Source organism: Gemmatimonas sp., from assembly GCF_031426495.1.
GTDB lineage: Bacteria > Gemmatimonadota > Gemmatimonadetes > Gemmatimonadales > Gemmatimonadaceae > Gemmatimonas.
Genome location: NZ_JANPLK010000077.1, coordinates 115,343 through 199,616, shown reverse-complemented (window position 1 = coordinate 199,616; position 84,274 = coordinate 115,343). Strand labels below are relative to the sequence as shown.

Below are 84,274 nucleotides of genomic sequence, written 5' to 3'. Positions count from 1 at the left end.
GGGGGGGGGGGTTTTTTGTTTTCTGGGGTCCTGCTTCTTCCCCCCCCGCCGCCCCCCGACTCTGACCCCTTGAACTTGGAGGACGAAGCAGGTGAACCGCACGCGGTTCCTGCTCCCTCCTACCTGATACCCTCCCCCCTGCTTACTCGGGAGCTTTCAGTTCTCCGTTACTTCGCTACCGCAACCAGTTCCGCCTGATGCTGAATCACGTTGTCGACCAGGCCATACACCTTGGCGTCTTCGGCGCTCATGAAACGGTCACGATCGGTATCGCGCTCGACCTGCTCGACCGGCTTGCCGGAGTGCTTGGCCATGAGCTCGTTCATCTTCGAGCGGAGATACAGAATCTCGCGCGCTTGGATTTCGATATCCGACGCCGAGCCACCGCCACCATTTTGCGACGGCTGGTGGATCATGATGCGCGAGTGCGGCAGCGCGCTGCGATGACCGGCGGCGCCGGCGCAAAGCAGGAACGCGCCCATGCTGGCGGCCATCCCCATGCACGTGGTGTGCACCGGTGCCTTGATGAACTGCATGGTGTCGTACATCGCCAGACCGGCAGACACGCTGCCGCCCGGCGAGTTGATGTAGAGGTGGATCGGCTTCTCGGGGTTATCGGCCTCGAGGAACAGCATCTGCGCGATGATGATGTTCGCGACGTCGTCGTTGATCGGCGACCCCAGGAACACGATGCGGTCCATCAAGAGGCGCGAGAAGATGTCATACGTGCGCTCGCCACGGCTTGAGCGCTCGATGATGTACGGCATGTAAATCGATGCCATGCTACGACTCTCCTGAAACGGTTGGTCGGACGGTGTATCGAACGGGGATCGTGTGATTACGCCGTCGTGACCGGATTCTTCTCGAGCAGCCAGCCGAAGACGCGGTCTTCGGTGAGCTCACGCTCGATCTCCTGCAAACGACCCGACTTCTGCAGCTGCGCGTACACTTGGCCTGGATCCACGTTCCGGGCCTTCGCGAGCTCCTCGATGCGGGCATCCACCGCCGACGCACTCGCGGTGAGCGACTCACGCTCGGCGATCGTGTCGATGATCAGATCGCGACGCACCTGACGCTCGGCCATCGGAATGAATTCCTGCGTGAAGCGCTGCTTCTCGGCCTCAGGCACGCCGTACATCTGCATGTAGCCGTCGACCAGCTGCATCACCCACGCCTTCGGCACGTCGAACGGGTTGGCCTCGACGATCTGGTCGATGATCTGTCCACGCACTTCGGCATCGGCTTCACGCTTCGAGTGCTCGCCCATGTCGGCACGCACGGCGTCGCGAAGGATCTGCACGGTATCGAAGTCGCCAATCTCGCGCGCAAACGCGTCGTCGAGCGCCGGGAGCGACTTGCGCTTCACGTCGGTGAGCACGACGCGCACGAGCTTCGTGGCGCCACGCTGCGATTCGTCGGGGAAGTCTTCGGGCCAACGCACCTGACGCTCGGTGGTGCCCCCAGGCACCGTTTCCATGATGAGCTCTTCGATGCCGGCGATGGCCTGTCCGCCGCCGAGCACGAGACGGTACTCCTTGCCTTCAGGCAGGGAGCCATCGGCGTCGGCCGTGGAGAGCATTACGGTGACCATGTCACCGGGGGCCGGCTTGTCTTCGACCGGCGCCCAATCCGCCTTCTGCTCGCGGATCTTCTCGATCTGCTCTTCGATCAGGTCGTCGGTCACGACCGAGTCGCGACGGGCCACCGTGAAGCCTTCGAGCTTCTCGAGCGCGAGTTCGGGGCGCACTTCGCAATGCAACTCGAACTCGAGCGGCTGGCCCGGTTCGGCCTTGAGATCGTGCACATGTGGCTGCGCGGCGAGCTTCAGCCCTTCACGCTCGACCGCTTCGCGGAACGCGTCGTTCATCGCGAGCTCGATCGCTTCCTGACGGACTTCAGCGGCGTAGCGCTTGCGCACCATCGCGGCCGGAGCCTTGCCGGGGCGGAAGCCGGGAATACGGGCCTGCGTCGCGTACTTGCGCGCCGCCTTTTCTTCGTAGGACGCGACGGTGTCAGCCGGCACCGAGATCTGCATCCGGCGCGAGACTCCCGCGCTCTCGGTCGGGGTAATGGTGATGGTCATTTGGCGGAATCTAAGTGAGGCAGGGAGTCGGGGTGAACTGCGAAAACAGGGCCGCCGTCGGGAAAACTCCGAACAGCCGCCCTGCGATCGGGGGAGACGGCCAGCGGTGAAACAGCCGCCTCATGCTTTTCGGCCGGGAACCTTCAGCGTAGGGACAGCTCGGGGGCCGGAGCGGCGGCCCGGGCCGGTGCCCCGCCGATGAGCTCCGCGACGATCTTGCCGCTGGAGATCACGCCGGGAAGTCCCGCGCCCGGATGCGTGCCGGCGCCACAGAAATACAGGTTCGGAATGTCCTTGCTGACGTTGTGCGGGCGCAGGTACGCCGACTGGGTGAGCACCGGCTCGGGGCCGAAGGCGCTCCCGAGATAGCTGTTCAGCGTCTTCTCGAAGTAGCGCGGGTCGATTCGGCGCTCGGTGACGATGTGCTGGCTGAGGTTGGGCATATAGCGCTCCTCGAGGTAGCCCATAATCCGGTCGCGGTAGCGGTCGCCCACGGCTGCCCAGTCCACGTCGCCGCCCAGATGGGGTACCGGCGAGAGCACGTACCAGCAGTCGTGTCCCGGCGGCGCCAGCGAAGGATCGGTGGCGGTGGGGCGGTGCAGGTACAACGAGAAATCGTCGGAGAGAATCTTCTTCTCGAAGATGTCTTCCAGCAGCGCCTTGTAGCGCGGGCCCATGATGATCTCATGGTGCGCGATGTTCTCGTACTGCTTGTCGGTGCCGAAGTAGATGACGAACAGTGACATGGAGAAGCGCATGCGCTCCACCTTCGCATTGCTCATGGACGGCCGGGCTTCAGGCGGTAGCAGCGTGCGATAGGCCTGCGCCACGTCGCCGTTGCACACCACGGCGTCGGCCTTCACCGCCTCACCGCTCACGAGCTTCACGCCGGTGGTCCGGCGACGCGCCGAGTCGACCGTGATCTCCTTCACTTCACTTTCGAAACGAATCGTGCCGCCCAAATCTTCGAACGCCTGAACCAGCGCCCGCACCAGCGCGCCCGTGCCGCCCATCGCGAACAGCACGCCCCACTGCTGCTCCAGCTTGTGGATCAGCGCGTACATCGACGACGTCTTGTACGGATTGCCACCCACCAGCAGCGGATGGAAGGAGAACACCTGCCGTAGGCGTTCATCCTTGAGGTACTTATCGGCGAGGTCCGCCACCGACACATCGGATCGGGTGCGGATCAGGTCGGGGAGCATCTTGATCATCGAGCCCGCCGTGAGAAACGGCTTGTCGATCAGCGGCATCCCGACGTTGAAGATCTCCCACGCTTTCTCGCGGAACTTCATGTACCCAGCAACGTCGTCGGGGTTGAACTCACCCACCTGACGCACGATGTCGTCGCGGTCGCCGTTGTAGTGAAAGACCGAGCCGTCCTCGAACCGGATATTGTAGAACGGGTCGAGGAGCTTGAGTGTGATGTAGTCTTCGGTCTTCTTGCCCGTCAGCGCGAACAGCTCGTCTATGAGCCACGGCGCGGTGATGATGGTCGGGCCAGCGTCGAACGTAAAGCCATCCTGTTCGAACACGTACCCGCGGCCACCGGCTTTGTCGAGCTTCTCGACAATCGTGATGTCGTGGCCCTGTGCCTGCAGGCGAATGGCTGCGGCGAGTCCGCCAAAGCCGCTGCCGATGACAACAATGCGCATGAACCGAGGTGCTGAAGAAAGCGGGGAGCGCCGCTCCGCCGCGATGCTCAGCGGCGCAGAAGCACGGTAATATGCCAGAGATGAATCACGAGCGCCGCCAGCATGGCCAGCGCAAAGCCCTCGGGAGACGGTTCCGGGCGACGATGAAAAATCATTGCCGCCACCAGCGACCCACCGGCGCCGAGAAACGACACGATGCGGGCGGTGTTCGGCGAGCCGAGCGGCGACGATGGATTCCGTCGCTGCCACACATACAGCACCGCCGCCTCGATCACGATCAGGACCAGAATGCCGATCGGCAGCGCGTCGGAATCGAAGATCGGGATGAGTCGGTCCATCACGCCATTCATGAGGTTAACGCATTGGCCGTGCTGTCGGTGCCCGCACGCCAGCGGAGCAATGGCGGCATCAGCGGCCCGAGACCGCGACGCGACCAACGGGCGCCGCGCCGGCATTGCCGATGAGCCGCGGCTCGTTCCGGAGGGCGGCCCAAAGCGGAATCGCCATGGCGATCGTGCCCAGCACGCCGGCCAGCACCATATCCTGACGGAAACAGATCGCCAGCGGCAGCAACCCATTCAACGCGTACAGCGTGATCGGCAGGCGATGAGGCGATACCTTAGCAGCCCACACGGTGGGTGGCACGATGGCGAGCATCACGCGCGCCACGATGATGCCGGTGAACAGCCAGCCCAGCCAGTTGGTGAGCGGCATACCGAAAAAGATGGGCTTTCCGATGAGCTGCTCGAAGGCCGAGCGGTCGGCGAGGCTACCCATCTGCCAGAACCAGTGGTTCGTCTTCACCATCGCCGGGTCCATGGACACGTCCCACGCGGTGAGCACCAGCCCACCCATGAGCGCCCAGTACCACTTCGACACGTTGTCGTCCTTGGCCGGCAGGAAGCGGCCGCAGATGGCCAGCGACGCCACCAACATGTAGAACCACGAGGTCGGGATGTTGAACGGCACCCGGCCGAACATCTTGTAGCCCAGCTGGCTCGTGTATTCGTAGGCGCCGAACGGATAGTCGGTGACGGTACCGGCGTATTCCGAGATGAAAGCCAGGCAGAACGACACGACGAACACGAGCAACGCCCGCCGACTGCCAATGCAGTGGGCGAGAAAGGCCAGACCGGCGACGGCGCCGAGCGTGACGGTGGTGGCACCACCGTAGGCGAAGCCCACGGCCATCACCTTCTGATTCTGCGCGGTCTGCAGCCACTCCGGATAGGGCGGCACGAGAAACGTCGCGAACGCGAAGGCCGAGAACGCGCTGAAGAACGCGTGCCCGAGGAGGGTGAGGCCGGCAATTTTGAGTAGCGTGGACGGTGAGCTGTCCCGCAGGCTATCCCGAAGGTCGGTGGAAGCGGTCATACGAGGAGCCCCTCAGGCCAGTCGGATCAGGGAATCGGCGTTGGAAGCCACGGCGTTGGGTTCCCACACGATCCGCGGACCGTGCCCCAAGGCGGAGAGATCAGGCGCCGGCGCACGATAACGCCAGGCATTCCAGAGGATGCCGACGCGCGCGAGACGACCTATGCGCGCGCGGGTCGAAATCGTGTCATAATGCTGCGCTTCGATGGCCGTGAGGATACCCGCGTAGCCATTGGCGCAGGCCGCCGCGCAGCGCTGGGCGTCGCCATCAAGCAGCGCGATGCCCGGCAAGGCGGCCACGTACAGCGCCCGGGCTCGGCTCACTTCATACGCCATGAGCGGCGCCCAGCCAGCATGGCGCGCCAGCTCCGGGCCCCGCGTGAGCACATCCTGCGGCGTCAGTCCGAACCGCGCCATGTCCTCCGCCGGGAGGTAGCAGCGGCCGCGCTGGGCGTCTTCCCCGACATCACGAAGGATGTTGGTGAGCTGCATGGCGGTGCCGAGCGTCCGGGCGTACTGGATGGCCTGGGTGAGCATCGTCGGGCCGGCGGGAACGCCGAACACGTAGGTGCACATCTCGCCCACGGAGCTGGCGACGCCTTCGCAATACTGCTCGAGCTCCGGCCAGGTGGCGTAGGTATGCGCCTCGAGGTCGCGTCGCACGCCGTCGAGCAATTCGAACAGCGGGGCGGGTGACACCGCGTATTCCCGGGCCACCCACGCCACCTCACGGAACACTGGCCCGCTGGGGCGCCCGTCGAGGGCGGCCTGCAGGTCGTTTCGGTAGGCGTCAAGCTGGAAGGCCAGCTCAGACACGTTATCGTGGTCGGCCTGATCGACGAGGTCGTCGGCGATCCGGCAGAACGCGTACAGCGCGTAGGCCGCACGCCGCTTCGATGCCGGGAGCAGTTTGCTCGCCAGCGAGAAGGTACGCGCATGCACCATCGTGATGCGGGCGCATTCGGACGCGTCGTCCAGAGACGCGTTCACGATCATGCTACCCTGGGCAGCATCGGCTGCGTTGAAAGACTCATGCCGGGACGGAAACTCATCAAAACGGTGGTCAGGCGGGATGACTTCAGCCGCGGTTCGGACAACGGGAGCACAACACCCTCGCCTGCTGAACGCAGAAAACGATGACAGGTTCCTGCGCTTGCTGCCACGTGGCAGATGTTGTTGTACCGATGGGTCTACTGAACATAAGGTGCGACTGATTCACGCAACTGTCAACCATTCTTTACAGCACGAGTGTCAAGTGTGCTTGACGGTTTTGCGCGTTGAAAAAAGCGGGCGCCGAGGAGTTCCCCGGCGCCCGTTTTTTATACTAGTATCCGACGGGATGCTTTACTTGCCGGCCGTATTCGGGTTGTTGTCGCGCTCGGCGCGCGGCAACGGATAGCAGGTCTGGGTACCCGTGTTGGCGTAGCCCGGCTTGAAATACGGCTGACCCGCAGCGGTGATGCTGACGACCGACGCGGGCGAGCGCCGGAAGTCGGCCACGCGCTTCCCTTCCAGGAAGAACTCCATCGCTCGCTGGTTGTACAGTTCGGTCTTGACGCTCGCGGCATCCGTAGCCCCGGCATAAGCCGCGAGGCCGTTAGCCGAACGACGGGCCGCGATCAGCGCCAGCTGCGTCGCGACATTGGCTGACGCCTCGGCCGCGATGTAATCGGCTTCCAGCTTCGAAGCGAGGCGAATGTTCGACGCATACCCCGTGAACTTCGCCTGCTGGTAGAACCCGCCCGGAACGGCGTCCTGCGGGCCAGCGGTTCCGCTGCCCGGCGCCCTACTCGGCACGCGCGGGTCATTCTGGCGATACCACGGAGCCACGCTGATCGAGCCGCGATCGAAGCTGAACTGGTATAGCCGGTTCGACAGGCGCGTACGGCTGTTGGCGTCGTCCGTATAACGCATGTTGTACTCGAAGCCCGACGGCACCAGAGCGGCGTCGGCGGCAGCGCCGGCGTTGTCCCCCTTCTGCAGCTTGGCGCGGGCACGGCCAACGAGCGCCGCGTTCGACAGCGCAATGCCGTCGGCCGATGCGTTGGCCTTGCCCACATCAACGCCACGCGTGAGCCAGAACGAGGCCGAATCGAGTAGCTGCGTCGTGGTCAGCTCCGCGCCCGAGGACAGCGTCCCGGTGCAGAAATCACTCGCCATCTGCAGGATCGCAAAACCGCGGAACGTGGCCGCACGTGCGAGGTTGATGTTGGTTGTCGGCGTGGGCAGATCGAGGTCAAGGACCGTCTTCGCTGACGCGATCGCTAGCGAAATCGGCGCCCACACGTCCGTGTTGAGGGAGCCGTTCAGGTCGGAGATGGTCCGGAAACCGAACTCGTTGCGCGTGGGGAAGGTGTCGGAGACGTTCACTTCCCCCGTGAACCAGCCGCCGTACATCGCCAGCCAGCCATACGCGGTGGCGAAGTTCTGCTGAGCGGACAGCGCGAGCGTCGCCGACCCCGATGCGGGATCGACCGTCGCCGCGTCGATGACGTTGGGGTTGGTGACCGTCAGGAACTGGTCGGAGCAGGCGGCAGCGCCAAGCACCAGCGCTGATCCGACTACTGTGCGCGAAACCGCGCGTTGGATCTTCTTCATGAGCAAGTCGCGGTTAGAAGGTGAGGTTGAAACGCAGGACCGTGTTCCGCGGATTCGGCGTCGTCAGGAAGTCCTGACGCGAGAACGCGTTGGTCTGCGCGTTGATCTCCGGGTCAGCTCCAGAGTAGTCGCTCCACAACTTCACGTTCTGCACGGCGAACGTCAGCGACGCGCTCTGCACGCGGTTGCCAATCCGCTTCATCAGCGCCGAGGGCAGCGTGTAGGTGGCGGACACTTCGCGCAGGCGAATGAAGTCGCCCTTCTCGAGGTAGGAGTCGATGACGTCGTTCACGGTGGCGTTGTTGCCCTTGTTGGTCACGAACGCCGGCTGACCGGAGGTCGGATTGCCGTAGCGACGCAGGCGCTCCTCAGGCGACAACGCCGTCGGATCGAGACGCAAGTTGGAACGAACCAACTGCGTTTCCCGGAAGAAGGCCGTGAAGTTCTGCACGAGGAAGTCACGCTTCGCGTCGAGCAGCGCCGACACACGCAAGTTCTTAAACAGCGTGACGGTGTTCGAAAGGTTCCACTCCAACGTCGGGAATAGGTTACCCATCGGGGCCAGCGTATCGCTGACAATGACTTTGCCAGTGGCCAGGTCAACCGATTCGATCTTCTTGGACACGAACACACCGAGCTGCTGGCCGACAATCGTCCGGCCCGCGCCGCCAAGGTTGAACGGGAGCACCCTATTGGCGCCGTCGCCGAGGCTGGTCAGTTCGTTGTGGAGCGTGTTGGCACCAGCGCGGATATCCCAGCGCACGTTCTGCGTATTGAGTGCACTGATGTTCAGGGCGAGCTCAAGTCCGCTGTTCTCCACCGAGCCGATGTTCGCCAGCGGGTTCGACGAGAAACCCAGCGACGGCGGAATCGGACGCGCGATGATCAAGTCTTTCGTCTGCTTCTTGAAGTACGTGAGCTCGGCCGACACGCGGTTGTCGAAAAACCCAGCGTCCAGACCAGCTTCGAACTCGCTGCCACGCTCCGGTTTGAGGTCGGCATTGCCGGGGTTGCCCGGAATGGCGCCCGCGCTCGTGGAGCCAGAAATGTTGTACGACGCGGCGGACAGCGTGGTGAGTGCGTCGCCCGGGTTGGGCGAGCGACCCGTGGTGCCGTAGGCGGCGCGGAGACGCATCGTGTTGAAGATGCCCGAAAGCGGCTCGAAGAAGTTTTCTTCGGAAATCGCCCAGCTACCACCGATCTTGGGCAGGACGAACGCCGGGGCGGTGGTACCGAACGACGAGTTCTTGTCGACGCGGACACCGACCTGTAGGAAGCGCTTGTTCTGGTTGCCGATCTGCAGCTGCGAGAGGTAGCCGAACTGACGCTGTTCGGTGAAGCCGCCACCACCGGTGGTGGTCGCCGCCGACCCAACAGAGTTGTTCGCATTCGTCACGAAGCCGATGCCGGTCGCCGTGAGCAGCGTGTTGCGAGTGGAGATCACCTGAAGGCCGAACGACAGGTTGGTTTCCCAATCCGAGCCGAGCTGCTTCTTCATGTTACCGAGGTAGTCGAACGTATAGCGTTCGGCGCCGCGAGAGGTGGAGGCATTGCTTCCGCCGTCGGTCAGACCGCCGTACCAAAGGCTGTCGTTCTTGGGAAAGAAGCTGCGCTGGTTGTCGGACGCGTAATCCAGGCCGCCCGTGACACGATTGGTGAACCAGGTGGTCGGCGCGTAGTTGGCCGTGATCGACGTGGTCACGCGCTTGGTGAGCAGGCTGCGCTCGATCGCGTTGATCGCGTTGTAGTGGCGGTTGCTGTACCAGCCGTCCTGGGTGAGCTGACCCGTCGGCGAGTCATTGCGCGTCAGGGGGCTGCCCAGGAGACCGCCGCCCAACCAACCGAAGATGTTGTTGTCGTTGTCGGGGAGGTCAATCTTGCTCTGCACGAGACCCAGTCCGATGTCGAAGTTGAGCTTCGAGTTGGCGACGTAGTTCACGTTCGTGCGGACGTTGTATCGATTGTACTTATTGTTCGGCAACGTGCCTTCCGAGTTGTCCGAACCATACGACAAGTTGTATCCGTAATTCTGGCCACCGCCACGCGCGCTGTAGTTGAACACGCGTGCGGTACCCGTCTGGAAGCCACCGACGCGGGCCAACGGGTTGTCGTTGACGAGATCGCCAACGTTCTTGCCGCGGCAGAGCGGGTTGGTGCTCGTCGAGAGAATAAGGGCGGCCGTACACGCACCGTAGTTGGCGGGCGGCGTGTAGCGCGCATCAGACGAACCCGTCTCCAAGCGCAGGCTCTGCTGGAAGCTATTGGAGCCCGCGCGACCCTTCTTGGTGATGATCTGGATTACGCCGGCGGAAGCATCGGCGCCGTACAGCGTCGCGGCGGCCGGTCCCTTCACCACTTCGATGCTCTCGATCTCTTCCGGGTTCAGGTCGTTCATGCGGTCAAACTGCTGACCGGACTGTCCCGAGCCGATCTGGCCCTCATTGATCCGAACGCCGTCGATGAACAGCAGCGGCTGGTTCGACAAGTTGATCGACGACGCGCCGCGGATGCGGATCTGCGTGGCCGTACCCTTGGTGCCGGACTGCGAACTCAGCGCGACACCGGGCACGCGCGACTGCAGCAGATTGGCCACGCTGGTGATCGGCGCGTCCTTGATGATGTCGGCGGCCGAGACGGAGGCCACGAGCGCAGCCTGCGCCTTGCGTTCTCGGTTACCCGCCGTGCCCGTCACGACGACTTCGGACAGGTTGATGACCGACTGCGCCATCTTGACGTTCAGCGTGGCGGTCTGGCCCGCCACCACCATCACGCTGTCGCGCGACGCTTTGTAGCCCAGGCGGAACACGGAAACGCCCGTACGGCCGGGCTTCACGTTGGTGAGGCGGTAGTCGCCGTCCTTGTTGGTCTGCGCCTCGAACGTGGTTCCCGCAATGACGACGCGAGCGTCGGCAATGGGTTGCGCGGTGGCGGCATCAGTCACCTTGCCGCTGATCGTTCCGGTCTGTGCGAACAGCGCACGCGACGGGAGGGCGACCAGCAGAACGGCGGCGATGACCGCCAAGCGACGAATGATCGCTCGGTGAAACATCAAGACTCCTTCCAAAAATAGGGATATGCTGACGCGGGTACCTGCGCCAATGTCACTTTGCGGTAACGTGACGTGGTGAATCTCTCTCAGCTTTGAGGGATTTACCACCCCGGCGGGGGACGAATAATACTTTTCGGAGCAGTTTCCGTGCGCTTGGACCCGAAGTGTTAAGTTTTGTCCACGTATGCGGGGACGAGATGCAGGGACGTATCGTTTGCTTCGTATAGCCGAGGTCAGCATTAGTGATTCGTGATTTCGACGTGATCGTCGCCGGCGTTGGCGGTATGGGCAGCGCCGCGGCGTATCACCTTGCTTTCCGTGGTCTGCGTGTGCTGGCCCTTGAACAGCACGACCTCGGGCATGGGTTCGGCTCGTCGCACGGGCTCACCCGCATTATCCGCCTGGCGTACTTCGAGGATCCATCATACGTGCCGTTGCTGCGCCGCGCGTTTACCCTCTGGCGCGAACTCGAGCGCGGCCTTGACGAGCCACTGCTGCATGTCACCGGCGGGCTCGACGTGGGATATGCCGGCAGTCAGGTGTTCGAGGGATCGCTCCGCAGCTGCCGCGAACACGCCTTGCCGCATGAGGTGCTCGACGCGTCGGCGCTGGCGTCGCGCTTTCCGGGATGGCAGCCGGCGGCAAACGCGATGGCCGTGTATCAGCCCGACGCCGGATTTCTCACCCCGGAGCGCTGTATTCAGGCCTACGTCGACCGCGCTCGATCGCTGGGCGCCGACGTTCGCGCGCGGGAGCGCGTGCGCGACTACACGGCCAGCGGCGGGACCGTGCGCGTACGCACCGATCGCGGGGAGTACGAGGCCGCCCAACTCGTTCTGACCGCCGGACCATGGATGCCGGAGCTAGCTCCCGCACTACGCTCGCTGCTCGTACCCGAACGCCAGGTGCTCGGCTGGTTCGACATCGCCGACCGCGCCCGCTTCGCGCCGTCGGCGTTTCCGGTCTTCGTGCTCGAAGCCGACGAGGGCATCTACTACGGCTTCCCCGAATACGGCGTGCCCGGCTTCAAGATTGGGCGCTATCACCATCTCCACGAGCGCGTGCATCCGGATACCGTAGACCGCGTCTGTCATGCCCGTGACGAAACGGCACTGCGTGACGCCGTGTCCCGCTATTTTCCCGCAGCCAACGGTGCGATGCGGTCGTCGGCCGTGTGCCTCTTCACGAACACGCCCGACGAGCACTTCATCATCGATCGCGCCCCGGACGCGCCGGAAGTCCTACTGGTGTCACCCTGTTCGGGGCACGGCTTCAAATTTTGCAGTGTGATCGGCGAGATTTGCGCCGATCTCGTCCAGCACGGTACCACGTCGCACGACATCGCATTGATCGGTCTCGGGCGGTTTGCGGTGCCCTGAATTAGCCCCAAAGCGCAGGCAGGGGCGGCTGCATCACGCCGTCAGTGAACACGATGGCATGGTCGCGATCGCGCGATTGCAGCAGCGGGCCATCCAGGTCGACGTAGCCGCAGCGCTGCCCCACGAGAAAGCCCGGTGCCATCCCCAACGACGTGCCGCACATGTTGCCCACCATGAGTTGCAGTCCGTGCGCGAGTGCCTCAGTCGACATCTTCAGCGCTTCGGTGAGACCGCCGCACTTGTCGAGCTTGATGTTGATGAACTGATATCGCCCGAACAGCGCGGCCAAAGATTCGCGATCGACACACGACTCGTCGGCGGCCAGAGGCAGTGGTGACTGCAGCCCGTCGAGCTGCGCGTCCTCGAATCGCTTCACCGGTTGCTCGACCATCTCGACGCCGAGTGCGGCCAACGGCGGCAGGACGCGTTCGAGCAGCTCACGGGTCCAGGATTGATTGGCGTCGACGGCGATGCGCGCGGTGGGATGTTCTTCGCGCACCCATCGTACGACGTCGATGTGACGATCGGCGTCGCACTTGATCTTGAGCAACGGATAGCCCCGCGCCGCCCGCGCTTTACGACGCGTATCAGATTCGCTGCCGAGTCCGAGCGTGAACACGGTGGTGAGCGGAAGCAAAGGCGGGAGATTCGCCTGTCGCCAGGCGGGGATGCCCGACTGCTTGGCGCGCAGATCCCAGAGCGCGCAGTCGATGGCGTTGCGCGCGCCCCCCGAGGGGAGCAACTCCTGCACGGCTTGCAGCGTCGCGTCATTCACCGTGTCGCCCGGTGCGGCCGCCACGACCAGCGGCAGCACGTACTCGACCTGCGCCTGCAGCATCTCCGGCGTTTCGCCGTCGTAGTCGACGCCCGCCGCCTCCGCTCGGCCCACGTTGCCCGCGCTATCGGTGAGCGTGAGCATGACCAAGGGAATCGCCGTCATCACACCACGCGCGATTTCGAAGGGCTCCACCAAGTCCCACTGCTCGATGGCAACAGCGCCGGTGATCATCGGTTGCTCAGGAGGCGCAGCCGCAGCCCGACCCACACCCGCCACCGCCCCGCATTGGCACCGCCGCCGCCGCGCCAGTGAACGTGGCAAGACCACCCGAGAGCACGCGTCGCACCGGCGCGCCGGTGTCCGGATGCGCGGTGAGGCAGGGCTCCGACATCGACTGGCGCAATTCGAACGTCTGCGGGAACTCGGCCTCGGACTGCGGGATGGTTTCGTACACGTAGACGGGCATGGTCGAGTGGCGGGCGGGGGAGAGTGGTCACCGTGTGGCTGGCCGGGGAAAGATACGCCCGCGGCTGGTGGTTGCTGAATAGCTTGGGGGAGGGTCTCAGCTTCTCCCCATGATTGGCGAGTATCGACGATGAGTATGCCCCGGTCTACGCCCCGCGCGATCATCGCCGGGTTCGTGCTGTCTCTCCTGCTCCCGATGGTGTCGCCGTTAGCGGCGCAACGTGCGGGCTACGTGACCGCGCCCGACGGCGCCCGCTTGTTTTATCGGAGTGCGGGTCGCGGCACCGATACGCTGGTCGCGATCCACGGCGGCCCGGGCGTAGACCTCGAGAGCATCGCAGGAGACTTCGTACCGCTCACCCTAATGCACACGGTGATCTTCTATGACCAGCGCGGGGCCGGTCGGTCGACGTTGCCCACCGATACCACGACGCTCTCCGCGACGCAGCAAATCGCCGACCTGGAGGCCGTTCGCGTACACTTCGGCATCGACCGTCTCACGCTGATCGCGCATTCGTATGGACCGTTGCTCGCGGCGACATACGCCATCGCGCATCCAGAGCACATGCGCCGGATGATTCTCATCGGCCCAGTGCCGCCGCGGCGCGGCGAGTTCTGGGCGCGTTTCGCCAAGAACTCGGCGGCGCGCATGGACAGCATGCTGCGGCGTCAGTCGGCCGAGGCCAATCGCCGATTGCAGCGGGCCACCAGCGACGAGGACATCCGGTCGGCCTGCCGCGACTACTGGCGTGCGGCGATGGTGCCGCGTCTTGCCGAGCCGGCACGCACGCTGCCGATGATTCATGCTGACCTGTGTGCGTCCGATGCGCGCGGCATTCGCTTTGGCCTCACGACCACGAATCGGCTGGTGATGGGTTCGTACGGCGATTGGGATATCCGGCCGCAGCTGCGGACACTGCGGGTGCCCACGCTGGTGATTCACGGCGAGCAGGAGGCGATCCCGATGGATCTGGTCGAGGAATGGATCTCTTCACTGCCGAACGCGACGCTGGTGCGTGTGCCGCGCGCGGCGCATTTCGCTTACGCCGAGCGCCCCGATGTGGTGTGGCCGGCGGTGGAGGCTTTCTTGAAGCGGTGACCCGGAGGTTGTTGATCCTCGGTCGTTCGCGTCAATGCGCGGTCAGGCCGTTCACTTACGGGGCTCTGACCAAAAGCCTTACCGCGGATCGGCGCGAGCGCTCGCGGATGAACAGCAAAAATCCTATTGGATGACGTCGCGTCGACGTGGTGTGGAAGCGCGCCGGTGAGATCCGTGGACATTCGCGTCAATTCGCGGCCGAGCTGTTCCGAAACCGCGGCATCACATACTCACCGCGAAGAATCACCATGCGAACGCCCGGACTCGAACCGGGATGGGTCGCCCCGCCAGCTCCTAAGGCTGGTGCGTCTACCAATTTCGCCACGTCCGCAAACTGCTTCCACAACATAACGAGTACGCCGCAAGAACAATGGGCGGCGTCGCTTGTGCGACACCGCCCGTTGTGGTCCCGCTGAGCCGATCGGCGAGCGATCAGCCGCCCACGCGGATGTTCACCACGCGCTGACCCACGCGCGGGTCCATGTTCTGCACCAGTAAGCTCACGTAGTCGCCGTCCTTGAGGCCGGAGAGCACGCCCTGCAGGTCGTTCACCGTCTTCACGGCGCGACGCGGTGTTGGGTAGAGCACCTCGAGCACGATGTCGCTGCCGGCGGCGAGCTTGTCGCGCGCCGGGCCGTCTTCGGCGACATTCGACACGCGCACGCCACGACCGTCGAGCTTCATCCGCTCGGACACATCAGCCGGAATGGCTTCGACTGTGATGCCAAGCTTGCCCGCGGCCGGCACCGCCTTCGCAGCAGCTTCCGGCAGCGCGGCCACGCGGCTGATCGCCTCGGCTTCCACCAGCTTCACCTTGAAGCTCTTCTTCGTGCCGAAGCGCATCACTTCCACCGGCACCACATCGTTCACACGGCGCGAACGCACTACTCGCTGCAGTGAGCTCACGCGGTCGACCGGCTTGCCGTCGACCGTGATGATGATGTCGCCAACTTCGATGCCAGCGGCCTTCGCCGGGCCACCGTCGGCCGGGTTGAAGCCCGCTACCTTCACGCCCGCCACACGGGCTAGGCCATTGATGCCGGCGTCTTCCGGATCGATGCGACCGACCGACACACCCATCACCGGCAGGCGCACACGCCCTTCCTTGATCAGGTCATCGGTGACCGCCTTCACCAGCGTGATCGGAATCGCGAAGCCGTAGCCCGAGTAGAAGCCCGTCTGACTGGCGATCGCGCTGTTCAAGCCGATCACTTCGCCGCGCAGATTGATGAGCGGGCCACCGGAGTTGCCCGGATTGATCGCGGCGTCGGTCTGGATGAAGTCGGAGATCGTGAAGTTACCGGCGTTCGGTAGCTGGATTTCCGAGCCACGTCCCTTGGCCGAGATGATGCCGGCGGTCACGGTGAAGTCGAGGCCCAGCGGGTTACCGACGGCGAGCACCCAGTCGCCGATGCGCGTCGTTTCGTCGTTGCCGATCGCGAGCGTGGGGAGCCCCTTGGCGTCGATCTTCACCACGGCGACGTCGGTGGTGGAGTCGGTGCCGACCACCTTCGCCTTGAAGGTGCGACCATCGCTGAGCGTGATCGACACCTGGTCGGCGTCGGCCACCACGTGATTGTTGGTGACGATGTAACCGTCTTGCGTTACGATGAATCCCGAGCCTTCGCCGCGCTGCTGCCGTGGCTGCTGCGGTCCGAACTGCTCGAGAAAGTCTTCCATTCCTTGCGGTGCGCGACTGCGAGCCTGCGGACGCGGGCGGGCGGTGCGCGTGGTGTTCACCGCCACCACGCCCGGCGTCACGCGCTCGGCGATATCGGCGAACGAGCTGCCTTCGGGGGCCATGGGGCCACGCACGGAGGCTGAGCGCGACGTCGTGCCACCCTGCGCCCAGCTGATCTTCGTCCAGTTCATGCCGGATGCGAAGACTACGCCGGCGGAAAAGCTCACCGCCGCGGCAGCGGCGAAGCGGAATCGGGAGAAACGAGAAGCCATGTGTCTAAACCCGGTGAATGCGGTGCGAGCGAAGTGCTGCATAAAACTGACCTACATCCTGCGATACGATAAGACACCGGACCCCCGCTTTCAGTTTCCGCGAGAATCCGGTGCCTTCAACCAAACAGGTGGCGCCTACTTCTTGGTGTCGTCGACGATCTCGTAGTCGGCTTCGACCACATCGTCGGCCTTCGCGCCGCCTGCGGCCGGCTCAGCGGCCGGTGCTTCACCACCCTCGGGGGCGGCACCGTCCGTCGACTGCTGCTGGTAGAAGGCCTGTCCAGCTTCGCTGTACGCCTTCGTCAGCTCTTCCTGCGCGGCCCGAATCTCGGCCATGTCGTCGCCGCGGAGTGCCTTCCGCGACCGTTCGATCGACGCGTCGATCCGCTCCTTCAGGTTGGCCGGCACCTTCTCGCCCCACTCCTTCACGTTCTTTTCGACTTCGTACGTCTGCGAGTCGAGGCGATTGCGCGTCTCGATTTCTTCGCGACGCTGCTTGTCTTCGCCCGCGTTCTTTTCGGCGTCCTTGACCATCTTGTCTATGTCGCCATCGGACAAACCGCTGGACGCTTCGATGCGGATCTTGGTTTCCTTGCCCGACGCCTTGTCGCGCGCCGTCACATGCAGGATGCCGTTGGCGTCGATGTCGAACGTGACCTCGACCTGCGGCATGCCACGCGGAGCGGGCGGGATACCCGTGAGCTGGAACTTGCCGATCGTGCGGTTGTACACGGCCAGTTCGCGCTCGCCCTGCAGCACGTGAATCTCAACCGTCGTCTGGTTGTCGTCGGCGGTGGAGAACGTCTCCGCCTTCTTCGTGGGGATGGTCGTGTTGCGCGGAATGAGTACCGTCATCACGCCACCGAGTGTTTCGATGCCGAGCGACAGCGGTGTCACGTCGAGCAGCAGCACGTCCTTCTGCTCACCGGTAAGCACCGCGCCCTGAATGGCGGCACCAACGGCCACGACTTCGTCCGGGTTTACGCCCTTGTTGGGTTCCTTGCCGAAGAACTCCTTCACGACCTGCTGAATCTTCGGAATACGTGTGGAACCGCCCACGAGAATGATCTCGTCGACTTCGCTGGGCTGCATGCCGGCATCCTTGAGCGCCTTCTTCATGGGCTCGAGGGTGCGCTGAATCAGGTCGTCCACGAGCTGTTCGAACTTGGCGCGCGTGAGCGAGTAGTTCAGGTGCTTCGGGCCCGACTGGTCGGCGGTGATGAAGGGCAGGTTGATGTCGGTGCTGTTCGCACTCGACAGCTCCATCTTCGCCTTTTCGGCCGCTTCCTTGAGACGCTGAATCGCCATCGGATCCTTGCTCAAGTCGATCGCCTGATCGCGCTTGAACTCGGCCACCAGCCAATCCATTACACGCTGGTCGAAGTCGTCGCCGCCCAAGTGCGTGTCACCGTTGGTGGACTTCACTTCGAACTGACGGGTACCGTCGACGTCGTACAACTCGAGGACGGAGATGTCGTACGTACCGCCGCCCAAGTCGAACACGGCGACCTTCTCATCGGTCTTCTTGTTCTTGTCGAGGCCGTAGGCGAGTGCGGCAGCGGTGGGCTCGTTGATGATGCGGAGCACGTCGAGACCGGCGATCTTGCCGGCGTCCTTGGTGGCCTGGCGCTGCGCGTCGTTGAAGTAGGCCGGGACCGTGATGACGGCCTTGGTCACGCTGTGACCGAGGTAGTCTTCGGCGGTCTGCTTCATCTTCTGCAGGATCATGGCCGAGATCTCGGGCGGCGTGTAGCGCTTGCCACCCACTTCAACCGAGGCCACGTCGTTGGGGCCAGCGACGATCTTATACGGTACACGCGACTGCTCGGCCTGGGCTTCGGTCGTCCGCTGACCCATGAAGCGCTTGATCGAGAAAATCGTGTTCTGCGGGTTTGTGACGGCCTGCCGCTTGGCGATCTGGCCAACGAGGCGCTCGCCATCCTTCGTAAAGCCGACGACCGACGGGGTCGTCCGACCGCCCTCGGCGTTCGGGATGACCACGGGATCGCCACCTTCCAGCACGGAGACCACCGAGTTGGTGGTTCCCAGGTCGATGCCGATAACTTTTTCAGCCATTGAGGTCTCGTTGAGGAGTTGCAGCCTGTAGGGACTTCTTGGTACGTGCTTGATCCGATCCACTGCTGTTGCCATAAAGGGCAAGGCGTGGGCCACGATGCGCCTGCCGGATGGGCGCAATTCTGGCGGTAGGTGGTGTTTCGAAGACTGTCGTGGAGGCAGTCTGCCAATTTGACTTGGCCGGGAGTGCGATGTTTCCAGTTTCCGACGACAATCCCACGTTGCGCACTCCGGTGATGACCATCGGGCTGCTGGCGATCACCTGGGCTGTCTGGTTTTTCGTGCAGGGGGCGGGTAGTCCGCTGCCGCTGGCCATCAGCGTCTGCGATCTCGGGATGGTGCCAGGCGAGCTGAGCCGGATGGCGCCGGTGGGGTTCGGCGTGCCGCTGGGGCGGTTTGGCGATCAGGCGCTGGCCTGCGTGATCGACGACTACGCGATCAACTGGCTCACGCCGATCACCAGTATTTTCCTGCACGGCGGTTGGGGGCACATCATCGGCAACTCGCTCTACCTCTGGGTGTTCGGCAACAACGTCGAAGACAGTATGGGTCGGTGGCGGTTTGTCGCGTTCTACCTGCTGACCGGCGTGGCGGCGGCGATGGCCCACCTCGCGGTCGACCCGTCGTCTCCCGTGCCGACGGTGGGCGCGTCGGGGGCGATCTCGGGAATCATGGGCGCGTACCTCATGTTGTATCCGCGAGTGAAGGTACGGACATTCATTCCGCCCTTCTTTCTGCTGCGCTTCCCGGCGTGGGCGGTGCTCATCCTCTGGTTCGGGAGCCAGGTGCTGGCCGGCCTGCCCGACCTGTCGCCCTTACGTCGTGAGATCTCCGGTGGGGTGGCGGTCTGGGCGCACGTAGGCGGCTTTGTGGTGGGGGCGTTGTTGGCGCGCTGGTTTGAGAACCCGGAGCTCGTGCGCCGCAAGGTGGCCGTGAGCGACGCGAAAGTGGTTTGGCGGTGAACCGTTCGGTTCCGGCGCAGTGCGTCTCCGTCGTGTAACGATGGGCATCACACGTGGCGTTCTCGCACCGGTGACGTAATTGTTACGGTGCGCATGGTGACCCGTGGGCAGTCAGACCTCTTTCAGCCATCCGAGCCGTGAAGCTCTTCTCAAAAGACGAAACGTTCTTCGATCACTTCCGGCAGCTTGCCGTATACATGGGCAGTGCGTCGACGCTGCTGCGCTCGTTGTTGGAGAACCCGTTAGACGCCGCGCGCATCGCGGTGGAGATCAAGAAGGTTGAAACGGATGGTGATTCCATTGTCCATCTCATCAACCAGCGTATCGACACCAGTTTCGTCACGCCGCTCGACCGCGAAGATATCCACGTGCTGGCGACGCGCCTGGACAACGTGATTGATCTGATCAATGGCGCGGCCCGCCGCGTGGTGATGTTCCGGGTTACGGCGCCCCGCAGCGGCGGGGTCGAGATGGCCGACGTCCTGGTGCGCGCGAGCGCGGTGATTCTCGCGTCGGTCGGGGATGTCACGAAGCGCGCGAAAATGCTGGAGCATGGCCGCATCATTAAACAGCTCGAAGAGGAAGGCGATGTGCTCTACGCACGGTCGGTCGGAGCGCTGTTCGAGCACGAGGAGCCGGCCATCGAAGTCCTGAAGTGGAAGGAGATTTTCGACGCGCTGGAGTATGCGATCGACGAGTGCGAAGATGTGTCGAACGTGCTCGAAAGCATTGCCCTCAAGAACAGCTGACGATCCGTGGTCTACTTCGTTCTGTTCATCGTGGTGATGGCGCTGGCGTTCGACTATATCAACGGGTTCCACGACTCGGCGAATTCCATCGCCACGATCGTCGGCACTCGCGTGCTGAGCCCCCTCGCCGCGGTCATCTGGGCGGCCTTTTTCAACTTCGCAGCCTTGTTCGTCGCGGGCACCGCCGTTGCGAAGGCGTTCGGTGGCGGCTTCATCGACATGAAGATCGTCGATCCCAGTGTGATCCTTGCCGCGTTGCTCGGCGCGATCATCTGGAACCTGATTACGTGGTGGTTCGGCATTCCGTCCAGCTCGTCGCACGCGCTCATCGGCGGGTATGCGGGCGCCGCGGTGTCCAAAGCGGGATTCGCCGCACTCCTTTGGGGACCGAAGTGGATCGAGACCCTCGCGGCCATCGTGTTGTCGCCGGCACTCGGTATGCTGATGGGCTTCGGCCTGATGGTACTCGTCTTCAACGTGTTCCAGAAAGCGACCAATGCTCGGGTGGACAAGTTCTTCCGCGCGGCACAGCTGACCAGCTCCGCGTTGCTGTCGTTGGCGCACGGCAGTAACGATGCACAGAAGACGATGGGTATCATCGTCGCCTTGCTGGTCGCGTCGAAGGCGACCTTTGCCACGCAGACGGGCTGGTTGCACTTCTTCTATGTCGAGGATCTGAAGACGATCCCGGTGTGGGTAGAGTTGGCGGCCTACGCGTGTATCTCGTTGGGCACCTTGTCGGGTGGCTGGCGTATCGTGCACACCATGGGCACGCGCATCACGAAGCTGAAGCCGGTCGGCGGTTTTTGCGCCGAAACCGGCGGAGCGCTCGTCATCCTCACGGCCACGCGGTTGGGGATTCCGGTCAGCACCACGCACACGATCACCGGCGCCATCGTCGGCGTCGGCGCCACGACGCGGCTCTCGGCGGTACGCTGGGGGTTGGCGAGCCGCATTGTCTGGGCGTGGGTCATCACGATTCCCGCGGCCGCGACGATGGCCGCGATTTCCTACCGTCTGCTCGCGGCTATCCATCCTGTCTGATTCGCCACCTGTTCGCCGCGGTACGCCGCGCCGGACCGCCGCTATCCCGTCGTCGACCGCTTTGTCGCTGCCGTATCTGAATCGCGAGCTCAGTTGGCTTGACTTCAATGCGCGCGTGCTCGAAGAAGCGCTCGACGCGCGCGTACCGTTGCTGGAGCGCCTCAAGTTCCTGGCGATCTTCAGTACGAACCTGGACGAGTTCTACATGGTGCGCGTCGCGGGACTGCGCCGAAAGGTCACGTCGGGCGCGCCGCAGTATCCGCCCGATCCGTTGTCGCCGCCGGAACAGCTCGAGGCGATCCGTACGCGGGTGCATGAGTTGCTGCAGCGTCGGCATCACGCGTTGCACGCGCTCGTGTTGCCGGCGCTCGACGAGAGGGGCATCAAGCTGGTGCCGATGGCGTCGCTCGATGACGACGAGCGTGAACGCCTGCATGCGTATTTCGAATCGCAGGTGTTCCCGGTCCTCACACCGTTGGCCGTGGACCCTGGTCATCCGTTTCCGTACATCTCGAATCTGTCGCTCTCCCTGGCGGTGGATATCGGCGATCCGGAGAGTGGGAAGGAGCATTTTGCGCGCGTGAAAGTGCCGCGGTCGCTCCCGCGTTGGGTGCCGATCGAGCGCGCGGGTGAGCACTGCTTCGTGCCGCTGGAAGAAGTGATCGGCGAACATCTGGGTACGCTGTTCCCGGGCATGGAGGTGAAGCGCTGGTTCACCTTCCGCATTACGCGCTACTCGGATCTCGACCTCGGCCAGATCGACCAGCCGGAAGACCTCTTGGAAACGATCGAGCAGCAGGTCTTTCAGCGCCGGTTCGGTGAGGTGGTACGCCTGGAAGTGCAGCGGGACATGCCGCAGTCCATGCGGCAGTTGCTGTTGGAAGAGCTCAGCGAAAGCGAGACGCAGCTCGTTGCGCCGCTCAGTGCGCGCGATGTGCACGATCGCGACGACTTGCTGGAGCTCGGTGATCTGATGCAGATCGCCAGCATCGACGTGCCCGAACTGCGCGATGCGCCGTACACGCCAGTGGTCCCGGCACCGTTCCGCGATGGCCGCAACATCTTTGAAGTGATCCGCGAGCGTGACGTGCTGGTGCATCACCCGTACGAGTCGTTCAGTTCGTCGGTGGAAGCATTCCTCGAAGCGGCGTCGAGCGATCCGCAGGTGCTCGCGATCAAGCTCACGTTGTACCGTACATCGGGCGACACCGCGATCGTGCGGGCCCTCACCGAGGCCGCCGAAGCAGGCAAGCAGGTGGCGGTGATCATCGAGCTGCAGGCGCGCTTCGACGAGCAGAACAACATCACGTTCGCGCGCACGATGGAAAGCTACGGCATCCACGTGGCCTACGGACTGCCGGGGCTCAAGACACACGCGAAGACGGTGTTGGTGGTACGTCGAGACACCGACGGCATCCGGCGCTACGTGCATGTCAGTACCGGCAACTACAACTCGAAGACCGCGCGGTTGTACACCGACATCGGCCTCTTCACCTGCAATCCGCAGATCGGCGCCGATTCCAGCGACCTGTTCAACTCACTGACCGGTGTCTCGCGGCAGAAGTTCTACCGCCGGCTCATCATGGCGCCGGCGAATCTGCGGAAGCGCACGCTCGAACTGATCGAGCGGGAAGCGGCGCATGCCAAGGCCGGGCGCGGCGGGCGCATCATCGCCAAGATGAATGCCCTGGTCGATCCGGAAGTCATTGCGGCGTTGTATCGCGCGTCGCAAGCCGGGGTGGAGATCGATCTGATCGTGCGTGGCATCTGCTGCCTGCTGCCGAAGCGCAGTGGCGTAAGCGATCGCATTCGCGTGGTCAGTATTATCGGCCGTTTTCTCGAGCACTCGCGGATCACGTTCTTCTCCAACGGAGGGAATCCGGAATACTACATCGGCTCCGCCGACTGGATGCCTCGCAACTTCGATCGCCGTGTGGAAGCCATGACCCCGATCGAGGACGTAGCGTGGCACGGCCGATTGCATCTCGTCCTCGAAACGTGTCTGGCCGATAACCGACAGGCGTGGGAGCTCGGTGGCGACGGTACGTATCGTCGTCGCGTGCCGGATGGCGCCGACGTGCGCGCCACGCATGCGACCCTGATGCGCGACCCGTGGGGGGCGGCGGATACCAAGGGTGCGGGCAAGCCGGCGGCCAAGCGGAAGCGCACAAAGGCGTCGGACTTGACGGAGTCGGACTGATCGACGCGCGAGGCGGCGCGTCTACTCGCCGTCTCCGTCATCGTCGGCACTGATTTCGGTGCCATCCGGTGCCACCACAATGATCGGTCGGCCCAACACTTCCTCGAGCAGTTGTCGTTTGCGGCTCGCGCCCCAGCACTCAAGGCGAACGTTGGTGGCGCCCTCGGCTTCCACCACACTCACCCGCAACGCCTCGTTCGTCAACTTCACACGAAGAGCGCCGACGGCGGCGACGTGGCCGCGATCCATGCCATCGGCGAAGCGCAGTAGCGCGGCCAGCTTGACGACGCGTTCTCGCGCCGCGCGGTCGAGCTGCGCGAAACCGCGGTGCTTCGTCCTCGGCGGCGTGCCGCGATGGTAGCGGGCCACATGCGCGACGACGATCTGCTGGGCCGGCGTCATGCCCAGGAGTTCGGCATGCGAAATGAGATGAAACGAATGTTTGTGGTGCTTCTCGTAGTTGATGTGGTAGCCCACGTCATGCAGAAGCGCGGCGTCGGCCAGTAGCCGACGATCGTCGGCGCCCAGCTGGAGGCGCGGCGCGAGCGCGTCGAACAGCTGCAGCGAGAGCGCCTGCACCTGACGCGCGTGCGGCTCTTCGTAGTGACAGCGCTCGGCGAACTCACGCACCGAACGTTCGCGAGCCACTCCGGGATCAGCCACGACGGGCGTTACGCGGGCGGCCTCCAGCAGCAGGCCTTCGCGAATGCCGTACGCCGACGCCAACAAATCGCGCGGGTCAAAGCGCGATAAGACCTCGGCGGCGACCGCGAGTCCGGCTACAATGATGTCGGCCCGCGCCGGATTCAGTCCCGGCACATGCGCACGTTCATGTGACTCGAGTCGCTGCAGCCAATCAAGCACGTGCTCCAGTTCTACTCGCGTCACGCGCGTCCCGTGCGGTGAGCGCACCGCGACGTGCTGTCGCGACAACACGATGCCGGCAAGGTTCGTGAACGTACCGCCCGAGCCGATCACCTGGGCCCCTCGCCAATCCTTTACCGGCACCGAGCGGCGAAGGCCGTCGCGTACATGCTCACGCAGCGCGCGCACGCGCCGCGGTGTCACCTTGGGGGAAAGAAAGCGTTCCGTGAGTCGGACGGCGCCGAACGGGAGCGACGCCACGCGTTCGATGAGTCCGTCTTTCGCCAGCACGAGTTCCAGCGAGCCGCCCCCGATGTCCATCACCACCGTGCGGCCGGCTCCCAACTCGAAGTGCGCCAGTGCGCTGCGAAAGCAGAGCAGGGCTTCTTCCTCGCCACTCAGAATGCGGACGCTTCGGCCGGTGCGCGCTTCGACCTGCCCGGTGAAGTCGGCGCCGTTGGCGGCATCACGCACGGCGCTGGTGGCCACGATTTCGATGCGGGCCGCACCAAGCTGGCCGGCCAACGTCACCATGCGCTGCACCGCGGTCACGGCGGCATCGATCGCGGTCGTCGACAGCGAACCGGTGGCCTCGAGTCCCTCTCCCAGCCGCGGCATCGCCTTCATCTCGTCCACGACGCGGATCTGCCCGCTGGGGGACACGTCCGCCACGATCTGCCGGACCGAGTTGGAGCCGATGTCGATCGCGGCGATGCGAATGTCGGTCGATGCGGTCGTGCTTGGTGCCGTCATGTCGAGTCGCTGGAAGAGGGCGTTGGGGCATCCTCGTCGAACCGATGACGGATCTGCTTCCCCTCGGCAAGATACACGGCGTCTTCCCCGATGTTGGTGGCCAGATCGGCCACCCGCTCCAGATTCCGGCTCACCAACAGGAGTTCGAGCGATGGGGCGATGGTTTGCGGGTCTCGCATCATGTCGGCGAGCAGCGCGCGGAAGATGCCTTCGTGTTGCGCGTCGACGTCGTCATCCGCCTTGCCAACGGCGCGGCCGAGTGCGCCATCTCCGCGGATAAACGCGTCGAGCGCGTCGCTGAGCATGGCGCGGGCCCGCCGAGCCATATCGGCGAGGGCAGGGAGCGCCGGCGCCGGCATGCGCTGATCGACCAGGCGCACCGCACACTGGGCGATATTCACGGCGTGATCGCCCACGCGCTCGAGGTCGCTGGACACCTTGATGGCCCCGATGAGAAAGCGGAGGTCGCGTGCCATCGGCTGCTGCAGAGCCAGCATGGCAATGGCCTGATTCTCCGCCTCCACCTCGAGTCGGTCGAGTTCCTCGTCGGCCTCGATGACGGCGATCGCCTTGTCGCGGTCGCGCTCGAGCAGCGCTTCAATCGCCAGCGCGACCAACGATTCGGCACGCTCGGACATGTCGAGCAGCCGCTGCTTCAGTAGCGCGAGCTCGTCGTGGAAATGTCGGTAGCCGGCGGGGGCATTGCGCATCAGCCGAACCTCCCTGTGATGAACGCCTCGGTGCGTGAATCGGCCGGACGCGTGAACAGCTGATCGGTGGCGGCGTCTTCCACCAGCACGCCGTCCACCAGTAGCGCCGTGCGTCGGGAGACGCGCGCGGCCTGATGCAGGTTATGGGTCACGATGATGATGGTGAGGTCCTGCTGAAGGTCGTACAGGAGTTCTTCGATGCGCTGCGTAGCCTGTGGATCGAGCGCGCTGGTCGGTTCGTCGAGCAGCAAGAGTGCCGGCCGATTGGCGAGCGCTCGTGCGATGCACAGCCGCTGCTGTTGTCCGCCGGACAGCGTGAGGGCGTTGTCGTGCAGTCGATCTTTGACCTCGTCCCACAGCGCGGCGCGGCGCAGCGCGTCTTCGACGGTGTCGTCGAGGGCGCGACCGGTCGCGCCGGTGTTGAGGCGCGGGCCGTAGGCCACATTGTCAAAGACCGAACGTGGAAACGGATTCGACCGTTGAAACACCATGCCAACGCGCTGGCGCAGTTCACTCACGTCGACCGCAGGATCGTACACATTGGCGCCGTCGAGCAGGAGTCGTCCGGCATGACGCGCGCCCGGCAGCTCATCGTTGAGGCGGTTGATGGCGCGCAACAACGTGCTCTTGCCCGACCCGGACGGACCGATGAGCGCGGTGACGGACCGCGGACGGACCGCGAAGTCGACGTTGTGCAACGCGGGCGCGGCGCCGAACCACGCGGAGAAGCGCTCGAGGACCACGGCACCGGGAAGGCTGTGGATGTCGGTGATCATCCAAACCGGCCGGTGATATACGCTTCGGTGCGCGCGTCGGCCGGCGTCGTGAACAGCTGACGGGTCGGCGCACACTCCACTACCCGACCATCGAGCAGAAACGCTGTGACGTCGGAGATGCGCGCCGCCTGCTGCATGTTGTGCGTCACCATGATGACCGTGACGGTATCGCGCAGATCGTACAGCAACTCTTCGATACGCTGGGTGCCCATGGGATCGAGCGACGCCGTCGGCTCGTCGAGCAGCAGCACGTCGGGTTGCACCGCCAGCGCGCGCGCAATGCACAGTCGTTGCTGTTGACCGCCGGACAATGCCATGGCCGACCCGAAAAGTCGGTCGACGACCTCGCGCCAGAGTCCCGCGCGCTGCAACGCGACTTCCACCAGTCCTTCCAACTCGCTCTGCGGCAACCCGCGACGTTGAGCGCGCAGTCCCGAGGCCACGTTGTCGAACACAGAGAGCGTGACAAAGGGAGTGGGCCGCTGAAAAACCATACCCACGCGACGGCGCAGGGCGATCACGTCGGCGTTTGGTGTATAAGCAGAGAACGCGCCGATCGACACGTCGCCACTCACGAACGCGCCTTCGTCGAGCTCGTGCAGCCGATTGATGCATCGCAACACCGTGCTCTTGCCGCACCCGGACGGACCGACGATGGCCAGCACGCGGCCTGCCGGCGCATCGACGGTGATTTGTCGCAGCACGCCACGATCGGCGAAGCCCGCCGAGAGGTTGCGGAGATGTACCGGTGGTGCGGCGACGGCCGGGAGCGACAGCTCACTCATCCACGCGACCCACACGCGGCGTGACCGCTGACAACAGTTTGGCGCGTGCGCCCACGACGGCGCGGCCCGCGACGCTGATGATGGTGACGAGGATGAGCAACACCAAGGCGCCGGCCCACGCTTGTGCGCGCCACTCGTCGTAGGGGCTCTGCGCGTAGGAATAGATCTGTAGCGGCAGCGCGGCGATTGGCCGAGACGGATCGACGGACCAGAACGGGTTGCCGAACGCGGTGAAGAGCAGTGGAGCGGTTTCGCCGGCCGCCCGCGACATCGCGATCAGCACGGCCGTCACGATACCGGGCATCGCCGTGCGCAGTACCACGGCAAGCGCAGTTCTCCAGCGCGAGAAGCCAAGCGCCAAGGCTGCTTCGGTGAGTGCGACTGGCACGAGTCGTACCATCTCCTCGGTGGCTATAGTCACGAGCGGCAGGACAAGCAACCCCAAGGCGATGCCGCCGGCCCACGCCGAGAAATGTCCGGATGGACGGACGATCAGTTCCCACGCAAAGATGCCGAGCACGATGGATGGAAGTCCACTCAGTACATCGGCCAGCAATCGCACGACCAGCGCGAATCGTCCGCGACGGTGTTCGGCGAGATACAAGCCCGCCCCGATACCGACCGGAACGGCCACCGACATCGCAATGGCGACGAGCATGATCGATCCTATGATCGCGTTCGCAACACCACCGCCACGGACGCCCGGTGGCGACGGCATCTGCGTGAAGAACGTAGGCGTGAGTTGAAGGAGCCCATTCAGCAGCAGTTGCGCGAGGATAAGTACGAGCGGGATCACGGCGACGGCGGCGGCGATCCACGTGAGCACGGTCATGACCTGGCCGCGGCGTTGACGCTGACGCGCGCGCGTTGTCATGTCCACCGTGAACCGGGCAACCCGGTCGCCACGCGCTGGACGAGCCAACGGGCCAGCAGATTCACCAGCAGCGTGATGAGCAGCAGCAAGGCCGCGACGGCCATCAGGGCGGACAGGTGCGCATCGCTCGAGGCCTCGGCAAATTCATTGGCGAGGAGCGACGCCATGGTATAGGCGGGATCGAACAACGAGTCGGGAATGGCGTGCCGGTTGCCAATCACCATCGCGACCGCGAGCGTTTCGCCGAGGGCGCGGCCGAGGCCCAGCATGACGCCGCCGATCAAGCCAGAGCGAGCTGCGGGTAAGACGGCATCGCGCACCACCTCCCAGCGGGTGGCACCCAACGCCAGCGCGGCCTCACGCTGCGTCTGCGGCACGGCTCGCAACACTTCTCGGCTCACACTGGCGATGTACGGCAGGATCATGATGGCGAGCACGAGACTGGCTGCGAGCAGACTTGGGCCGTAGGCCGGACCGCGGAACAGCGGCATTACGGCACCGAAGGGCAGCAGCGCCGGCATGATCGTGTTGCGGAGCATGGGCACCAGTACGAACACCCCCCAGAGACCGTACACCACCGACGGTATCGCCGCGAGCAGATTGACCAGAAACGCGACCGGTTCGTGCAGGCGACGAGGGCCGATGTCGACGGTGAAGATGGCTACACCGAGAGCGAGCGGCGTCGCGATCGCCAACGCGATCAGGGAGGAGAGCAGCGTGCCGACAACGGCCGGTACGGCGCCAAATCGCTCATGCGGCACATCCCACGTGCGGCCGAAGGCGAGATCGCCGGCATGGAGTGCCAGGGCGGGCCATGCCGCGCGCACAACCACGGCGGTGAGCAGCACGAGCACGAAGGGGATCGCGGCGGCGCACACCGTCGTGATCGTGCGATAAAGCCGGTCACCGAGGGGGGACTGCATGGACGGAAGCTAGGATTTCGCGCCTCGCGACCGCGCGGTCCCGTGTAACGGATCTGTCACGGCGACCCGGGCCGTCCGGCTGCCAGCGTGGCGTCGAGTCGATCCACAATGCGGGTGGCGGCTTCGGACGGGAGCGGCACATAGCCCAACGTGCTGGCCACGTCGGGATTGTCGAGCAGGGCCCAGCGGATGAAGGCCGCGAGCTGGCGGCTCTTCTGCGGGCCGATGGCCGTTGGTGCCACCAGCATCCAGGTGAATGACGCGATCGGGTACGACTGCGCTCCGGGCGCGTTCACGAGCGATACGCGGAGGTCTGGTGCGCCCTTGGCGTCGGACGCGAAGAGTTTGCGATCGGCCTCCAACACGGCGGTGGCCGCCGACGCGATCTCGAAGGGCATCGGTGAGATGAACCGGCCGGCCGCGTTGCGCACGTGCACGACCGGCAGGCGATTCTGTCGTGCGTACACGACTTCGAGATACCCGACCGCACCCGGCATCTGCTTCACTTGGCCCGCCACCCCCTCATTGCCCTTACCGCCGATACCGACCGGCCAGCGCACGTCTTTGCCACGGCCCGGTCCGGCGGCCCAGGCAGGGCTCACGGTGGTGAGGAAGTCGCTGAAGATGTACGACGTCCCGCTGCCATCGGCGCGATGCACGACCAGGATATCGGTGTCGGGCATCGTGACATTCGGATTTAGCGCGGTGATGCGTGCGTCGCTCCAGCGCGTGATCGTGCCGAGGAAAATGTCGGCGATGACGTCGGGGCTGAGGTTGAGCGGCCGCGACAATCCCGGCAGGTTGTACGTGATGGCGACGGCGCCGATGACGGTCGGGATGTGCAGCACCGGCATGCCGGCGCTGGCAAGTTCGGCATCCGTCATTGGCACATCGGTGGCGCCGAAGTCGACGGTGCGCGCGACGACCTGACGAATGCCGCCGCCGGATCCGATCGACTGATAGTTGATGCGGACGTTGGTGAGGGTGGCGTACTCGTTGAACCAGCGCGAGTAAAGCGGATACGGAAAGGTGGCGCCGGCGCCGGTCAAGTCGACGCGGGTGCCACTCGGCGCGAGCGCAGTGGTGGAGTCGACGGCGCTAGATCGACGATCACCGCACGCCGCGATCATCGCCAAGGCCGCGAGCACGAGCGCTGGCAGACCAATACGGCTGAGGGAAATTGATAGTCGCGGCACGTTACAAAGGGTTGGCGAAACCGAGCAGCTTCACGACCCCGTCACGACGGATGACGCGATTCGCAATCCAGATCGTGTCCAGGCTAGCGGCACGTTTCAGTACGATGCCGCACGGTCCTTGCACGTGTGCGGCGCCGTTGGCGACCTCGCTGCCACTGCAGGCGACGCTCGCCACGGGGAGATTGCGCGCGCCTTCAGCGCGAAGTCGGGCGCGACTGAGGCCACGAACCGACGCGTCGTCGAGTACGAGCCACGCGATCGCGGGCTGCATGCCCGACCTGATCTCCGGGCTGTCGGGCAAGTACAGATACGCGAACTCTGCTTGATTCAGGCTGAGCGAACGGACAGCGCTCGTGTCGGCCGCTGTCAGCGCCGCCCAGTAGTCCCGAATCAAGGCACTGACGGAGGACGCACCACCGGAGAGGCGCGTCGGCGCGCTCTTTGGAATCGTGGCGCGAAAGCGGCGCATGGCCTCTTCAGGAGGGAAGACACTATCGACGACATATCCGGGTGTCTTTCGCAACGAATCTGCTGAGGCAACAAGCACTCCATCTTCGCGCCACTCGACCATGCGAGGATCGACTCCGTCAGGAATCGGCTGACGTGCGTTGGCCGAGGCCGCGCCTGCGGAATCACCGGATCGTGACGTGTCCGTCGAACATGCCGTGATCAGTGAACAGGCGAGCACGAGGCCGGCCGATCGAAATAGTGAGCGTTGCATCGGGTGAAGTTGGGGAATGCAAGAGGGTCGGATCTTCATCCAGACAGATCCGACCCCGTTGATGCTACTCGCTGCGGCTAGTTACGGTAGTATGCCGTCCAGCCGGTCCACCACTTGTCCGTGGCAGCCGGGTCGGCGGCGCCAACGAACGTGGTTCCCGCCATCGTGCCACCGAAGAAGTTCGTCACGCGCGTCGGGACGCGACCCGGCAACGTGACGCCCGTGCCACCCGTCGTCAGCAGCGAGCCCGCAACTGGCGTCCAGTCGAGCGTCGCATTGTTCGCGATCTCGGTGGCCGCTCCCGGGAGGGAGAGGAACAACGCGTTGGCCGGGGCGGCGGACGTACGGATCGACGCGGTCGTAAACTTGTCCACGGTGCCGAACCGGTTCGTGGCCCCAGCCGCGTCGTAGTCGCGGTTGTTCTCGGCGAACAGGAGATTGCGCAAGTTCAGTGAGTCTTCCGTGAGTCGCGTGTTCGTCTCGGGATCAAAGATCGAGAACGCCGCTTCCGGCCAGCGCGCGATCACACCGTTCATCCAGACGCCGCCAGTGCCGCGGCGAATGTTCGCGCCCAGTCCGCCGTCGCCGCCGGCACGAACCGGCAACACGCCCGCACCAGGCCCGACCACGGTGAAATTCGCGAACACGGGCATGCTGTACGGCGTGGAATTGAAGCCGACCGCACAGGTGCCAGACGCCGATCCACAGCCGTCCACTTCAAAGCCGCTCTGCTCGCCCGACAGGGCGCCGGGGTTGCCGGCACGCGGAGACACGCGCGGACCAGTCTGGAGAGCGATCATATACTGCAGCCGGCCACGGAATCCTTCGGCCGCGTCGAAATGATCGTCACCCGACTCGTAGGACACCAGGTAGCGTGCGTCCACCGTACCGCCGAAGAACTCGAACATGTCGTCAAGGCCGCGGATCGCCTGCACATACTCGACGCGCGTACCGCGACCGACGGCGTAGAACGAGAACGAGTTGAGCTCGACGTTCAACTGCGCTGCGGCGCCGGCAAACTCCACGCGAGTGTAGACATACGAGCCTGAGTTGTCTGCATCGGCCGTGCCGCCGTTCCAGCTCACCGTGTCGGCCGGAGCCGGACCTTCAACTACCGTACGACCGGTACGGTTCGACGAAGCGTTGCCAACGATGATCAATCCGCCCCAATCGCCAGGAGCGCGGTTGCCAGCGGCCGCCGACGACGTCATGATGATCGGCGCCGATCGCGTTCCGATCGCGTTGACTCGTGCGCCGCGAAGCACCATGAGCGCTGAGACGGCGGGCGCCTGTCCCGTCGTGATCGGCGCACCGATGACCAGCGTGCCGGGCTCAATCGTGAGCACTGCGCCGTTCGCGACCGAGATGATGCGCGTCAGTTGGTAGGTGTTGCCTGCGGTCCAAGTCGTATTCGTTGTCACATCGGATGTGACCTGCACGACCGTGCGATTGCTCGTCCGAACCGTCACTTCGGTCGACGTCGGGCTGACATCTGAGCCGCGGACAGCGATCACGCGATATCGATACGCAGTCTCGGGCAACAGCGCCGAATCCACATACTCAGGCGTGGTGGGCGTACCGATCTGCGCGAACGTGCCGCCAACTTCCGGCGCGCGTTCCACGCGGTACCCACTGGCCGAGCTGACCGCCAACCAAGCGATACGAACGCTCGTCGGCGAGGGCGATGTACCGACGACGCCGGTCGGCGTGGTCAACGCCGCCGGTGTTGTTGGACCGTCGTCGCCACAGGCGGCGAGGGCGATCAGGCCGAGGATGGCGCCGGCGCGAGGTGCCCTGCGAGTCCAATTACGAGTCATGACGACGGGGATAGTTGGTGAATGCAAAGAGGGGGACCGACTCTGCGCCGGTCCCCCTAACTTTGTCTGTTCTACGTCATGCTATAGCGACGGCTCCGTCACGATCGTGTCACCGACGCCACTGCGCTCCCACCGAGAGCTGGCGACCCATGCGATACGATTCGCGCGTGACGGGACCCTGCGTGAGCTTGTACGGCGCGTCGAGCAGGTTACGCGCGTCAAGCTTGAGCTGGAACAGCTGCGTCACCGGGAAGCGCACGGAGAAGTCCACCACGTGACGCGTCTGTTCCTTCACATCGGGGAAGGGAATCGTGCCGGCGGCGTAGATGCGCGGCCCGACCGCCGAGTAGAGCAGCGTGGAGGAGATGCGTCCCGACTTGCTCGCCCACGACGAACCAACATTGGCCACCCACGGGGCTTGGCCCATCATCGGTCGATCGGCATTGGTATTCGCCGAGGCGTCTGCGCCCACCTTGATGGTGCTCTGCATGAGCGTGAGGTTCGTGAACACGCTGAACGCGTCGAGCGCACTGGCCACGTTGCCGAGATTCTTGCGGGCCTCGAGCTCGACGCCGAGGTTGCTGGCCGACGCGGCGTTGAAGAACGAGACGATCGGGGCGCCGCCCGTTGCGATATCGATGCGCTCGATGGGGCGGTCGAACTGCTTCGCGAACACGCCGATGCTGAACACTTCTTCGGCGTTCGGGAAGAGTTCGTACTTGAGATCGTAGTTCTGGATCAGTGTGCGGACCAGGTCACCATTACCGCGCGTGATCTGGCCGCCGATGACTTCGAGATACTGCACCGGCGAGAGCTCGCGATACTCAGGGCGCGCCAACGTCTGCGAGGCCGAGGCGCGCAGCTGACCATTCTCGGACAGCTTGAAGTTCAGCACGGCGGCGGGCAGCACGTCGGTGTTCTTGAGCGTCGAGACAAACGTGTTGTTGTTCGTCAGCGACGTGTTCACCGTGATGTTAGCGTCTTCGACGCGGGCGCCGGCGATAAGCCGGAGGCGCGAACCGAACGGCAGCTCGAGCATGGCATAGCCCGCGACCAAGCGCTCGGTCGCATCGTAAATGCCGTCTTCCGCGACGTTGATAACGTTGAACTGGTTTGCGTTCCCACCCGTGTAGCGTCCGTCGAAGAGCGATTCCGCCGGCAGGTTGCGATCGGCGACCGGCACAGAATTGGAGACGATGCTGAACTGGCGATTCACCGCGTCGCGCGCGGTGGAGCGGTACGAGCCACCCATCTTGAGCTTGACAGCATTCGGGCTATCGCTGAACGCGAGTCGGTAGTTGGCACCACCCGTCCAGTTGCTCTCATTGAGATCGCCGAACGTGCGACGCGCCACGTCAGGATTACCGTCGCTCCAGGCGTACGGCCCTCCGGGAGTGAACTGCGCGTACACGAGGTCGGAGCGATCCGGCTCGCGTCGCGAGACGCCAGACGACGACACCGTCCAGTCGAGATTCTGCCGCCCGCCGATCGTGTGTTCTCCCTTAAGCTGCGACGAGCGAATCGTGCGCTCTACATAGCGCAGCGTGTTACGCTGAATGTTGATGCCCGAGAAGCCGAACGACGCGCCTTCGTTCTGGCGAGCCTCGTTGTCCGCGCTGCGAGTGTATGTGTTGTTGAGCGCGATGCGATTCTTGCTGCCGAGCATGGTGCTCGTATTGAACATGCCGCCCCAGAGCACCCCACGACGGCTGCCCGTTCCCTGCCACGACTCCAGTACTTGCGGGCGACCGTCACGCTGAATCGGATTGGCTTGATAGTCGTCGGCCCGGACTTCCTGCGTGGCCGAGTACGTAAACGAGGCGAGGTATCCGATGCGCTGACCGAAGATCGGATCCTGACCGCCTACGCTCAGGCCCAGCGATCCATTCGGCGAGCCCGTCTGCTGGATGGGCGTCCAAGCGTTTCGCAGCGAGTTGACCGCGCCGTTCATCGCTTCGCGCGTGGTGAGGTTCGCTACGTCGCGCGCGGTCGCCAACTGCGACGGCACTGCACGAGCCGAACCACCACTGGCTCGCCACTCCGTTCCCACCGTCGGCGCGGTAGCCAGACGACGGCCGGTCGCCTGATCGTTCATGCCGATCGACGAGGAGAAGATGTACGTCCGGCGCAGCGGAAATTCGCGTGTTTCGATGTCGACTGAGGCGCCTGAGAAGTCGCCGGCCAAGTCGGGGGTGAAGGTCTTCGTGGTGTTGATGGACTGCAGCAGCGCCGACGGAAAGATGTCCAGTGGCACGAAGCGCTTCTCCGGCTCCGGGCTCGGCAAGCGCGCGCCGTTCAGGTTGGTTACCGTGTACCGCTCGCCGAGTCCGCGCACGAACACGCTACGTCCGTCTTGCACGGTCACGCCGCTCACACGCTGAATCGCCTGCGCCGCATCACCGTCCGGGCTCTTGGCGATCTGTTCGGCCGTGACCGAGTTCACGATACCGGTGGCGGTGCGCTGCTTGTCGAGCGCTTCGTTGACCGTGCCGCGCTCGCTGCTTGCGGTGACGCTCACCGCAGCCAGCTGGAGTTCGGCCGTACTGAGCGAGATGTCCTGGGTGAGCGCACCGTTCGCCGGCACGATGATGCCCGTGACGGTCTTCGGTCCGTATCCGATGCGCCGCACTTGAATCGTTACTGTGCCCGCAGGCACGCGGGCGATGATGTATCGACCGTCGACGCCGGACTGCGTACCAATCGTGGTGCCGACCACCTGCACGCCAGCGGCCGCGATGCCCTGGCCAGTGGTCGCGTCGATGATGCGGCCAGTAATCCGTCCAACAGGAGCGTCAGCTCCCTGTGCCACAACTGTAGAAGCGGGAACGACGGCAGCCGCAATCGCCAGCGTCAAATGACGCGCGAAACGGGAGAGCACGTGTGCGTAGGTCCGCATGGATGATCGGGTCGGTATATGAAGACTGCGGAGACGCCCGGTCGGGCGCTCGTGGTTCCTGGTCTGCCGGACCGTATGGGCTCCGGATGACGGGAAAGCTTCGTGACCCAGGTTTCGATCTCCGCACGGTTGTGCAACGGTTGTGTCACGGAGCGCGGGTTTGCGGCGACCTGGACTCACCCGTAGGAGGGGGCTGGTGCGCCGTGCCCTGTCGTGATATTCTCGCCCGCACAATGGCTGCCTCTGATCCCCTGCTCGAGCGTCGACGCGTCGCGTCGCCCCCTCCCACTGATCCGCAAACCCGCGCCGAGGCCCTTTCGGTCGCGGCCCGAGCCCTGCGCGCGGCGGAGCACGTCTGCGTGCTTTCCGGCGCGGGCGTCTCGGCCGAAAGCGGCATACCCACCTTTCGCGATGCGCTGACCGGACTCTGGGCGAAGTACTCGCCGCGGGAGCTGGCCACGCCCGACGCCTTCGCAGCGCACCCGAATCGCGTGTGGCAGTGGTATGCCGCCCGTCGCACGATGGTGCGGTCGGCGCTGCCCAATCCGGCGCACCAAGCGCTGGTGACACTGGCGTCGCGGGTCGCGCATTGCACCCTGGTCACCCAGAACGTCGATGACCTGCATGAGCGCGCCGGCTCACATGACGTGATCAGTCTGCACGGGTCGTTGATGCGGGCCCGCTGCAGCGCGGGGTGCCCCGGCACGCTGGTGCCCAGCGAGGCTCAGGCGTCCGAGCCGCCGCTCTGTCTGACTTGCGGTGCGCTCATGCGTCCTGACGTCGTCTGGTTCGGTGAGCCGATGCCGATGAAGGAGTTCGAGGCCGCGCGCAACGCCGCCGTGGCCTGCGACGTCTTCCTCTCGGTCGGCACGTCAAACGTGGTCGAGCCGGCGGCGTCATTGCCGTGGATATCGGCTACCCACGGGGCGACGGTGATCGTGGTGAATCCGACCATGGAGGGGCAGCGCCGCGGACCCAGCATTCTGCCGATCGAAGGGCCGGCAGGAGTGATGCTGCCACGCCTGATTGCGGAGGCCTTTGCCGGTCGTCGCGCCCGTCGCCACGAATCGAATGCCCCGCCGATCCGTAATCACGCGGCTCCCCCTCCCTCCGCGGCTCAGCTCTCTGTCGAGCCGGCTACGGCGGATCAGCCGTCCGATTAGTCCGCCGCCGCGTCCGCGCGAGGGATCCAGGCCGAGATCGTGGTCCCGACGCCGGGCTGCGATTCGGCCTTCACCTTACCTCCATGCGATTCGGCCAGGTGCCGTACGATCGCGAGACCCAATCCCGTACCACCGGCCTCGCGCGAACGACCCGGATCCGCCCGGTAGAAGCGCTCGAAGATGCGGGGCAGGTGTTCGGCCCCGATGCCGGTGCCGGTGTCGCGCACGCCGATCCGAGTGCCGCCGTCCTCGTTCTGCGAGAAGAGTACGACCTCACCGGTCGTGGTGTGGCGCAGCGCGTTTTCGGCCAGGTTGCTGAGAATCTGTCGCGCCGCGGTGGGGTCGATGTACAGATGACCGGCGTCGGCGCCGATCTCGGTACGCAGCGCCACGCCCTTCGCGGTCGCCGCCGCGTGCAACGGGGAGCACACCTCAGCGGCGACAACCGCGACATCGAGATCGATCGGGTTGGGCACCCACCCTCCCGATTCGATACGCGAGAGGTCGAGCAGATCATCCACGATGCGCTGCATGCGCCGTACGTTCCCTTCGCACATCGCGAGGAACTGGCGACGCAGTTCGGCCGGCAGCGCTTCGTCCTGCAGCGTCTCCACGAAGCCGCCGATCACGGTAAGCGGCGTGCGGAGTTCGTGCGACACGTTCGCCACGAAATCCCGGCGCACGGCTTCGAGCCGGCGCACGGGGGTGAGGTCGTAGAGCGCCAGCACGGCACCGCCTCCCGGCAGCGGCCGCGCGGTGAGCGAGAGCGTGCGATCGTCGACCCGCACTTCATCGGGCACGGCATCACTGCCGGAAAGGACGGCGGCCAGCGCTTCGCGTAGCGTACGGTCGCGCGGCAGAAAGTCGGCGGGGAAGGGCACCGGTTCGCGGAGGCGCAGGAGCTGTCGCGCCGTCTCGTTGATGCGCACCACGCGCTGGCGTGCATCGACGGCGATCACGCCTTCGTTGAGCGATTCGGTAAGAGCGACGAGAAGGGCTTCTTCGCCATGCAGCGCCTGCAACCGGGCCTCGAGCTGCTCGGCCAGCCGGCGCAGGGCCTCGGCCAGGTCGCCCACTTCACCACCAGCGATGGCGCGCGACGGACGTTGGGTGAGATCACCGGCCGCGAGACCGCGCGCCACGTCGCGGAGTTCTTCGATGGGGCGCGCGACGGGGGCGGCAAGGACCTGCGCGAGGGCCACGCCGACCAGCAAGGCGGCGAAACCGGCGATCACGATGTCGCGACGCACTTTGGACAGAAACTCGTCGGCCGAGGCCGCGGCTGTCGGCTCCTCGGCACGCACGCGCTCGGTGACGCGTCGTTCGACCGCAAAGAGCACGATGCCGACGAGCAGCGTCGCGACCACGAAGCTGTTCACAACGATCCGTTGCGCCAGTCTCATGACGTGCTCACCGCGTGGTGGCGGCGTGCGTTCCGGAGCGGTTGACGATCACGCGCCGCGCGGCATGGCCGCACGGAAGCGATAGCCGAAGCCGCGCACCGTTTCGATCATATCGCCGGCGGCGCCGAGTTTGGTGCGCAGCCGCTGCACGTGCATGTCGACTGTACGCGTCTGAATGTCGGGGGCGGCGTCCCACACTGTTTCGAGCAGCAGGCCGCGTCCCTGCACGCGTCCACGACGCTCAACGAGCGTGAGCAACAGTTTGAACTCGGTGGGGGTGAGTTCGACTTCCTGCGCGTCGACCTTGACCGCCATGGCGGCGCGGTCGATGTGCAGCGGGCCGATCACCAGCGTATCGGCGTTCACGGGCGCCGCATTGCCGGTGCGGCGCAGGATCGCGCCGACGCGCAACACGAGTTCCGCGGGGCTGAACGGCTTGGTGAGGTAGTCGTCGGCGCCGAGCGAAAGGCCGCGAATGCGATCGGGCTCCTCACGGCGCGCGGTGAGCATGAGCACAGCGATGTCGCGGGTGGACTCATCGGTGCGGAGTTGCTCGAGCACGTCGAATCCCGAGATGCCGGGGAGCATCAGGTCAAGCACCATCAGCGACGGCCGTTCGCGGCGCGCCAGCTCCAGCGCCTCCTGACCGGTGGCGGCCGTCGCGACGCGATAGCCGACTTTGGCGAGGTGGTACGTGACGAGCGCCACGATTTCCGGCTCGTCATCGACCACGAGGATGCGTTCAGTGGACGGCGCAGCTTGCATGCGGTATCAGACTCAGGCCGGTTCGGCCGTTGCGGGCACGGACAATGGGGTTCGCGCAGCGGCGCGCGAAATGAGCCGACGCTGGATCTTGGCGACGATCATCTCGATGGCAACCAGATTGCTGCCGCCTCTCGGGACGATCACGTCAGCGTAGCGTTTGCTGGGTTCGACAAACTGCAGATGCATCGGTTGCACGGTGTTCAGATACTGGTCGATGACCGACTCGAGCGTCCGTCCGCGCACCGCCGTGTCCCGGCGAATGCGTCGGATGAGCCGGATGTCGGGATCGGCGTCGACGAACACTTTCACATCGCACAACGCGCGGACGTTGGCGTCGGCCAGCAGCAGAATGCCGTCAATGACGACAACGTCCGCCGGCGCGATGCGTCGCGTGCGCTCGCTTCGGGAATGGGTCGCGAATTCGTAGACGGGCATGTCCACCGGCTCGCCGCGCGAGAGCGCGTCGAGATGCACGGAAAGCAACTCCACATCGAAGGCATCGGGATGATCCCAGTTCACGTGATGCAACTGCGACAACGTGAGGTGCCGGAAGTCGCGGTAGTACGCGTCCATCTCGAGAAAGGCGACCGAAGCATCGGGCAGTGCTTCAGCCACTTTGCGCGCGACGGTGGACTTCCCCGAGCCGGTGCCGCCGGCGATCCCGATGATGAGCGGTTTCATGAGCGGCTACTCCGGTTCCCACACTGCACGATGACCAACCTGTCCCCTTGTCGTGACCGGACCGCCACGACGGTGTAACGGAAGCGTATCAGCGGCCGGAACCGATACGGGCAAGTTCGCGGGAGCCGAGAGGAGGGGCAAGCGTTTCGCCGAGGGAGCCGCTAGCTTTCCTCCATGGGACGCCTGCCTTCGCTTTTCACCGCGGCTGCGCTGACACTGGCCGCGGTTACCCCCCTGCCAGCGCAGTCGGGACGGTTTGATCTGGTCATTGCCGCGACCACCGACGTACACGGACGTTTGCGGGGCTGGGATTATTACGCCAACGCGGCCGACCCGGCGCGTAGCTTGGCCGGAGCGGCGACGATCGTGGACTCGGTCCGCGCCGCCAACCCCGGCCGCGTTCTGCTGGTCGAGGGCGGCGATATTCTCTCGGGAAATCCGCTGCTGTATGTCGCGGCCAAGGTCGCGCCGCCGCCGGTCCATCCGGTCATCGCCGCGATGAACGTGATGCGCTACGACGCGGCCGTGATCGGGAATCACGAATTCAACTACGGCGTGCCGGCCCTGCGGGCGGCCATCGCCAAGGCGGCCTTCCCCTTTGTGGCGGCCAATGTGCGCGACGGGCAGGGGCGCCCGTTCGTTGCCCCATACACGCTGATCGACCGGCGCGGGGTAAACATCGCGATCATCGGCGGGACCACGCCGGGATCGATGCTCTGGGATCGCGACCATCTGCGCGAGGCCGGCCTCACGGTGACCGACATCGTGACCTCGGTGCGCGCGGCGGTTGCTGAGGTGCGAAAGCGCAAAGCGGACGTGGTCGTCGTGCTGCTGCACTCGGGACTGGACGGCGCCGCGTCGTACGACACGGTCGCGACGGGTCTCGCCTCAGAAAACGTGGCGGCGCGGGTGCCCCGCGAGATCGACGGGATCAATCTGGTCGTGTACGGCCATTCGCATGCCGAGCTGGTGGACTCCACGATCAACGGTGCGCTGTTGGTGCAGCCGCGCAACTGGGCCGCCTCGGTGGCGCTGGCCACGCTGACGCTCGAGAAGTCGAAGGGGAAGTGGGGCGTCGTGAAGCACCGCGGCCAGTCCGTGAAGGTGGCGGGCCATGCCGAGTCGCCGGCTGTGCTGGCGGCGTCGGCGGTCACGCACAAGGCCACGGTCACGTGGGTTTCCACACCGGTCGGCCGTACGGCGGTCCGGTGGCGGGCCGACAGCGCGCGCGTGGTGGATGCCCCGATCACCGATCTGATCAACGAAGTGATGCGCCGCGAGTCGGGCGCCGACCTGTCGGCCACCGCGGCGTTCTCGCTTGACGCGTCGCTGGATACGGGCGCGGTCACGCAGGCGGCCTTGTCGCGACTGTATCCGTACGAGAACACGCTGCGCGCGGTGCGCATTACGGGCGCCCAACTGCGCGCGTTTCTCGAACAGTCGGCTTTGTACTACCGCACGCTGGCGCCCGATGGTTCGGCCCCGGCCGGAGGTCTGGTCGACCCCAAGATCCCCGGCTTCAACTTCGACGTGGTGAGCGGGGTCGACTACGTCATCGATGTGTCGAAGCCTGCTGGCGCCCGCATCACGTCGCTCACGCGGAACGGGCGCGCCGTGCAGCCCACGGACTCGTTCACGATGGCGCTCAACAATTACCGGCAGAGCGGTGGCGGCGGCTACGCCATGCTGGCCACTGCGCCGGTGGTGTTTCAGAAGGACATCGACATCCGCTCACTGATCATCGACGACGTGACGAAGGCGGGCACGCTCGATCCGGCCAAGTACGCGACCACGAACTGGCGCCTCGAGCCGGCCGCCGCGCGGGCGTTGGCGTATCGCGAGCAGAATCGCGGCCGGGCCGCTGAAGCCGCCGGCGGCGCGCCAACGGCCGTTCCGTCATCGGCCGTTCCGCCATCGACCGCTGCGGCCACGCCGCAGGGACGCACGCTGCGCGTGATCAGCATGAGTGATTTCCACGGCGCGCTGTCGAACCGCCCGGATGATCGTGGGCGTTCACAGGGCGGCGCGGTGGCGCTTTCGGCGGCCATCGAGAAGGCACAGCGCGAATGCACCGGTCAGTGCCAAAGCGTGGTGGTCGATGCCGGCGACCTGTTCTCCGGCGCTCCGGCCTCGGACTGGGATGCGGGCAAGCCCACGGTGGCGGTGTTCAATCGTCTCCACGTGGCTGCCGGTGCGATCGGCAATCACGAGTTCGATTTCGGACAGGACACGCTCCGCATGCGCTTGAAGGAGCTCAAGTACGCGGTCCTGGGCGCGAACGTGCGCGGCGCCGATGGCCGCCTGCTCCCATGGATGCGGGCCGATACCGTCGTAGTGCGTGGCGGCGTGCGGATCGGTCTCATCGGCACGGCCGGCGAGCATACGGCCACGTCCACCAAAGTGCGAAACGTGCGCCAGCTCAAATTTCTCGACGCCGCCCCAATCATCAGCGAGCGGGTGCGCGCGCTGCGCGCCGGCGGCGCGCAGATCGTGGTCGCGATGGCGCACGACGGTGCCCGCTGTGACCGAGACAAGCCCGAGGTCTGCTCGGGCGGCGGTCTCGACATCGTCGACAAATTGACCGACATGCCCGACGTATTCGTCATGGGGCACTCGCACACGAATATCGTGCTACGGCGTCGTGACATGCCGGTGGTGCAGACGTCATCGAACGGCCGCGCCATCGCGGTGGTCGACGTTCCGCTGGACGGCGAAGTCGCACGCGCCGAGATCCGCAACGTGTACGGAGAGGATCGCGCCGGCGCCGATCCGGTCGTCGATTCCATTGTCACGGCGGCCACGCGCAAGGTGCAGGTCCGCATGGAGCGACCGGTCGCCACCCTGGCCGTGGCCTTCCTCCGCCGCGGCAATCAGCACGCGTTGGGGAACTTGGTGGCCGACGCCGCGCGGGTGAAGGGTAATGCCGACTTCGGCGCGTGGAACAGTGGCGGCATTCGCACCGATCTCCCCGCCGGACCCATCAACTTTGGCGGTGTGCACGGTATCTCGCCCTTCGGGAACGTGCTGGTGCGCATCCGGCTGCGTGGGCGGGACGTGCCCCTCGCGGCGGAACGCTGGGTGTGGAATGGCCGCGCGAATTCGCATGTGAGTGGGATGACGATCGAATTCGACCCTGCCAAGCCACAAGGCAAGCGCGTGGTGCGTGTGCTCGCGGACAACGGCGCGCCGCTCGACCCCGAACGAATTTACTCGATTGCCATCAACGATTTCATGATCGACGATCCTGAAGGGGCTTCACTGGCGCGCACGATTTCCGTTGAAATGCTGACGACGCGAGACATCGACATGCTCGCCAGCTATCTGCAGGGACTGCCGCAGCCGGTACGCGGCGACACGACCGAACGTATTCGCGCCGTTGGCGCGGGAGCAGCAAAATGAGTGATGTCGTTTCTCCGGTGTCCGGCCCCGAATCGCTGCGGGTGTACGTGAACGAACGCGGCGTATCGGTGCCGCATGGTTCGGTCGCCGTCGATGCCGTCCGTGCGCTGTTTCCTGACCTCGCAGCCGACGTCGATGCCGGCCGCCAGCGTCTCACCGACAGCCGCGGGTTGCCGGTGGAGGCCACGCAGGCGCTGGTGGGTGGTTCGATCTATCGCGTCGTGCCCGTGCGCGACCGTATCGACGCCGAGGCCACGACGTGAGCACGGTGAATCCGGCGTTTGTCGAGATCGTGCAGCGTATGCCGAAAGCAGACCTGCACTGTCACCTCGACGGGTCGTTGCGTCCGTCTACGCTGCTGGAATTGTCCACGGAGCGTGGGCTCGCGCTGCCCGTCGCAACGGCGTCGGCGCTTGGCGCCTGGATGCGCGTGGATGACGCACGGAATCTCGAGGACTACCTGGCGCGCTTCGAGGTGACGCTCGCTACGATGCAGGATGCCGTCGCCCTCGAGCGCATCGCGCATGAGTTCGTGCTCGACGCGGCACTCGACGGCGTGCGCTATATCGAAGCGCGATTCTGCCCCGCGCTGAGTGTGCGCGGTGGACTGTCGCTGGACGATGTGATGCACGCCGTGCTGCGCGGTCTGGCGCGTGGCGAGAAGGAAAGCGGCACGCTGGCCCGCGTGATCGTCTGTGCGCTGCGCAGCGTCCCGTGGCCGCACGCGCTGGAGATGGCCGAACTGGCCGTGGCGTACAAGGGGAAGGGTGTGGTGGCCTTCGATCTCGCCGGCGGCGAGCTGGGAAACCCGGCCTCAGCGCATGCGTTGGCGTTCGACTATGCCCGCGCGCACGATCTTGCGGTCACCGTGCACGCAGGCGAAGGCGACGGACCCAGCAGCATCCGTGACGCGCTGCATCGCTGTGCGGCCGACCGGATCGGTCACGGCACGCGGTTGCGCGAAGATCCGAGTCTGGAAGCGTACGTGATCGACCATCGCATCACGCTCGAGGTGTGCCCCACCAGCAATGTGCAGACGCGCGTCGTACCCACGTTTGGCGAGCATCCGTTGGCGCGGTATGTGGTGATGGGCGCGGTGGTCACGATCAATACCGACAATCGCCTCATGAGCGGCGTCTCGCTCACCGATGAGTATGTGCGCTGTGCGCAGCACCTCAACTTCGACATCGATACCTTGGCGATGCTGGCCATCACGTCGTTCGACTCGTCGTTCCTGCCGCATATGGAGCGGGAAGCGCTCCGCGAGTCGATCGCGATCGAGGTCGGCAACATCCTCGCCGACGCCGAAGACGTGACGGTGATGGTATGAGCGAGCGCGCGTTCGAGACCCAGTCGTTCGCATCGCAGCAGAGGGCGCCGGGCGCGGTGGCAGCGAACGTCGCCGCCGAGTATATCCGGAAGCGACTCGGTCCTGACGCGCCGGTGCCGGTGTGCGGCATTGTGCTCGGGTCGGGGCTGGGCGGGCTGGCCGATCGCATCGAGCGCGCGGTTCGCATTCCGTTTTCGCATGTGCCGGGCTTTCCCACGGCCACCGTGGCCGGCCACGCCGGCCAGCTGTTGGTCGGCATGCTGGGGGGCCGTCAGGTGATCGCGATGGCCGGTCGCTTTCACATGTACGAGGGGCATGAGGCGGCGCTGGCCGCGTTCCCGGTGCGGGTGATGCACGCGCTTGGCGCTCGGGTCTATCTGGCGTCGAACGCGGCCGGCGGCGTACGGCGCACGTTCAATCCGGGTGATCTCATGGTGATCTCCGATCACATGAATCTGATGTTCCGCAATCCGCTGTTCGGCGCCGTCGAACCGGGCGACGAACGCTTCCCCGACATGTCCGACCCGTACGACGCCGAGTTACGAGGGCTGCTGCACGAGTCGGCACGGACCACGGGAGTGCCGCTGCAGGACGGCGTGTATTGCGGGCTGCTGGGCCCCACGTACGAGACCCCGGCGGAAGTGCGGATGTTGGAGCGCCTCGGCGTCGATGCCGTGGGGATGTCGACGGTGCCCGAAGTGATTGTGGCGCGCGCGCTCGGCATGCGTGTGGCGGCCGTGTCGTGCATTACCAACAAAGCGGCCGGACTTTCGCTCGACAAGCTCAATCACGCGGAGGTGATGGAGGCTGGTCGCGCGGTCGCCGGACGCTTTGAAGCGCTCATCACCGAGTTCGTGGGGCGCCTGCCGTAGCAGGCGCCAACGCGACTATTGCCAGTTACCGTTTGGCAGGGGTTCGCGGCAATCCCGCGAGGCGTGACTTGAAGGTCTGGAAGGCGCGGGTATCGCGGGTGAGCGACCTGAGCACCACCGCATTGATCTTTTGGATCTCGGACTCGGTGTTGGCCACGCGGCTTTCTTCGATCGGGTGTGAGGCGAAGAAGGCATCGACGCCACTCGGATTGCGCTGACGCTCGGCGATGAGAATGCGGAACATGCTCGGCATGCCGCGCGGGTCGATGCCGGCTCGCGTTACGTAGGTCACGCCGTACCTATCGGCCGAGGCTTCGTCGTTGCGACTGAATTTGGCGAAGCCGGCCTGTGCGCCGACCTGTACGGCGGCTCCCGCCACGCCTTGGCAGGCCGAGGGCACAAACAGACACAAGCCGGTCAGGCCGATATTGGCCCGCTGCGCTTTGGCCATCTGCTGCATGCTGTGGCGCTGCGTCACGTGCGCGATCTCGTGCCCCAGCACGCCGGCCAGCTCGGACATGTTCGTGGTCTTCTCGATGAGGCCACGGTACACGTAGATATGGCCGCCGGGCACGGCGAACGCGTTGATCTCCGGCTGGTCAACCACGTTGAAGCGCCAGGTCAGGCTCCGATCGTCGGAGACCCGCGCAATGGAGTCGCCCAGCACGTTGATGTACCGCACGATGTCCGGGTCGCGGATCATAGGCAGCTCGCGCTCGACCTGCTGCGCGTAGTCATTGCCCATGGCCACCTCTTCCTGAGTGGCCGGCACACAGGCCGTCACACCGAAAGCAGCCGCGAGGCCGATGATCGCCATCTTGCGGTTCCGTCGTGTATTCTCACGCATGGCTGTCGCCTGTCCGAAATGCTGGTCTGTTCTGAAGGTGCTTCCCGTCTCATGGATGGCACAGCCCGTGCCAGCCCCCGATACATACCCCACTCGCACCCGTTTGCACCCGTGAAGCTACTGACTCTGGCTCGTGACCTGCAGCGCCGGAAAGCTCGTGAGCGGCAGCACCGATTTGTCGCTGAAGGCGTGCGTACGGTCGAGGCGCTGCTGGCGTCGGGGTGGTCGGTGGAGGGGATGCTGGTCACGGCCGCCCTCCGCGAGCAGGAGCGCGGGCGGGCGCTGGTGGCGGCCGCCGAAGGGCGCGGGATCGCCGTGGCGGTCGTAAGCGACAGGGAGCTGGAGAGCGCGGCCGATACCGACTCCCCGCAAGGTGTGCTGGCGGTGGCGCCGATCCCGGAGCGGGCATTGCGGGCTCCCGAAGGCCCTTCCAGTCGATTCCTGGTACTGGACGCCCTTCAGGACCCTGGCAACGTGGGCACGGTCATCAGGACCGCCGCGGCGCTGGGCGTTACCGCGACGGTGGCTTTGCCGGGAACCGTTGACCTCTGGAACGCTAAAGTCGTCCGTAGCACGATGGGCGCACTCTTCGTGCACCCGGCGTTACCGATGTCGTGGGAGGCGTTCGCGGACTTTGCCGCGACACACGCCGTGCCCGTGTGGGCGGCGGACACCGACGGTGTTCCTCTCGATCAGGTCACGACGGGCTCGCTGCCGGCGCATCTGGCGCTGGTGGTCAGCAACGAAGGGGCCGGATTGTCGGCACAGCTCTCGGCGGCGGTTACGTCGCGGGTGGCGATCCGAATGGCGCCCGGTATCGAGTCGCTGAACGTGGCGGTGGCAACGGGCATTCTGTTGCACGCGCTGCGCGCCGGATAACCGCTCTCTCGTCGCCGTTTCGCTGGTCGCCGTTTCGCCTTCGCCCAACTCCGTGCTGCCAATCACTGCTGATTTCGTCACGCTCGTTCTGCTGCCGGTGTTCGTGCTCGGCGCGTCGATCGGGTCGTTTCTGAACGTCTGCATCTCCCGCTGGCCGGCCGAGCTCAGTGTCGTGCGCCCCCGCTCGCGATGCCCCAAGTGCGAGCGCGCCATCGCCTGGCACGAGAACATTCCGCTGCTCAGCTGGGTGCTGCTGCGCGGGAAGTGCCGCGGCTGCAGTCTGCCGATCTCGATTCAGTATCCGGCCGTCGAACTGATTGTCGCCCTGGGGTGGGTGGCCAGTTTCGTGGTCTTCGGGTTGACCTTCGAAGCGCTGCGGGTGGCGGTGTTCGGCACGGTCCTGTTCGGCATCGCCGTGACCGACGCCATGACGTATCTGATTCCCGACGGCTTCACCATCAGCGGGCTGGTGATGGTCTTCGCGGCGGCGATTGCGAACTTCTTCATCGGTGAGACCTCACACTTCGCGTCGCCGTGGGCGGCGTTCATCGGCGCCTGCGCAGGAGCTGGTGCGATCACGATCATCGGCTGGCTGGCCGAAGTGATCATGAAGCGCGAAGCGATGGGGTTTGGTGACACGACGCTCATGGCCGTGGTCGGTGCGGCGCTTGGGGCCGAGCGTTCGCTGCTCACGATTATCGTGGGCGCATTCGTGGGCGCGGTGGTGTTTCTGCTCGTCGTGGGGCCGATCGTGAAGTGGCGCACGCGCGGCACCGACGCGGAGTTCGAGTTCCCGGATGTGCCGTTCGGGGTCTTCCTTGCGCCTGCCGCGATGCTGGTCTTGCTTTGGGGAGAGCCTCTTATCGCGTGGTATGTACAGCGCGCGTTTCCGACCTGATATCGAATCTGATGCGAGCCACTTTTCCCGCTTCGACTCGTCGCCGCAATGTTCGTGTTGCGTGCCTGCTGGGCGCCTGTGTCTCGCTCGCCGCGTGCGGTGAGAAGCCGGCGAAGGGGGAAGGGCCGTACGCGGAACTCGTTGCCGAGTTCGTGCCGAAGATCGAGAAGGAAACAGGCCTGCCCTTCAAGACGCCGCCGAAGATCGAATCGCGCACGCGCGACGAAGTCGGCAAGTTCGTGCGGCAACAGCTCGAGAGTGAGCGCGCGCGCAAGCAGCTGGCCGGCCAGGAGTCGGCGTACAAGCTGCTGGGCATGTTGCCGGACACGATGAACCTGCTTGGGCTGCTGCAGAAGCTGCTCGAAGAGCAGATCGTGGGCTACTACGATCCGGCCACGAAGGTGCTGTATGTCGTCGACGGCGCCGCGCCGGCGCTGCTGCGACAGACCGTGTCACACGAGCTGGTGCACGCGCTGCAGGACCAGTACGTGAAGATCGACTCCGTGCAGGCGCAGGTGGACAATGCCGATCGGCAGGCAGCCGCGCAGGCCGTGCTGGAAGGCGAGGCGGTGTTTCTGCAGTTGCGCATGGATCCGAATGCCGGGCCGATGCTGAAAATGCCCGGCGGCTGGGATCGCATCCGCGATGCGATGAAAGACGCGCAAACAGGGATGCCGGTGTTCTCCGCCGCTCCGCGCGCGGTGCGCGAAGGGTTGCTCTTCCCGTATATCGGCGGCGCGGATTTCGTGCGGCGGTTCATCGAGAAGCGTCCCGAGAAAGAGCTCCTGCTCGACCTGCCGATCTCCACCAAGCAGATCCTGAACGACGCCGCCTATTTTACCGACTCCAAAGCTACGCGTGATCTGCCGGTCGCGGTCACGCTACCGGCGCCGCGCACCGGGACCGTGCTGTACAGCAACAGCTTCGGTGAGTTCGAGACGCGGCTCATGCTGGTGCAGCATCTCAAGGACGAAGCGCTGGCCCGTCGTGGTGCCGGGGGCGGCGATGGTGACAAGTTCGCGGTGGTTCGCACGGCCGATGGCGATGCGCTGATTTGGGCGACCGCATGGGACTCGGCGGTGGATGCCGCCGACTTTCTCGACCTCATGGGTGATGCCGCACGACGGCGCTACGAGCTGGCCCGCATTGCGTTCCCCGGCGGCGCGACGACGCGGCAGTATGATGTGCCGGCCAAGGGCCCGCGCCCGGCGCGCACGGTCACGCTCAGGTTGGAACAGGTGAACGGCCAGCCCGTAGTGATCTACATGGACACTCCCGCAAAGATCGGCGCCGCGCTGATCGACCTGGCCGGCATCACCGTCGCCCGCTAACCGCATGGCGATCGAGCCGGTTCGGGAAGCGGCCGTGCTGCCCGATGCGCTGTCGGGACCAGTACCAGCGGCGCTGCAGATCACGCCCGACGACGAACTCAAACGCGTCCGGCTGGTCAAAATGAAGCGTGTGGCCACGCTCATGCTGGTGGGCGTCGCGCTCGTGTTCATGGTCACCCGTTGGCTCGAGTCGCAGTATCCGTGGCTGGGCTTCGTGCGCGCATTCGCCGAGGCGGCCATGGTGGGTGGCATCGCCGACTGGTTCGCCGTGACCGCACTGTTCCGGCATCCGCTCGGCATTCCGATTCCGCACACGGCGATCGTAGCGTCGCGGAAAGACCGCATCGGCACCGCGCTCGGCAACTTTGTGCAGCGCAACTTCCTCACGCGCGACGTGGTCGCTGGCAAGATCACGGCGATGAAGCTGGGTGACCGTGCCGCGCAGTGGTTGGCGCAGCCGGAAAACAGTCGCCGGCTGGCGCGGCACGCGGCGCACGGCCTGTCCGGCGCGGTTGGCGTGATGCGCGACGAAGACGTGCACGAGATGGTTGATCGTGGCATCGTGTCGCGCTTGCGACGCATGCAGGCGGCCCCGCTCATGGCACGGTTGTTCGAGCTGATGACCACCGGCGGACGCCACCAAGCGTTGCTGGACGACGCCCTGCGCCTGGCCGCCAAGTTCCTGTTTGAGAACGAGGCGATGATCCGCGAGAAGGTGAAGGCGGAGAGCCCGTGGTGGGTGCCCGGCGCGGTGGACAGTCGCGTGGGTGACAAGATCGTGAGCGGGGTGGAGAAAACGCTCGTGGCCGTGGCGGCCGACCCCGATCATCCACTGCGTCAACGTTATGACGAGGCCGTGGAACGCTTCGTGGTGTCGCTGCGCGAGAACCCCGAAACGATTGCGCGCTTCGAGCAGATCAAGCTCGATGTGCTGGCGCACCCGGGTGTCGCGGACTTCTCACGCGAAGTGTGGGGCGATGTAAAAGAGAAGCTCGCCTCCTACGCCGAGCGACTGGCCGACGACGCGGAGAAAGAGCCGGATCAGCTCGAGCAGTGGCTGGCCGGACTGGGCCAGAAAGTGCTCGAGGATCCCGTGTTGTCGGCCAAGGTGAACAGCTGGATCGTGGAGATCGTGTCGTACTCGGTAGAGCAGGCGCGCGAGGAAGTGGCGAAGCTGATCTCGGCGACCGTGGCGGCGTGGGACGCCGACGCGACGTCCCGCAAAATCGAACTGCAGATCGGGCGCGACCTGCAGTTCATTCGCATCAACGGAACGATTGTGGGTGGACTGGTGGGCCTGATTTTGTACTCGGTCGGGCTGTTGCTGAACCGTTAGGCCGGTGCCTTACCAGGTGTCGGCCGCCGTCGCCGCCGGGCCGTCGCTCGCCACCACCGTACTGCTGGCGTTGAGCGGCATCGCATCGGCCGGATGCGTATCGGCATGTGGCAACAGCGCAAGGTGCAGCACTTCGTCCATCGTCGCCGCGAAGGTGAAGGCCATCTTGTCGCGCACTTCCTGCGGCACGTCGCGCACGTCCTTTTCGTTGCCCTTCGGCATGATGACTTCGCGCAGCCCCGCGCGATACGCCGCCAGGACCTTCTCCTTCACGCCACCGATTTCGAGCACGCGACCACGTAGCGTGACTTCGCCGGTAAGCGCGAGATCGCGACGCACGGGTCGACGTGAGAGCGCGCTGGCCAGCGCGAGCGTGACGGCGATGCCGGCCGATGGACCGTCTTTCGGAATCGAGCCGGCGGGGAAGTGCAGGTGCATGTCGGACTCGCGGAACTCGCTGTCCTCGATGCCCAGCGTGGTGGCGCGCGAACGCACGAACGAATAGGCGGCGTCCACCGACTCGCGCATCACGTCGCCGAGCTGCCCGGTCACCGTCAGCTTGCCGTTGCCGGGCATGCGCAACGCTTCGATCGTCATGATGTCGCCGCCGGTGCTGGTCCAGGCGAGGCCGGTCACGGCGCCGATTTCCGGCTCCATCTCGGCCTCTTCCATGGAGAAGCGCGGCGTGCCCAGGATCTCTTCGGCGCGCTCGATACCGATCTCCCACGCACTCATGTCGCCATCGGCCTTCGCGCGGGCGCGCTTGCGCAGCAACGACGCCAGCGAACGCTCGAAGGTGCGTAGTCCAGCTTCACGCGAGTAGCGGCTGGTGATGAACCCCAGCGTGGCCTCGGGTACGTGAATATCGTCGGTGGTGAGGCCGTGATCCTCGAGCAGGCGCGGCATGAGATAGCGCTGCGCGATCTCGACCTTTTCTTCAATCGTGTAACCGGCAATGCGGATCACTTCCATACGATCGCGCAACGGGCCGGGAATGTCGTACAAATTGTTCGCGGTGCAGATGAACAGCACGCCCGACAGGTCGAACGGCAGGTTCAGATAGTGGTCCACGAAGGTGGTGTTCTGCGACGGGTCGAGCACTTCGAGCATGGCGGCGGTGGGATCGCCCGAGTTGCCGCCGTTGCTCATTTTGTCGATCTCGTCGATCATGATGACGGGATCGCGCACTTCCACACGACGCAGCGCCTGAATGAGCAGGCCCGGCATCGCACCCACGTAGGTACGACGATGACCACGGATTTCGGCTTCGTCGCGCACGCCGCCCACCGAGATGCGATAGAACTCGCGGCCGATGGAGTTGGCAATCGCCTCGCCGAGCGAGGTCTTGCCCGTACCCGGCGGTCCGACGAAACAGAGGATCGGTCCGGTCGGATCACCGCCCCGCAGTTTGCGCACGGCGAGGTACTCGATGATGCGCTCTTTGGCTTCATCGAGTCCATAGTGTCGATCGCCGAGCGCGTCTTCGACCTTGGCGAGCACGATCTCCTGATCGTCGGCGCTGCGCTTATGCCACGGGAGGGCGAGTACCCAGTCGAGGTACGTGCGCAACACTTGATACTCGCTGGACGCCGGAGAGAGCATGCGCAGTCGTTCCGTTTCGCGACGCGCTTCGGTGGCCACCTTCTCGGGCAGGTGCGCCTCTTCGATGCGGCGAAGGAGATCGACCGATTCCTTTTCATTGGGATCGGCCTCGCCGAGCTCGGACTGGATCGCGCGCAGCTGCTGACGCAGATAGAACTCGCGCTGGTGCTGCTCGATCTTCACTTCGGTCTGTTTCTTCACGTCTTCCATCACGCGGGCGCGGGCGACTTCGCGCTCGAGGCGTGAAAGGATGAACCGGATGCGATGACCGATGTCGAGTCGCTGCAGCACCTCCTCCTTATCGGAGATGCGCAAATTCATGTTCGTGGCGGCGAGATCGGCGAACCGTCCGGGATCGGACACGTTCATCTTGAGAATCTGCGGCACTTCGTTCGGAATACGATCCACCAGCTCGGCCAGCGTTTCCGCGGCGGAGACGGTACGTGCCACCAACTCGTCGAGCTCCATCGCATCGGCCGGCGTTTCCTTGGCCCCTTGGATCTGCGCGATGGCGAACGGATTCACCTGATCGATCGCGTCGATCGTGATGCGACGAAGCCCCTGCAAGGTGATCTGGACAGTGTCGCCGGGCAGGTTGATCCGCTCATGCACGCGGGCGGCCACACCGACGCGTCCAATGAAGTTGTGCGGATCGATGGCGTCGTCCCCGTCTCCAGAGGCGACGACCAAGGCCACGACCAAGCCGGATTCCTCGTGCGCGCGGAGCAGCGCGAGATTCTCGGGGGCGCCCATCTGTACGGCGATCGTCCCCAACGGGTACACGATCGTAGAGCGCAGCGCCATCAAGGGCAGCGTCGGGGGCAGCTCGGCGCGAAGAATTTCTTCCTTGCGCTGGCCGCGAGGCATCGGGATGCCGGGAAACCGCGGATTCGATCGTGACACGTGACGGACGAAGAAAGTGACAGCGTGAACCGAATCTGCCCAATTTAGGCTGGGCCGAAAGGCCTACAACGCGTGATTCCGACGCAAGTTGCGTCACGGGTGGCCTGTTCCGTCACCCCCCTGGCAGGAAACAGTTGTTCGACGCGACCCGGTCCGTTAGCCTTTCAGGTCTATGTTTGACGAGCTATCAGACAAACTCGGGAACGTCTTCGCGAAGCTTCGCGGACGCGGCGTTCTCACCGATGCCGACATCAAGGAAGGGCTGCGCGAGGTTCGCCGCGTCCTCCTGGAAGCCGACGTGAACTTCTCGCTTACCCGTGAGTTCCTCGAACGGGTGGAGCAGAAGGCTGTCGGCGTGTTGCAGATCAAGACGATTCAGCCAGCTCAGCAGTTGGTGAAGATCGTGCACGACGAGCTCACGGCGATGCTGGGCGAACGGCGCGAGGGGCTCAAGATGAGCACCGTGCCGCCCACGATCATCATGATGGTCGGCTTGCAGGGGTCGGGTAAGACGACCACCGCCGGCAAGCTCGCCCGCAAGCTGATGCTCGAGAACAAGGCAACGCGTCTGGTGGCGGCCGACGTCTATCGCCCGGCCGCCATCGATCAGCTCGAAACACTCGGCCGTGCGCTGAACGTGCCGGTGTACGCCGATCGCGACACGAAGGATGTGGTCAAGATCGCAAAGGCCGGTATCGATCAGGGTGTGCGGGCGCGCGACCGCGTGGTCATCATCGACACCGCCGGTCGTTTGCAGATCGATGCCGACATGATGGAGGAGCTCAAGAAGCTCAAGGCCGCGATCAAGCCCGACGAAATCCTGTTCGTGGCCGACGGCATGACGGGTCAGGAAGCGGTGAAGATCGCGCAGGGCTTTGACGAAGCGCTAAACGTGACCGGCGTGATTCTGACCAAGCTCGATGGCGATGCGCGCGGTGGTGCGGCGCTGTCGATCTACGGCGTGCTCAAGAAGCCGATCAAGTACATCGGTGTCGGTGAGAAGCCGGACGCGCTCGAGGAGTTCCATCCGGAGCGCATGGCGGGGCGCATTCTCCAGATGGGCGACATCGTGTCGCTCGTGGAAAAGGCGCAGGAAACGTTTGATGCCACCGAAGCGAAGAAGCTCGAGAAGAAGGTCCGCAAGGAAGGCATGGACCTCGAGGACTTCCTCACGGCGATGCGTCAGATGCAGAAGCTCGGACCGCTCGAGAATCTGCTGAAGCTGCTGCCGGGTGTGAACTCGAAGATGCTGAAGGACGTCAAGATGGACCCCAAGCGCATGAAGCACATCGAGGCCATCGTGTTGTCCATGACCCCGCAGGAGCGGAAGAAGCCGGAGATCCTGAACGGTTCACGCCGCGCGCGCATCGCGAAGGGCTGCGGCCGTCCGGTGAGCGAGGTGAACAAGCTGCTCGAACAGTTCCGCGAAATGCAGAAGATGATGAAGAAGATGGGCGGCGGCCCGGGCGGCGCCGGTGGCAAGGGGGGCGGTGGTATGCCCCGGATGCCATTCGGCGGCGGTGGCGGAATGTTCGGCGGAATGCGGTGAACGAAACGGCGAGCGTCAGCTCGCCGTTTCTGTTTTCTCGAGCTCGGTATCGAGCCCCGGCCAAGACGGCAGGTTGTACACCACGAGGGTGCGCAGGTAGTGCCGTCCTTCGTCTCCGTGCTGCGTGAGCACGGCCGCGGCGCCGCGGGCGACCGCCTCGGCGTCGGCATACGGCGGCTCGAGATCTTCCGGGATCACGCCGGCGTCGTGCTTCACGCCGGCGGTCTCGAGGAAGGTGATCTGGATCTGCGGCTCGAGATCGACATAGAGCAGCTGTAGCAGTTCCAGCTCGTCCTGCGGTGTCTGCGCGTTGAGCCGCACGAATTCGCGGGCGAGCTTGTCGACCGGCCACGACACAAGCGTGGCGGCGCGGAACCCGCCGCCCTTGGCGGCGAGACGCTGCGAGTACAGGGTGCGCGCGCCCTTGTGCTTGGCGAGGGCGGACGTGACGAGCGACAGGCGCCGCTCGGGCGTCAGTGCGCGATAGGGAGTAGGTGACTTGGCCATGGTCGCAACCTAGCGGGACTGGGGGCGCTTTTCCGAGGCCTCGGACATCCGGGCAATCACCCGCATCGCAATTTCGTCGGCGAGCGATTCGCCGGCGAGGATCGGAGCGGCTACACGGCCAATCGGCGGCGGGCCTGCCGCCACCCCCGAGAGCCGTCGATCGGCCAGATGATCGGCCGCGTCCTGCGAGTCGATGCCGGTCGCCAGTTCGTGCAGGATGCCGTCCTTCAGGCTGTACACGAGACCGTGCAACAACGGTCGCCTTCCGCGCGCCCACGCCTGCTGGATGATCGGCGTTTCCGACAAGTGATAGAGCTGCTCGAGCACGTTGAGCTCGACGAGGCGGTCGAAGCGCGCCTGCGGATCGGCGATCGCATCGAGCTCCTCCTTGTTCCAGCGCAGCACGTTGCGAATCGGGCCCAGCCAGTGGTCCACTAATCCGTGCTGCTGGTCCGACATCGCCGCCTTCACGCCGCCGCATCCGTAGTGACCCGTCACGATGACGTGCTTCACATCGAGCACTTCCACGGCGTACTGCAGCACGCTCATCGCGTTGATGTCGCTCGGCATCACGAGATTCGCGATGTTGCGATGGACGAACAGTTCGCCGGGCTTGGTCCCCGTGATCGAGTTGGCCGGCACGCGACTGTCAGCGCAGCCGATGTACAGGAACAACGGCTGCTGTCCCTGTGCGCTTTCGCTGAAGAAGTCAGGATTTTCGGCTTTGACCCGGGCAGCCCAGACACGATTGCCTTCGATGATGCGGCGGAATTCTTCCATGAAGTGTTCTCGGGATCGTCAGGAAATGATGCGCATATGCGCCGGGGTCAGCTCAGCTTCAGGAATGCCGACGAGGCGGTAGTCGATGTCTCGCGCCTTCGCCGTTTCGCGGAACAGCAAGAGCACTTCGAGGGCGTCGTAGTCAAAGCGGGTCGTGCGTCGACCGTCGATCTCGATACGACTGCCCGGCGCCGTAGCATTCAACGCGCGGGCGATGCTGGCCTTACTGAGGAACGTCACCTGCTCGGGGAGCGCGTAGCGCGTGAGCACAGCGCCGGGCGGACTGATCCGCGACAGCACGGGACTGCGCAGGTGCTCCATGATGATGAACGCGATACCAACCACGAGGCCGACGCCGATGCCGCGCAGCACATCGGTGAAGACAATGGCGGCGATCGTGACGGCGAACGGGATGAAATGGCTGTAGCCAAGCCGCCAGGCGGTGCCCCACAACGCCGGCGCGGCGAGACGGAAGCCCGTGACCAGGAGGACCGACGCAATCGCCGCCAACGGTGTGCGATTCAACACGAAACCAAGCGCGAGGACCGCCGCCAGCAAGAGTACCGCGTGCACCATGACGGACAGACGGGAACGTGCACCGGCATCGACGTTGGCCGAGCTGCGGATCATGACGCCGGTGATCGGGAGACCTCCGAGGAACCCAGCGACCACGTTGCCGATGCCCTGCGCAAACAGCTCCCGATTCACCGGCGCGTCACGACGCAGCGGATCGAGCTTATTCGTGGCCTCGAGGCTGAGCAGTGATTCGAGGCTGGCCACGAGCCCGATGATCAACGCGAGCTGCCACACGTTGGGGCTGGAGAATGCGCTCCAGTCCGGGAAGGCGAACTGGCTGGCGAGGTTCCCGTCACTGATCGCCGGCAGTGACACCAGATGGGTACCACGAATGGCGAGGTCGGGGAGTACGACGCGCAATAGTTCGTTGAGCCCGACGCCGACGGCGACCGCGACCATGGGAGCCGGCAGCAGTTTGATCTTGGCAAACGGCGAGCGCGGCCACCAAAACATCACGGCCACGCCGAGCAGGGCAGCCATCACGGCGCCCGGTTGGATCTGCTGAAAGGCTTCGGCCAGAGATCCAATCGTCGTGGAGCCGGAGGATTCCACGAACGACATGTCGCCTTCGTAGTCACCGTCGTATCCCAGCGCGTGTGGAAGCTGCTTGAGGATGAGCGTGAGCCCGATGCCGGCCAGCATGCCCTTGATCACGGACGACGGCACGTAGTACGCGACGACGCCGGCCCGCAGGCCGCTTAGCAGCAGCTGCAGAATGCCGGCGAGAATGACGGCGGGGAGCAGGCGTTCGAAGCCGCCGACTTGCTGGATTCCCAGCAGCACGACGGGGGTCAAACCGGCGGCCGGGCCGCTCACCATCAGCGACGACCCGGAGAGCGCACCGACGACGAGGCCACCCACGACACCGGCGACGACGCCGGAGATGAGTGGGGCGCCGGACGCGACGGCGATGCCGAGGCAGAGGGGCAGCGCGACGAGGAATACGACGATGCCGGCGGGCACGTCATCTCGCCATGTGTCGAACAGGCGCGTTCGCGCGACGCTGCGAACATCAAGAGCGGCGCCGGGTGGAGCGATCGTTTGCGTTCCCATCATGCGTCAGGATTCAGGGGCGGGGGTCTGGCAGAAATTCTCAACGTGGAGGCGGTGTACATACATAACCTGCGCCGTTGGGTTCCTGGAGGGAACGCCTCCCGATGGCGTCGGTAGTTCCGGAAGCCCTCGGGAACGCGTAACCTCCCTCGTGAAGGCCTCGTCGAGCGGCCCGGCTCAACGGTGCCGTCCCGCCAACATTCCACTCGCCCCCGTATGAATCGCTTCGTCCGCTACCACTCCGTCTTTCGCGTGGCTGCGCTACTGGCCATGGCCGCCTGCGCCGCGCCCAAGGATTATGACGTGGTCATTCGCGGAGGGACCGTGTACGACGGTTCCGGCGGCGCGCCGATCACAGGCGATGTGGCCATTCGCGGCGATTCCATCGTGGCCGTGGGCACGGTGAGCGGGGTCGGGCGGCTGGAGGTAAAGGCCGACGGACTCGCGGTCGCCCCCGGCTTCATCAACATGCTGAGCTGGGCCACCGAATCGCTCATCGAAGACGGACGGAGCCAGAGCGATATCCGTCAGGGCGTCACGCTCGAGGTGATGGGTGAAGGCGACTCGATGGGGCCGCTGTCGGATACGCTGCGCGCCGACATGCTGTCGCAGCAGGGGGACATCACCTTCCCAATCACCTGGCGCACGCTGCGTGGCTATCAGGATTCGCTGGTCAAGAAGGGGATCAGCACGAACATCGCGTCATTCATCGGTGCCACGACGGTGCGAATCAATCACGTGGGCTGGGATGATCGCGCGCCGACGGCCGCGGAGCTGGAGGCGATGCAGGCCGAGGTGCGCACGGCGATGGAAGAAGGAGCGCTGGGCGTGGGATCAAGCTTGATCTACGCACCGGCGTTCTATGCGAAGACGCCGGAGTTGGTGGCGCTCATGAAGGCCGCCGCGCCCTTCGGCGGCATGTACATCTCGCACATGCGCAGCGAGGGGGCGCGTCTGGAAGAAGCGGTCGAAGAGCTGATCACCATCGCCCGCGAAGCCGGTGTGCGCGCGGAGATTTATCACCTGAAGGCGGCGGGTGAGAGCAGCTGGCCAAAGATGGACAAGGTGCTCGCGCGCATCGAAGCCGCTCGTGCCGAAGGGCTCGAGATCACGGCCGACATTTATCCATACACGGCGGGTGCGACGGGACTCGACGCGGCAATGCCGCCATGGGTGCAGGAGGGCGGCTATGCAGCGTGGGCGAAACGCTTGCAGGACCCCGCCACGCGCAAGAAAGTCGCGCAGGAAATGCGCACGCCGACCGACAAATGGGAGAGCCTGCTGCTGGCGGCGGGCTCGCCGGAGCGCGTGGTGCTTTCGGGCTTCAAAGCGGACTCGCTCAAGCAGTACACGGGCATGACCCTCGCCGCCGTCGCGAAGCTACGGAACGCCACGCCGGAAGAGACGGCGATGGACTTGGTGGTGAAGGATGGCACACGTGTCGGCACGATCTACTTCATCATCGACGAAGACAACATTGTGAAAGAGTTGAAGAAGCCCTGGGTGAGCATTGGCTCCGATGCCGGGTCACTGGCGTCGGAAGGCAAGTTCCTGAAGAGCAGTCCGCATCCGCGGGCGTACGGCAGCTTCGCCCGCGTGCTGGGCAAGTACACGCGGGACGAAAAGGTGCTCACGCTGCAGGAGGCGGTGCGACGCATGTCGGCGCTGCCCGCAGGCAATCTTCGGCTCGCCCGCCGTGGTCTGCTCAAGCCAGGCTACTTCGCCGACGTGGTGCTGTTCGATCCTGCAACCATTCGCGACAACGCGACGTTTGAACAGCCGCATCAGTACGCGAGCGGCATGCGGCACGTGTTCGTGAACGGCGTGCAGGTGCTGAAAGATGGAGAGCATACCGGCGCGAAGCCGGGACGTGTGGTGCTCGGCGCGGGAGCCAAGCGATGAGTGACCGTCGGGAGTTCTTACAGACGGTAGGACTCGTCGCGGCCGCAGCGACGAGCAACAGTCGCTTCGGGATCAACGTGCGACCGGGGCGTCCGGCGCATGATCTGGTGATTCGCGGTGGCACCATCTTCGACGGCAGTGGTGGTGAACCGCGCATCGCCGATCTGGCGATCAGTGCGGGGCGCATCGTCGAGATCGCGCCACGCATCGTGGGCGCTGGCGAGGAAGAGATCGACGCGCGCGGACTCGCGGTGGCGCCGGGCTTCGTGGATATCCACTCGCATGGCGACGGCTCGTTGTTGGAAGACCCGCGCGCCGAGTCGGTGGTGCGTCAGGGGATCACGACCATCGTGGCCGGAGCCGATGGGAGTTCGCGATTCCAGGGTGATGGCGCGCGCAGCTTTGCGGCGTGGGCGGCCGCGCTCGAAGCGGCGCGCCCGGCGGTGAACGTGGCGGCCATGATCGGTCTGGGCAGCGTGCGCGGCGCCGTGGTAGGCGACGACGATCGCAAAGCCTCCGCCGACGAGTTGCAGCGGATGGTGCGCATGGTGGAGCAGGCCATTGCCGCTGGCGCCTGCGGCGCCTCGACGGGCCTCGAGTACACACCGGGTGCGTTCGCGAGTGCCGAGGAGTTGATTGCGCTCTGTCGCCCGTTGGCGGCGAAGCGGTTGCCGTACGCCACGCACATGCGCAACGAAGATGACCGCGTACTCGATTCGATCGACGAGTCGATTGCCGTGGCGCGCGGGGCCGGGTGCCCGTTGCAGATCTCGCATTTGAAGATGCAGGGCACGCGCAACTGGCCGAAGCTGGACATGGCGTTGGCACGCATCGCGACGGCGCGCGCGGCTGGTATCGATGTGCAGTTCGACGTGTATCCGTACGAGGCCTATTCCACGGGACTCACCAATCTGTTCCCGGTGTGGAGTCGCGACGGTGGGACCACCGCCTTTCTGGCGCGGCTGAAAGACGACACGGTTGCGCCGCGCATTCGCACCGAAGCGTTGGCCAAAGTGGAGCTCATCGGCGGCTGGGAAAACGTGCAGATCTCCCGCGTGGCCGAAGCGGTGGACCGCGACGCGGAGGGCAAGCGCATGGGCGCGTACGCGGCAGCCAAATCGCTCGATCCGTACGCGGCCGCGGTCGGGCTGCTCGAGCGCAACCGCGCCGACGTGGGCATGCTCGGCTTCGCCATGAGCGAGGACACGATCGATCGCTTGCTGGCGCATGAGTTCAGCATGGTCTGCTCCGACGGTGGGGCCTTCGCGATCGACGGGCCGACCCGGCGCGGCAGCCCGCATCCGCGCGGCGCCGGTACCTTCCCCCGCGTCCTCAACCGTTACGTGCGCGAGCGGAAGGCGCTCTCGCTGGCGAGCGCGATCCGCAAGATGACGGCAGTGCCCGCGGCCCGGGTGCATCTGGACGATCGGGGTCGCCTGTCGCCGGGACTCGCGGGCGACGTGGTGGTGTTCGACGCTCCCGCCGTGGCCGATACCGCGACGTTCGCCAACCCCTTCCAGTATCCCCTGGGGGTGGCCGCCGTGGTGGTGAACGGCGTGATCTCGGTCCGCGACGGAAAACGGCCGTCGGCCGGCGCTGGACAGATGCTTCGTCCCGCGTGATCAACCGCTCCACCCCTCAACGTCTGCCGTCGCTGGGCGTAGCTTTTCTGATGGCCTCCGTCCCGCCCCTCCTCAAGCTTCCTGAGATGATTCGCCGTACACTCTTCCTCTCGATTTCGGCCGCCTGCGCCACGCTTCCGCTGGGGCTCTCGGTTGGAGCTCAGGCCAAGCCGGCTGCCGCTCCGGCCCGCGCCGCTGTCAAGGCGCCCTCGGCACCGATGATGGCCGCCGCCGACCCCGCGCTGTTCAAGGGGCTCAGCTACCGCCTCGTGGGTCATTCGCGCGGTGGTCGCGTCACGTCGGTGACCGGTGTGCCGTCGCAGCCGCGCACCTTCTACGCGGGTATCGCCAGTGGCGGCGTGATGCGCACCATGAACGGTGGTGAGTCGTGGGATTTCATCACCGACAACAAGATCCCACTCGGATCGATCGGTTCGATCGCGGTGGCGGAATCGAACCCGAACATCATCTACGTCGGCACCGGCTCGGACGGCGTGCGCAGCAACGTCTCCACCGGCCGCGGCGTGTACAAGAGCGTCGACAACGGCGCGACGTGGCAGTTTACCGGCCTGTACAACGCCGGACAGATCGGTGCGGTGCGCATTCATCCGACCAACCCGGACATCGTCTGGGTCGCGGCCTACGGCGACATCTTCAAGCCGAACAACGAGCGTGGCGTGTTCAAGACCACCGACGGCGGCAAGTCGTGGAAGAAGACGCTGTTCGTGAGCGACAGCACGGGCGCGATGGATGTCGAACTGCAGCCCGGCGATCCGAATATTGTCTTTGCGTGGATGAACCGTATCGAGCGCAAGCCGTGGTCGATCATCTCCGGATCGCGTGAAGGCGGTTTTTACAAGAGCGTCGACGGCGGCGATACCTTCGTCAAGATCGTGGGCGGCCTGCCGAATCAGATCACCGGCAAGGGCAACCTGGCGGTCACGGCGGCCAATCCGAAGCGGATCTATGCGCTCGTGGAGGCCATGCCGGGCGGCGGTCTGTATCGCTCCGATGATGCCGGTGCGAGCTGGGCGCTCATGAACAGCACGCCGGGACTGATCACGCGTCCGTTCTACTACACTACGCTGAATGCGGACCCGTCCAACGCCGACGTGGTGTACGGCGGTGCGGAGGCGCTGTACAAGAGCGCGGATGGCGGAAAGACCGTCACGCCGTTCCGCACGCCGCACGGGGACAACCACGATATGTGGATCAACCCGGCGAATAGCAACACGATGATCCAGTCGAACGACGGCGGCGCAAACGTGTCGACGGACGGCGGCAAGACGTGGAGCACGCAGGACAATCAGCCCACGGCCGAGTTCTACGGCGTGTGGCTGGACAACGCGTTCCCGTACAAGCTGTACATGGCGCAGCAGGACAACAGCACGTACATCGTGCCGAGCAACAACGACGTGTTCAACATGGGCACGGTGCGCACGGGCCCCGGCTGCGAAACCGGCCCGATCATTCCGCATCCGGGCGACAAGAACCTCGTGCATGGCAACTGCAAGGGGCAGTATGCGGTGATGAACCTGGAAGCCGGCGTGACGAAGAACTACTGGATCGGCGCGCAGTCATTGTACGGCAACGACGGCGGCGATCTGATGTATCGCATGCAGCGCACGACGCCGATGGCGCTGTCGCCGCACGATCCGAAGGTCTTGTACTATGGCTCCCAGTATCTGCACCGCACGCGCAACAACGGTGCGACGTGGGAGAAGATCTCCCCCGATCTCACGTGGTTCCCGAAGTGCTGTCAGGGCGGCAGCGGCGAGCCGATCACGCGCGACGTGACGGGTGAAGAGTTCTACAGCACGCTGTACGCGATCACCGAGTCGTTTCTCGAGAAGGGCGTGATCTGGACCGGCTCGAACGACGGTCCGTTCTCGGTCACGCGTGACGATGGCAAGACGTGGAAGCGCGTCACGCCGAAGGGACTCGAAGACGGCGGCCGTGTGGCGTGGGTCGAAGCGTCGCCGCATCGCAAGGGATCGGCCTACTACGCGACCTATCGCTATCTGCTGGGCGACTACAAGCCGTACATCTATCTCACGAACGATTACGGCGCCACGTGGAAGCTGCTCACCGACGGCACGAACGGAATTCCCGCCGATGCGCCGACGCGTGTGGTGCGCGAAGATCCCGTGCGTGAAGGACTGTTGTATGCCGGCACCGAGTTCGGTCTGTACATCTCGTTCGATAACGGCGGCCATTGGCAGCCGTTCAACCTGAACATGCCGCAGATCCCGATCAACGACATTCGCGTCCACCGCGGCGATCTCGTGATTGCTACGCAGGGGCGTGCGGCGTGGATCATGGACAACATCTCGGCGCTGCAACAGATCGGTCCGACCACCCAGAGCGAGTCGTTCGCGCTCTTCAAGACGCGTGACGGCTATCGTACGGCGACCACGCCGGCCTTGCTCGGACCGTCGGTGGATTACTTCCTGGTGAACGCGCCGGGTGACACCGTGCGCATCGACATTCTCGATGCCGCGGGCAAGGTGGTGAACAGCTACAAGAGCGGTGTGATTCCGCAGGCGGCGCCGGCTCGCCGCTTTGGTGGCGACGATGACCCCGACGAAGCGATGATGGCGGGCCGCGGCGCACGTGCGACGTTGGTCGCGCCGACGATCAATCTGGTGACCAAGAACGCCGGTATGAACCGCTTTGTGTGGGGCACGCAGTATGCCAACGGGCTCGGCGCCCCGCCGGGTCAGTACACGGTGAAGGTGACGGCGGGCGGCATCACGAAGTCGACGCCGATGCGCGTGCGTATAGATCCGCGCCTGGCGTCGGATGGCACGACGGAAGCGGACTTGCAGGCGCAGTACGCGCACAATCTGAAGATGCGCGAGATGGTGGCCGACGTGAACGCGCTGCTGGCACGGGTGCGCACGGCCGAGGCGAAGTACAAGGGCGCCACGGGTGCCGCGGCCGACACGGCCACGAAGGTGAAGGAAGTGAGCGAGATCGTGAACACGCAGCCCATCCGCTACGGCAAGCCGGGATTGCAGGCGCACATCACGTATCTGGCGGGCATGACCGCCCGCGCCGACCAGAAGGTCGGACAGGACGCGCTCGAGCGGTACACCTTCCTGCGGAAGGAACTCGAAGCGGCGAAGGCCAAGCTCGATCGCGCGATCGGGCCGGCCACGCGCATGTAATCGCGATCGATGCTTGATGCGATTCGCAAGTTGATCGGAGACAGCGTGCCGGGAACTCCCGGCACGCACTCCCGGCTGCATCCGCACGACGTCCGCGTGGCGGCGTGCGCCTTGTTGGTGGAGCTGGCCTGCGCCGACGGCGAGTTCAGCGAGGCCGAGCAGGCGCGGATTATGGACATTTTGCAGCGGCACTTCGGCGTGGACGACGCCGGTGCGAAGCAGATGCTGGCCGAAGCGGCAGCGGCCAACCATGACGCGGTGGACCACTTCGTGTTCACGCGGCAGGTGGTGAAGGACTACGACGTCGCGCAGCGCATTGTCCTGGCAGAATTGATGTGGCAGGTGGCACTGGCGGATGGCTCGCTGGATAGCCAGGAGTCGTATCTCATGCGGAAGTTGGCGAGCCTGCTGCAGCTGGAGCCGGCGTTCCTAGCCCAGGCCCGGAAGAAGGCGGAGTAGAGGGAAGCGTCGGCGCTGGGAACCCTTCCGGCGCCGACTGGGTAAATTCCCCAGCTGTTCATTCCGCGTTCATCCATTCCCGACCATACCAACCCTTCTCAACACTATGTCGCTTACCCGTACGCTTCGTCGCGGCGCATACGCCGTGGCTGCCCTTTCCCTGATCACGGCGTCTGCCTCGGCTCAGGGCGCCATGAAGATGGACCCCAAGGCGCCCGCGTCGCCGCGCGATTCCGTGGTCGCCACGGTTGCTGGTGCGAACATCAACGTGAACTACGGCCGCCCGTCCAAGCGTGGCCGCGTGCTGTTCAACGGCCTCGGCGACATGAAGTGGGGCATGGTGTGGCGCACGGGTGCCAACGAAGCCACGCACTTCACCACGAGCAAGCCGTTGGCCTTCGGCGCGATCACGGTGCCGGCCGGTACGTACACGCTGTTCACGAAGATCGAAGAGAACGGCAAGTGGGAACTGGTCGTGAACAAGCAGACCAAGCAGTGGGGCACGGCCTACGACCCGAAGCAGGATCTCGTGCGCATTCCGATGACGGTGACGAGCAACAACGCCGTGGTCGAGAAGATGGAGATCATGGTGAAGCCGGCGGGCAAGGGCGGCGAGCTCATTGTGGCGTGGGACAACTACAAGGCCGTGGCGGCGTTTTTGGTGAAGTAGAAAGCAGTACGGGGTAGGGAGTAAGAAGTACGGGGTACGGAGCGAGTGCGCTTCGTACCCCGTTTTCATTTCTACCCCATACTCCTCACCCCGTACTCCGTACTTCGCCGTTAATGCCCAATCGCCCCCGCATCGCGATCGCGCGGGTCCGCCGCGCCCTGGCGCACGCCCTTGGCGTTCACGAAGATCGAATGCGCGGTACCCTGATTGCCGCCGAGTCGCACGGTGTGGCCCATCGCTTCCAGCGCTTTCACCGTTTCCGGCGGCGTGCCGTTGCGCTCCATCGTGATCACATTCGGCAGCCACTGATGGTGCAGTCGCGGCGCGTTCACGGCGTCCTGGACGGGCATCTGGAAGTCGATGAGATTGAGCACCACTTCCATGACGGTGTTGATGATCGTGCGTCCGCCGGGACTACCGACGACCGCCACCAGCTTGCCGTCTTTGGCGAGGATCATCGGCGTCATACTGGAGAGCATGCGCTTGCCGGGCTGCGCGATGTTCGGCTTGGTGCCCACCAGTCCGGTGCTGTCGGTGAGACCGGGCTTGCCGTTGAAATCGCCCATTTCGTTGTTGAGCAGAAATCCGGCGCCATTCACCACCGCACCCAATCCGTAGCCGGCTTCGAGCGTGTACGTGACCGAGACGGCCATGCCGTCCTTGTCGACCACCGAGTAGTGCGTGGTCTCGTCGCTCTCGTAGCCCTGCGCGACATCGGCCGGTGACGACGGCGACGCTTTGTCTTTCATGATCGTGCTGCGCAGTTCCGTGGCGTACGCCTTGGCTAACAACTTCTCGAGCGGCGGCTTCGTGAAATCGGGGTCGCCTAGAAACAGCGCACGGTCGCGGAAGGCGCGGCGCATGCTTTCCGCGAGATAATGCACGTATTGCGGCGAGTTGTGGCCGAGGCTCTTGAGGTCGTAGCCTTCGAGAATGTTCAGCATTTCGATCATGGCCGTACCGCCGGAACTCGGCGGCGGCATCGAGATGATTTCATAGCCGCGATAGGTGCCCTTCACCGCGGCGCGTTCGGCCGGCTGATACGCCGCCAGGTCGGCTTCGTTGATGAGACCACCGTGCGACGCCATCTCCTCGGCGATCAGCTTGGCCGTGGTGCCTTTGTAGAATCCGTCGCGCCCCTGATCGCGCACGCGCGTGAGAGTCTTCGCGAGATCACCCAGCACGAGCTTCTCGCCTTCCGCGTACGGCTGGCCGCTCTTGTAGTAGGCGGCGATCGTGGCGGGATACGCCGACAGCCGCGTCTGCGCGCCCTTGAGAGACGCCGCCAATCCGCTCGGCACCGCGAATCCATCACCTGCCAACTTCACGGCCGGGTCGACCAACTTGGCCCATGACACCTTGCCGTACTTCTGGTGCGCATGCGCAAAGCCCGCCACCGTGCCCGGCACCCCTACGCTCTTGTGCGAGTTGTGATGAATGCGCGACGAGTATGCACCGCTGCTGTCGGTGAACATCTCCGGCGTGGCGCGGGCCGGGGCCTTCTCGCGGAAATCGATGGTGGTCGTCTTGCCGTCGGGGAAGCGGACCACCATAAACCCGCCGCCGCCGATGTTGCCGGCGGTGGGGTAGATGACCGCCAGCGCGAAGCCGGTAGCGATGGCGGCGTCGATGGCATTGCCGCCGTTGGCCAGCACGTCGCGGCCGGCCTTGCTGGCAATCGCGCTGGCCGACACGACCATGCCCTTGGGGGCGTCGACGGCGGCGCGTGGGGCCCGGGCGGCGGCCGGTTCCTGAGCGGCGAGGGCAAGGGGGAGGACAGCGCCGGCTAGCCAGAAACGGGCGGCGGCGCGAGTGGGCAGGGTAGAGAGAGCCATGGATCGGCGGAAGGAGGGGAGGAGGCCGGTCGATCGACAACGGCATGCCTCGAACTGCTGCTCCAGAATACGCTCAGGATTCCCCCGACGTTACCCGTGCGCGTGCGGCGACGGAGCGCCTACCACTTGGCTAAATATAGCGTAAACGCTATAATCATCGCATGAACGATATGGCGCGTATCGGCGAGCTCGTGCAAGAACTGCGGCGGCAGGCGCAGCTTACCCAGCGCGAACTGGCGGAGCGCGTCGGCACGTCGCAGTCGGCCATCGCCAAGCTCGAGCAGGGCGAGTCCAATCCGACCATTGGCACGATCGAGCGGTGCGCCGAGGCGGCCGGGTTCGCCGTCAAAATCATGCTGGTCCCGCTGCCGGTCGCCGACCCGGTGGTGGAGCGATACAAGCGGGACGTCGACCGTACGCTCCTCCGCGACAACCTCAGGAAGTCCGTGCATGAGCGTCTGCAGTCATTGGGCGAGTGGCAGGCCGACCTGCACACGCTGCGATACGCGGTCTCCGGCGCCCGCGCGCGGAAAGTGGCCGAAAGCAATCCACACGCGTCGCCATGACGCAGCTCGAACGATTGCTCACGGCGCTGTGCGATGCCGAGGTGGAGTTCATCCTTGTCGGCGGCGTGGCTGCACGGGCGCACGGCTCGTCGCGCGTTACGGACGATCTCGACGTCGCATACGCGCGATCGCCGGCCAACCTGGCGCGGATCGTGACGGCGCTGGCGCCGTTCGCGCCTTACCTGCGAGGTGCGCCGCCCGGCCTGCCGTTCGACTGGTCGGTTGCGACCCTACGGGCCGGGCTCAATTTCACCCTCACCACCACGACCGGCGCCATCGACCTGCTCGGTGAGATCACCGGTGGCGGGCCGTATGACGCGCTGCGGCCGCATGCCATCACGGTCACGGCGTTCGAACGAGAGCTGCTGCTCCTCGACCTGCCGTGGCTGATTCGGGTCAAGCGCGCCGCCGGCCGGCCGAAAGACCTGGAGGTCATCGCCGAGCTGGAGGCGCTGCAGGAAGAGATGGGCTGAGTCCGGGACGCGAAGGCCGAATCTACCTTTTCCGCCCAAGCCTGACTATGCTTCAAGGCTTCCCGTAAACGGGGACTCGGGTGCGGGTCGGAAACGCCGACTTCGCGACGAGCCCGAAACGCCGGCGGCCCTGCAACGGGCATCACGCTGGCGAGCTGTCCAAACTGTCTGAACTGAGATCAGAACATGGCCGTCAAGATTCGTCTCCGCCGCGAAGGCCGGAAGAAGACCCCGATGTACCGCATCGTCATTGCTGATTCGAAGGCGCCGCGCGACGGCCGTTTCATCGAGATCATCGGACAGTACCAGCCGCAGCTCGGCGAGAACGCGATCAACCTCAAGCATGATCGCGTCGAGTATTGGATGAACGTCGGCGCCCTGCCGACCGACACCGTCCGCTCGCTGCTCCGCCGCGCCGGTATCCTCAAGTCGCGTCACGAAGCGCGCCTTGCGGCCAAGCTGCAGGCCAACGCGGTCGCCCTCCCCGAGGCGTGATCTGGCGGACTATGTGATTGTCGGCAAGGTGCGTCGCGCGCATGGTGTGCGCGGCGCCTGGGCCGTCGAGTCGCTATCTGCGGCGCCGGACGTGATTTTCACGTCCGGCGCTGTCATTTATGCGGGTGACCGGAAGGGCGAAATCAGCGGCGACGCCACCGCGGCCATGCTGCACATCGAAGACGGCCGTCCGATGAACAAGGACTGGCTCGTGCGCGTCACGGAAGTGACCGACCGAGACGTGGCCGAAACGTGGCGCGGCCGCTATTTGCTGGCGGATACCGCCGACATGCCCGAGCCAGACGACGATGAGATGTACATCTTTGCGCTCATCGGCATGCAGGTAGAAGTGGACGGACAGGGACACGTGGGCGAAGTGCGCGACGTATACGAAGCGCCGCAGGGGCTGATTCTCGAAGTCGAGACCGCCACTGGCCGTCCGCTGGTACCGTGGCGTCCCGAGATCATCGAGCGCGTGGACGAAGAGCGCAATACGATCGTGCTCAAGCCGCTCGAAGGCTTGCTCGACAACTAGAGCGGTTACGAGACCACAGCCGTGCTGCGCATCAACGTCGTGACGATCTTCCCCGAGTTCTTCGCGGGGCCGCTCTCCATCAGCATACCGGCGAAGGCGGCCGGTACCGGTGGTGTGTCGTATAACCTGATCGACCTGCGCACGTTCACGTACGATCGGCATCGCACTGTCGATGACTATCCGTTCGGCGGCGGGCCCGGCATGGTGATGAAGCCAGGACCGTTCTTCGAAGCGGTGGAGTCGGTGCAGGCCACAGCGCCGATCGTGCTGCTTTCGCCGCGCGGTCGCCGCTTCTCGCACGCCGACGCGGTGCGCTTTGCCGCCGGGAGCGAGCTTACGCTGCTCTGCGGTCACTACAAAGACGTAGACGAACGTGTCGCCACGCACTTGGCCACCGAAGAGCTCTCGCTCGGCGACTTCGTATTGAGCGGTGGCGAGCCGGCGGCGTTGGCCATCATCGATGCCACCGTGCGCTTGCTGCCGGGCGCGATGAGCGATCTGGAAAGCGCGCGCACCGATTCGTTTTACAATCGCGGCATCAGCGCGCCCAGCTACACGCGTCCGGCGGAGTATCGCGGCTTCACCGTGCCCGACGTCTTGGTGGGCGGTGACCACGCCAAGGTGACGGCCTGGCGCGACGACCAGAGCTTGCAGCGCACGCGCGAGGCCGAGGCGCGTGATCGCGCTGAGTGGACCGCGCGCGAGCAGATGATCGCTGCTCGCGAAGCGGCCATCGCGGCGGTGGAGCGTGTGCAGGCGGCGAAGGCGTTGAAGAAGGCGAAGGAGAAGGCGGCGAAGGAGCGCGCCCGCGCCCGCGCGGCGAGAGAGGCCGAATGAGTCTGCGCGTGTTCGTCACCGGCGGCACCTTCGACAAGGAGTACGACGAGCTCACGGGCACGTTGCACTTTGAGACTACGCACGTCGAAGAAATGCTGCGGCGCGGCCGGTGCATGCTCGATGTGAACGTCGAGGTGCTGATGATGATCGACAGTCTCGAGATGAAGGAGTCACATCGGCACCGAATCGTGGATGCCTGTGTGGCCTGCACCGAAACGCAGATCGTGATCACGCATGGCACCGACACGATGGTGGAAACGGCGGCCGTGATCGCTGCCGCTGTGACCACCAAGACCGTCGTGCTTACGGGCGCGATGGTGCCCTATGCCTTCGGCAGCTCCGACGGCCTGTTCAACCTCGGTAGCGCACTGAGTTTCGTGCAGGCACTCGCGCCTGGCGTGTATGTGGCCATGAACGGTCGCTGCTTCCGCTGGGATGACGTGCGAAAAAACAGGGACGTCGGCGTGTTCGAGCCGCTGGGCGAGGCGTAGCAAGCGCCCTCGGTCGAGGCTATTCTTCAGGATTCGCTCCTGCTCCCCTCCGTGAACTTCTTCGGTATCCCCGGCATGGCCAAGATCAAGGTTGTGAACCCCGTCGTCGAGATGGACGGCGACGAGATGACGCGCATCATCTGGCAGTTCATCAAGGACAAGCTCATCCTGCCGTATCTCGACGTCGAACTCGAGTACTACGACCTCGGGATCGAGCACCGCGATGCGACCAACGACCAGGTCACGATCGACTCGGCCGAAGCCACCAAGAAGCACGGCGTGGCGGTGAAGTGCGCGACGATCACGCCTGATGAAGCCCGTGTAAAGGAGTTCGGGCTCAAGAAGATGTGGAAGAGCCCCAACGGCACGATCCGCAACATCCTGGGCGGCGTGATCTTCCGCGAGCCGATCATCATCTCGAACATCCCGCGCCTTGTGCCGGGATGGACTAAGCCGATCGTGGTGGGCCGTCATGCGCATGGTGACCAGTACAAGGCCACCGACTTCAAGGCGCCGGGTGCAGGCACGGTGACCATGACCTACACGCCGGCCGATGGGAGCGCGCCGATGGAGTTCGAAGTGGTGAAGTTCGGCGCCGACGGTGGTGTGGCGATGGGCATGTACAACTTCAACGACTCCATCCGCGACTTCGCCCGCTCCAGCCTCACCTACGGCCTGCAGCGGAACTACCCGGTGTACCTGAGCACCAAGAACACGATCCTCAAGGCCTACGACGGTCAGTTCAAGGATCTGTTCGAAGAAGTGTTCAACACCGAGTTCAAGGCCGCATTCGACGCGAAGGGTCTCACGTACGAGCACCGCCTGATCGACGACATGGTCGCGTCGGCGCTCAAGTGGGAAGGTGGCTATGTGTGGGCGTGCAAGAACTACGACGGCGACGTGCAGTCGGACATCGTGGCGCAGGGCTTCGGTTCACTCGGTCTCATGACGAGCGTGCTGCTCTCGCCCGATGGCAAGACGATGGAAGCGGAAGCGGCCCACGGCACCGTCACGCGCCATTACCGCGAGCACCAGAAGGGCAACAAGACGTCGACGAATCCGATCGCGTCGATCTTTGCGTGGACGCGTGGTCTGGCGCATCGCGGCAAGCTCGATGGCACGCCGGCGGTGACGGCATTCGCTGATACGCTCGAGCAGGTCTGCATCGAAGCGGTGGAAGCGGGCGAGATGACGAAGGATCTCGCGATTCTCATTTCGAAGGACACGCCGTATCTGCACACGGAGGCGTTCCTCGACGCCATCGATCGCCGACTGCAGGCGAAGATGGCGTGAGGACGCGGGCGCTCGCCTTACTTGGCGAGCGCCTTCACGACGGCGCTGAGAGCCGTCACGCGTTTGGCCTCAGGGCTGGCGGCGGCATCGGTGTCGAGCTGGGTGGCAAGCGTATTCAACGCCGCCGCACGCTTGGCACCGTTTGCTTTTTCCGCCGTCGCCAGCTGTGCCAGCACACTATTGAGCCACGCCTTCGGCACCGCGCTGTTGCGGGCCATCTGGTCGGTGTAGGAGCGTGCGACGACGAACGCCGCGGGCCACACGGCTTGCGGCTGCTCCTGCGCGTTGAAGTACGCGTACTTCACGAGCTTGGCGGCATCGAGTTCGTTCTTCGTGATGAACTCACTGGGCGTGAGCTCCCACACATCGAGACCGCGGGCGATCTCCGACCCGTAAATCAGGCCATTGTACCAGTACGCCGACCAGTGACCGCCACTGACCAGCGCGGTGGAATCCATCGGGCCGCGATCGAAGAAGCCGATCTCGAACGCATGATTCGGATCGGTCCAGTCGAATACATTGATGCCGCCCTGATACCACGACTGCACCATGACTTCGCGGCCGGGAATCGGAATCAGCGAGCCGTTGTGCGCGACACAGTTCTCATTGCTGGTCTGCGCGGCGGGGAGCTTGAAGTAGCTCTTGAAATCGAGCTTGTCGCCGTTGCGCACGAATATCGCGTCAGCGCCCCACTCCACCTTGTCGGTCGCGCGGCAGCGTGGCGACGACCCGCCGCCCCACTCGTCGGAGAAGAGCACCTTGCTGCCGTCATTGCTGAACGTGGCCGAGTGCCAGGCCGACATGTTGGTGTCGGCGGCGGCGTACAGTCGCTTCGGATTCTTGATGTCGCGGATGTCGAGGAGAATGCCGTAGCCGCTGCAGGCCCCGCCGGCGAGTCCGACCGCCGGATAGGTCGTGATGTCATGACACTGCGTGGGACCACGCCCCGCCACCGACGGACGAGCTGGTGCGCCGGCCGGACGCTCACGACGGTCGGCCGCCGCATCGCCGTGACGTGTGGCCTCGGTGAGTCCTTCGAAAATGCGCGGTGAGCTCACGATGGCGGCTGCCGCCGGATTCTTCACGGGCACCTTGATCACTTCGATACGGAAGAGCGCCGAGTTCGGATCGACGTCCGGCGAGAGCGCCGAACAGCCGGCCAGTTCGTCGGCCGAACGTACGCCGGCCGAGCCGGAGACGTACACGTACACATTGTCCGGATCCTTCGGATCAGTGACGAGCGTGTTGGTGTGCGATCCGCGGCACGTCTGCACCGTGGTCACCGTTTTCGGATGCTCGACATCGCTGATGTCGATGATCCGGATGCCGCGTGCGCGGTCTTTGCTGACCTCGGCTTCGACACCACCGAGGCCACAGTCGACGCGCCCGCTCACGGCTTCGGCCGACACGAAGAGCAGGTTGCCGTACACGGTGACGTCGCTCTGCGAACCAGGGCACACGAAGGCGGTGCGCAGTTTCGGCTTGCGCGGATTGCCGATGTCCCACACCTGCCAGCCGCTGTAGTTGCCTTGGAACACCAGATTGCCGCTGAAGGCGAGATCGGAGTTCTTGAGCCGCGCGTCACCGGGCGTGCTCATGTTGAGGAAGGATTCCGAGGGCTTCGTGGTGGACACGAGCTTGATGTTCCACGCGGCTTCACCGGCGTCGAACCACCCGGCTTTGAGGCCGACGCGCGGGTCGGGCTTGGGCTGCGCGTGCAGCGTGGTGGCAGCTGTCGCAGTGCCGGCCATCAGCAAGGCGCCGCCGAGCAGAGAACGAAGTGGCGTTGGCATCGGGGTGTGTAGGAGTGAGTGAACGTGGCGAGTGGCAGCGACTACGGGCGCGGGCGGGTCTTGAGCATCAACTCCATGCGGTCGATCTCGGTGCTTTGATCGGCCACGACGTCGGAGACGAACTTGAACACGTCGTCATCGTTGGCGGCGCCCTTGGCGCTCATGAGTTCATCGACCATGCTGATGGCGCCGCGATGGTGCTGGATCATGAAGGTCAGGAAGTACCAGTCGAAGGCCGAGCCCTTGGCCGACTTGAGCGTGTCCATCTGGGCGGTTGTGAGCATGCCGGGCATCATGCCGCCCGCGCTTCCTCCCGCGGTGCTCGACATGTCCATGCCGGCGTGATGGGCATGCGCCATCGCTTCCATGTCACCGGCCGGGACGGTTTGCTTGCGCTTGCCGAGCCACGTTTTCATGAAGGCGATTTCGTCGGTCTGCGCGACGGTGATCCGGCCGGCGAGCACGCGCACTTCGGAGCTCGCACCGTTCGCGTCGGCGAACGACGACATCGTCACGGCCTGCGCATGGTGGCTGATCATGCCCTGCATGAAGGTGACATCAGCCTTCGTGTACGGAGGAATCCCTCCGTCCTGCGCGGCGAGTTGCGCCGGCGTGAGCGGACGCGTGCTGCCGGCGCCGCCGCTGACCGACGCGCAGGCGCCGAGCAGGGTGACGGACGCGACGAGCAGAGAAATGAGACGTACGCGAGCAGACATGGGTCAGGGGAGCGTGAGAGTGGGGAGCCCGGCCGCCTTGCGTTTGGCGTTGAACGCCGCGATGCCGGTGGTCCGCAGTGCGTTCCACTTCGGTATTACGTCGACCCCCATGGCGCGCGCTGCAGCGCAGGCTGCCACCTGCGTGGCGGTGGGGGCCACGTCGGCGTTGTGCATGGCCATGGCGGCGGCCAGCATCGCCGTGCTGGCGCTTTCGAGTGAGGCCGCGGTGGTGGTGGCGCCGCGACGACGGAAGCCGCGGATATTGCGGGCGGTGGCCGACGACGGCGCGACGGCTTCGAGCTGCGCCTTGAGGGCGTCGACCTCAGCGCCGCTCATGCCGTTCAACTGCGTGATCACGGCCCGTGCGCTCACGAACGCCCGGTGCGTGTCCACGGCGCCGCGGTACATCTCGGTGCTCAGCGCGTGCAGGCGGGCCAGTGCGGCGGGCGGCGTCTTTACGCGCGGATCGAGCCGCAACGTGAGCGGCTGCTCGGACGTCGTGCCGTTGGCCGTGAGGCGCACGGTGTAACGGCCGGGCGGGGCCCACGGGGCGTTCACGACCGGCAGCGTGCGACCCGGTACGGCGCCGGTCGCATCGTCGTCACCCTGCGGGATTGCGTCTTCCGGTGTGACTGGATCGAAGTGCAGATCCCACGTGAAACGATGCAGTCCCGCGTTGTCCTTCAACGCCTGCGGCGGGCCGGGCCAGTACAGCGGAAGTCCGCAGTACGGCGCGGTCGGGGTTTTCTTGCACACCTCGTTGTAGCGGGCGCGATCGAGATACGGATGCGGATCGAGCGCCTTCTGAGCACTGGAGTACGAGCGCACGAGCTTGCCTGTGGCGTCGAGAATCTCGAGCGTAATCGGCGACGACGCCTTGGACGCCAGCATGTAATCGATGAACACGCCCGATGGCGCGCTTTCGCCCGACGGCATCTCCGGCGGCCACGGCGTGGGATCATTGGTGGCAAAGCGGACACGCACCGCGGTGGCCGGCTTGAACAGATAGGCGTTGCGCGCGGCGACGGCTGCCCGCGCCGCCGCCATCTGACGCAGCGGCGTGACGTTGTCGAGAATGTAGAAGCCGCGACCATGCGTGCCGGCGACCAGATCGCTGCAGAGGCATGTGCTGTCGTCCTTGATCTGCAGATCGCGCACCGCGATGGCCGGCATGTCGATGCGCAGCGACTCCCAGTGATCCCCATCGTCGAACGACACCCACACCTGGGTATCGGTGGCGCCGTACAGCAGCCCCTTCACTTTGGGATCTTCGCGGATCGAATTCGCGGGCGCATTGCCTGGCAGTCCGTTGCTGATCTCGGTCCACGTCGCACCACCATCGTGCGTGCGATAGAAGTGCGGACGCAGGTCATCAAGACGGAACGTGTTCGCCGCGATGTACGCCGTGCCGGCGTCGAAGTGCCCGGCGTCGATGTTGTAGATGCGGGTCCACGCTTTGAGCGCGCCCGGGGTCACGTTCTTCCACGACGTGCCGCCGTTCGTGGTGACCTGCACCTGTCCGTCGTCGGTGCCGGCCCAGAGCACGCTGGCGCTGCGCGGCGACGGTGACAACGCGGTGATCGCGCCGGCCGGTGCCGGCGTGACGCTGCTGGTATACTTGCCGGCCGTAGCCGGAACGTCCCACGTCTGCCGCGCGAGGTCCGGGCTGATGCGCGTCCAGCTTTGGCCGCGATCGAGCGTCTTCCACACCACGTTCGACGCGTAGTACAGCACGTCCGGGTTCACTGGCGAGAAGTGCAATGGCATGGTGCGCACATTGCGGCCGAAATTCTCGCCGTTGGGTCCACGCACCGAGAGGTCAGGGCCAACCAACACCGTCTGTCCGGTCCGACGATCGTACTTCGATACGTTGGTGCGCTGACTGCCAAACACGACATCGGGATCGCGTGGATCCGGCGCGGCGACACCGTACTCCTGAATGTTGACCGGATGCCAATCGTGGAACGTGATGCGTCCGTCGTCAGAGCGGCTGTTGACGCACGCCGAACCGGAGTCCTGCTGTCCGCTGCACACGCGATACGGAAACGCGTTGTCGGTGGTCACGTGATACATGGCAGCGGTGGGCTGCGTGTACCAATTGCTCCACGACGCGCCGCGATTGCCCGACACCACCGCACCTTGGTCGGCCACGGCGAAGATGAGATCGGGATTGTTTGGATTCACCCAGATCTTCTGGTAATCATCACCACCCGGCGCGCCGCGCACGGCCGACCAGGTGAGACCGCCATCCTCGGTACGCCACATCACGACCGACGCGCTGTACACCACGTTCTCATTGCTCGGGTCGACCGTAATCGTGGGGAGGTCGCCACCACCAATGCGCGCCAGCGGGCGATTGTCCACGATCTGCGGTGCGGCACCAACTGCCGAACCGGGGCCATTGACGGCGAGGTACCAATGCTCGCCGGCGTCGGTCGACTTGTAGAAGCCGATCGGGCCTGATGCGCCGGCCGCTGAGCCGGCGGGTGGTGCAGCAGCGACCATCGCGTACAGCACTCTCGGATTACCGGGCGCAAACGCGATGTTCGCCTGCAGAATCGACGGCAATCCCACCGTGAGCTGCTTCCAAGTGGTGCCGCCGTCGGTGGACTTGAAGATGCCGTTGCCGCCACCGCCGAAGCCCTGTCCTTCGATGAAACTCTGCTGCTGCTGCCAGAGCGTGGCGTACACGATGTCAGGGTTCTGCGGATCGATGCGCACATCGTTCGCGCTCGTGTATTCGTCCTTGTACAGCACGCGCTGAAACGACGAGCCACCGTCGAGCGAGCGGAATACGCCGCGCTCCGTGTTGGGGCCGTAGGGATGCCCGAGCGCAGCCACGAACAACCGGTCGGGATTCTTCGGGTCGACATCGACCATCGCGATCATCTGCGATTCGCGCAGCCCCAGATGCGCCCATGTTTTGCCGTTGTCGACCGACTTGTACATGCCGTCGCCGACCGCGAGATCGGGGCGGATGATGCCAGCGCCACTGCCCACGTAAATGATGTTCGGATTCGACGGCGCCACCGCAATCGCGCCGATCGAGCCGGTGGGTTGCTCGTCGAACAACGGCACCCAGTTCGAACCGTAGTCGGTACTAAGCCACACGCCGCCGTTGTCGAAGCCGGCGTAGAACACACTAGGCTGCGAGGGCACACCGGACAGGGCGCGCGCCCGACCGGCGCGGACGGGACCGATGGCGCGCCAATGCAGCGCGTTGAAGCCCGGATCGGTCTGCGCCGGAAGCGCGCGCGCTATCGGTGAAAGCGCCGTCGCGAGGGAAAGCGCGAGCGAGCAGTGAGCCTGTAAAGCGCGCGGGATACGCACGGGAAGCCTGAGCCGAGGAAGAGGGTGCGGGACCCGAAGAGGGGGGACCCGTTCAACATGGGGCGGACCGGTAACGGCTGCTAGATTCCGTCCGATGACAACCCAGACCCCCGCCACCATTCGATACGGCTCGATCGCCATTCTGTTGGCGGTGCTGTGTTGGGGGCTGCTCGGGGTGATGTCACGGGTGGCCATGTCCGACGGAGCGCCGCCGCTCACGGTGGCCTTCTGGCGGGCCGCGATTGCCGCACTCCTGTTCACGGTTCACGCTGCCATTACACGTGCTGAACCCCTGCAACGTGCCGATCGCCCCGCCGCCGTATTCTTGGGTGTGGCTGGTGTCGCCGTGCTGTACTACTCGTACCTGAATGCCATCGAGCAGGGCGGCGTGGCGTTGTCGTCGATCCTGATGTACTCGGCACCGATCTGGGTGGCGATCGGCGGACGAATCTTCTTTCACGAACGGGTCAGCGCGCGGGCCACCGCGGCGCTGTCGCTCACCTTGGTCGGCGTCGCCATCGTGGCGCTGGCCAGCGGCACCGGCGAAGTGCGCTGGTCGCCGAGTGCGGTGGGGTGGGGACTGCTCTCGGGCGCGATGTACGCGCTCTACTTCCTCGTGGGGCGTCGGCTCTTTTCACGCAACGCGTCGGCCCGCGTCATGGCTTGGGCGCTGGGCGTGGGCGCGGCCACCATGTTGCCGTTCGTACCGTTTCAGTCGCTGTCGCGATCGGCCTGGGGCGGCGTGGCATTTCTCGCGCTGGTGTGCACGTACGCGGCGTATCTCGCCTATGCCGAAGGCGTGAAGCGCCTGCCGTCGGCGCGCGCGGCCACGATCGCCACGCTGGAGCCGGTGATCGCGGTGGTGGCTGCGTACGTGGTGTGGGGCGAACGTCTGTCGCCGCTCGGACTGGCCGGTGCGGCGCTCGTGATCGCCGGCGTTTTGCTCAGCGCGGCGGGGGAGTCGCGCACAAGTGCCGCATCACCACGTCAGCCAGCGAGCCTTTGAACGAGGGACCGAAGCCGGGCATCTTCACCTCTTTGTGCATGCCGACTTTCTTGCCGGCGTCGTCGAGGTAATACCAGCTCTCTTTCGTCGCCACGGTCTGCTTGGCACAGTCGTACATGGCGATGGTGCGCGAACTGCGGAGATCGCCCAGCGCGTGCTTGAGCGGCGGTTGCAGGCGCACTCGCACGGTGGCGGTGGTAATGCCGTTGGCGCGTTTCACCGAGTTGGCCTCGAGAAACACCGGCGTGCCCACCGATGTCTTGCCAATCTCCTTGAGTTTCTGTGCGGCGGCTGGCGCTGCCAACAGCAGCGAACCGATGATGGCGGCAACCTGGGCTTTCAGCGTCATCGGCGTCGGCGGGCGGTAGAGTCAGGAACGAACGTGAACGGCAGCTGCATGACCTGCTGCACGACGCGTCCCTTACGCACGGCGGGCACGAAGCGCTGCTCGCGTACGGCACGGCGCACCGGCTCGACCAACGCACGATGCGTGGTCGTGATCGAGTTGAACGTCTCCATCACCGCTTCACCGTTGGTGCCGACCACAAACTCGGCGATCAGTTCGCCCGCCACCTGCGCGTCGAACAGCGAGTCGGGATAGAACGGCCGCACCACCATCGACGAGTCCACGCGGGCTCCGGCGTCGACATCAGCGGCGGTGAAGATGGTGGCCTCTTCGAGGAGCTGTGCGATGCGCGCCGCAGGGGTGGGTTCACCTTTCTTCGGCTTCTTTTCACGATACTCGCCGCGGCGCGACCACAAAATGATCGTGCCGCAGGCGCTGCTCATGCGCTGATTGCCTTGGAACTCGATCGGCACGCTGGCCGGGCCGCTGTACACCTCGATGCCCTCGAACGATCGCGGGTCTACCGCATCGAGATCGAACTCGGCAGCAAACAGGCCTTGCCCATCGATCCACACCAAGGGCGAACAGCGGCTGCCACGAATGCGCACCTTGTTTTCGAAGCCGCGTGGCTCGATGCGGATGCCCGGCACGGAGCGCAGCAGGTCCGACATTCTGTTCGGCTGACGTTTTTCGATCTCGGCCTGCGTGAAGTAACGTCCGCCGCCAGCCTGCAGTCGTTTGTAGAAGCCAGCCATCGGCCCGGTGAGATCACGCCGGCCGACCACTTTGACCGCCGCGATGTTTTGGGCGATCTGGTTCATCATGACGGTCGGCTCGATGGACTGACCTGCCACAACGGTGACCAGCAGCGACTCCGGTCGGTAGCCAATGCGGCGCACGCGCAGCCACATCGCGCCTGCATTCACCCTGGCGGCGGTAAACTGTCCAGCGTCGTCGGATTCCGCGAAGTCGACGGCGCTGCCGAACCGGATCTGGGCACCGACCAGCGGCCGCCGCGACTCGGTCACGACAGAGCCCTTCACCATACCCGTGAGCACCGGTGCGGCGACTTGCGCGGCGAGGTCGGTACAGGGCAGGAGCGCAATTGCGGAGCACGCGGCGACTACGACGCGCCAGCGCCGGCCAGCGCGCGGATCCTTCAGGTGGGAAGAGCAGTGCGGCATGCGAGACCGAGCGGTGGGCTTGTGTGGTCCTGCCGTCAGGGTAGCATGTGAAGCATGCATAGCGCCACCCGGCTCATCAAGACGAGCGTCTTCCACCTGCTTTTGTTCCCGCTGGCCCTCGCCTGTGTTCCCTGGCGTCGGGCGCCGCCGCTCGAGCCACCGGTGGCCAACAGACTCGTCCTTGCCCTCGACGGGGTGGATTACCGGGATATCGTGGACGCGCGGGCCCGGGGACTGTTTGCCGGCTTCCGAGAGCCCAGTCGGTTGATTTCGACCTTCCCGTCCATCAGCGACGTCTCGTGGCACGACATCATGGGTGTGCAGCCGCCGCCGGGATACCAGCGGATCTTCTACAGTGCGCGGCAGAATGCGGTAGTGGGCGAATTGTTCGACGCGATCAAGCCCATCGAGTACGAGCGCCGAATGGATTTCGCATTCGGGACGAAGTTGCATCACCTCGGAGCGTATCTGATGTCGAATCAGGTGGCGCGCAACGAGGTCGATGCCGACGTAAAGGAGTTTCTGAAACGCGGCGGTCGCCCCACCGTCTACGCCTACAACGTCGGTCCTGACGCGCTGCAGCACACGCGCGGAGCGCTGGACAAGTATCTGGCGCATCTCGATCGGAAGCTGGCGGAGTTGCAGCGCACCTACCGCACGCGCACCGGTCGCGATCTCGAAATCCTGATCCTGTCCGACCACGGGCACAACCGCGCCAGCTCGGCCGGCTTTCTACCCGTGGTCGAGGCGCTGGAGCAGCAGGGCTTTCATACGTTCCGGTCGCTGCGCGATCCCACCGACGTGGCATTCAGCGTCGATGGCGTGACGACCGGCTTCGGCGTCTTCGCGCATCCCGATTCGGTCGCGCGCGTGGCGTCGTTGCTCGCCGCCCTCGACGGTGTGGCGGTGGTGTCGTGGCGCGAGAGCGACACGCGCTATTTCGTGCGATCCGACAGTGCATTGGCCGAAGTTACAACGCGTGGTCGCGGCGATTCCGCCGTGTTTCGATATCACGCACTACGCGGCGACCCGCTGCACTATGCGTCGGTGCTTGCGCGCATGCAGCACGATCGGGACGTGTCTCCTGATGGCTTCGCGTCGACTGCGACGTGGCTTCGCTATACGTCTGGCGAACTATTTCCGGTTGCGCCGCCTCGCATTGTGCGAGGGCATACCGCGATCACGCTGAATCCGGCACCGATTCTCGTTTCGCTCGACGACAAGATGCGGGTGGGACTCGGGGCGGTCTCGGTGGCGAACCGCATGCGACCGCTGGGCGGGACGCACGGTGCGTTGAGTGCCACGAATTCGCTGGGCGTGATCATGACGAACTTCGTCGATACGCACGACGACGTGACGTCGTCGGTGCGGCACCAGTTCGGCGGGTTTGACGATCTTCACGATCCTGCCACGCACGCGTCATCGCTGCGGCTCTCGACCACCTCAATGCTGCGGGCCGATCGCTGGAGCAGCTTTCACGGGGACGAGACGCCGGCCGCATTGTCGGCACTCCCTGATACCGAGCCGCTATTCGTACTCTCGCTGTCCGATGCGGACCGTCGCTGGGCGGGCGCCGCCGCGCGCGTGCTGGTCGACCTCCGGAGGCAGGATCGCGGGGCGAACGGTGGGACCGCCGTGTCGAACAGTTACTGGGCGTTGGCACAATGGACTGCCTCGCGCGACGGACGAGCCTTCGCGATGAGCGCCTCGCGATTGAAGCTGGCGCCGCTCGAGCCGTCATCGGCCTTCGTGGTGCGCGTGGTGATCGACCGCGTTCCCGATCCGGGCGTGGAAACGCGCGGCGCCGCGTCGAAGATGGTGGCGTCGCTGATTGTGCGTACGGACGCCCGCGGGGCAGTCGCGATCTACTGAGTTCGAACGTGTGAATCGAGGGCAGCAGGCCCAACTTCACGTCCATCCGCCGAGTAAGATTTCAACGATGTGCTCGGTGTGTTCCCTCCCGATCTCGCGGCCCCCTCTGGCGTCCCTATGTCACGATTGATCGCCCGCTCACGCGCAGCGCTTCCCGCGCTTGCCCTCCTTTCCGTTTCAGCGGCTTCCGCCTCGGCGCAGTCTTTTACCCGGCTGCTGCGCACGCCAAGTGTGAGCGCGCAGCACATCGCGTTCGCCTACGCCAACAACATCTGGGTGGTCGAGCGCGCTGGCGGCGCGGCGCGACGTCTCACGAGCTTTCAGGGGCAGACGCAGAACCCCAAGCTCTCCCCCGACGGCACGCTGATCGCCTTCAGTGCCGAATACGCCGGCAACACCGACGTCTACACGGTACCGGTGGGTGGTGGTCAGCCCAAGCGCCTCACGTGGCATCCGTCGGCCGACATGGTGCAGGGATGGACGCCCGATGGAAAGTCCGTGATGTTCGCGAGCCCGCGCGCGTCGTGGGCGCCCTCGGCGGCGCAGCGATTCTGGACGGTGCCAGTGACCGGCGGCGTCGAGACGGCGATGCCGATGCCGCGCGCCTATCAGGGCAAGCTCTCAGGCGACGGCAATCGCGTGGCGTACCGCATGCCGAGTTCGTGGGATGAAGAGCGCCGCAATTATCGCGGTGGGCAGAACAAACCGATCTGGATTCTCGACCTCAAGAGCTTCGCGCTCGACTCGACGCCGTTCACGAACTCGAAGGAAATGGACCCGGTGTGGGTGAACGACGCCGTGTACTTTCTGTCGGATCGTGACGGTGTGTCGAACGTGTTCTCGTACGACACGAAGTCGAAACAGTTGGCGCAGGTCACCAAGTTCCGCGACTTCGACGTGAAGTCACTCGATGCGTCGGCGGGCACGGTCGTGTTCGAGCAGGCCGGCTATGTCCATGAGCTCGATGCCACGACCGGTCGCGAGCACGTGGTGAACATCACCGCCACCGGCGACTTCCCCTGGATGATGGCGTCGTGGAAGGATGTGTCGTCGCGCATCACCAGCCTGGCGCTGTCGGCTACCGGCAAGCGGGCCGCCGTGGAAGCGCGCGGCGAGATCTTCACGATCCCCGCTGAGAAGGGCGATGTGCGCAACATGACCAACACGAGCGGCTCGGCCGAGATCGCGCCGACCTGGTCGCCCGACGGCAAATCGCTCGCGTTCTTCAGTGATGCCAGCGGTGAGTACAAGCTTGTGATCGCGCCGCAGGATGGACTGGGCGCGCGTCGCGAGATCACGCTGCCCGAGCCGAGCCGTCCGTACTCGCCGAGCTGGTCGCCGAATGGTCGCAGCATCACGTTCCAGGATACCCACTTCCGCATCTGGCTGGTGGATGTGGCGAGCGGGCAGGCCAAGGTGGCCGACACCGATCCATACTTTATGGCGGACCGTTCAATCGTGCCGGTGTGGAGCCCGGATTCGCGCTACATGGCGTATCCGAAGCGGCTTAAGTCGCTATTCCGCGCGATTTTCGTGTATGACGCGGAGACGGGTACGGTGAAGCAGATCACCGACGGCCTTGCCGACGCCACGGCACCGGCGTGGGACGCCGGCGGCAAGTATCTGTGGTTCCTGGCGTCGACGAACTTCGCGTTGAACTCTTCGCTGCTGGATATGTCGAAGTACGACCGACCGGAAACGCGCTCGCTGTATCTCACGGTGCTGAGCAAGGCTGACGCGTCGCCGTTGATGCCGGAGAGCGATGAAGAAGCGGCGCGCACGCGGGGCGACAGCGCGGCCGCATCGGTTGGGGCGCCGACACGCGCCGACAGCACGCGGCCAGCGGCCGCCCCCGCGCCGCGCACGGTACGCATTGATTTCGACGGCATTCAGCAGCGTATCATCGCGGTGCAGGGCGTGACTGAGCGCGACTACGGCGACCTGCGCGCCGGCCCGACTGGTACGGTGTTTTTCCTCGAGCCGGTGCCTGTGACCGGCACCGGTGGCGCCGGCGCGCCGGGCGGCG

Annotated in this window: 67 protein-coding genes and 1 tRNA gene (1 of these 68 only partly in view); 31 read left to right on the top strand and 37 right to left on the bottom strand. The window is 65.0% G+C overall.

From position 1 onward, the window contains the following. Positions 1-167 precede the first annotated feature (167 nt). The 8 genes from RMP10_RS19395 to RMP10_RS19360 form a co-directional block, all read right to left on the bottom strand. Positions 168-782 (bottom strand): ATP-dependent Clp protease proteolytic subunit, encoded by a 615-nt coding sequence (locus RMP10_RS19395; protein WP_171223885.1) that lies wholly within the window; start codon positions 780-782, stop codon positions 168-170. 56 nt (positions 783-838) lie between these two features. Further along, positions 839-2,083 carry a trigger factor gene (gene tig, locus RMP10_RS19390; protein ID WP_310571746.1) on the bottom strand — a complete coding sequence of 415 codons (1,245 nt, stop codon included), beginning with the start codon at positions 2,081-2,083 and terminating at the stop codon, positions 839-841. Positions 2,084-2,226: 143 nt separating this feature from the next. Then, positions 2,227-3,738 (bottom strand): phytoene desaturase, encoded by a 1,512-nt coding sequence (locus RMP10_RS19385; RefSeq protein WP_310571745.1) that lies wholly within the window; start codon positions 3,736-3,738, stop codon positions 2,227-2,229. A gap of 47 nt (positions 3,739-3,785) precedes the next feature. Further along, on the bottom strand, positions 3,786-4,088 hold the full coding sequence (locus tag RMP10_RS19380; protein ID WP_310571744.1) for a hypothetical protein: 303 nt from the start codon (positions 4,086-4,088) through the stop codon (positions 3,786-3,788). 58 nt (positions 4,089-4,146) lie between these two features. Further along, positions 4,147-5,112 (bottom strand): carotenoid biosynthesis protein, encoded by a 966-nt coding sequence (locus RMP10_RS19375; protein ID WP_310571743.1) that lies wholly within the window; start codon positions 5,110-5,112, stop codon positions 4,147-4,149. Positions 5,113-5,124: 12 nt separating this feature from the next. Continuing rightward, positions 5,125-6,102: a phytoene/squalene synthase family protein gene (locus RMP10_RS19370; RefSeq protein ID WP_310571742.1), complete on the bottom strand. Its 978-nt coding sequence runs from the start codon at positions 6,100-6,102 to the stop codon at positions 5,125-5,127. 354 nt (positions 6,103-6,456) lie between these two features. Beyond that, positions 6,457-7,710, bottom strand: coding sequence for a hypothetical protein (locus RMP10_RS19365; protein ID WP_310571741.1), 1,254 nt, complete (start codon positions 7,708-7,710; stop codon positions 6,457-6,459). 13 nt (positions 7,711-7,723) lie between these two features. After that, positions 7,724-10,759, bottom strand: a complete 3,036-nt coding sequence (locus RMP10_RS19360; protein ID WP_310571740.1) for a SusC/RagA family TonB-linked outer membrane protein — start codon at positions 10,757-10,759, stop codon at positions 7,724-7,726. Positions 10,760-11,001: 242 nt separating this feature from the next. Here RMP10_RS19360 and solA point away from each other — a divergent pair, with 242 nt between their 5' ends. After that, entirely contained in the window at positions 11,002-12,138 is a 1,137-nt protein-coding gene (solA, locus tag RMP10_RS19355) for an N-methyl-L-tryptophan oxidase (RefSeq protein ID WP_310571739.1), read from the top strand. 1 nt (position 12,139) lies between these two features. Here the strand turns inward: solA and RMP10_RS19350 are convergent, their stop codons facing one another. Together RMP10_RS19350 and RMP10_RS19345 are read right to left on the bottom strand one after the other, a co-directional pair. Then, positions 12,140-13,147: a dipeptide epimerase gene (locus RMP10_RS19350; protein WP_310571738.1), complete on the bottom strand. Its 1,008-nt coding sequence runs from the start codon at positions 13,145-13,147 to the stop codon at positions 12,140-12,142. A 7-nt stretch (positions 13,148-13,154) separates the two neighbouring features. Continuing rightward, positions 13,155-13,382, bottom strand: a complete 228-nt coding sequence (locus RMP10_RS19345) for a hypothetical protein (RefSeq protein WP_310571737.1) — start codon at positions 13,380-13,382, stop codon at positions 13,155-13,157. Positions 13,383-13,511: 129 nt separating this feature from the next. Between RMP10_RS19345 and RMP10_RS19340 the strand changes: the two genes are divergently transcribed. Next, positions 13,512-14,480: an alpha/beta hydrolase gene (locus RMP10_RS19340; protein WP_310571736.1), complete on the top strand. Its 969-nt coding sequence runs from the start codon at positions 13,512-13,514 to the stop codon at positions 14,478-14,480. A gap of 249 nt (positions 14,481-14,729) precedes the next feature. Here the strand turns inward: RMP10_RS19340 and RMP10_RS19335 are convergent. The 3 genes from RMP10_RS19335 to dnaK all read right to left on the bottom strand — a co-directional run bounded on the left by RMP10_RS19335 (position 14,730) and on the right by dnaK (position 18,509). Continuing rightward, a tRNA-Leu gene (locus RMP10_RS19335) sits at positions 14,730-14,811 on the bottom strand. A 101-nt stretch (positions 14,812-14,912) separates the two neighbouring features. Beyond that, on the bottom strand, positions 14,913-16,433 hold the full coding sequence (locus RMP10_RS19330) for a trypsin-like peptidase domain-containing protein (RefSeq protein ID WP_310571735.1): 1,521 nt from the start codon (positions 16,431-16,433) through the stop codon (positions 14,913-14,915). Positions 16,434-16,568: 135 nt separating this feature from the next. After that, positions 16,569-18,509 (bottom strand): molecular chaperone DnaK, encoded by a 1,941-nt coding sequence (gene dnaK / locus RMP10_RS19325; protein WP_310571734.1) that lies wholly within the window; start codon positions 18,507-18,509, stop codon positions 16,569-16,571. 191 nt (positions 18,510-18,700) lie between these two features. On the opposite strand from dnaK, the gene RMP10_RS19320 reads away from it, so the two are divergent. From RMP10_RS19320 to ppk1, 4 genes are all read left to right on the top strand, one after another. After that, entirely contained in the window at positions 18,701-19,471 is a 771-nt protein-coding gene (locus RMP10_RS19320; protein ID WP_310571733.1) for a rhomboid family intramembrane serine protease, read from the top strand. Positions 19,472-19,608: 137 nt separating this feature from the next. After that, entirely contained in the window at positions 19,609-20,220 is a 612-nt protein-coding gene (locus tag RMP10_RS19315; RefSeq protein ID WP_309670733.1) for a DUF47 family protein, read from the top strand. 6 nt (positions 20,221-20,226) lie between these two features. Further along, a complete protein-coding gene (locus RMP10_RS19310) occupies positions 20,227-21,264 on the top strand; it encodes an inorganic phosphate transporter (protein WP_309670732.1) in 1,038 nt (345 codons plus the stop codon). Positions 21,265-21,325: 61 nt separating this feature from the next. Beyond that, entirely contained in the window at positions 21,326-23,464 is a 2,139-nt protein-coding gene (gene ppk1 / locus RMP10_RS19305; protein ID WP_310571732.1) for a polyphosphate kinase 1, read from the top strand. A gap of 21 nt (positions 23,465-23,485) precedes the next feature. Here ppk1 and RMP10_RS19300 read toward each other — a convergent pair whose 3' ends face one another. The 10 genes from RMP10_RS19300 to RMP10_RS19255 all read right to left on the bottom strand — a co-directional run bounded on the left by RMP10_RS19300 (position 23,486) and on the right by RMP10_RS19255 (position 35,779). Next, positions 23,486-25,081 (bottom strand): Ppx/GppA phosphatase family protein, encoded by a 1,596-nt coding sequence (locus tag RMP10_RS19300; RefSeq protein ID WP_309670730.1) that lies wholly within the window; start codon positions 25,079-25,081, stop codon positions 23,486-23,488. Further along, positions 25,078-25,791, bottom strand: coding sequence for a phosphate signaling complex protein PhoU (phoU, locus tag RMP10_RS19295; RefSeq protein ID WP_310571731.1), 714 nt, complete (start codon positions 25,789-25,791; stop codon positions 25,078-25,080). The genes RMP10_RS19300 and phoU overlap by 4 nt, the downstream gene beginning before the upstream one ends. Further along, entirely contained in the window at positions 25,791-26,567 is a 777-nt protein-coding gene (pstB, locus tag RMP10_RS19290) for a phosphate ABC transporter ATP-binding protein PstB (RefSeq protein ID WP_310571730.1), read from the bottom strand. The genes phoU and pstB overlap by 1 nt, the downstream gene beginning before the upstream one ends. Continuing rightward, positions 26,564-27,352, bottom strand: coding sequence for a phosphate ABC transporter ATP-binding protein (locus tag RMP10_RS19285; protein ID WP_310571729.1), 789 nt, complete (start codon positions 27,350-27,352; stop codon positions 26,564-26,566). Before RMP10_RS19285 ends, pstB begins: the two co-directional genes overlap by 4 nt. Then, positions 27,345-28,226: a phosphate ABC transporter permease PstA gene (pstA, locus tag RMP10_RS19280; RefSeq protein ID WP_310571728.1), complete on the bottom strand. Its 882-nt coding sequence runs from the start codon at positions 28,224-28,226 to the stop codon at positions 27,345-27,347. The genes RMP10_RS19285 and pstA overlap by 8 nt, the downstream gene beginning before the upstream one ends. Further along, complete coding sequence (gene pstC / locus RMP10_RS19275) at positions 28,223-29,149, bottom strand: phosphate ABC transporter permease subunit PstC (RefSeq protein ID WP_310571727.1); 927 nt, start codon at positions 29,147-29,149, stop codon at positions 28,223-28,225. Before pstC ends, pstA begins: the two co-directional genes overlap by 4 nt. 56 nt (positions 29,150-29,205) lie before the next feature. Further along, the gene (gene pstS / locus RMP10_RS19270) at positions 29,206-30,345 is read right to left on the bottom strand and encodes a phosphate ABC transporter substrate-binding protein PstS (RefSeq protein WP_310571726.1); all 1,140 of its coding nucleotides are present in this window, start codon (positions 30,343-30,345) and stop codon (positions 29,206-29,208) included. Between the two features lies 1 nt (position 30,346). After that, a complete protein-coding gene (locus RMP10_RS19265; RefSeq protein WP_310571725.1) occupies positions 30,347-30,814 on the bottom strand; it encodes a hypothetical protein in 468 nt (155 codons plus the stop codon). Between the two features lie 329 nt (positions 30,815-31,143). Beyond that, entirely contained in the window at positions 31,144-32,883 is a 1,740-nt protein-coding gene (locus RMP10_RS19260; protein ID WP_310571724.1) for a fibronectin type III domain-containing protein, read from the bottom strand. 109 nt (positions 32,884-32,992) lie between these two features. Continuing rightward, on the bottom strand, positions 32,993-35,779 hold the full coding sequence (locus RMP10_RS19255) for a TonB-dependent receptor (protein ID WP_309670297.1): 2,787 nt from the start codon (positions 35,777-35,779) through the stop codon (positions 32,993-32,995). 233 nt (positions 35,780-36,012) lie between these two features. On the opposite strand from RMP10_RS19255, the gene RMP10_RS19250 reads away from it, so the two are divergent. Further along, complete coding sequence (locus RMP10_RS19250; RefSeq protein WP_310571723.1) at positions 36,013-36,942, top strand: NAD-dependent deacylase; 930 nt, start codon at positions 36,013-36,015, stop codon at positions 36,940-36,942. Here RMP10_RS19250 and RMP10_RS19245 read toward each other — a convergent pair. Genes RMP10_RS19245 through udk form a run of 3 tightly spaced genes read right to left on the bottom strand, consistent with a single transcriptional unit; the run spans position 36,939 to position 39,791 of the window. Then, complete coding sequence (locus RMP10_RS19245; RefSeq protein ID WP_310571722.1) at positions 36,939-38,345, bottom strand: ATP-binding protein; 1,407 nt, start codon at positions 38,343-38,345, stop codon at positions 36,939-36,941. The genes RMP10_RS19250 and RMP10_RS19245 overlap by 4 nt on opposite strands. Positions 38,346-38,393: 48 nt before the next feature. Beyond that, positions 38,394-39,110: a response regulator transcription factor gene (locus RMP10_RS19240; RefSeq protein WP_310571721.1), complete on the bottom strand. Its 717-nt coding sequence runs from the start codon at positions 39,108-39,110 to the stop codon at positions 38,394-38,396. 12 nt (positions 39,111-39,122) lie between these two features. Beyond that, a complete protein-coding gene (udk, locus tag RMP10_RS19235; protein WP_309670293.1) occupies positions 39,123-39,791 on the bottom strand; it encodes a uridine kinase in 669 nt (222 codons plus the stop codon). 174 nt (positions 39,792-39,965) lie between these two features. Here udk and RMP10_RS19230 point away from each other — a divergent pair, with 174 nt between their 5' ends. Genes RMP10_RS19230 through RMP10_RS19215 form a run of 4 tightly spaced genes read left to right on the top strand, consistent with a single transcriptional unit; the run spans position 39,966 to position 45,392 of the window. After that, the gene (locus RMP10_RS19230; RefSeq protein ID WP_310571720.1) at positions 39,966-43,190 is read left to right on the top strand and encodes a 5'-nucleotidase C-terminal domain-containing protein; all 3,225 of its coding nucleotides are present in this window, start codon (positions 39,966-39,968) and stop codon (positions 43,188-43,190) included. After that, the gene (locus RMP10_RS19225) at positions 43,187-43,453 is read left to right on the top strand and encodes a hypothetical protein (protein ID WP_309670291.1); all 267 of its coding nucleotides are present in this window, start codon (positions 43,187-43,189) and stop codon (positions 43,451-43,453) included. The genes RMP10_RS19230 and RMP10_RS19225 overlap by 4 nt, the downstream gene beginning before the upstream one ends. Then, positions 43,450-44,520 carry an adenosine deaminase gene (gene add, locus RMP10_RS19220; RefSeq protein WP_310571719.1) on the top strand — a complete coding sequence of 357 codons (1,071 nt, stop codon included), beginning with the start codon at positions 43,450-43,452 and terminating at the stop codon, positions 44,518-44,520. Before RMP10_RS19225 ends, add begins: the two co-directional genes overlap by 4 nt. After that, positions 44,517-45,392, top strand: coding sequence for a purine-nucleoside phosphorylase (locus RMP10_RS19215; RefSeq protein WP_310571718.1), 876 nt, complete (start codon positions 44,517-44,519; stop codon positions 45,390-45,392). The genes add and RMP10_RS19215 overlap by 4 nt, the downstream gene beginning before the upstream one ends. Before the next feature lie 25 nt (positions 45,393-45,417). Here RMP10_RS19215 and RMP10_RS19210 read toward each other — a convergent pair whose 3' ends face one another. Further along, positions 45,418-46,239, bottom strand: a complete 822-nt coding sequence (locus RMP10_RS19210; RefSeq protein ID WP_310571717.1) for a M48 family metallopeptidase — start codon at positions 46,237-46,239, stop codon at positions 45,418-45,420. 111 nt (positions 46,240-46,350) lie between these two features. Here RMP10_RS19210 and RMP10_RS19205 point away from each other — a divergent pair, with 111 nt between their 5' ends. From RMP10_RS19205 to RMP10_RS19190, 4 genes are read left to right on the top strand one after another with little or no spacing between them, the layout of a single operon-like run. Further along, the gene (locus RMP10_RS19205; protein WP_310571716.1) at positions 46,351-47,118 is read left to right on the top strand and encodes an RNA methyltransferase; all 768 of its coding nucleotides are present in this window, start codon (positions 46,351-46,353) and stop codon (positions 47,116-47,118) included. Between the two features lie 52 nt (positions 47,119-47,170). Next, positions 47,171-48,016, top strand: coding sequence for a prepilin peptidase (locus tag RMP10_RS19200; protein ID WP_310571715.1), 846 nt, complete (start codon positions 47,171-47,173; stop codon positions 48,014-48,016). Positions 48,017-48,027: 11 nt separating this feature from the next. Continuing rightward, a complete protein-coding gene (locus RMP10_RS19195; protein ID WP_310571714.1) occupies positions 48,028-49,347 on the top strand; it encodes a hypothetical protein in 1,320 nt (439 codons plus the stop codon). Positions 49,348-49,351: 4 nt separating this feature from the next. Beyond that, the gene (locus RMP10_RS19190) at positions 49,352-50,683 is read left to right on the top strand and encodes a DUF445 domain-containing protein (protein ID WP_309670284.1); all 1,332 of its coding nucleotides are present in this window, start codon (positions 49,352-49,354) and stop codon (positions 50,681-50,683) included. Between the two features lie 9 nt (positions 50,684-50,692). On the opposite strand, the gene lon is transcribed toward RMP10_RS19190, so the two are convergent. Further along, complete coding sequence (lon, locus tag RMP10_RS19185) at positions 50,693-53,188, bottom strand: endopeptidase La (protein WP_310571713.1); 2,496 nt, start codon at positions 53,186-53,188, stop codon at positions 50,693-50,695. 172 nt (positions 53,189-53,360) lie between these two features. Between lon and ffh the strand changes: the two genes are divergently transcribed. Next, the gene (ffh, locus tag RMP10_RS19180; protein WP_310571712.1) at positions 53,361-54,737 is read left to right on the top strand and encodes a signal recognition particle protein; all 1,377 of its coding nucleotides are present in this window, start codon (positions 53,361-53,363) and stop codon (positions 54,735-54,737) included. Between the two features lie 15 nt (positions 54,738-54,752). Here ffh and RMP10_RS19175 read toward each other — a convergent pair whose 3' ends face one another. From RMP10_RS19175 to RMP10_RS19165, 3 genes are read right to left on the bottom strand one after another with little or no spacing between them, the layout of a single operon-like run. Then, on the bottom strand, positions 54,753-55,244 hold the full coding sequence (locus RMP10_RS19175) for a hypothetical protein (RefSeq protein WP_310571711.1): 492 nt from the start codon (positions 55,242-55,244) through the stop codon (positions 54,753-54,755). A 9-nt stretch (positions 55,245-55,253) separates the two neighbouring features. Then, a complete protein-coding gene (locus RMP10_RS19170) occupies positions 55,254-56,024 on the bottom strand; it encodes a carbonic anhydrase (RefSeq protein ID WP_309670280.1) in 771 nt (256 codons plus the stop codon). Between the two features lie 18 nt (positions 56,025-56,042). Beyond that, the gene (locus RMP10_RS19165) at positions 56,043-57,656 is read right to left on the bottom strand and encodes a SulP family inorganic anion transporter (RefSeq protein WP_309670279.1); all 1,614 of its coding nucleotides are present in this window, start codon (positions 57,654-57,656) and stop codon (positions 56,043-56,045) included. 213 nt (positions 57,657-57,869) lie between these two features. On the opposite strand from RMP10_RS19165, the gene RMP10_RS19160 reads away from it, so the two are divergent. From RMP10_RS19160 to RMP10_RS19140, 5 genes are all read left to right on the top strand, one after another. Then, positions 57,870-59,555 carry a D-aminoacylase gene (locus tag RMP10_RS19160; protein ID WP_310571710.1) on the top strand — a complete coding sequence of 562 codons (1,686 nt, stop codon included), beginning with the start codon at positions 57,870-57,872 and terminating at the stop codon, positions 59,553-59,555. Then, positions 59,552-61,177, top strand: a complete 1,626-nt coding sequence (locus tag RMP10_RS19155) for an amidohydrolase family protein (protein WP_310571709.1) — start codon at positions 59,552-59,554, stop codon at positions 61,175-61,177. Before RMP10_RS19160 ends, RMP10_RS19155 begins: the two co-directional genes overlap by 4 nt. A gap of 50 nt (positions 61,178-61,227) precedes the next feature. Beyond that, on the top strand, positions 61,228-64,347 hold the full coding sequence (locus RMP10_RS19150) for a hypothetical protein (protein ID WP_310571708.1): 3,120 nt from the start codon (positions 61,228-61,230) through the stop codon (positions 64,345-64,347). Positions 64,348-64,356: 9 nt separating this feature from the next. Beyond that, entirely contained in the window at positions 64,357-64,806 is a 450-nt protein-coding gene (locus RMP10_RS19145; RefSeq protein ID WP_310571707.1) for a TerB family tellurite resistance protein, read from the top strand. A gap of 145 nt (positions 64,807-64,951) precedes the next feature. Then, positions 64,952-65,476 (top strand): DUF2911 domain-containing protein, encoded by a 525-nt coding sequence (locus RMP10_RS19140; RefSeq protein WP_310571706.1) that lies wholly within the window; start codon positions 64,952-64,954, stop codon positions 65,474-65,476. Positions 65,477-65,586: 110 nt separating this feature from the next. Here the strand turns inward: RMP10_RS19140 and ggt are convergent, their stop codons facing one another. Further along, the gene (gene ggt, locus RMP10_RS19135; protein ID WP_310571705.1) at positions 65,587-67,311 is read right to left on the bottom strand and encodes a gamma-glutamyltransferase; all 1,725 of its coding nucleotides are present in this window, start codon (positions 67,309-67,311) and stop codon (positions 65,587-65,589) included. A 161-nt stretch (positions 67,312-67,472) separates the two neighbouring features. On the opposite strand from ggt, the gene RMP10_RS19130 reads away from it, so the two are divergent. The 7 genes from RMP10_RS19130 to RMP10_RS19100 all read left to right on the top strand — a co-directional run bounded on the left by RMP10_RS19130 (position 67,473) and on the right by RMP10_RS19100 (position 72,001). After that, positions 67,473-67,877, top strand: coding sequence for a helix-turn-helix transcriptional regulator (locus tag RMP10_RS19130; protein WP_310571704.1), 405 nt, complete (start codon positions 67,473-67,475; stop codon positions 67,875-67,877). Next, a complete protein-coding gene (locus tag RMP10_RS19125; protein ID WP_310571703.1) occupies positions 67,874-68,350 on the top strand; it encodes a hypothetical protein in 477 nt (158 codons plus the stop codon). The genes RMP10_RS19130 and RMP10_RS19125 overlap by 4 nt, the downstream gene beginning before the upstream one ends. 186 nt (positions 68,351-68,536) lie before the next feature. After that, positions 68,537-68,845, top strand: a complete 309-nt coding sequence (rpsP, locus tag RMP10_RS19120) for a 30S ribosomal protein S16 (protein WP_171223936.1) — start codon at positions 68,537-68,539, stop codon at positions 68,843-68,845. A gap of 13 nt (positions 68,846-68,858) precedes the next feature. Beyond that, positions 68,859-69,380: a ribosome maturation factor RimM gene (gene rimM, locus RMP10_RS19115; RefSeq protein ID WP_310571702.1), complete on the top strand. Its 522-nt coding sequence runs from the start codon at positions 68,859-68,861 to the stop codon at positions 69,378-69,380. A 21-nt stretch (positions 69,381-69,401) separates the two neighbouring features. Further along, positions 69,402-70,217 (top strand): tRNA (guanosine(37)-N1)-methyltransferase TrmD, encoded by an 816-nt coding sequence (gene trmD, locus RMP10_RS19110; RefSeq protein ID WP_310571701.1) that lies wholly within the window; start codon positions 69,402-69,404, stop codon positions 70,215-70,217. Next, positions 70,214-70,708 (top strand): asparaginase domain-containing protein, encoded by a 495-nt coding sequence (locus tag RMP10_RS19105; protein ID WP_310571700.1) that lies wholly within the window; start codon positions 70,214-70,216, stop codon positions 70,706-70,708. Before trmD ends, RMP10_RS19105 begins: the two co-directional genes overlap by 4 nt. 75 nt (positions 70,709-70,783) lie before the next feature. Next, positions 70,784-72,001, top strand: a complete 1,218-nt coding sequence (locus tag RMP10_RS19100) for an NADP-dependent isocitrate dehydrogenase (protein ID WP_345785829.1) — start codon at positions 70,784-70,786, stop codon at positions 71,999-72,001. A 17-nt stretch (positions 72,002-72,018) separates the two neighbouring features. Here RMP10_RS19100 and RMP10_RS19095 read toward each other — a convergent pair whose 3' ends face one another. Genes RMP10_RS19095 through RMP10_RS19085 form a run of 3 tightly spaced genes read right to left on the bottom strand, consistent with a single transcriptional unit; the run spans position 72,019 to position 77,840 of the window. Next, complete coding sequence (locus RMP10_RS19095) at positions 72,019-73,794, bottom strand: hypothetical protein (RefSeq protein ID WP_310571699.1); 1,776 nt, start codon at positions 73,792-73,794, stop codon at positions 72,019-72,021. Positions 73,795-73,835: 41 nt separating this feature from the next. Then, entirely contained in the window at positions 73,836-74,510 is a 675-nt protein-coding gene (locus tag RMP10_RS19090; RefSeq protein WP_310571698.1) for a DUF305 domain-containing protein, read from the bottom strand. Between the two features lie 3 nt (positions 74,511-74,513). After that, a complete protein-coding gene (locus RMP10_RS19085; RefSeq protein WP_310571697.1) occupies positions 74,514-77,840 on the bottom strand; it encodes a hypothetical protein in 3,327 nt (1,108 codons plus the stop codon). 94 nt (positions 77,841-77,934) lie between these two features. On the opposite strand from RMP10_RS19085, the gene RMP10_RS19080 reads away from it, so the two are divergent. Continuing rightward, complete coding sequence (locus RMP10_RS19080) at positions 77,935-78,846, top strand: EamA family transporter (protein WP_310571696.1); 912 nt, start codon at positions 77,935-77,937, stop codon at positions 78,844-78,846. On the opposite strand, the gene RMP10_RS19075 is transcribed toward RMP10_RS19080, so the two are convergent. Together RMP10_RS19075 and RMP10_RS19070 are read right to left on the bottom strand one after the other, a co-directional pair. Next, positions 78,785-79,195 (bottom strand): surface-adhesin E family protein, encoded by a 411-nt coding sequence (locus tag RMP10_RS19075; RefSeq protein WP_309668985.1) that lies wholly within the window; start codon positions 79,193-79,195, stop codon positions 78,785-78,787. The two genes, RMP10_RS19080 and RMP10_RS19075, sit on opposite strands and share 62 nt — an antisense overlap. Beyond that, entirely contained in the window at positions 79,192-80,376 is a 1,185-nt protein-coding gene (locus RMP10_RS19070; RefSeq protein ID WP_310571695.1) for a TonB-dependent receptor plug domain-containing protein, read from the bottom strand. The genes RMP10_RS19075 and RMP10_RS19070 overlap by 4 nt, the downstream gene beginning before the upstream one ends. Before the next feature lie 54 nt (positions 80,377-80,430). On the opposite strand from RMP10_RS19070, the gene RMP10_RS19065 reads away from it, so the two are divergent. Continuing rightward, on the top strand, positions 80,431-82,248 hold the full coding sequence (locus tag RMP10_RS19065; protein WP_310571694.1) for an alkaline phosphatase family protein: 1,818 nt from the start codon (positions 80,431-80,433) through the stop codon (positions 82,246-82,248). A 117-nt stretch (positions 82,249-82,365) separates the two neighbouring features. Then, a protein-coding gene (locus RMP10_RS19060; RefSeq protein ID WP_310571693.1) for a PDZ domain-containing protein crosses the window boundary here: on the top strand, positions 82,366-84,274 show its 5' portion. 1,427 nt of this gene lie beyond the right edge of the window; only the first 1,909 of its 3,336 coding nucleotides appear in the window; it begins with the start codon at positions 82,366-82,368; the stop codon falls past the right edge of the window.

Coding starts and splice junctions, on each gene's coding strand:
- RMP10_RS19395 (WP_171223885.1), bottom strand. CDS start 782: ATGGCATCGATTTACATGCCGTACATCATCGAGCGCTCAAGCCGTGGC.
- tig (WP_310571746.1), bottom strand. CDS start 2,083: ATGACCATCACCATTACCCCGACCGAGAGCGCGGGAGTCTCGCGCCGG.
- RMP10_RS19385 (WP_310571745.1), bottom strand. CDS start 3,738: ATGCGCATTGTTGTCATCGGCAGCGGCTTTGGCGGACTCGCCGCAGCC.
- RMP10_RS19380 (WP_310571744.1), bottom strand. CDS start 4,088: ATGAATGGCGTGATGGACCGACTCATCCCGATCTTCGATTCCGACGCG.
- RMP10_RS19375 (WP_310571743.1), bottom strand. CDS start 5,112: ATGACCGCTTCCACCGACCTTCGGGATAGCCTGCGGGACAGCTCACCG.
- RMP10_RS19365 (WP_310571741.1), bottom strand. CDS start 7,710: ATGAAGAAGATCCAACGCGCGGTTTCGCGCACAGTAGTCGGATCAGCG.
- RMP10_RS19360 (WP_310571740.1), bottom strand. CDS start 10,759: ATGTTTCACCGAGCGATCATTCGTCGCTTGGCGGTCATCGCCGCCGTT.
- RMP10_RS19350 (WP_310571738.1), bottom strand. CDS start 13,147: ATGATCACCGGCGCTGTTGCCATCGAGCAGTGGGACTTGGTGGAGCCC.
- RMP10_RS19345 (WP_310571737.1), bottom strand. CDS start 13,382: ATGCCCGTCTACGTGTACGAAACCATCCCGCAGTCCGAGGCCGAGTTC.
- RMP10_RS19340 (WP_310571736.1), top strand. CDS start 13,512: ATGAGTATGCCCCGGTCTACGCCCCGCGCGATCATCGCCGGGTTCGTG.
- RMP10_RS19330 (WP_310571735.1), bottom strand. CDS start 16,433: ATGGCTTCTCGTTTCTCCCGATTCCGCTTCGCCGCTGCCGCGGCGGTG.
- dnaK (WP_310571734.1), bottom strand. CDS start 18,509: ATGGCTGAAAAAGTTATCGGCATCGACCTGGGAACCACCAACTCGGTG.
- RMP10_RS19320 (WP_310571733.1), top strand. CDS start 18,701: ATGTTTCCAGTTTCCGACGACAATCCCACGTTGCGCACTCCGGTGATG.
- RMP10_RS19300 (WP_309670730.1), bottom strand. CDS start 25,081: ATGACGGCACCAAGCACGACCGCATCGACCGACATTCGCATCGCCGCG.
- phoU (WP_310571731.1), bottom strand. CDS start 25,791: ATGCGCAATGCCCCCGCCGGCTACCGACATTTCCACGACGAGCTCGCG.
- pstB (WP_310571730.1), bottom strand. CDS start 26,567: ATGATCACCGACATCCACAGCCTTCCCGGTGCCGTGGTCCTCGAGCGC.
- RMP10_RS19285 (WP_310571729.1), bottom strand. CDS start 27,352: ATGAGTGAGCTGTCGCTCCCGGCCGTCGCCGCACCACCGGTACATCTC.
- pstA (WP_310571728.1), bottom strand. CDS start 28,226: ATGACAACGCGCGCGCGTCAGCGTCAACGCCGCGGCCAGGTCATGACC.
- pstC (WP_310571727.1), bottom strand. CDS start 29,149: ATGCAGTCCCCCCTCGGTGACCGGCTTTATCGCACGATCACGACGGTG.
- RMP10_RS19265 (WP_310571725.1), bottom strand. CDS start 30,814: ATGCGCCGCTTTCGCGCCACGATTCCAAAGAGCGCGCCGACGCGCCTC.
- RMP10_RS19260 (WP_310571724.1), bottom strand. CDS start 32,883: ATGACTCGTAATTGGACTCGCAGGGCACCTCGCGCCGGCGCCATCCTC.
- RMP10_RS19255 (WP_309670297.1), bottom strand. CDS start 35,779: ATGCGGACCTACGCACACGTGCTCTCCCGTTTCGCGCGTCATTTGACG.
- RMP10_RS19250 (WP_310571723.1), top strand. CDS start 36,013: ATGGCTGCCTCTGATCCCCTGCTCGAGCGTCGACGCGTCGCGTCGCCC.
- RMP10_RS19245 (WP_310571722.1), bottom strand. CDS start 38,345: ATGAGACTGGCGCAACGGATCGTTGTGAACAGCTTCGTGGTCGCGACG.
- RMP10_RS19240 (WP_310571721.1), bottom strand. CDS start 39,110: ATGCAAGCTGCGCCGTCCACTGAACGCATCCTCGTGGTCGATGACGAG.
- udk (WP_309670293.1), bottom strand. CDS start 39,791: ATGAAACCGCTCATCATCGGGATCGCCGGCGGCACCGGCTCGGGGAAG.
- RMP10_RS19230 (WP_310571720.1), top strand. CDS start 39,966: ATGGGACGCCTGCCTTCGCTTTTCACCGCGGCTGCGCTGACACTGGCC.
- RMP10_RS19225 (WP_309670291.1), top strand. CDS start 43,187: ATGAGTGATGTCGTTTCTCCGGTGTCCGGCCCCGAATCGCTGCGGGTG.
- RMP10_RS19215 (WP_310571718.1), top strand. CDS start 44,517: ATGAGCGAGCGCGCGTTCGAGACCCAGTCGTTCGCATCGCAGCAGAGG.
- RMP10_RS19210 (WP_310571717.1), bottom strand. CDS start 46,239: ATGCGTGAGAATACACGACGGAACCGCAAGATGGCGATCATCGGCCTC.
- RMP10_RS19195 (WP_310571714.1), top strand. CDS start 48,028: ATGCGAGCCACTTTTCCCGCTTCGACTCGTCGCCGCAATGTTCGTGTT.
- RMP10_RS19190 (WP_309670284.1), top strand. CDS start 49,352: ATGGCGATCGAGCCGGTTCGGGAAGCGGCCGTGCTGCCCGATGCGCTG.
- ffh (WP_310571712.1), top strand. CDS start 53,361: ATGTTTGACGAGCTATCAGACAAACTCGGGAACGTCTTCGCGAAGCTT.
- RMP10_RS19175 (WP_310571711.1), bottom strand. CDS start 55,244: ATGGCCAAGTCACCTACTCCCTATCGCGCACTGACGCCCGAGCGGCGC.
- RMP10_RS19170 (WP_309670280.1), bottom strand. CDS start 56,024: ATGGAAGAATTCCGCCGCATCATCGAAGGCAATCGTGTCTGGGCTGCC.
- RMP10_RS19165 (WP_309670279.1), bottom strand. CDS start 57,656: ATGATGGGAACGCAAACGATCGCTCCACCCGGCGCCGCTCTTGATGTT.
- RMP10_RS19160 (WP_310571710.1), top strand. CDS start 57,870: ATGAATCGCTTCGTCCGCTACCACTCCGTCTTTCGCGTGGCTGCGCTA.
- RMP10_RS19155 (WP_310571709.1), top strand. CDS start 59,552: ATGAGTGACCGTCGGGAGTTCTTACAGACGGTAGGACTCGTCGCGGCC.
- RMP10_RS19150 (WP_310571708.1), top strand. CDS start 61,228: ATGGCCTCCGTCCCGCCCCTCCTCAAGCTTCCTGAGATGATTCGCCGT.
- RMP10_RS19145 (WP_310571707.1), top strand. CDS start 64,357: ATGCTTGATGCGATTCGCAAGTTGATCGGAGACAGCGTGCCGGGAACT.
- ggt (WP_310571705.1), bottom strand. CDS start 67,311: ATGGCTCTCTCTACCCTGCCCACTCGCGCCGCCGCCCGTTTCTGGCTA.
- RMP10_RS19130 (WP_310571704.1), top strand. CDS start 67,473: ATGAACGATATGGCGCGTATCGGCGAGCTCGTGCAAGAACTGCGGCGG.
- RMP10_RS19125 (WP_310571703.1), top strand. CDS start 67,874: ATGACGCAGCTCGAACGATTGCTCACGGCGCTGTGCGATGCCGAGGTG.
- rpsP (WP_171223936.1), top strand. CDS start 68,537: ATGGCCGTCAAGATTCGTCTCCGCCGCGAAGGCCGGAAGAAGACCCCG.
- RMP10_RS19105 (WP_310571700.1), top strand. CDS start 70,214: ATGAGTCTGCGCGTGTTCGTCACCGGCGGCACCTTCGACAAGGAGTAC.
- RMP10_RS19100 (WP_345785829.1), top strand. CDS start 70,784: ATGGCCAAGATCAAGGTTGTGAACCCCGTCGTCGAGATGGACGGCGAC.
- RMP10_RS19095 (WP_310571699.1), bottom strand. CDS start 73,794: ATGCCAACGCCACTTCGTTCTCTGCTCGGCGGCGCCTTGCTGATGGCC.
- RMP10_RS19090 (WP_310571698.1), bottom strand. CDS start 74,510: ATGTCTGCTCGCGTACGTCTCATTTCTCTGCTCGTCGCGTCCGTCACC.
- RMP10_RS19080 (WP_310571696.1), top strand. CDS start 77,935: ATGACAACCCAGACCCCCGCCACCATTCGATACGGCTCGATCGCCATT.
- RMP10_RS19075 (WP_309668985.1), bottom strand. CDS start 79,195: ATGACGCTGAAAGCCCAGGTTGCCGCCATCATCGGTTCGCTGCTGTTG.
- RMP10_RS19070 (WP_310571695.1), bottom strand. CDS start 80,376: ATGCCGCACTGCTCTTCCCACCTGAAGGATCCGCGCGCTGGCCGGCGC.
- RMP10_RS19065 (WP_310571694.1), top strand. CDS start 80,431: ATGCATAGCGCCACCCGGCTCATCAAGACGAGCGTCTTCCACCTGCTT.